General features: G+C 71.9%; 82 protein-coding genes, 1 pseudogene and 1 riboswitch. Of the genes and pseudogenes, 32 read left to right on the top strand and 51 right to left on the bottom strand.

Going from position 1 to position 88596, the window contains the following annotated elements:
• Positions 1-125 precede the first annotated feature (125 nt).
• On the bottom strand, positions 126-1394 hold the full coding sequence (locus ABZS40_RS27545) for a hypothetical protein (RefSeq protein WP_354946396.1): 1269 nt from the start codon (positions 1392-1394) through the stop codon (positions 126-128).
• A gap of 295 nt (positions 1395-1689) precedes the next feature.
• Complete coding sequence (locus tag ABZS40_RS27540; RefSeq protein ID WP_354946395.1) at positions 1690-2565, bottom strand: hypothetical protein; 876 nt, start codon at positions 2563-2565, stop codon at positions 1690-1692.
• A 164-nt stretch (positions 2566-2729) separates the two neighbouring features.
• On the opposite strand from ABZS40_RS27540, the gene ABZS40_RS27535 reads away from it, so the two are divergent.
• From ABZS40_RS27535 to ABZS40_RS27520, 4 genes are read left to right on the top strand one after another with little or no spacing between them, the layout of a single operon-like run.
• Entirely contained in the window at positions 2730-2921 is a 192-nt protein-coding gene (locus tag ABZS40_RS27535) for a hypothetical protein (protein ID WP_354946394.1), read from the top strand.
• Positions 2918-3298: an Asp23/Gls24 family envelope stress response protein gene (locus tag ABZS40_RS27530; protein WP_354946393.1), complete on the top strand. Its 381-nt coding sequence runs from the start codon at positions 2918-2920 to the stop codon at positions 3296-3298. The genes ABZS40_RS27535 and ABZS40_RS27530 overlap by 4 nt, the downstream gene beginning before the upstream one ends.
• A gap of 1 nt (position 3299) precedes the next feature.
• Positions 3300-3821 (top strand): DUF6286 domain-containing protein, encoded by a 522-nt coding sequence (locus tag ABZS40_RS27525; RefSeq protein WP_354946392.1) that lies wholly within the window; start codon positions 3300-3302, stop codon positions 3819-3821.
• Positions 3818-4378, top strand: coding sequence for a hypothetical protein (locus tag ABZS40_RS27520; protein ID WP_354946391.1), 561 nt, complete (start codon positions 3818-3820; stop codon positions 4376-4378). Before ABZS40_RS27525 ends, ABZS40_RS27520 begins: the two co-directional genes overlap by 4 nt.
• 159 nt (positions 4379-4537) lie before the next feature.
• Here ABZS40_RS27520 and ABZS40_RS27515 read toward each other — a convergent pair whose 3' ends face one another.
• Entirely contained in the window at positions 4538-5479 is a 942-nt protein-coding gene (locus ABZS40_RS27515) for a TerC/Alx family metal homeostasis membrane protein (RefSeq protein WP_354946390.1), read from the bottom strand.
• A 217-nt stretch (positions 5480-5696) separates the two neighbouring features.
• Between ABZS40_RS27515 and ABZS40_RS27510 the strand changes: the two genes are divergently transcribed.
• Positions 5697-6089 carry an FKBP-type peptidyl-prolyl cis-trans isomerase gene (locus ABZS40_RS27510; RefSeq protein WP_354946389.1) on the top strand — a complete coding sequence of 131 codons (393 nt, stop codon included), beginning with the start codon at positions 5697-5699 and terminating at the stop codon, positions 6087-6089.
• 79 nt (positions 6090-6168) lie between these two features.
• On the opposite strand, the gene ABZS40_RS27505 is transcribed toward ABZS40_RS27510, so the two are convergent.
• Positions 6169-6555, bottom strand: a complete 387-nt coding sequence (locus ABZS40_RS27505; RefSeq protein ID WP_354946388.1) for an STAS domain-containing protein — start codon at positions 6553-6555, stop codon at positions 6169-6171.
• Positions 6556-6737: 182 nt separating this feature from the next.
• On the opposite strand from ABZS40_RS27505, the gene ABZS40_RS27500 reads away from it, so the two are divergent.
• On the top strand, positions 6738-7754 hold the full coding sequence (locus tag ABZS40_RS27500; protein WP_354946387.1) for an SMP-30/gluconolactonase/LRE family protein: 1017 nt from the start codon (positions 6738-6740) through the stop codon (positions 7752-7754).
• A 64-nt stretch (positions 7755-7818) separates the two neighbouring features.
• Here the strand turns inward: ABZS40_RS27500 and ABZS40_RS27495 are convergent, their stop codons facing one another.
• Positions 7819-9087 carry an Ig-like domain-containing protein gene (locus tag ABZS40_RS27495; protein ID WP_354946386.1) on the bottom strand — a complete coding sequence of 423 codons (1269 nt, stop codon included), beginning with the start codon at positions 9085-9087 and terminating at the stop codon, positions 7819-7821.
• A gap of 665 nt (positions 9088-9752) precedes the next feature.
• Between ABZS40_RS27495 and ABZS40_RS27490 the strand changes: the two genes are divergently transcribed.
• Both ABZS40_RS27490 and ABZS40_RS27485 read left to right on the top strand, forming a co-directional pair.
• A complete protein-coding gene (locus tag ABZS40_RS27490) occupies positions 9753-10718 on the top strand; it encodes a sugar phosphate isomerase/epimerase (protein ID WP_354946385.1) in 966 nt (321 codons plus the stop codon).
• A 23-nt stretch (positions 10719-10741) separates the two neighbouring features.
• Positions 10742-12829 (top strand): PQQ-dependent sugar dehydrogenase, encoded by a 2088-nt coding sequence (locus ABZS40_RS27485; protein ID WP_354946384.1) that lies wholly within the window; start codon positions 10742-10744, stop codon positions 12827-12829.
• A gap of 83 nt (positions 12830-12912) precedes the next feature.
• Here ABZS40_RS27485 and ABZS40_RS27480 read toward each other — a convergent pair whose 3' ends face one another.
• The 4 genes from ABZS40_RS27480 to pdhA all read right to left on the bottom strand — a co-directional run bounded on the left by ABZS40_RS27480 (position 12913) and on the right by pdhA (position 18333).
• Positions 12913-14592, bottom strand: coding sequence for a right-handed parallel beta-helix repeat-containing protein (locus ABZS40_RS27480; RefSeq protein ID WP_354946402.1), 1680 nt, complete (start codon positions 14590-14592; stop codon positions 12913-12915).
• 188 nt (positions 14593-14780) lie between these two features.
• Positions 14781-16148, bottom strand: coding sequence for a dihydrolipoamide acetyltransferase family protein (locus ABZS40_RS27475; RefSeq protein WP_354946401.1), 1368 nt, complete (start codon positions 16146-16148; stop codon positions 14781-14783).
• Complete coding sequence (locus ABZS40_RS27470) at positions 16133-17137, bottom strand: alpha-ketoacid dehydrogenase subunit beta (RefSeq protein ID WP_354946400.1); 1005 nt, start codon at positions 17135-17137, stop codon at positions 16133-16135. The genes ABZS40_RS27475 and ABZS40_RS27470 overlap by 16 nt, the downstream gene beginning before the upstream one ends.
• Positions 17134-18333 (bottom strand): pyruvate dehydrogenase (acetyl-transferring) E1 component subunit alpha, encoded by a 1200-nt coding sequence (gene pdhA, locus ABZS40_RS27465; RefSeq protein WP_354946399.1) that lies wholly within the window; start codon positions 18331-18333, stop codon positions 17134-17136. Before pdhA ends, ABZS40_RS27470 begins: the two co-directional genes overlap by 4 nt.
• A gap of 72 nt (positions 18334-18405) precedes the next feature.
• Between pdhA and ABZS40_RS27460 the strand changes: the two genes are divergently transcribed.
• Positions 18406-18912, top strand: a complete 507-nt coding sequence (locus ABZS40_RS27460; RefSeq protein ID WP_354946383.1) for an Lrp/AsnC family transcriptional regulator — start codon at positions 18406-18408, stop codon at positions 18910-18912.
• Between the two features lie 11 nt (positions 18913-18923).
• Here the strand turns inward: ABZS40_RS27460 and ABZS40_RS27455 are convergent, their stop codons facing one another.
• Both ABZS40_RS27455 and ABZS40_RS27450 read right to left on the bottom strand, forming a co-directional pair.
• Positions 18924-19895, bottom strand: coding sequence for a DNA primase small subunit domain-containing protein (locus ABZS40_RS27455; RefSeq protein WP_354946382.1), 972 nt, complete (start codon positions 19893-19895; stop codon positions 18924-18926).
• A 104-nt stretch (positions 19896-19999) separates the two neighbouring features.
• Positions 20000-20326, bottom strand: a complete 327-nt coding sequence (locus ABZS40_RS27450) for a hypothetical protein (RefSeq protein WP_354946381.1) — start codon at positions 20324-20326, stop codon at positions 20000-20002.
• Between the two features lie 156 nt (positions 20327-20482).
• On the opposite strand from ABZS40_RS27450, the gene ABZS40_RS27445 reads away from it, so the two are divergent.
• The 3 genes from ABZS40_RS27445 to ABZS40_RS27435 all read left to right on the top strand — a co-directional run bounded on the left by ABZS40_RS27445 (position 20483) and on the right by ABZS40_RS27435 (position 22647).
• A complete protein-coding gene (locus tag ABZS40_RS27445; protein WP_354946380.1) occupies positions 20483-21214 on the top strand; it encodes a histidine phosphatase family protein in 732 nt (243 codons plus the stop codon).
• The gene (locus ABZS40_RS27440) at positions 21198-22067 is read left to right on the top strand and encodes an NAD(P)H-hydrate dehydratase (protein WP_354946379.1); all 870 of its coding nucleotides are present in this window, start codon (positions 21198-21200) and stop codon (positions 22065-22067) included. The genes ABZS40_RS27445 and ABZS40_RS27440 overlap by 17 nt, the downstream gene beginning before the upstream one ends.
• Before the next feature lie 79 nt (positions 22068-22146).
• On the top strand, positions 22147-22647 hold the full coding sequence (locus ABZS40_RS27435; protein ID WP_354946378.1) for a hemerythrin domain-containing protein: 501 nt from the start codon (positions 22147-22149) through the stop codon (positions 22645-22647).
• 57 nt (positions 22648-22704) lie between these two features.
• Here ABZS40_RS27435 and ABZS40_RS27430 read toward each other — a convergent pair whose 3' ends face one another.
• Positions 22705-23511, bottom strand: a complete 807-nt coding sequence (locus ABZS40_RS27430; protein ID WP_354946377.1) for an SDR family NAD(P)-dependent oxidoreductase — start codon at positions 23509-23511, stop codon at positions 22705-22707.
• A 149-nt stretch (positions 23512-23660) separates the two neighbouring features.
• A riboswitch (ZMP/ZTP riboswitch) is annotated at positions 23661-23750 on the top strand.
• A gap of 19 nt (positions 23751-23769) precedes the next feature.
• On the opposite strand from ABZS40_RS27430, the gene ABZS40_RS27425 reads away from it, so the two are divergent.
• On the top strand, positions 23770-25206 hold the full coding sequence (locus ABZS40_RS27425; RefSeq protein WP_354946376.1) for a glycine hydroxymethyltransferase: 1437 nt from the start codon (positions 23770-23772) through the stop codon (positions 25204-25206).
• Between the two features lie 115 nt (positions 25207-25321).
• On the opposite strand, the gene ABZS40_RS27420 is transcribed toward ABZS40_RS27425, so the two are convergent.
• The 6 genes from ABZS40_RS27420 to ABZS40_RS27395 all read right to left on the bottom strand — a co-directional run bounded on the left by ABZS40_RS27420 (position 25322) and on the right by ABZS40_RS27395 (position 31631).
• Complete coding sequence (locus ABZS40_RS27420; protein ID WP_091397680.1) at positions 25322-25582, bottom strand: hypothetical protein; 261 nt, start codon at positions 25580-25582, stop codon at positions 25322-25324.
• Between the two features lie 67 nt (positions 25583-25649).
• Positions 25650-26984 carry a PLP-dependent aminotransferase family protein gene (locus tag ABZS40_RS27415; protein WP_354946375.1) on the bottom strand — a complete coding sequence of 445 codons (1335 nt, stop codon included), beginning with the start codon at positions 26982-26984 and terminating at the stop codon, positions 25650-25652.
• 3 nt (positions 26985-26987) lie between these two features.
• Positions 26988-28091, bottom strand: a complete 1104-nt coding sequence (locus ABZS40_RS27410) for an alpha-hydroxy acid oxidase (RefSeq protein WP_354946374.1) — start codon at positions 28089-28091, stop codon at positions 26988-26990.
• Positions 28084-29067: an alpha/beta hydrolase gene (locus ABZS40_RS27405; protein ID WP_354946373.1), complete on the bottom strand. Its 984-nt coding sequence runs from the start codon at positions 29065-29067 to the stop codon at positions 28084-28086. Before ABZS40_RS27405 ends, ABZS40_RS27410 begins: the two co-directional genes overlap by 8 nt.
• Before the next feature lie 7 nt (positions 29068-29074).
• The gene (locus ABZS40_RS27400; RefSeq protein ID WP_354946372.1) at positions 29075-30286 is read right to left on the bottom strand and encodes a cytochrome P450; all 1212 of its coding nucleotides are present in this window, start codon (positions 30284-30286) and stop codon (positions 29075-29077) included.
• A 67-nt stretch (positions 30287-30353) separates the two neighbouring features.
• Positions 30354-31631, bottom strand: a complete 1278-nt coding sequence (locus ABZS40_RS27395; RefSeq protein ID WP_354946398.1) for an SGNH/GDSL hydrolase family protein — start codon at positions 31629-31631, stop codon at positions 30354-30356.
• Positions 31632-31944: 313 nt separating this feature from the next.
• Here ABZS40_RS27395 and ABZS40_RS27390 point away from each other — a divergent pair, with 313 nt between their 5' ends.
• From ABZS40_RS27390 to ABZS40_RS27380, 3 genes are read left to right on the top strand one after another with little or no spacing between them, the layout of a single operon-like run.
• Positions 31945-33510 (top strand): AMP-binding protein, encoded by a 1566-nt coding sequence (locus tag ABZS40_RS27390; protein WP_354946371.1) that lies wholly within the window; start codon positions 31945-31947, stop codon positions 33508-33510.
• Positions 33507-34730 carry an MFS transporter gene (locus ABZS40_RS27385; RefSeq protein WP_354946370.1) on the top strand — a complete coding sequence of 408 codons (1224 nt, stop codon included), beginning with the start codon at positions 33507-33509 and terminating at the stop codon, positions 34728-34730. The genes ABZS40_RS27390 and ABZS40_RS27385 overlap by 4 nt, the downstream gene beginning before the upstream one ends.
• Before the next feature lie 41 nt (positions 34731-34771).
• Positions 34772-35695 carry an aminoglycoside phosphotransferase family protein gene (locus tag ABZS40_RS27380; RefSeq protein WP_354946369.1) on the top strand — a complete coding sequence of 308 codons (924 nt, stop codon included), beginning with the start codon at positions 34772-34774 and terminating at the stop codon, positions 35693-35695.
• Positions 35696-35716: 21 nt separating this feature from the next.
• Here ABZS40_RS27380 and ABZS40_RS27375 read toward each other — a convergent pair whose 3' ends face one another.
• The gene (locus ABZS40_RS27375) at positions 35717-36292 is read right to left on the bottom strand and encodes a hypothetical protein (protein WP_354946368.1); all 576 of its coding nucleotides are present in this window, start codon (positions 36290-36292) and stop codon (positions 35717-35719) included.
• A 218-nt stretch (positions 36293-36510) separates the two neighbouring features.
• Between ABZS40_RS27375 and ABZS40_RS27370 the strand changes: the two genes are divergently transcribed.
• On the top strand, positions 36511-37449 hold the full coding sequence (locus ABZS40_RS27370; RefSeq protein WP_354946367.1) for an exo-alpha-sialidase: 939 nt from the start codon (positions 36511-36513) through the stop codon (positions 37447-37449).
• A gap of 39 nt (positions 37450-37488) precedes the next feature.
• Positions 37489-38190 carry an SGNH/GDSL hydrolase family protein gene (locus ABZS40_RS27365; RefSeq protein WP_354946366.1) on the top strand — a complete coding sequence of 234 codons (702 nt, stop codon included), beginning with the start codon at positions 37489-37491 and terminating at the stop codon, positions 38188-38190.
• Between the two features lie 92 nt (positions 38191-38282).
• Here ABZS40_RS27365 and ABZS40_RS27360 read toward each other — a convergent pair whose 3' ends face one another.
• The 12 genes from ABZS40_RS27360 to ABZS40_RS27305 all read right to left on the bottom strand — a co-directional run bounded on the left by ABZS40_RS27360 (position 38283) and on the right by ABZS40_RS27305 (position 49657).
• Positions 38283-39641, bottom strand: coding sequence for a hypothetical protein (locus ABZS40_RS27360; protein WP_354946365.1), 1359 nt, complete (start codon positions 39639-39641; stop codon positions 38283-38285).
• On the bottom strand, positions 39638-40606 hold the full coding sequence (locus tag ABZS40_RS27355) for a transketolase C-terminal domain-containing protein (RefSeq protein WP_354946364.1): 969 nt from the start codon (positions 40604-40606) through the stop codon (positions 39638-39640). Before ABZS40_RS27355 ends, ABZS40_RS27360 begins: the two co-directional genes overlap by 4 nt.
• Entirely contained in the window at positions 40607-41581 is a 975-nt protein-coding gene (locus ABZS40_RS27350) for a thiamine pyrophosphate-dependent dehydrogenase E1 component subunit alpha (RefSeq protein ID WP_354946363.1), read from the bottom strand.
• On the bottom strand, positions 41578-42369 hold the full coding sequence (locus tag ABZS40_RS27345; protein ID WP_354946362.1) for a DUF3050 domain-containing protein: 792 nt from the start codon (positions 42367-42369) through the stop codon (positions 41578-41580). The genes ABZS40_RS27350 and ABZS40_RS27345 overlap by 4 nt, the downstream gene beginning before the upstream one ends.
• 1 nt (position 42370) lies before the next feature.
• A complete protein-coding gene (locus ABZS40_RS27340; protein WP_354946361.1) occupies positions 42371-43297 on the bottom strand; it encodes a phytanoyl-CoA dioxygenase family protein in 927 nt (308 codons plus the stop codon).
• A gap of 55 nt (positions 43298-43352) precedes the next feature.
• On the bottom strand, positions 43353-44444 hold the full coding sequence (gene hppD / locus ABZS40_RS27335) for a 4-hydroxyphenylpyruvate dioxygenase (RefSeq protein WP_354946360.1): 1092 nt from the start codon (positions 44442-44444) through the stop codon (positions 43353-43355).
• Between the two features lie 75 nt (positions 44445-44519).
• A complete protein-coding gene (locus ABZS40_RS27330; RefSeq protein WP_354946359.1) occupies positions 44520-45758 on the bottom strand; it encodes a beta-ketoacyl-[acyl-carrier-protein] synthase family protein in 1239 nt (412 codons plus the stop codon).
• Positions 45759-45834: 76 nt separating this feature from the next.
• On the bottom strand, positions 45835-47451 hold the full coding sequence (locus ABZS40_RS27325) for a class I adenylate-forming enzyme family protein (protein ID WP_354946358.1): 1617 nt from the start codon (positions 47449-47451) through the stop codon (positions 45835-45837).
• The gene (locus ABZS40_RS27320) at positions 47448-47888 is read right to left on the bottom strand and encodes a beta-ketoacyl synthase chain length factor (RefSeq protein ID WP_354946357.1); all 441 of its coding nucleotides are present in this window, start codon (positions 47886-47888) and stop codon (positions 47448-47450) included. Before ABZS40_RS27320 ends, ABZS40_RS27325 begins: the two co-directional genes overlap by 4 nt.
• Before the next feature lie 161 nt (positions 47889-48049).
• Positions 48050-49153, bottom strand: a complete 1104-nt coding sequence (locus tag ABZS40_RS27315) for a beta-ketoacyl synthase N-terminal-like domain-containing protein (RefSeq protein ID WP_354946356.1) — start codon at positions 49151-49153, stop codon at positions 48050-48052.
• Positions 49146-49391 carry an acyl carrier protein gene (locus ABZS40_RS27310; RefSeq protein ID WP_354946355.1) on the bottom strand — a complete coding sequence of 82 codons (246 nt, stop codon included), beginning with the start codon at positions 49389-49391 and terminating at the stop codon, positions 49146-49148. The genes ABZS40_RS27315 and ABZS40_RS27310 overlap by 8 nt, the downstream gene beginning before the upstream one ends.
• Entirely contained in the window at positions 49391-49657 is a 267-nt protein-coding gene (locus ABZS40_RS27305) for an acyl carrier protein (protein WP_196922961.1), read from the bottom strand. The genes ABZS40_RS27310 and ABZS40_RS27305 overlap by 1 nt, the downstream gene beginning before the upstream one ends.
• 15 nt (positions 49658-49672) lie before the next feature.
• Between ABZS40_RS27305 and ABZS40_RS27300 the strand changes: the two genes are divergently transcribed.
• Positions 49673-50359, top strand: a complete 687-nt coding sequence (locus ABZS40_RS27300; protein ID WP_354946354.1) for a 4'-phosphopantetheinyl transferase superfamily protein — start codon at positions 49673-49675, stop codon at positions 50357-50359.
• Here the strand turns inward: ABZS40_RS27300 and ABZS40_RS27295 are convergent.
• On the bottom strand, positions 50287-51654 hold the full coding sequence (locus tag ABZS40_RS27295) for a class I adenylate-forming enzyme family protein (RefSeq protein WP_354946353.1): 1368 nt from the start codon (positions 51652-51654) through the stop codon (positions 50287-50289). The two genes, ABZS40_RS27300 and ABZS40_RS27295, sit on opposite strands and share 73 nt — an antisense overlap.
• A gap of 277 nt (positions 51655-51931) precedes the next feature.
• Positions 51932-53074 carry a helix-turn-helix transcriptional regulator gene (locus tag ABZS40_RS27290; protein ID WP_354946352.1) on the bottom strand — a complete coding sequence of 381 codons (1143 nt, stop codon included), beginning with the start codon at positions 53072-53074 and terminating at the stop codon, positions 51932-51934.
• A 336-nt stretch (positions 53075-53410) separates the two neighbouring features.
• Here ABZS40_RS27290 and ABZS40_RS27285 point away from each other — a divergent pair, with 336 nt between their 5' ends.
• A complete protein-coding gene (locus ABZS40_RS27285) occupies positions 53411-54778 on the top strand; it encodes a hypothetical protein (RefSeq protein WP_354946351.1) in 1368 nt (455 codons plus the stop codon).
• Between the two features lie 40 nt (positions 54779-54818).
• On the opposite strand, the gene ABZS40_RS27280 is transcribed toward ABZS40_RS27285, so the two are convergent.
• The 10 genes from ABZS40_RS27280 to ABZS40_RS27235 form a co-directional block, all read right to left on the bottom strand.
• Positions 54819-55646 carry a M55 family metallopeptidase gene (locus ABZS40_RS27280; protein ID WP_354946350.1) on the bottom strand — a complete coding sequence of 276 codons (828 nt, stop codon included), beginning with the start codon at positions 55644-55646 and terminating at the stop codon, positions 54819-54821.
• Between the two features lie 186 nt (positions 55647-55832).
• Complete coding sequence (locus ABZS40_RS27275) at positions 55833-56150, bottom strand: antibiotic biosynthesis monooxygenase family protein (RefSeq protein WP_354946349.1); 318 nt, start codon at positions 56148-56150, stop codon at positions 55833-55835.
• Positions 56147-57403, bottom strand: a complete 1257-nt coding sequence (locus tag ABZS40_RS27270) for a beta-ketoacyl synthase N-terminal-like domain-containing protein (RefSeq protein ID WP_354946348.1) — start codon at positions 57401-57403, stop codon at positions 56147-56149. The genes ABZS40_RS27275 and ABZS40_RS27270 overlap by 4 nt, the downstream gene beginning before the upstream one ends.
• Positions 57400-58674 carry a beta-ketoacyl-[acyl-carrier-protein] synthase family protein gene (locus ABZS40_RS27265; RefSeq protein ID WP_354946347.1) on the bottom strand — a complete coding sequence of 425 codons (1275 nt, stop codon included), beginning with the start codon at positions 58672-58674 and terminating at the stop codon, positions 57400-57402. Before ABZS40_RS27265 ends, ABZS40_RS27270 begins: the two co-directional genes overlap by 4 nt.
• Before the next feature lie 43 nt (positions 58675-58717).
• Positions 58718-59122, bottom strand: coding sequence for a cupin domain-containing protein (locus ABZS40_RS27260; RefSeq protein ID WP_112587250.1), 405 nt, complete (start codon positions 59120-59122; stop codon positions 58718-58720).
• A complete protein-coding gene (locus tag ABZS40_RS27255; protein ID WP_354946346.1) occupies positions 59115-59870 on the bottom strand; it encodes an SRPBCC family protein in 756 nt (251 codons plus the stop codon). The genes ABZS40_RS27260 and ABZS40_RS27255 overlap by 8 nt, the downstream gene beginning before the upstream one ends.
• The gene (locus ABZS40_RS27250) at positions 59867-61297 is read right to left on the bottom strand and encodes an acetyl-CoA carboxylase biotin carboxylase subunit (RefSeq protein WP_354946345.1); all 1431 of its coding nucleotides are present in this window, start codon (positions 61295-61297) and stop codon (positions 59867-59869) included. The genes ABZS40_RS27255 and ABZS40_RS27250 overlap by 4 nt, the downstream gene beginning before the upstream one ends.
• An 18-nt stretch (positions 61298-61315) precedes the next feature.
• Positions 61316-61846, bottom strand: coding sequence for an acetyl-CoA carboxylase biotin carboxyl carrier protein (gene accB / locus ABZS40_RS27245; RefSeq protein WP_354946344.1), 531 nt, complete (start codon positions 61844-61846; stop codon positions 61316-61318).
• Entirely contained in the window at positions 61843-63609 is a 1767-nt protein-coding gene (locus ABZS40_RS27240) for an acetyl-CoA carboxylase carboxyltransferase subunit alpha (protein ID WP_354946343.1), read from the bottom strand. Before ABZS40_RS27240 ends, accB begins: the two co-directional genes overlap by 4 nt.
• A complete protein-coding gene (locus ABZS40_RS27235) occupies positions 63606-63944 on the bottom strand; it encodes a TcmI family type II polyketide cyclase (protein WP_091408771.1) in 339 nt (112 codons plus the stop codon). Before ABZS40_RS27235 ends, ABZS40_RS27240 begins: the two co-directional genes overlap by 4 nt.
• A 425-nt stretch (positions 63945-64369) precedes the next feature.
• Between ABZS40_RS27235 and ABZS40_RS27230 the strand changes: the two genes are divergently transcribed.
• The 4 genes and pseudogenes from ABZS40_RS27230 to ABZS40_RS27215 form a co-directional block, all read left to right on the top strand.
• Complete coding sequence (locus tag ABZS40_RS27230; protein ID WP_354946342.1) at positions 64370-65167, top strand: BTAD domain-containing putative transcriptional regulator; 798 nt, start codon at positions 64370-64372, stop codon at positions 65165-65167.
• 130 nt (positions 65168-65297) lie between these two features.
• Positions 65298-65708: a TcmI family type II polyketide cyclase gene (locus ABZS40_RS27225; protein ID WP_354946341.1), complete on the top strand. Its 411-nt coding sequence runs from the start codon at positions 65298-65300 to the stop codon at positions 65706-65708.
• A 1-nt stretch (position 65709) separates the two neighbouring features.
• On the top strand, positions 65710-67059 hold the full coding sequence (locus ABZS40_RS27220; protein ID WP_354946340.1) for an NAD(P)/FAD-dependent oxidoreductase: 1350 nt from the start codon (positions 65710-65712) through the stop codon (positions 67057-67059).
• 1307 nt (positions 67060-68366) lie between these two features.
• Positions 68367-68504 (top strand): annotated as a pseudogene (locus ABZS40_RS27215) (IS481 family transposase); the annotation flags it as partial.
• A gap of 157 nt (positions 68505-68661) precedes the next feature.
• Here the strand turns inward: ABZS40_RS27215 and ABZS40_RS27210 are convergent.
• Both ABZS40_RS27210 and ABZS40_RS27205 read right to left on the bottom strand, forming a co-directional pair.
• Positions 68662-69378 (bottom strand): isocitrate lyase/phosphoenolpyruvate mutase family protein, encoded by a 717-nt coding sequence (locus tag ABZS40_RS27210; protein ID WP_354946339.1) that lies wholly within the window; start codon positions 69376-69378, stop codon positions 68662-68664.
• A gap of 38 nt (positions 69379-69416) precedes the next feature.
• Entirely contained in the window at positions 69417-69587 is a 171-nt protein-coding gene (locus ABZS40_RS27205) for an SDR family oxidoreductase (protein ID WP_354946338.1), read from the bottom strand.
• Here ABZS40_RS27205 and ABZS40_RS27200 point away from each other — a divergent pair, their 5' ends adjacent.
• Entirely contained in the window at positions 69588-70178 is a 591-nt protein-coding gene (locus ABZS40_RS27200; protein WP_354946337.1) for a TetR/AcrR family transcriptional regulator, read from the top strand. It abuts the gene before it with no gap.
• Positions 70179-70201: 23 nt separating this feature from the next.
• Here ABZS40_RS27200 and ABZS40_RS27195 read toward each other — a convergent pair whose 3' ends face one another.
• Positions 70202-70504, bottom strand: a complete 303-nt coding sequence (locus ABZS40_RS27195) for a GNAT family N-acetyltransferase (protein ID WP_354946336.1) — start codon at positions 70502-70504, stop codon at positions 70202-70204.
• A gap of 157 nt (positions 70505-70661) precedes the next feature.
• Between ABZS40_RS27195 and ABZS40_RS27190 the strand changes: the two genes are divergently transcribed.
• The 3 genes from ABZS40_RS27190 to ABZS40_RS27180 all read left to right on the top strand — a co-directional run bounded on the left by ABZS40_RS27190 (position 70662) and on the right by ABZS40_RS27180 (position 74822).
• Complete coding sequence (locus ABZS40_RS27190) at positions 70662-71357, top strand: DUF1223 domain-containing protein (RefSeq protein WP_354946335.1); 696 nt, start codon at positions 70662-70664, stop codon at positions 71355-71357.
• A gap of 40 nt (positions 71358-71397) precedes the next feature.
• Positions 71398-71796: a hypothetical protein gene (locus ABZS40_RS27185; RefSeq protein ID WP_354946334.1), complete on the top strand. Its 399-nt coding sequence runs from the start codon at positions 71398-71400 to the stop codon at positions 71794-71796.
• Positions 71797-71954: 158 nt separating this feature from the next.
• Positions 71955-74822, top strand: coding sequence for a glycosyl hydrolase (locus ABZS40_RS27180; protein WP_354946333.1), 2868 nt, complete (start codon positions 71955-71957; stop codon positions 74820-74822).
• A 93-nt stretch (positions 74823-74915) separates the two neighbouring features.
• On the opposite strand, the gene ABZS40_RS27175 is transcribed toward ABZS40_RS27180, so the two are convergent.
• A complete protein-coding gene (locus ABZS40_RS27175) occupies positions 74916-76277 on the bottom strand; it encodes an endo-1,4-beta-xylanase (protein WP_354946332.1) in 1362 nt (453 codons plus the stop codon).
• Between the two features lie 281 nt (positions 76278-76558).
• Positions 76559-78331, bottom strand: coding sequence for a family 43 glycosylhydrolase (locus tag ABZS40_RS27170; RefSeq protein ID WP_354946397.1), 1773 nt, complete (start codon positions 78329-78331; stop codon positions 76559-76561).
• Between the two features lie 692 nt (positions 78332-79023).
• On the opposite strand from ABZS40_RS27170, the gene ABZS40_RS27165 reads away from it, so the two are divergent.
• The 3 genes from ABZS40_RS27165 to ABZS40_RS27155 all read left to right on the top strand — a co-directional run bounded on the left by ABZS40_RS27165 (position 79024) and on the right by ABZS40_RS27155 (position 83465).
• On the top strand, positions 79024-81360 hold the full coding sequence (locus ABZS40_RS27165) for a beta-L-arabinofuranosidase domain-containing protein (RefSeq protein WP_354946331.1): 2337 nt from the start codon (positions 79024-79026) through the stop codon (positions 81358-81360).
• 160 nt (positions 81361-81520) lie between these two features.
• Positions 81521-82459, top strand: a complete 939-nt coding sequence (locus ABZS40_RS27160) for a superoxide dismutase (protein WP_354946330.1) — start codon at positions 81521-81523, stop codon at positions 82457-82459.
• A 136-nt stretch (positions 82460-82595) separates the two neighbouring features.
• Positions 82596-83465, top strand: a complete 870-nt coding sequence (locus ABZS40_RS27155; RefSeq protein ID WP_354946329.1) for an endonuclease/exonuclease/phosphatase family protein — start codon at positions 82596-82598, stop codon at positions 83463-83465.
• A gap of 78 nt (positions 83466-83543) precedes the next feature.
• On the opposite strand, the gene ABZS40_RS27150 is transcribed toward ABZS40_RS27155, so the two are convergent.
• Positions 83544-84428 carry an MHYT domain-containing protein gene (locus ABZS40_RS27150; protein ID WP_354946328.1) on the bottom strand — a complete coding sequence of 295 codons (885 nt, stop codon included), beginning with the start codon at positions 84426-84428 and terminating at the stop codon, positions 83544-83546.
• 165 nt (positions 84429-84593) lie between these two features.
• The gene (locus ABZS40_RS27145; protein ID WP_354946327.1) at positions 84594-87395 is read right to left on the bottom strand and encodes a DEAD/DEAH box helicase; all 2802 of its coding nucleotides are present in this window, start codon (positions 87393-87395) and stop codon (positions 84594-84596) included.
• A gap of 86 nt (positions 87396-87481) precedes the next feature.
• Here ABZS40_RS27145 and ABZS40_RS27140 point away from each other — a divergent pair, with 86 nt between their 5' ends.
• The gene (locus ABZS40_RS27140; protein WP_354946326.1) at positions 87482-88252 is read left to right on the top strand and encodes an HAD-IA family hydrolase; all 771 of its coding nucleotides are present in this window, start codon (positions 87482-87484) and stop codon (positions 88250-88252) included.
• Positions 88253-88326: 74 nt separating this feature from the next.
• Here the strand turns inward: ABZS40_RS27140 and ABZS40_RS27135 are convergent.
• A partial coding sequence (locus ABZS40_RS27135) for a zinc ribbon domain-containing protein (RefSeq protein ID WP_354946325.1) occupies positions 88327-88596 on the bottom strand: 270 nt, incomplete at its 5' end.

Genomic DNA, 88596 nt, shown 5'->3' with positions numbered 1-88596 from the left:
GGTGAGATCGACGCCGCGCTGCAGTCGCTGCCCGACATCGCCGGTGCCGCAGCGGCGGTGCAGCGCACCGCTGCGGGCAATCAGCTGCTGGTGGGCCGGGTGGCCGGCCGCCGTCGTACGTCAGCTCAGTTGACGTCGATGCGCACCGAGTCGAAGGCGGGGGTCTGGTTGGCCCGCTCCATCATCGGCAGGCGGTGCGAGCCGTCACCGGCCCAGACGGAGCACTGGGCGGTACCGGACTCCGGCAGGCCCGGAATCTGGATCGTCACCTCGTCGGGCTGGGCGCCGCCGCGACCGTCCTCGGTCGCGACGAAGAACGCGGGCACCTCCTGCGGCTCCGGCGGAGCGGTCACGCTGTCCAGCATCCGGCAGGCGGTGTGGAAGTGACCTCGGACCAGGCCCTGGTCGTTGAGGAGCGAGCTCTCCACGTAGTAGCCACCCTGGCCGGCGGCCAGGAAGCGGTCCCGGACCAGGTTGCGGGTGCTGACCCGCAGGGTGAAGGGCTGGTTCTGGCCGACCTGCTCGGGGAACTGGGTGATCAGCAGCGACGGGTTGTTGGCCGCCGCCCCGACCTCACCGAATTCGGTGCTCACGCAGCGGTCGCCCCTCTGGAAACCGTCGTGCGGCTGGAGCCGGCTCTCGTCGCAGTCGTTGGCGAGCACGCCGAGCCCGGCGCCGGGCTCGGCGCCACCGCCGTTGTTGCCGCCACCGGGCGTGGTGGTGGGCGTGGTGGTGGGCGTGGTGGTGGGCGTGGTGCCGCCACCGTTGTTGCCGCCCGTGCCGCCGGTGGGCTGCACCTGACACTCGGCGAGCTGCGCGAGGCCCTGCGGCCGGGGTCCGGCCCGGTCGATGGCGGTCGTGATCCGGTCCAGCACGGCGCGGCGCTTGCCGGCCAACGGCTGGAGGATCGCGTTGCGGATGAACGCCTCACCCTTGTTGCCCTCGGCGGCGAGTCGGCGGTCCGCCTCGGCGATCTGGGTCTGCAACTGGGCGAGGTTACGGTCCACCTCGGCCCGCGCCCGGTTCGGCACCTGCGGCAGTTTGGCCGCCACGTCCGGACAGGCGATGGCCGTGCCGGTGCCCACGGTGCCGTCCTTGCCGTCCTCGCACTCGGGGACCGACTGCTGTCCGTCACCCCAGTGATTACGCACCCACCGACCGTTCTGCCAGGTCCGGCTGGTCGAGCCGCCGCCAGTCGGCGCGGTCGCGCCCGGGCTCGGCTCCACGCACTGCCCGGAAGCCGGACGTGGCTTATTTGTCCGCCGGTCCTGGGCCGACGAAATCTGAGTCACGGCGACAACTCCGCCGAAGACCGCAAGCGTGCCGACAACTGCCAGCAGACGCTTGCTCCGCGCGTTGCCGGAAGGCCGGCGCGCCCGAGTGGACCTGCGCATCGAATTGCTCTCCTTCTCGATCCGGTAGTGGATTTCTGCCCTCGGCGGACCGACGGATGTGAGTTGGCACGCCGCGGTGGCGACCCACCGTGACCTACCCGGTAATGCGTCGATGGCCGACGATGCCCTTTCCGCACCGTCTCCCGCGCCCGGTGGACGCGGATGGGGAGATCCTGTTCATTCGCGCAGGAGTACGGGGCGGCGGCCGGGAAGGTTCAACAGACGCACAGGAAATTGCCCCGACCCGACACGGAGCCGGCGCGGAGCAGGGATCAGCAGGTGAAACGGGCGCTGGTCAGTCGGCGCAGAGGTGGTCGAAGGCGAAGCCGCCGACCAGTTCGTGGCGGCGCTGGCTCAGCGCGGCGATCTGCGCGGTCCACTCGGCGCGCGACGGCAGGTCGGCGACGGAGTCGTCCCGCAGTCGTTCCCCCACGGCGACGGCGGCGAGGTCCTCGGCCAGCCGGGCCGCGTCGATGCCGCAGGAGAACCGGTGTTCGGTCACCGAGACCTGCTCGATGAGGCACGCGTCGGGGCGGACCTGCACCCAACTCCACCCCTGTGCCGGCCCGTCCACCCAGCGGACGTGCAGCCCTCGCACGATCGGGTCGGCCACCTGCCCGGCCACGTACGCCTCGACCGCCGCCGCGCGGGTCAGCGCGCCGAGGTCGTTGACCGCCCCGGTACGCCCGTTCGGCAGCCGACCCAGGATGTCCCGGAAGCCCACCGGCGCCGGTTCGGTTCCGGTGGCGGTGGGCCCGCCCGCGGCGTAGGCGCGCGCGTCGATCACGTACTCGACCAGGCGGCGGCCGTGCTCGGCGGCGCTCAGCGTCGGCGAACCGATCCGCAGCACGGACAGGTCGACGGCCGCGCTCACCGCGTCCTTGAGTCGCTCCAACCGCTGCTCCGCCGAGCCGGCGGACGGCACCGGGCCGATCTCCACGGCGACGACCGGGTGGCCGGTGTCGGCGGCGTAGACCACGAAGTCGAAGCTGGCGCGGCTCGCCGAGGTCCACTGGCTGCCGGTGACACCCGGTGGGCGGCCCTGGACGAGGTCACTGAGCCGGCGTGCCGCCAGGACCCGGTGACCGGCGCGGCTGAGCAGCGCGTCGCGCCCCGCCTCTGCGGGCATCGCCCGCAGCCAGCCGCGGTCGTTGCTCCCGGTGCTCGTCATCTGCCTGATCCATCCGCCGGTCGGTCGAGCCGGGCCGAGTCTAGGTGGTCGATCATGGACCACCGACTTCCGGTGTGACCGGGATCACAGCAGCGCCGACGTTCCAGGGATGGCCGCCGGGTGTATCCAGCGACCGCCGGTACCGGACCGGCCCGGAGGTGACCATGTCGCGACAGCAGTTCGGCTTCCTCGCCGGGTTCCTCGCCGTGGCGGTCTGGGCGCTCGCCGGCGTCGGCGTGGCCGCCCTCGCCGTGCTCGCCGGCGTGCTCGGCTGGCTGGTCGTCCGGGTGCTCGACGGCGACCTCGCGGTGACCGGTCTCGGCGACCGCCGCGCCGACGCTCGGCGGCGGCGATGACCACCCGCCCGTCCGCGGGGACGAACCCCGGCACCGGACTGGCCGCCGGGACGACCGGTCAGGAGCGCCGCCCGGGCGACACTGCGGACGTCGCGCGGATCGTGGTGCAGGCGGCCAGCCTCGTGCCGGGCGTGTCCGTCGTCCGCCCGGCGGCGGTCCGCCTGGACGAGCGGTCCGTCGCACTCGACCTGCACCTGATCACCTGGTACGGGCACAGCGTGCCGACGATCGCCGACACGGTCCGGGCGGTGGTCACCGACCGGGTGGCCGCCCAGACCGGGCTCAGCGTGGCGGTGGTGACCGTCACCGTGGACGACCTGCTCGTCCCCGGCGTCGACTCCTCCGGCGCCGGCACCGCCACACCGGAGGACCGCTGAGATGCGCACCGCCAACCGGGTCGCCTCGTTGCTGCTGGCCACCGCCCTGCTTCTCGGCGGCGCAGCCGCGGCCGTCCAGGCGTTGCTGCTCGCCCTGCACCGACCGACGCCGCTCGACACCAGCGGCTGGCTCGACGCGCTGAACGGCACCCGCTGGCGCGACCCCACCGTCCGGGCCGTGGCCGGCGGGGCTCTCCTGCTGGGCCTGGCCATCCTCGTCGCCCAGCTGCGCCGCTGGACGCCGGTGCGCCTGCGCGCCGACGAGCGTGACGGCTGGTACCTGCACCGGCGCTGTGTGGAACGGCGCCTCGCTGACGCCGCCAGCGCGGTGCCGGGCGTCCGCCGCGCCCGGGTCCGGGTCCGACGGCGCGGCGGCCAGTGGCGCCCCCGGGTGCGCGCGACCGGCGACCCGGCGGCCCGAGCGGAGATCGAGTTCGCGGTGCACCAGGAGTTGCGCCAGCTCACCGCGCCCCGCCCCGCCCGGATCGACGTCCGGCTGCTGCCTCGTCGGCGGCCGGCGTGACCAACGCCGGGCACCGACTGCTGTGGACCATCATCGCGCTGCTGCTGGTGGCGGGCGGCGCGGCGGCGCTGACGGCCAGCCTCGGCACGTTGCCCGGCGCTGACCCGGCGGCGGTGCTGCTCAGCGCCGAGCTGGTCGACAGGTGGCGGCTGGCCGCGCCGTGGAGCACAGTGGCCGCGGCAGTCGCCGGAGCGCTGTTCGGGCTGGCCGGGCAACGCCTGCTGGCCCGGGAGCTGCGGGGCCCGGACGAGACACTGCGCGGCACCCTGAGCCACCACGGACGCCGGCCGGGCCGGACCCGGCTGGCCACCGACGTTCTCGCCGACGCGCTGGTACGCGACCTGAGCGGCAACCCCGGGGTACGCCGGGCACGGGTGGTGCTCACCGGCGCGCCACCGCACCCCGACGTGTGGATCCGGGTCGACCTCACCGCCGACGCGCCGGCCGCCGGCGTACGCGAGCACGTTCGCGCCGCGGTCCGCCGGTTCGCGGCGACGACCGACTGCCAGCCCGCGCATCTCGACGTGACCGCCCGCATCGAGCCCGGCCACCCCTGACCCCCGACGCCGACCCGACGGGCATGATCGGTGTCGGCGGTTCACGGGTGCGGGTGGTGTCCTGGTGCCGTCCCTGACCGAGGCGCCCGCGCTGCTCGCCGACCAGCTGTCCCGGCCGGTGCTGGTCGGCTGACCTGGCGGCCCAGCCGGTTCGGCGGCTCAGCCGTCGGTCCGGCGGCGGGCGGCCAGGGTGCTGGCGCCGATGGAGACCGCCAGGGTCAGCAGCACCACGGCCAGGGTCAACCAGACCGGCAGCTTGCCGACCGGCGTCTCGGCGAGGATCAGCTTCAGCCCGGCGAAGGCCAGGAGCAGCGCGAGCCCGTACCGCAGGTAGCCGAAGTGCCGCAGCAGGCCGGCGAGGCAGAAGTAGAGACTGCGCAGCCCCAGGACGGCGAACGCGGTGGCCGTCCAGACCAGGAAGGTGTTGGTGGTGATGGCGAGGATCGCCGCCACCGAGTCGATGGCGAAGACCACGTCGGTGGCCTCGATGGCGACGAGCGCCACCAGCAGCAACGTCGCCACCCGCCGGCCGGCCACCCGGGCGGTGAACCGGTCGCCGTGGTAGCGGGCGTCGGTGGGCACCAGCCGCCGGAACAGCCGGACCACGACGTTGCGTTCCGGGTCGACGTCCGGCTTTCCGCGTACGGCCAGGCGCCAGCCGGTCCAGATCAGGAACGCGCCCAGCACGAACCCGGCCCAGGCGAGCCGGTCCAACAGCTCGGCGCCGGCGAAGATGAACAGCAGCCGGAAGACGAGCGCGCCCACGACACCCCAGAACAGCACCTTGTGCTGGTAGCCCGGCGGCACCTGGAAGTAGCCGAAGAGCAGCGCGAAGACGAACACGTTGTCCACCGAGAGCGCCTTCTCCAGCAGGTAGCCGGAGAAGTACGCGATGGCCGGGTCACCGCCGAGGCCCCACCAGACGACCAGGCCGAACAGCAGACCCGCGCCGATCCAGACGGCGCTCCACAGCAGCGCCTCGCGGAGCTCGATGACGTGGTTGTCCCGGTGCAGGAGCACATCCACGGCGAGCAGCACCGTGATCACCGCGCCGACCGCCGCCCACGCCCAGAGCGGGACCGCGACCGTCGCCTCAGCCACCGACGCCCTCCGCATCGACCACGGTGCACCGCCCGTCACCAGGCCGGCCGGCCCTCTCCGAGCCTAGGTGAACGCCCCACCCGGTAACGGGCGGTCCACCAAAGTCGGGGTACGGGGCTGCGGCGCAGGTTGCGGGTCCGCCGCACATCGGTGAGGGGTGATCCGGCAGGATCGACGGTGACCGGACACATCACCCAACACGGCAGGAGATCCCCGCATGACCCAGGCAGCAGGCGCCCAGTCGGGCAAGCCCGAGGTTGGTCCGATCGAGGGTGCACCGCCGGCCGACCTCGTGATCGAGGACATCACCGTGGGCGACGGCCCGCAGGCCGAGCCGGGCCAGTTGGTCAGCGTGCACTACGTCGGCGTGTCGCACTCCACCGGCGGCGAGTTCGACTCGTCGTGGAACCGGGGCGAGGCGTTCGACTTTCCGCTCGGCGGCGGTCAGGTCATCGCCGGCTGGGACCAGGGCGTCGCCGGCATGCGCGTCGGCGGTCGCCGTCGCCTGATCATCCCGCCGCACCTGGGATACGGCGACCGGGGTGCCGGCGGCGTCATCAAGCCGGGCGAGACGCTGGTCTTCGTCGTCGACCTGCTCGGCGTTCGCTGACCGATTGTCGGGGTCGCCGGCTCACGCCGGCGGCCCCGTGCCCGGTGCGATGGTGGCGGCCCACCTCGATCGACCAGCGTCAGGCGGCCAGTTGCAGGTCCGTGGTCGCGACCACCGGGCGACGCGCGGCCTCGGTCGGCGAGGCCAGCTCGAGGATCGGCATCACGCGGTGCAGCCCACTGACGCGCAGCACCCGGGCCACCACCGGGCTCGGGTCGACCAGGACCAGCTCGCCACCGCAGGCCCGCACGCGCAGGTGCGCCGCGAGCAGCGTGCGAACGCCAGCGGCGGAGAGCAGCCGCAGCCCGGACAACTCCAGTTGAAGCACCGGGCGGGCCGGCGCGGACCACAGCGCAGACCGGAACGCGGCCACCGTGGCGATGTCGACCTCGCCGGCCACCCGCACGAGGACCATCTGGTCACCCACGCTGACCTGCACGTCCAGCCGGTCGCTGTGCTCTTCCATGCCCAGAAATCTAGCCGGCACCACCGACACTTTCGCCCCTCCAGGGAGTGATTCCGGGTACGCCCAGGGGCATACCCGGAGGTGCCCCACCTCCCTCTCGGGGTGCAGTCAGGGGCGCGGGCGGCGCGCCGCGCGGGCCCGGAACCCGGGGGTCGGCCGGCATTCGGGTGGAGAATAGGTCGATGCTGATCCCTCGGCCCCGGCCGCCCCGGCTGATCCGCCCCGTCCGCGAGCCGGCGACCAGCCCTCCGGCGCTGGCCGGGGCGTGGGCCCCCACAGACCGCCGGCTCGACGAGGCCGAGTTGCTGCCCCTCCCCGCGGGCGCCGTCGGCCCCGAGGACGTGCTGGTCGACGGCGCCGGGCGGGTGATCAGTGGCGACGAGGACGGTCGGCTCTGGTGGTGGCCGGTCGACGCGCTGGCCGGCACCCCGCCCCAGCTGCTGGCCGAGACCGGCGGCCGTCCGCTCGGCATCGAGCTGGACCCGTCCGGCGAGGCCCTGGTGGTCTGCGACGCGTACCGCGGGTTGCTGCGGGTCACGCCCGACGGCGCGGTACGCGAACTGACCGGAACGGCACCTCCGGTGCACCTGGCCAACAACGCGACGGTGGGCCGTGACGGCACCATCTACTTCACCGACAGCTCCGACCGGTTTCCGGTCTCGCACTGGAAGCGGGACCTGCTGGAGCACCGCCCCAACGGGCGGGTGCTGGCCCACCATCCGGGCAGCGGCCGCACCGAGGTGGTGACCGACGGGCTGTACTTCCCCAACGGGATCGCGCTGACCCCGGACGAGTCGGCGCTGATGCTCGTGGAGACCAGCACCCACCGCCTGCTGCGGGTCGAGCTGGGCGGCGGTGTGCGGGTCCTCGCCGACCTGCCCGCGTACCCGGACAATCTCGCCTCGGTGGGCGACGGGACGTACTGGATCGCGCTGCCCAGCCCTCGGGTGCCGATCGCCGAACGGCTGCTGCCCCATCCGCGGCTGCGCCAGATCGCCGCCCTGCTGCCCGACGCGATGCAGCCGCAGCCACGCCGCTACGGGCTGGTCGCGTTGGTCGACGACGCGGGAACGGTCCGCCGGACGCTGCACGGTCCGAGCGGGAACTACCCGATGATCACCGGGGTACGCCAGCACGGCGACCACCTCTGGCTGGGCAGCCTGACCGGTTCCGGGGTGGCCCGCGTACCCCTGGGGTGACGGGCGGCGACAGGGCCGGTCCGCCGTCGTGGCGGGCCGACCCTGTCCTGCCGTGGGTGGTGTCTCAGCGGCCGCTGACCGAGGGCGCCGGTGCGGGCGATCCGCCGGCCACCGCGCCCGGGTGCGCCGGGGCGACCGGCGCGGGCTTGAGCCCGGGCGGCACCGGCAGGGCGCTGCCCCGGGCGAACTCGTCCCAGCTCACGTTCCACGCGGTCCAGCCGTTGCCCGGCTGTAGCTCCACCTCGGTGCCCTTGACGGTGACCAGGTCACCAACCTGCGTCACCCCCATCAACCAGTCGGCCGCGGTGGCGGAGACGTTCGCGCAACCGTGCGAGACGTTGGTGTTGCCCTGGTCCCCCTCCGACCAGGGGGCGGAGTGGATGAACTCGCCGCCCCAGGTGTAGCGCTGGGCGTCGTCGACGTCGACCACGTAGCCGCCGTCCGGCTCACCCCGGGTGTCGAAGGTGACCCGCTCGTGCTTCTCCATGATCACCATCTTGCCGCTGGAACTCGGCGTGCTCGGCTTACCCAGGCTCACCGGGATCCTGCGGACCTGCTTGCCGTCGCGCAGCACTGTCATCTGCTTGGTGGCGTTGTCGATCTCCAGCGAGACCTGGCGTCCGATCTTGGAGGTCGCGGTCCGCTCGGCGTCGCCGAGGAGTTTCTTTCCGATCGGCAGACCCTCCAGACCGGCCCGGACACTGACTGTGGTCCCGGGCTTCCAGAAATCGGGAGCACGGTAATAGACCTGGCTTCCATCCTCAAGCCACGACCAGGCACCCGGTTGCGGTGGATTTGTCTTTACGAACAACCGCCGCTGCACATCCGCTCTGGCCTCTTTCGGAATTCCTGGGTCGAACGCCACAGTTACCGGCATCGCCGTGCCGTACGTCCGATTGCCGTTGAAATAGAGAGTGCTGGTGATCTGCGGTCTGGTCGATTTGGCCATCGTCGTGAACGTGGTGGTACGGGTGGTGGTGGCACCGGAGTCACCGGTCGCGGTCACCTCGGCGGTGTAGGTCCGTCGTGCTTGCAGCGGGGCGCTCGGCACCCAGCCGGAGCCGTCCTCGCGCGGCTCTGCGTTGACCTGCTTGCCCTTGTCGTCGGTGAGGCGTACACCGGTGACCCGCCCACCCTTGACCACCGTGCCCACCTCGGCGCTGACCGGGACGTCCCGGGCCTTGTCCCCTGGCGTCACAGCGAGCTCCGGTGGGGCGGCGTGCTTCTTGGCCGAGCCGGTCGCCGAACCCCGGTCGGCGGTGCACGCACCCAGGACGAGTGGTGCGGCTGCGATGGTTACCGCCAACAGCGTCAATCGCCGCCTAGACGTCATGTTCAGTCCCCCCGTTTTCGACTTCCCTCCGCCACATTCTTGCTCGCTTGACGGGACCATTCGTGGCATTCCGAAATAATCGGCAGCGCATTTGTCGACGCATTTTCCGACAATGCTCCGCTTGGCCGTAACAGGGGTTCAACCGACCCGTGTCATCCGATGTGCTCCGCTTGAGCGACGCAACGTCGACTGTCCGGATGGCGGGGCGTGCCGTCGACCCGCTTCATGATCGACTCGGCCTCAAGGAAGTCGTGGCATCCCGGTCGTCCTGACACCGCGACTTTCATGAACCCTCGGGCGGCGCGGGAGGCGGATCGCGCGGCGCGGTGGGCACGGGAAGTAGAAGGTCACGCCGAGTGGCGCACCTCGGGGGCGGACTTTTGTCAGCTGAAGCGAAACTTCCGGCGAACGCGACAAAGCTTTGCCTTCGTCCGGAGGCAAGGGTAGGGTCTCGATCTAGATAGAGGGTTGCCCATTCGTCGATCAACTTGCCGCCACCTCTGCCGGGTCGCCGCGTTCCGCCCCCCGATGGGTCCGGGCCGCACCCGCGCCGTCCCTCACCGTCCAGCCGGAGCCCGGCTCCGGCCGGTTCGGCGCGCCCGGCGGACGGCAGTCAGGTCGACCGCCGCCGACGGCGTACCAGCCGTCAGGAAGGGACCACCACCATGGATCAACAACTCAACCGACCGGGGCCGACACCGGCGTCCGAGCCGGTCAGCCGGCGTGGAGTGCTGCGCGCCGCAACCGTCTCCGCGGCCGCCGTCGGCGCCGCCGGTCTGCTCGGCGGCACTGCCGCCGCCGCGCCCGCCGCATCCACCGGGCAGGCCCAGGGCCGCCGTCGGGTGCCGGTGGACCGGATCAGCATTCAGCTCTACACGCTGCGCGATCAGCTCGCCGCCGATCTGCCCGGCACCCTGGACGCGCTGCGTCGGATCGGCTACCGGCGCGTGGAGCACGCCGGGTTCGTCGGACGCACCGCCGCACAGTTCCGGGCCGCGCTCGACGAGGCCGGGCTGCGGTCCACCTCCGGGCACGTCGGCATCCCGCAGCCGTTCGACGCCGCCACCTGGGAGCGGGCCCTCGCCGACGCCAACGTGGTGGGCTGCAAGAAGATCGTCCACCCGTACTTCGGTCGGGACGCGAGCGGTCAGCCGATCCGGGACCCCGCCGTCTACCGGGCCCTGGCCCGGGACCTGAACCGCGCCGGCCGGCTCGCCGAACGCGCGGGGCTCGACTTCGGCTACCACAACCACCAGCTCGAGTTCGTGCCGCTGACCGGCGGCTCGACCGGGTTCGACATCCTCAGCTCGCAGACCGATCCCCGGCTGGTCCACTTCGAGCTCGACCTCTACTGGACCTGGCGGGGCGCCCACGACCCGGTCGACGTGATCCGGGCCAACCGCGGTCGGATCCGCCAGGTGCACGTCAAGGACCTCGACGTCGAGGGTGGCTTCGCCGACCTCGGCGACGGCGTCATCGATTTCGGCCGCATCTTCGCCCACGAGCGTGAGGCCGGCATCGAGGAATACATCGTGGAGCGTGACGACGCGGGCACCGCGCCGCGCTCCCCCGCCGACGCCCTGGACACCGCTCGCGTCGGCTTCGACTATCTCGCTTCACTTCGGTACTGAAACCACCCCGGGGGACTCACCTGATGAACAGGACCGCATTCGCGTCCGCCCTGCTGCTGGTGACGGCCGGTCTGGCCGTACCACCGTCGGCAGCGGCCGCAGCGCCGGCCGCGCCGCCGGACAGCAGCTTCCAGAAAGTGACACTGAACGACTTCCCGGGCGAGCCGATGAGCCTCGCCGTCCTGCCCGACCTGCGGGTGTTGCACACCTCCCGCACCGGTGAGGTCCGCATCCACGACCCGCGCACCGGCCTGAACACCCTCGCCGCCGACATCCCGGTGTACGAGCACGACGAGGAGGGGTTGCAGGGGGTCGCCATCGACCCGAACTTCGCCCAGAACAAGTGGGTGTACCTCTACTACTCGCCGCCGATGGACACCCCTGTGGACGACCCGGCGACCCCGGGCGTCAACGAGGGGGACGCGCCGGAGACCGGCACCGAGGCGGACTGGCAGCGGTTCAAGGGCGCGCTGCGGCTGTCCCGGTTCAAGCTGGACGGGACGCAGCTGAACCTCGCCAGCGAGCAGCAGATCATCGACGTGCCCACCGACCGGGGCATCTGCTGCCACGTCGGCGGCCAGATCGACTTCGACAGTAAGGGCAACCTGTACCTGTCGACCGGTGACGACACCAACCCGTTCGCCTCCGACGGCTACATCCCGATCGACGAGCGGGCCGACCGCAACCCGGCGTACGACGCCCAGCGCACCGCGGCGAACACCAACGACCTGCGCGGCAAGCTGCTGCGGATCAAGGTGAAGGCCGGTGGTGGTTACACGGTGCCGTCGGGCAACCTGTTCAAGGCCGGCACGGCGCAGACCCGTCCGGAGATCTACGCGATGGGGCTGCGCAACGCGTTCCGGTTCGCCGTCGACCGGAAGACCGACGACGTGTACGTGGGCGACTACTCGCCAGACGCCTCCAACCCGAACCCGGAGCGAGGCCCGGCCGGTCACGGCCGGTGGATGCGCATCGACAAGCCGGCGAACTACGGCTGGCCGTACTGCGTGACGCCGACGATCGCCTACCGCGACTACGACTTCGCCACCGGCGAGTCCGGCGCCAAGTTCAACTGCAAGCGCCCGGTCAACGACTCACCGCACAACACCGGCAAGCGCGTGCTGCCGCCGGTCGAGCAGCCGGAGGTCTGGTACGCGGCCGCCCCCTCGGCCGAGTTCCCGCAGTTGGGCACCGGCGGCATCTCTCCGATGGGTGGCCCGGCGTACGACTACGACGGAACCAGCACGTCGCGCACCCGGTGGCCGGCCTACTACGACGGGGTGCCGCTGTTCTACGAGTGGTCCCGCGACTACATCAAGGAGTTCCGCCTCGACTCCGACGGCGACGTCACGGACATCCGTCCGGTAGCGCCGTCGCTGGTGGTGGACAACCCGATGGACATGGAGTTCGGCCCGGACGGCGCGCTCTACGTCCTGGAGTACGGCGACGGTTACTTCGCCGAGAACCCGGACGCGCAGCTGTCCCGGATCGACTTCGTCCGGGGCAACCGGACGCCGATCCCGAAGATCAGCGGCACCCCGACCGTCGGGCAGGCTCCGCTGACCGTCGCGTTCTCCAGCGCCGGCACGACCGACCCGGACGGTGACAAGCTCAGCTACGCGTGGGACTTCAACGCGGACGGCTCGGTGGACAGCACCGCTCCGAACGCGAGCTGGACGTTCCCGGAGAACGGCTCGTACACGCCGACGTTGAAGGTCACCGACCGCACCGGACGGTCCGCCTCGGCGTCCCTGCCGCTGGTGGTCGGGCCGACCGCGCCGATCGTCGAGTTCGTCGCCCCGGTGGCCGGACAGCCGTTCCAGTTCGGGCAGACGGTCGCGTACGAGGTGAAGGTCACCGACGACCTGCCGGTGGACTGCTCCCGGGTGAAGGTCACCTACGTGCTCGGGCACGATGAGCACGGGCACCCGCTCTCCACCTCGACGGGTTGCTCCGGGACCATCCCCACCTTCCTGGACGGTGGGCACAGCGGCGCGGACAACCTGACCGCGGTGTTCGTCGCGGAGTACACCGACGCGGGCGTACCCGCCCAGTCCGGCTCGGCGACGGTGGTGCTGGACCCGACCCCGGTGGCCGGTCTGGCCGGCTGATCAGTTAACCGAGACAGTGGCGGCGGCCGGATCCTTCCGGCCGCCGCCGCACGTCGTTCAGCGCCGAGCCCGGACCGGGCCGGTCAGCTCCAGTCGCTGTTGACGTGGTTGTCCCGCCACCGTCCGCCCACCGGCGGGGTGTCCAGTCGCATCCCCTCGTCGGCGTTGCCGGCCAGGTCGTTGTCCTCGACCCGGCAGCCCACGCAACTGCCCCGCTCGGTGATCCACAGCCCGTGCGTCTGGGTCGGGTTGTCGTGGTTGTCCCAGACCCGGTTACCCCGGATGGTGGCCGAGTCGAACGGGGCGTCGATGGTGATGCCGGCCCGCAGCTTCGGTGCGGCGGCCAGCTCGTAGCCGCATCCCGGCGTTGGCACGTTCCCGCTCCACGCGGTGAACGCATCCGGGCGGACCGGGGCGAGGGTGAGTTCGTCGCCGGTGTTGGAGGCCACCATGGCGACGGCCTTCCCGACCCGCAGGACCTTGCCCCGGTGCCCGTCGTGCGGCCAGTTGGCCGACCGGTCCACCAGGCACCGCTCGCTGTAGCGAACGGCGTCGCCCACGCCCTCGGTGCCCTCGCCGTACTGCCGTCCGTTGTTGCGGATCCGGTTGTTGAGCAGCACCGCGTCGGTCATCTGGTGGTCGATCCGGACCGCGTCGAGGCCGTTGCCCCAGAACTCGTTGCTCTCGATCACCACGTCCCGGACCGAGCCGCGGTAGCCGCGCCCGAGGTCGTGGGCGTGATAGCCGTGCCGGCCGTTGCCGCTGATCCGGTTGCCTCGGACGGTGTACGGGCCGGGGCTGTTGCCGAGGCTGACCCCGTCGCACATGTTGCCGTCGATGACGCAGTCGGTGAGCAGCCCGCCCCGACCGGCCACCGACGAGGTGCCCTGCGCCGACACGTCGAACCCGGTCTCCAGGTTTCCGGTCATCGTGCAGGCGGAGACGATCAGGCCGTCGGCGCCCCAGTCGGAGATGCCGAAGCGGTTGCCCTGACTGTGGCAGCCGATGATGCGGTAGCCGCGCGGCGGCATCCAGTAGTCCTTCTGCAACTCCAGGAAGATGCCGTTGGTGCCGTTGGCCAGGGCGGTGCAGTTGGCGATGGTCAGCCGCTCCACCGCTCCCCAGCCGCCGATGCCGATTCCGATGCCGGCGCCGCCCATCTGCTCGCCGTTGTCCAGTCGGCCACAGCCGACCACCACCACGCCGTCGATCAGGGAGTCCTGAAGGAAGTCGCAGCCCAGCCCGGTGGCGGCGGTGTGGTGGATGTAGAGGTTGCGGAAGACGCCCCGCACCACGTACTGGAGGCCGAGGCCCTTGGCCAGGTAGTTGTACTCGGCCATGGCGACGCCGGAGCCGTCGATCTGGAAGTCGGAAAAGGTGCAGTCGGCGATGTGCCGGTCCCGGTCGGCGCCGTGCTGCACTGTGGTCCAGAAGGCCAACGGGGTGGGGTCGGCCCGGTTGCCCTCGTTGCTGAGCATGAACCGGGTCGCCGCCGGGCCGGCCCCGATCAGCGACACACCGCTGCGCCACACAGTGCCCGCGTCCCGGATCGAGTAGATGCCCGGCGGGCAGTAGATGACCCGGGCCCGCCCGTCCGAGGCGTACCCGTCGCCGAGGCGGTCCACCAGGGCCGCCAGCGCCGGCTGGTCGTTGGTAGCGCCGTCACCGGTGAGCCCGTACTCCAACGCGTCGCAGTACAGCGGCGCGCCGGCCGAGGCGGGCCGTCGTACCCGGACCGAGTTCAGTAGCAGCTCGTTCGCCACGGCCACGGGCGGGCTCCCTTCGACGCGTTCGGTGCGCTCCGGCGGGGCCGACTTCCCGGTGAGGCCGCGGAGAAACCCCGGCCCGATGACCATGCCGGGCGACCCCGGCCCGTTGACACCGCCGGGAGCCCCGGACGTGCGCCGGCCCCGGCGCCGCGCGGGCGACGCCGGGGCCGAGGGGGTACGCGTCAGACGGCGGCGATCAGCAGCGCCGGTCGCTCCACGCAGTCGGCGACGTGCCGCAGGAAACCGCCGGCCACCCCGCCGTCGCAGACCCGGTGGTCGAAGGTGAGGCTGAGCTGGGTCACCTTGCGGACGGCGAGCTGCCCGTCGACCACCCACGGCTTGTCCACGATCCGCCCGACCCCGAGCAGAGCCGCCTCGGGGTGGTTGATGATCGGCGTGGAGCCGTCGACGCCGAACACCCCGTAGTTGTTCAGCGTGAAGGTGCCGCCGGTCAGCCGGGCCGGGGGCAGGCTGCCGGCCCGCGCGGCGGCGGTGGTCGCCGCCAGTTCGGCGGCCAGCTCGGCGGTGGTGAGCCGCTGGGCGTCGCGCAGCACCGGCACCAGCAGCCCCCGGTCGGTCTGCGCGGCGATGCCGAGGTGCACCCCGGCGGACTGGACGATGTGCTGCGCCTCGGTGTCGACCCGGGCGTTGAGCTGCGGGAACCGGCGCAGACCGCTGAGGCAGATCCGGGCCAGCAGGGCCAGGATGCTCACCGGCGCGTCGGGCGTCGCCGCGTTGATCGCGGCGCGGGTCTCCAGCAGCCCGGTGGCGTCCACGTCGACCCAGATGGTCACCTCCGGGATCTCCCGCCGGCTGCGGGAGAGCTTGTCGGCGATCACCTTGCGGACGCCGGTCAGCGGCACGATCATGTCGCCGTCCCCGACCGGGGCCGACCCGACCTGCGGGTCCGGCACGGCGGCGAGCCGGGCGGCGGGCGCGGTCAGCGCGGCCTCCACGTCGGCGCGGCGGATCACGCCTCCGGGCCCGGTGCCCCGCACCGTGTGGAGGTCGACTCCGTGCTCGCGGGCCAGCCGCCGCACGATCGGCGAGATGACCAGGGCGGCGGCCGGCGATGCCGGGTCACCGGACGCGGCAGCCGCGCCGGACGGGCCGCCGGCAGCGGTCGGGCCGGCGTCGACCGGTTCGGGGGCCACCGCCAGTCGGGGCCGACGCCGACGACGGGTGGCGGTGCCGTGGCCCGTGCCGTACCCGATCAGCACGTTGCCGGAGCCGGCCCGCTCCTCCTCGCGGTAGGTAACGTGCCCGGCGGGCTCGTCGCCCCCGTCCAGCGGCGCGATGGTGATCAACGGCTGGCCGACCGGGCGTACCTCACCGGCCGCGCCGTGCAGGGTGACCACCCGGCCGGCGTACGGGCAGGGCACGTCCACGACGGCCTTGGCGGTCTCCACCTCGACCACGCTCTGGTCGACGGTGACCACGTCACCCACGGCGACCCGCCACTCGACGATCTCGGCCTCGCTCAGCCCCTCGCCCAGGTCGGGCAGGAGGAAGACCTGCGTCCGTTCGACGATGGTCATGCCGCCGCCCAACGCGCGTCCGGCTTGTCGTCCCACTGGAGGCGGGCCACGGCGTCGAGCACCCGGTCCACGCCGGGCAGGTGGGTGTGCTCCAGCATCGGCGCCGGGTACGGGATGTCCAGTCCGGCGACCCGCAGCACCGGGGCGTGCAGCGCGTGGAAGCAGCGCTCCTGCACCCGGGCGGCGATCTCCGCGCCGACGCCCGCGAAGCCGGGCGCCTCCTGGATCACCACGCACCGGCCCGTACGCCGGACCGAGGCGGTGATGGTCTCGTCGTCGAACGGCACGATGGTGCGCACGTCGACGACCTCCAGGTCCCACCCCTCCTCCCGGGCGGCCTCGGCGGCCTCCAACGCGACCGGCACCGCCGGCCCGTACGCCACCAGGGTGGCGTCGCGTCCGGGCCGGCGCACGACGGCCCGGCCGAACGGCTCGTTGCGGGTCGGCAGGGACGCCTCGGCGCTGGCGAAGTAGAGCTTCTTGGGCTCCATGAAGACCACCGGGTCGGGGTCCTCGATCGCCTCGCGCAGCAGCGAGTACGCGTCGTCGACGGTCGCCGGCGTGACGACCTTCAGTCCGGGGGTGTGCGCGTAGTACGCCTCGGACGAGTCGCAGTGGTGTTCGACTCCGCCGATCCCGCCCGCGTACGGCACGCGGATGACGATCGGCACGCTCAGCGCGCCCCGGGTGCGGTTGCGCAGCTTCGCCACGTGCGAGGCGATCTGCTCGAAGGCCGGGTACGCGAACGCGTCGAACTGCATCTCGACCACCGGGCGCAGGCCGGACATGGCCATGCCGACGGCGAAGCCGACGATGCCGGCCTCGGCGAGGGGGGTGTCGAAGCAGCGGTTCTCGCCGAAGCGGGCCTGGAGGCCGTCGGTGATCCGGAAGACGCCGCCGAGCGCGCCGACGTCCTCGCCGAAGACGACGACCCGGTCGTCGGCGGCGAGCGCGTCGGCGAGCGCGGTGTTGAGCGCCTTCGCCATGGTGGTGGCCATCAGGCGTCACCCTCCTCGGCGTGGGCGGCGGCCAGCTCGGCGCGGACCTGCTCACGCTGTTCGATCAGCTGTGGGGTGGGCTCGGCGTAGACGTGGTCGAAGAGGCTCAGCGGGTCGACAGTGGGCTGCTCGTTCATCCGGGTCCGTAGGTCCGCCGCGTACGCCTCGGCCTGCTCGGCGATCTCGGCGACCGTCGCGTCGTCGATCACGCCGCGGGCGCGCAGGTAGGTCTCCAGCCGGGCGACCGGGTCCCGGTCCCGCCAGGCGTCGACCTCGGCGCCGTCGCGGTAGCGACTGGCGTCGTCGGCGTTGGTGTGCGGCTCCATCCGGTAGGTGTGCGCCTCGACCAGGAACGGCCCCTTGCCGGCCCGGGCGTGGGCGACCGCGCGGGTGAGTACGGCGAGCACAGCGACCGGGTCGTTGCCGTCGACCTGCTCGCTGGGTACGCCGTAGCCGACGCCCTTGTAGGCCAGCGACGGCGCGGCGGTCTGCCGCGACAGCGGGACGCTGATGGCGTACTTGTTGTTCTGCACGAAGTAGACGACCGGCGCCTTGAACACGGCGGCGAAGTTGATCCCCTCGTGGAAGTCGCCCTCGCTGGTGGCGCCGTCGCCGATGAAGGCCAGCGCCACCGTGTCGCGACCCTGGTACGCCTCGCCGTGCGCCAGCCCGGCGGCGTGCACGCACTGGGTGGCGAGGGGGGTGCACTGCGGTGCGGTGTGCACCTCGGTGGGGTCGTAGCCGCAGTGCCAGTCGCCGCGCAGCAGGGTGAGCACCTCGACCGGGTCGATGCCTCGGGCAACCAGCGCCATCGACTCGCGGTACGTGGGGAAGACCCAGTCGGTGTCGCGGACCGCGAGCACCGCGCCGACCTGGCACGCCTCCTGGCCCCGCGAGGACGGGTAGACGGCGAGCCGGCCCTGCTTGGTCAGGGCGGTCGCCTGGGTGTCGAAGCGGCGGCCGAGCACCATCCGCCGGTACAGCTCGCGCAGCACCTCGGCGGGTGGTTCGGGGTAGTCGGCGCGGGCGGGCAGCGGCGTGCCGTTCTCGGCGAGCAGGCGGACCGGCTCGGCGTCCGGTAGCAACGAGCGCGCCGGGTCGGGCGGGGTGACCGTTCGACGGGTGCGCGGGGATGCCCTGCGGACCGCCTGGGGAGTGGTCGTCACGGCGGAACCTCCTGGGACGTGTGGTGAGCCTATGCTTCCGCTTGTGGATGATTGACTCAAGATCGACACAGAAGGCGGGACGGTTGGCATGCGGAGGGCACATCAGTGAGCCAGGAGACCGCCGACGAAGCGAGCCGGGGCGCGGGATCGGGACGATCGGCCCGAGCATTGGACGAGGTCGACCGGCGGATCCTCGACGAGCTGGTCCGCGACGGTCGGACGTCGGTACGCACCCTCGCCGAGCGCATCCACATCTCCCGCACCAACGCGTACGCCCGGGTGGAGCGGTTGCTCCGCGACGGGGTGATCACCGGGTTCCGCGCCCAGGTGGCGCCCGAGGCAGCCGGGCTGGGAACGTCGGCGTACATCGCCCTGACCATCGAGCAGAACACCTGGCGGGAGGTGTCGGCCGAGCTGGCCCAGGTGCGCTACATCGAGCACGCCGCGTTGCTCGGCGGTGACCACGACGTGCTCGCGCTGGTGCGCGCGCCGGACAACGCCGCGCTGCGCGACGTGGTGCTGGGCCGGGTGCAGAGCATTCCCGGGGTGCTCTCCACCCGCACCTGGCTGGTCTTCGAGGAGTTCGACGGGGTCGGCAGCCCCTGGGCGTGACCGGCAGCGGCTCAGCGCTCCGGCGGGGCCTCCAGCCCGTCGCGGTCGGCCAACTCCAGCAGCGGTTCCAGCGAGTGCCGGTCACCGTCCAGACCGGCGTGCGGGTCGCCGCGCTCGGCGAACCGGGCCGGCATGCTGAGCACGTCGAAGTCCTCCGGGCGGACCTGGTCCAGCTCCGACCAGTCCAGCGGCGCGGAGACCAGCGCCGCCGGCGTCGGCCGGATCGAGTACGCCGAGGTCACCGTGTGGTCCCGGGCCATCTGGTTGTAGTCGACGAAGACCGGCCGGTCCCGTTGCTCGCGCCACCAGGTGGTGGTGACCAGGTCCGGCAGCCGGCGCTGCATCTCCCGGCCCAACGCGAGCACCGCCCGACGGCAGTCACCGAAGCTCCACCGCGGCTCGATCGACAGGTAGACGTGCAGCCCCCGACCGCCGGTGGTCTTCGGATAACCGGTCATGCCCAGCTCGGCCAGGAACGCCCGCACCTCGTGCGCCACCGGCACCACCTGCTCGAAACCGACGCCGGGCATCGGGTCAAGGTCGATGCGCAGCTGGTCGGGGCGTTCCACGTCGGCGGCGGTGACCGGCCACGGGTGGAACCGCAGGGTGCCCAGGTTGGCGGCCCAGATGACCACTGCCAACTCGCTCGGCGCCACCTCGTCGGCGGTACGGCCACTGGGGAAGGTGATGTGCGCGGTCCGCACCCACTCGGGCGCGCCCGCCGGCAGCCGCTTCTGGTAGAACGCGTCACCCCGGTTGGTCTGCCGGGTGGCGATCGTCGCGCCCTCGAAGACACCACGAGGCCAGCGTTCCAGCATGGTCGGCCGATCCCGCAGCGCCCGTAGGATGCCCTCGCCCACCGACAGGAAGTAGCGGACCACGTCCAGCTTGGTCAGCCCACGCTCCGGAAAGTACGGCTTGTCGGGGCTGGAGACGCGGACCAGCCGCTCACCCACCCGGATCTCCTCCGCCGCCGTCGCCATCTGCCGAGGGTACGACGCGCAGGCACACCGTACGTCCATCGAACGGACACCCGTGCGGCGCGGCGGCGCGACTGTCCGGCGACGGCGAGGGCTGATGCACCTGCTCAGGTGATCAGCAGCACGCCCACCACAATCATTGGCAGCCCGACGAATAGGAAGATGCCGACGCCGGTGAGCACCCGGCCACCGTCGGCCGCCTCCCGCTCCGGTGCGGCACCGAAGGTGGCGCGCGGGCCGAGCATGCCCATCCGGCTCAGCGTCAGGTCGCCCGTCACGCCGATGAGCCCGCCCACCACCACCAAGCCGATGCCCAGCCGGTTGGTGTAGGCACCGCCGGCGGTCGCCACCCAGATCGCTGCCGCGACGGCGACCACCGCCCCGGTAATCACCAATATCAGGAACGCTTCCCGCAGACCTCGTACGACGGTCACCGTCGGCCCCCCCCTGTTGGCTGTCCAGCACATTGTTCCGCATCAACCCGTCGCGGCGCTGCCCCCGAAGGACGGCGGCGACCTGCACGGTCGTCAGGCGGCGTGTGATCGGCGGGGGCACGGTTACCCCGGTGGGCACCCGGGTAGGGGGTCGACATGGCGGAACTGGCAACCCTCTGGATCGTCCGGCACGGCGAGAGCACCGCGAACGTCGCGGCGACGCACGCCGAGGCGTCGGGCGCGGAACTGATCGACCTCACCCACCGCGACGCCGACGTGCCGCTCTCCGCGACCGGCGAGGAGCAGGCTCAGGCGACCGGCAGTTGGCTGGCCGAGCTGCCGGACGCGAAGCGCCCGGACGTGGCGGTCGTGTCGCCGTACCTGCGCGCGGTGCAGACCTCGCGGCTGGCGCTGGCCGGCACCGACATTCCCGTCCACCGCGACGAGCGACTGCGCGACCGGGAGCTGGGCATCCTCGACGGGCTGACCGGGCACGGGGTGCGCCGGCGGTACCCGGACGAGGCCGACCGTCGGGAGCGGTTGGGCAAGTTCTACTACCGGCCGCCGGGCGGAGAGTCGTGGACGGACGTGGCGTTGCGGCTGCGGACGCTGCTGGGCGACCTGCGCCGGGACCACGAGGGTTGCCAGGTGCTGCTCTTCGGCCACGACGCGCTGGTCTTCCTGCTTCGCTATCTGCTGGAGGGGTTGACCGAGGACGAGCTGATGGCGCTCACCCGGCAGGACGTGATCGCCAACTGTTCGATCACCGAGTGGTCGGCGGACGGCGACGACCGCCTGGCCCTCACCGCCTTCAACGATGTCGCGCACCTGCGTCAGCAGGGCGCCCAGCCGACCAGGGAGGACGAGATCCATGCCGAGCCGGTCTGAGGTGAAGGTGATCACGCCGGCGTTGCTGCGGGACTGGGCGCTGCCGGTGCCGGTCGGTGGAAAGGAGAGCCGGGGCACCGTGCTGGTGGTTGGCGGTTCCCGCTTCACGCCGGGCGCGGTGCTGCTCGCCGGGGTGGCCGCGTTGCGGGCCGGTGCCGGGGTGCTCCAGCTCGCCGCCGCCGAGTCCACCGCCGCCGCGCTGAGCATCCAGGTGCCCGAGGCGCTGGTGGTCGGTCTGCCGGAGACCGCCGACGGCGCGGTGGCCGCCGACCGGGACGGCCAGCTCGGCGAGCTGGTCACGCAGGCGGACGTGGTGGCCATCGGCCCCGGCCTGAAGGCGATCGACGAGACCAACCGCCTGCTGAGCCTGGTCCTGGAGGCGGCCCGTCCGGACACGTCGCTGGTGCTCGACGCGTACGCCCTCGGTGCGCTCAGCCACGCACCGGACCTGCTGGTCGGCTCGGGTCGGCCCGTGGTGCTCACCCCCAACGTCACCGAGGCCGGGCACCTGCTGGGGCGGGACCCGGGCGACGACCTGGACGCCGAGGCCGCCGAGTTGGCCGCCCGGTACGAGGCGGTCGTGTCGCTGTACGGGCACGTGGCCGCCCCGGACGGGCGGGGTTGGCGGGAGGAGAGCGGCGACGCCGGGCTGGGCACCTCCGGCAGCGGGGACGTGCTCGCCGGGTTGCTGGCGGGGCTGCTGTCGCGGGGTGCCGACCCGGCGCAGGCGGCCTGCTGGGGCTCGTTCGCGCACTCGGTGAGCGGCCAGCGGCTGATCCCCCGCTACGGCCGGATCGGCTTTCTGGCTCGGGAGTTGCTCGACGAGATCCCCCGCACCCTGGCGATGGTGTGAGGCGGTTTCACCTGTTTCCGCGTTCGGCGTCGGGGTACCGGAACCCCACCAGCCGAAACTTTTCAGGGAGGTCAGACCGGTGTCGACCGATGCCATCGTCCTGCTCAAAGAGGACCACAAGGAAATGCGCCGCCTGTTCAAGGCCTTCCAGGACGCCGAGGAGGGGCCGGCGAGCCAGCGGCAGAAGCTGGTGGACCAGATCCTGGAGGCGCTGACGGTGCACACCTATCTGGAGAACGAGGTGATGTATCCGGAGGTCCGTCGCCTCCTGCCCGACCTGGAGGACGACATCCTCGAGTCGTACGAGGAACACCACGTCGCCGACGTGCTCTGCGCCGAGCTGGCCAGCATGGACGCCGGCGACGAGCGGTTCAACGCCAAGACGACAGTGCTGATCGAGAACGTCACCCACCACGTCGAGGAGGAAGAGCAGGAGTGGTTCCCCAAGGTCCGCGACGCGCTGGGCCGCAAGCAGCTCCAGGAGATCGGCGAGAAGATGATCGCGTTGCGCGCGGACGCGCCGCGTACCCCCACCGCGCCGAAGGCGATCAAGAAGGCGCTCGATGCGGTGACGGCCTGAGGCACCCGCTCACACCGAAGGGCCCGGCGAATGCCGGGCCCTTCGGTGTGCACCGGGTCAACTGCCCGATCCCGGCTCGGCCATCCGGCGGTGCTGCTCGGACTTGAGCCTGTCCGGAATGATTTTGCCGGCGGCGGTCTGCACCTTGTTCATCAGCGAACCGGCGGTGATCGTCTGGTCACCCCTCATCATCGCCTCGAAGCCCTGCTCGGCGACCTTCGCCGGGTCGTCCTTCCTGCCCGAGCCCACCCGGGTGTCCTCCATGTCGGCCCGGCCGAAGAACTCCGTGTCGGTCGGCCCGGGCATCAGCGCGGTCACCGTGACACCGGTGTCCTTCAGCTCGTTGCGCAGCGCCTCGGCGAAGGACTGCACGAACGACTTCGACGCGTTGTAGACCGCCTGGAACGGCCCCGGCATGGTGGAGGCGATCGACGAGGTGAAGAGGACCCGGCCCGCGCCCCGCTCGACCATCCCGGGCAGCAGCCGCTTCGCCAGCTGCACCGTCGAGCGCACGTTGAGGTCGACGACCTCCAGTTCGTCGGCGAGGTCGGTGCCGCCGACGAAGGCGCCACCGGCGCCCCGGCCCGCGTTGAGCGCCAGCGCGTCCAACGGCCGCCCGGTAGCGGTGACGGCGGCCACCAGCTCCGTCACGCCCTGCTCGCGGGCCAGGTCGACGCGGACCGACCAGATCTGCGGGCCGCCGTCGCGGCGCAACTTCTGCGCGGCCACCTCGATGCCGTCGTCCTCGGCCGCGATGACCAGGTCGAAACCGTGCTCGACGAACTGCGCCGCCAGCTCGTACCCGATTCCGCTGGAGGCCCCGGTCACCAGGGCGAGCGGTCGGTGGGAGGTGGGTGTGGTCATGTTCTCGACTCCTTCTGTGCGAACCCTGGCCGCAGCCGTGACGGCGCGGTGGTCACCTACCGTGTGCCCCGCGACGCATCGCCCAATCACGTCGGCAGGGTCGCCTCCCGGAGGGCGGCCCGAACGGCCGGGCCCGGCCCGGTAGGATCCTCCCGGGCCGTTACTGGCGCGTGGGGATGGAGAACCATCGGGGAGCGGCCTCGTCACGTGGACGTTTGCCGAGCGCCTGGGCCTTCCCGCACGTCTGTTGGAGGTCGCATGTCCCGCAACGCCGAATCCACCGCATTCCGGAGTGCCCTTGAGGTGATCCGGGCTGTCGAGCCGCGGGTCGCCGACGCCATCGGCGCCGAGCTGACCGACCAGCGGGAGTCGCTCAAGCTGATCGCCAGCGAGAATTACGCCTCCCCGGCGACCCTGCTGGCCATGGGCAACTGGTTCAGCGACAAGTACGCCGAGGGCACCGTCGGCCGCCGCTTCTACGCCGGCTGCCAGAACGTCGACACCGTCGAGGCGCTCGCCGCCGAGCACGCCCGGGAGCTGTTCGGCGCCGCGCACGCGTACGTGCAGCCGCACTCGGGCATCGACGCCAACCTGGTTGCCTTCTGGGCCGTGCTGGCCGACCGGGTGGAGTCCCTCGCCCTCAAGAAGGCCCAGGTCCGCCAGGTCAACGACCTCACCGAGGCCGACTGGTTCGCGCTGCGCCGTGAGCTGGGCAACCAGCGGATGCTCGGCATGTCGCTGGACGCCGGCGGCCACCTCACCCACGGTTTCCGGCCGAACATCTCCGGCAAGATGTTCGACCAGCGCAGCTACGGCACCGACCCGACGACCGGTCTGATCGACTACGACCGCGTGGCCGAGGCCGCCCGCGAGTTCAAGCCGCTGATCCTGGTGGGCGGCTACTCCGCGTACCCCCGGAAGGTGAATTTCCGGATCCTGCGCGAGATCGCCGACTCGGTCGGCGCCACCTTCATGGTCGACATGGCGCACTTCGCGGGCCTCGTGGCCGGCAAGGTGTTCACCGGCGACTTCGACCCGGTGCCGCACGCGCACATCGTCACGACCACCACGCACAAGTCGTTGCGCGGCCCGCGCGGCGGCATGGTGCTCTGCCAGCCGGAGCTGGCCGACCAGGTGGACCGGGGCTGCCCGATGGTGCTCGGCGGTCCGCTGCCGCACGTGATGGCCGCCAAGGCGGTCGCGCTCGCCGAGGCCCGCCGGCCCGATTTCGCCGACTACGCCCAGCGGATCGTCGTCAACGCCCAGGCGCTCGCGGAGGGGCTGCTGCGGCGGGGCGCGACGCTGGTCACCGGCGGCACCGACAACCACCTGGTGCTGATCGACGTGTCCGGCTACGGGCTCACCGGCCGGCAGGCCGAGCAGGCCCTCCTCGACTCGGGCATCGTCACCAACCGCAACTCGGTCCCGCAGGACCCGAACGGCGCCTGGTACACCTCCGGCATCCGGATCGGCACCCCGGCGCTGACCACCCGGGGCCTGGGCACCGCCGAGATGGACCAGACCGCCGAGCTGATCCACACCGTGCTGACCCAGACCACCGCCGGCGCCAACGCCGACGGCACCCCGTCGAAGGCGAAGTACACGCTGGACGCCGGACTGGCCGACAAGGTCGCCCGCCAGGCCACCGACCTGCTGGCCACGTACCCCCTCTACCCCGGCGTCGACCTGAGCTGAGCCGACCGACTCGCGTCGATCATGGAGTTGTGGTGCCCGAACCAGGGCGGTTGGCGACTTTTGTTCACCACCACAACTCCATGATCGACGCGGACAGGGGTGGAGTTCCGGGCCCTCAGGCCATCGGGCGCTTCAGGTGGTAGCGGTGCACTTCGGTGCTGCCCTGGACGTTGTTGACGTCCTCGGCGGCGGAGACCAACTCCCACCCCTCCCGGCCGGCGCGGTTGAGGTGCGCGATGGCGGTGTCGCCGTAGGCGGTGATGTCCTTGCGGGACCCGTCCGGCGCGTACCAGACGAACGAGACGTGAAAATTGCGGCCCTGTCCCTGATAGCGACGGACGAGCAGGGCGTACTCCCAGGCAACCATGCGGCTTATTATGACCGTCCAACCAGGACGGCGGCACGCGGGTCGTCGCGCATTGCCATCTGATGAACGCGGTGTGTCAACCCGCCCGGCGAGCCAACTCGTCGGTGATCAGCGCCGCGAGGCGATCCAGCCCCACGTCGATCTGCTCCGGTGTGACAGCGCTGACCGACAACCGCAACGCGCACACCGGCGCGGTGTCGTCGTAGAAGTGCGCCATCGGCGTCCACAGCACCCCGTAGTCGCGCCCCGAGCGGTCCAGCAACGCGTCGTCGACGGGGAACGGCACTGTCACCACCACGAAGAACCCACCGGCCGGCACCGTCCACCGCACCGCCGACCCGTCCGGCTGGTCCGGCTGATCGGGGAAGCGCCGGGTGAGGCCGGCCACCAGGTGGCGCAGATTCCGGGTGTACGCGGACCGCTCCCTGGTGTTCGCGGCCACCAGGCTGCATCCGTGCTCCAGCAGCCGGCCGCCGATCACCGCCTGCGCGATGGGCGACGTGTTCACAGTGACCATGCTCTTGATCATGGCGAGCTGGTCGGCGAGCGGGCCGACCTGCCCGTCCGGGCCGGCCACCCGCTGGTCGGCGACGACGTACCCGACCCGTGCGCCGGGGAGCACGGTCTTGGCGAACGAGCCGAGGTAGACGACCCGCCGCCCGGTGTCCAACGCCTTGAGGGTGGGCGGGCGTGGCCCGTCGTCGCTGTGGAACAGGCCATACGGGTTGTCCTCCAGCAGCAGCAGATCCTCCTGCGCGGCCAGGTCCAGCAGCCGATGCCGGTGGACGGTGTCGATGCTGACCCCGGAGGGGTTGGCGAAGTCCGGCATGAGGTAGCAGGCGCGCGGTCGCAGCCCCGCCGCCCGGGCCCGGTGTACCTGGGCGGTCAGGTCGGCGAGGTCGACCCCGGCCGGCCCGCCGGCGACCGGCCACACCGGTAGGTCCACCAGCCGGGCCGCCCCGGTCAGCCCGACGTAGGTCGGGGCGACCGCGAGCAGCACATCGGTCGGCCCGGCCCGCAGCGCCCGCAGCACCAGGAACATCGCCTCCTGGCAGCCGACGGTCACCACGACGTCCTCCGGGTCGACGGTGATCCCCTCGTCGACCGCGAGGTTGCGGGCGATCAGGTGGTGCACGATGCCCTTGGTCCGGCCGTACTGGAGCAGCAGCCGGCGGGCCTGCTCGGGTCGGTGCCCCAGGTCGTCGACGAGGTGTCGGTGGAAGGTGTCCAGGTGCCGGTGCACCGCCGCGAGGTCGAAGAACTCCTCGTACGGCCGGCCGGCCGCGAGGGACACCGCCGCCGGATAGCGCTCGGACACCTCGTTGAGAAAGTTCATCGAGGTCAGCGCCGAATCACCCAGCGCGGGGTGCAGGTCGGCTACGGTCAGGTCGACCGGTTCGGCGGCGCTCACCCCTCACCCCACCCCGAGGGTGCGCAGCTCGCCGGCCGCGACCACGTCGGCGCAGCCGGCCAGGGTGAGCGCGTCGGTCAGCTCGGCGACGAGCAGCCCCAAGGCGTCCCGGGCGGCCGGTTCGCCACCGACGGCCAGCGCCCAGAGCAGCGGCCGGCCGACCAGCACCCCGGCCGCACCCAGCGCCAGTGCCCGCAACACGTCGGTGCCGCACCGGATGCCGCTGTCCAGCAGCACCTGGCAGCCGTTCCCGACCGCGCCGACGACCTCCGGCAGCATGGTGACGCTCGCCGGCGTTCCGTCCAGTTGCCGCCCGCCGTGGTTGGAGACGACCACCGCGTCCGCGCCGACCCGTACCGCCTCGGTCGCGTCGCGCGGGTCCAGCAGCCCCTTGACCACCAGCGGCAGGTCGACCTGCTCGCGCAGCCACGCCAGGTCCGCCCAGCGCAGCGCCGGCGCGAACGACGCGGCGGTGTGCGCGGCGATCGCGGACACCCCGGGGGCACCGGAGTGCGCCAGCGCGTCGCGACCGTCGGGGAGGTTCGCGGCGACCACCTCCGCCGGCAGCCGGAATGCGTTGCGCAGGTCCCGGGGACGTCGGCCGAGCACCGGGACGTCCACGGTGACCACCAGCGCCCGGCAGCCGGCCGCGACGACCCGGTCCAGCAGGTCGCGAACGAGCGCCCGGTCGCGCAGCCAGTAGAGCTGGAACCAGACGTCCGCGCCCGCCCCGGTGACCTGTTCGATGGGGGTGCTGCCCAGCGTGCTGGCCAGGTACGGGATTCCGGCCGCGCCGGCCGCCGCCGCCAGACCCAACTCCCCGTCCGGGTGCACCAGCCGCTGGTACGCCATCGGCGCCACCCCGACCGGCATGGCGTACCGACGGCCGAGCAGGTGCGTGCCGAGGTCGACGGTGTCCACCCCGCGCAGCACCCGGGGCAGCACCGCGACCCGGTCCAGCGCGTGACGGTTCGCGGCGAGGGTCACCTCGGACGCGCTGCCGCCGGCCAGGTAGTCCCACACGTCCGGCGGCAGCACGGCCCGGGCCCGCTCGGCGTAGTCGGCGAGCGACACGGCCGGCAGGTCGGCCACCACCCGCTCACCCATCGCCGGACCCGGTCGCGGCCACGCCGGCCGCCACGTCCGAGACCGTCGCACCCGCCAGCCCGAAGCGCTCGCGCAGGAAGGCCGCAGCGCTTTCCTGCGCACGCCGTCCGTCGGTGAAGGTGCCCGGCATGGCGAAGAACCCGTGGATCATGCCCGGGTAGTGCGCCAACCGGGTGGACACACCAGCGTCGCGCAGCCGCTCGGCGTACCGCTGCCCCTCGGCGCACAGGGGATCCAGCTCGGCGGTGATCACCAGCGCCGGCGGCAACCCGGACAGGTCGTCGGTGAGCAGCGGCGAGGCCAGCGGATCCTTGGCGTGCGACGGGTCGGCCAGGTAGTGCGACCGGTACCAGGCGACCGATCGGCGGTTGAACAGCGCCGGGTCGTCGTCCCCGGCCGGGTCGTCGCTCTGGTCGGTGTTCGGGTAGACCAGCAGCTGCGCGGCGAGCGGCGGCCCGTCCGAACGGCTGAGCAGGGTCACCGCGGCGGCCAGGTTCCCGCCGGCGCTGTCGCCTCCCACCGCCAGCCGGGTCGGGTCCACGCCCAGCTCGTCGGCGTGCCGGGCGATCCACGAGGTGGCGGCGTGGCAGTCGTGCACCGCCGCCGGGAAGGGGTGCTCCGGGGCGAGGCGGTAGCCGACGGTGATCACCTGACAGGGCACCGCGTTGGCCAGGCGCCGGCAGATGCCGTCGGCGGTGTCGACGCTGCCGAGTGTCCACCCGCCGCCGAAGAAGTACAGCAGTGTGGGCAGCGGACCCGACCCGGTCGGCCGGTACACCCGCAGCGGCAGCTCCCCCGCGGGGCCGGGGAACCGCTCGTCGCGTACCTCGGTCACCGGCTCGACAGCGCCGCCGCCGGCGCGGATCGCGGCCAGGTCCGCGGCGCGCGCCTCGGGAAGGGTCTGTGCGTACAGCGGCGGGGTGCCGGCCGCGGCACGGGCCGCCCGATAGGCCGCCACCTCCGGGTGCACTGCCATGTCGCTCCTATCCACCGGTGCTGACCAGCAGCTTGTCGATGCCGCGCAGGAACAGGCTGCCGCTGTACGTCGGCGTCTCGGTCACCGTCAGCGCGGGGAACCGGGCGAACAGCCGGGGCAGCGCGAGGCGGCCCTCCAACCGCGACACCGCCGCGCCGAGGCAGAAGTGCAGGCCCACCCCGAAGGCCAGCGACGGAGGGCCGGAGCGGTTCGGGTCGAAGGTGTCCGGGGCCGGGAAGCGGGCCGGGTCACGGTTGGCCGCCCCGATCATGATCAGCACGTTGTCGTCAGTGGCGACCGGTACGCCGTGCAGCACGGTGTCGGCCGGCGCGGCGCGGGCCAGGAAGTGCACCGGGCTCGCCAACCGCAGCACCTCGTCGACGCAGCCCTGCGCCAGCGTGGCGTCGGTGGGCAGCGCCGCGACGGTCTCCGGGTGGGCCAGCAGCAACGGCAGGCCGTTGCTGAACATGTAGACGGTGGTGACGAAACTGGCGTTGAACAACACGATCAGGTTGCTGACCAACTCCTCCTCGGTCAGCTCCACCTCCCCGGAGTCGAGCGCCTCGACCAGCGCGCTGAGCAGATCGTCCCCGGGCACCCGGCGGCGGTGCCCGAGCAGTTCCCGGTAGAAGGCCCGCAACTCCCGCGCGGCGGTGTTGGCCGCGGCCAGCCGCTGCGGGGTCTTCCCCGCCACGTCCAGGAACTCGTCGATCCACTCCACCCGCTCGCGGTACCACGGCAACTCGGCGGCCGGGATGCCGATGAACTCGGCCATCACCAGGGCCGGAATCGGGTACGCGAAGTCGGCCACGAAGTCGACGAGGCCCTTCCCGGCGTCCGCCATCCGGTCCAGCAGCTCGTCGACCACCCGAAGGATCACCGGTTCCAGCGCGCCGAGCCGGCGCGGCGTGAAGGTGCGCGAGAAGACGTGTCGCATCCGGGTGTGATCGGGCGGGTTGACGAACATCATCGAGGTCTGGAAGGTTCGCAGGATCTCCTGCTCCTCCCAGCCCGGCGGCGGCTGTTTCGTCCACTCCGGATCGCGCAGCAACCCGTCGACGAGGTCGTAGCCGACAGCGACGGCGGCCACCGTCCGGTGCTCGGCGCGCGCCGGCACCGCGCTGATCGGGCCGAGCCGGTGCAGGTCCGCGTACCACGGGTACGGGTTCTGTCTGCCCTGTTCGCTGTACAGGCCGGTGAGTATCTCCTCCACGTCCACGGCCAATTCCTCCCCAGGATGTCGGTGGCCGGGGGCAGCGGGGATCACCCGCCGCCCCCGGCAGTTGTCACAGGTCGAGCAGCCTCAGCGGTACGGCATTGGCCAGTGCCTGGTTACCGGCGTCGTTCGGGTGGATGTGGTCCCCCGAGTCGTACGCGGGCAGCAGTTGACTGGGCCGTGCCGGGTCGCGCAGCACCCGGTCGAAGTCGAGCAGCCCGTCGAACTCCCGACTGCCGCGCAGGTACGCGTTCACCGCCTGGCGGGTGGCCTCCTTCTGCGGCGTCCACACGCCCGGCGCGCCGTGCCCCTCGTACGGCGTCAGCGTGGCCACCAGGCTGGTCAGTCCGCGCTGCTGGAGCTGCTGGTTGATCTGCCGCAGAGTGCCGATGATCGCCTCGGGTGAGTCGTTCGACATCCAGATGTCGTTGATGCCCAGGTGGGTGACGACGGTACGCACCCCGGTCTGGGGAAAGACGTCCTCGTTGAGCCGGGCCGCCGCGTTCGGGCCGAGCTGGTAGTAGCCCGGGTAGTTGCCGTCGCCCGGCTCGGTGCCCTCGTGGTTGAGCCGGTTGCCGGCCAGGCTCAGGTTGAGCACGCCGGGGGTGCGCTTGTCCGGCCGGTCGGCGAGCAGCCGGTCGGAGAGCAGGTCCGGCCAGCGCCGGTTGGCGTTGACGGTGCTGCCGTTGCCGTCACCGATGGAGTCGCTGAGCACTACCAGCGCGCCGGGGCTGCCCTTGCGCTGCACGTCGACGCCGGAGAGGAAGAACCAGCAGCAGGTGGGACGGGTGGTGAACCCGGTGCCCTCGGCCGCCCCGGTCAGATCCCCGGCGCCGATGAAGTTGGCCTGCTGGGACTGCCCGTGGAACGTGGTCGGGCCGGTCGGCGTCGGGAAGTGCACTGTGACCACCAGGTCGCTGTCGTCAGCGACCGGGAAGGCCAACGGGTCGCTGAGCAGTTCGGCACCCCGGTTCATGGTCGCCGTGGCGGCACCGGTGAAGGTCAGCGGACGCACCGACGCCGCGTCGATGTCGGAGAGGTCGTCGGGGGTCGCGGTGTTCGGCCGGGCCACCGTGGCGCGGCCGACAGTCACCGCCTGCTCGCCGTAGAGGTTGCTCAGGCGGACCCGCAGCGCCGGGCCGCCCACCGACACGTGCAGGATCATCCGGACGCTCTGGTCGTTGAGACCGGTGTTGGTCAACCCGACCGAGTTGCCCCGGGTGACCGCGGTGGCCCAACTACCCGCCCACTCGGCGCGGTCGGGCCGGCTGGCGGCGGTGCCGGACGGGCCGGCGCTGGCGACGACCGCTGGTGCGCCGGCGACCAACAGCGCGGCCGCAGCGGCGATGACAGGCCATCTCTTCGGGGTTGCCGTTGCCATGGAACCTCCATCGTGTGGCAGCCCAGGGCCGTCCGCTGACGGCGCCCGCCTGGACGATGGTCCAGAAACCTAGCCGCAGCCGCTGACGGGCGTCAATCAACCTGATCGACGCGATCAAATGTCCGGCGGGCTGCTCGGACCGCCCGTCGGCACGGTTCCGACCAGCCGTTTCCCGCCTAGGCTTCCAGGCGGCGGCGGTGCGGTCGCCCGAGCGCGCCACCGTCGCGTCGTCACCGGGAGCTGCCCGGGGACCGCCGCTTTCTCGGATGGGGGCTGCCGGATGACTGACGGACCCGGGCACACCACTACCTACGTGCGCAAGGTGTTGGACCTTTTCGCCGAATTCGGCGACCGGGAGGCATTGGTCGGCGCCGATCGGCGACTCACCTACACCGAGGCCGCCGCGCGGGTCCGGACGATGGCCGCGACGTTGACCCGGCACGGCGTACGGCCCGGGTCGGCGGTGCTGGTGACCGTCGCGAACGCGGTGGAGGGTCCCCTGCTCCAACTCGCCCTGCACCTGCTCGGCTGCCGGACGATGTGGGTCGCCCCGGTGACCGCGCGTCGGGAGGTCGACGAGTTCATCCGGTTGGCCCGCCCGGACGCCCTGGTCTACGACGCCCGGGACCGGGCCAGCCTGGGCCCGGAGCTGGCCGCCGCGCTGCCCGGCACACCGGTCTGCTGTCTGGGCGCGGGCGGCGCCGGCCCCGACCTCACCGCCGACGCCGACGCCGACGTGGCGGAACTGCCGGCGTCCGTGCCGGCGCCCGAGTCGTTCCTCCAGACCAGCGGCACCACGGGTAGCCCCAAGCTGGTGCACCACCGGGAGAGCTTCTACGCCCAGATCCTCGCCCTGGCAGCCGACTTCCGCGCCGCCGGGTTCCCGCTGCTGCGGCACCTGTCGCACTCGCCGATGTGGCTGGCCAGCGGCCAGATCACCACGCTGTTCAACCTGTTCACCGGCGGGGTGCTGTTCCTGCGCGACGACTGGGACCCGGTGGCCTTCGTGGACACCGTACAACGGGAGAGGATCAACTCGACCTTCGTCACCCCGCCGATGCTCTACGAGGTGTTGGACCACCCGGCGCTGGTCGGCGCGGACTTCTCCGCCATGTTCATGTTCAACGTGGGCGCCGGGCCCGCCGCGCCCGCCCGGCTGCGCCAGGCCATCGCGCGGTTCGGTCCGGTGCTGCGCATCGTGTACGGCCTCAGCGAGGCGGTCGTGATCACCGCGCTGCCCGGGCTGACCGACGATCCGGAGCACCCGGAGCGGCTGCGCTCCTGCGGACGGCCCTACGGCGACGTCCGCATCGAGATCCGCGACGACGACGGCACGGTCCTGCCGACGGGCCGCGACGGCGAGGTGTGGGTGCGGACCCGACTGAGCTTCGCCGGCTACCACGGTCAGCCTGAGCTGACCGCGCAGACGCTCGTCGACGGGTGGGTGCGGACCCGCGACATCGGCCACCTCGACGACGACGGTTACCTCTACCTCGTCGACCGGGCACACGACATGATCGTCACGCACCGACGGAACTGGGCGATCTTCTGCCGCCCCATCGAGGACGTGCTGGTCGGGCACCCCCAGGTACGGGCCGCCGCCGTGATCGGCGTGCCGGACGAGACGGTCGGCGAGGTGCCGTACGCGTACGTGGTGCTCGGGCCGGGCGCGACGGTCACCGGTGCGGAGCTGATCGACCTGGTGACCGCCGAACTCAACGCGATGTGGGCGCCGGCCGCTGTGGAGTTCATCGACCGGCTGCCGGTGAACCGGTCGATGAAGGTGGACAAGCGGGCGCTGCGCGCAAGGTACGCGGCCCGTCGAGCGGCGGCGGTCGGGGCGTGACCCCCCGCCGGCAACTGGTCGTCCTGGTCAGCGCGGACCTGATCTCCAACCTGGGCACCCGCATCTCGGTGGTGACCATTCCGTGGCTGGTGCTGGTCACCACCGGCAGCCCCACCAAGATGGGCCTTGTCGCGTTCGCCGAGACCCTGCCGTACCTGCTGTCCAGCGCGTTGGGCACGCCCTGGGCGGACCGGATCGGCCTGCGCCGCACCTCGATCCTCTGCGACGCGGGCAGCGCGGTGGCGATGGTCGTCGTGGCGCTGACCCCGTGGTTGGGCTTCGCCCCGCTGCTGGCGCTCGTCGCGGTGGCCGGCGCGCTGCGCGGCATCGGGGACCGGGTGAAGCACGTGATGTTCCGCCCGGTCGCGGAGGCCGCCGGGGTGCCGCTGATCCGGCTGACCTCCGCGTACGACGGGCTCAGCCGGGTGGTGACCCTGTTCGGCGTCGCCGTGGGCGGTCTGCTGATCGCCGCGTTCGGGGTGACCGAGGCGATCCTCATCGACGCGGCCAGTTTCGGCGTCTGCGCACTGCTCATCGGCGTCCTGGTCCGCCCGCCGGCCGCCCCGACGCAACCCGCCCAGCCGGAGAGCTACCTGCGCGCCCTGCGGGGTGGCTTCAGCTACCTGGGCCGGGACCGGCCGCTGCTCGGCATGCTCGCCGTCATCTCGGCGCTGAACATGGTGGCCAACGCCAGCGTTGCCGTCTACATCCCGGTCTGGGTCGCCCGGGAGCTGTCCGGCCCGAGCGGTCTCGGCCTGGTGCTGGCGGCGTTCTCGGCGGGCGCGCTGCTGGGCAACCTGGTCTTCACGACGCTCGGGCCCCGACTGCCCCGGCGACTGACGTTCCTCCTCGGCGCGCTGGTCGCCGGCACGCCCCGGCTGGTGGCGCTGGCGATCAGCGACGAACTGCCGGTGGTGCTCGTGGTGACGTTCCTGTCCGGAATCGGCATCGCGGCGATCAATCCGCTGCTCGGGGTGGCGCTCTACGAGCGGGTGCCGCCGGAGTTGCAGACCCGGGTGATCGGCATCGCCGGTTCGTTGGCGTTCATCGGGTTGCCGGTCGGCGCGTTGCTCGGCGGCTGGTCGGTGGACGCGCTGGGATTCACCCCGGCCCTGCTGACCATGGCAGTGGCGTGCCTCGTGATCACCGCGTACCCCCTGCTGAGTAGGCCATCCGAGCCGGCGGCACCGGCGAGGACCACCCCCGTCGCCACCTCGTAAACCCGTTGCGGGCCCGGCCCGGCTGCCGCAGGCTCGGATCGATGAGCGAAGCAGCCCCATACGGCGTGCCGGTGACCGACGCCGCCGTGGCCGACCGGATCGACGTGGCCCTGGTCCACCGGCTGGTGGCCGAGCAGTTTCCCCAGTGGGCAGAGCTGCCGGTACGCCCCGTCGCTGTCGACGGCTGGGACAACCGCACCTTCCATCTGGGCGAGGAGATGACCGTACGGCTGCCCAGCGGCGCCGGGTACGCCCTCCAGGTCGCCAAGGAGCAGCGCTGGCTGCCGGTGCTCGGGCCACAACTGCCGGTGGAGGTGCCGACCCCACTCGGCTACGGCCGGCCCGGGACCGGATACCCGTATCCGTGGTCGGTCTACCGGTGGATCGACGGGCGGACCGCCCGACGCGAGCGGATCGACGACCTGTCCCGCTTCGCCACCGACCTCGCCACTTTCCTGCGCGCCCTGCGCAGTGTGGACGCCACCGACGGCCCGGCGGCCGGCCCACACAGCGCCTGGCGGGGTGGCCCGCTGTCCACGTACGACGCGGAGACCCGGACGGCGATCGGGACGCACCGCGACCGGGTGCCGGTCGAGGTGGTGACCGGTATCTGGCACGCCGCCCTCGACGCCACCTGGACCGGGCCGGCGGTCTGGTTCCACGGCGACGTCGCGGACGGCAACCTGCTGGTCCGCGACGGCCGACTCGCCGCGGTCATCGACTTCGGCTGCTCCGGCGTGGGCGACCCGGCCTGCGACACCGTGATCGCCTGGACCCTGCTGCACGGCCGCAGCCGGGCCGCCTTCCGCGCCGCACTCGGTCTCGACGACGCCACCTGGGCCCGAGGACGAGGTTGGGCCCTGTGGAAGGCGCTGATCACCCTGGACAATCCCGACCTGGCCAAGGCCGCCGGGGCCCGGCACGTGCTCGGCGAACTCCTCGCCGAGCACACCGTGACCCGCTGAATCCGTACCGGCCGGGGCCTGTCAGCGCCCGGCCGGGGCCGGGGTGGCGTGTTCCGTACGGCAACGTGGGCAGCGCAGTCGCGCCCCCGGGGCCGCCCGGGGCACCCGGAGCCGCTGACCGCAGCCACAGGTCAGCACCGGGGCCGACGCCAGCAGGTACTCGTCGCGTTCCCGGCGTGGCCACCGGCCGTGGCAGCGGGCGCACCACTTCGGCGGGTAGCTGTGGTAGTGGGCCAGGCCGAACGCGCCCGCGATCATCAGCGCGACGGGGACCAGCAGGCCCAGCGGCGCGAGCAGCGCGGTCGGCACTCCGCCGACGCCGTCGGAGACCAGCACGGCGACCACAGTGAGCACGACCACCGACACACCGAGCAGTGTGAACCCGAAGCCCCAGGCGAAGGTCAGCAGCGACGGCAGGAACATCCACATGCCGCCGGGCGCCCACCGACGGACCCCGTACCCATCGCAGCGTGGGCAGTTCGGCGAGGCGCGGTGCGGCACCGACCGTAGCGCCTTCGGCGCCAGCCACTGCACCAGAAGTTTGAGGATCTCCTCGACCAGTTTCGTCGCGAGGGCCTGAAGGAACGAACCGAGCATGCGCACCTGCCTCGCCGATGGATTCCGCGGTCGGCCCACCGCCCATCGTGGCGGTGGGTGCCAACAGCCCACCCCAGCGCGCCGACGTCGCGTCGTCCGCGACGCCAATCCGACAGCGGCCGTGCGTTGTTCGTCGGACGTTCGGCTGCTGGCCGCGCGGTCGTCGGCCGGGGACGGCTAGCGTCGACCGTCGTCACCGCACCTGGAGGCCGCCGCGTATGACGTCGTCACCCACCCGCCGCCGCACCGCCGAGGTCACCGCCGTACGTCGGATCGGCGACAGCGCGCCGCACAGCGCGTTCACCGACCTCGTCCGGTACGCGGGGAGCTGGTTCTGCGCCTTTCGGGAGGCCCGGACCCACCTCAGCGACGACGGTGTGATCCGGGTGCTGACCTCGACCGACGGCCGGTCCTGGGCTTCCGCGACGGTCATTCGGCAGGCCGGCGTCGACCTGCGCGACCCGCGCTTCGTGGCGCGCCCCGACGGGCGGCTGCAACTGCTGGCGGCGGCCGCCACCGGCGAGGCCACCAAGACGTTCCAGACGGTGACGTGGCTCTCCGCCGACGGGCACGCCTGGGGCGATCCGACCCCGGTGGGCGAGCCGGGCGTCTGGGTGTGGCGGGCGGCCTGGCACGACGACGTGATGTACGGCGTGGGCTACGCCACCCGGGAGCCGAGGTTCGCCCGGCTCTACCGCAGCACGGACGGGGTGGACCTTCGGCCGTGGGTGCCGACGCTGTTCGAGGACGGGTACCCCAACGAGTCCGGCCTGGTCTTCGCTCCGGACGGCACCGCCCTCTGCCTGCTGCGGCGGGACGCTGCCACCGCGAGCGCGCAGCTCGGCCGGGCCGTGCCGCCGTACCGGGACTGGACCTGGACCGACCTGGGTGTCCAGGTGGGCGGGCCGACGCTGCTCCGACTGCCCGACGGACTGCTGCTGGCCGGGGTGCGCCTGCACGACGGCGAGGTCCGCACCGCGATCTGCGTCGTCGACCCCGGCCGCGGCGAGCTGACCGAATTGGTAGCGCTGCCCTCTGGTGGTGACACCAGCTACCCCGGCCTGGTCTGGCACGACGACCTGCTGTGGGTGAGCTACTACTCGTCGCACGAGGGGCGGACCTGTGTCTACCTGGCCGAGGTCAGCCTGACCGGCTGAGCCTGGCCCGGCAGCCCGGCGGTCGGCTAGCGTGCCGGCATGCCATCGACGCTCACCGAATCGACGGACCCGTACTGTCTGCGCCCCGGGGAGGCCGCCGAGCTGCTGCGCGGGCACCCGTGGCGGCGGTTCGTGGCGCTCGGTGACAGCGTCGTGGAGGGCATGTGTGAACCGACGCCGGGCTACCCGGACGTGCAGTGGGTCGACCGGGTGGCCGCCGAGCTGACCGCCGTGCGCCCCGAGCTGGCGTACCGGAATCTGGGTCGACGCGGGCTGCGCGCGCACCAGGTGCGGGCCACCCAGCTCGCCCCGGCGCTGGCCTTCGCCCCGGACCTCGCGCTGGTGGTCTGCGGCGGCAACGACGCCTTCCACCCGGCGTACGACGCGGAGGCGGTGGACGCCGAGCTGACCGCGATGATCACCGCGTTGCGCGACGTGGGCGCCGACGTGATCACAGTGGGCATGTTCGACGTCTCGCACAGCCCGGCGGTGCCCGAGCACCTCCGGCCCGGCCTGGGCGAACGAATGCGCCGCCTGTCGGCACACACCGCACGCCTGGCCGAGCGCCTGAACACGATCCACGTGCACCTGACCGACCACCCCCTGACGGCCGACCCCACCCTTTACAGCACCGACGGCCGCCACGGCAGCGCCCGCAGCGACGCCATAGCAACAGCCCAAACCCTCCGCACCCTCTCCCCCCAGCTCCACCACCCCGAACCCCAGGCCGGCCCTCGTTGATCAATGAAGTTATTGCCATGACACGCCGCCCCGAAGGGCAACAAATTCATGATCAACGAGGGCGGGAGGGCGAGGGTGCGGTGGGGCCGGGGTCAGGTGGTCAGGAGGATTCCGGTTAGGAGGACGCCGTGGGCCAGGTTGAGGATTCCGTCGCAGCCGGGGTAGCCGACCCTCGCCAGGCCGCCGGAGGCGTGGCGACCGAACAGGTACGGGGCCAGGGAGTACGGGACGTCGGCGGTGACCGTCTCACAGGTCTCGATCTGGACGAAGTCCATCGACACCCGGTCGGTCGGCAGGTACTCCTGGAGGATGGCGCCGCCCTGGTCGACGGCGGCCCGCACACCGTCGGCCCAGTCCGCAGCGCTCAACTCCGGGCCGAGCAGCACGCCGTGCCCGGCCGAACCGTCGGCCGGCTTCGCCACCAGCGTGGCCTGCTCGGCGATGGCCCGGTCGAGCACCGCGGCGGTCAACGGCACCGTGTACGGCACGTGCCGGCGGATCAGCGCCTGGTCGTCGGCGGGCAGCCCGTCCACGTCCTCCCACAGCCAACCGAACGTGGTCTTGTTGCCGAGCAGCCAGGCCGCCGCCGACACGAACATCGGTAGGGTTCCCGCGGCGAGGGCCAGGGCCACCGCGTCCAGGCCGGCAGTCGGGGTGACCCGGTTGGGCACGAAGAGCCGGAACAACGCGTCGACCGGCGCGCCGTCGACGACCAGGCGATTGTCGGCGTCCACTGTGGCGGTGGCGACCGGGGCGATGACCAGGTCGATGCCGAAGTCGCGGGCCCGTACGGCGAGGGGGTCGAGGATCCGGATGAACGTCTGCGGGTCGTCGAGGCCCGGGTAGTCGCCGTCGAAGTCCATCAGCAACGCCACCCGGGCGCCCTCGGGCAGCCGCAGTTCCTCGCGGATCGCCACGAACCGCTGGTCCAGCAGCGACGACGCGGCCCGCACCGGCAGGTCGTCGAGGATGCCGTGCTTCCGATAGAGACCCTCGTACCGCTGGATGACGGTGTCGGCGTCGAACCCGCCGCCGAGGCTGCTGTCGATGTTGTACTCCACGAACTTCGGCACCCCCGCGGAGAAGATCACGTCCGGGCGGTACGCGGCCAGCAGCGCCTCGGTCAGCGGCTCGGCCTCGTCCAGCAGCCGGGTCTCCCCCGCCGGTACGCCGAGCAGCCGGCGCAGCTCACCGGCGGTGCCGGCCCGCCGACGGCAGGCGTCGAGGATGAGCTGGGCGAGCCGGTCGCAGACCTCGTTGAGTTCGCGCCAGGCGTCGGCGGTGAGCACCGGGGGTCGGGCCAACCGCCACTGCTTGTTGTAGGTGGCCCGGCCGTGGAAGACCTGCTCCCAGGCCGCCGCGCCACTGGCCACCATGGCCCGACGGGCCGGCTCCGGGAGGTCGGTCCAGGCCCGGTCGGCCGCCGGCCACGGATAGTTCGGGTCGATCATGGTCCGTCCTTCACTGTCAGGTGGATGGCGGTGGCGAGCTGGTCCCGGCCGGGCTGAACGGCCCGGTCCAGTGCGGGGGCGAACGGCAGCACCGCCCCGTCCGGGCGGGTGACCCGGCGCGGCGGGGCGAGCAGCCGGACCCGCTCCACCACCGAGGCGATGATCTCCGCGGCCATCCCGCAGGAACGGTTGCCGTCGTCGAGCACCACGAGGCGTCCGGTGCGGGCCACCGACTCGGTGAGACCGTCGATGTCGAACGGGTACAGGGTGCGCGGGTCGAAGACCTCCACCGAGACCTGGTCGGCCAACTCCTCGGCGACGGCGAGCGCGTCGTGCACCAGGTGACCGATCGCTACCACTGTCACGTCGTCGCCGAAGCGGTGGATCCGGCCCCGGCCCAGCGGCACCGGCGCCAGGTCGTCGACGTCGTCGCGCACGTCCATCGCGCCGGCCGGCGCGAACACCACCACCGGGTCGTCGTGGCGGATCGCGGTGACCAGCAGCCCGTACGCGTCGGCCGGGGTGGCCGGCACGACGGTGACCACGCCGACGTGCGCGAAGAGGCTGTACGGGTGGTCGGAGTGCTGCCCGGCCCACCCGGTACGTGAGCCGGAGCCGGGCACCAGGTAGGTGACGGGGACACTGCACTGCCCACCGGTCATCAGCGGGAACTTGTGCGCGTGGTTGACGATCTGCTCGAAGACCAGGAACAGCAGCGACGGGATCTGGAACTCGATCACCGGCCGCAGCCCGGCCAGCGCCGCCCCGGTGGCGAAGCTGGTGAACGCCTGCTCCGACAGGGGGGTGTCGCGGACCCGTTCGGTCCCGAACCGCTTGGCCAGCCCGGTGGTCACCAACGACGCCCCGACCTGGACGTCCTCGCCGAGCAGGAACACCGCCTCGTCGCGGGCCAACTCGTCGGCGAGGGCCCGGGTCAGCGCCCGGCGGTACGACAGTCGGGTCATTCAGCCACCTCCGGTGCGGGCGGTCAGGCCACTGGCGTACAGGTAGGTCAACGCGTCGGCCGGGTCGGGTTCCGGGCTGTTCAGGGCGAAGCGCACCGCCGCGTCGAGGGTCGCCTCGACCTCGGCGTCCACGGCGGCCCGATCGGTGTCGGGGAGGCGTTCGCCCTGGATGCGCACCGGGTCCCGGGCCCGACCACGGGTCACCTCGTCGGGTGGCCGGTAGCCGTCGAGGCGTACCGCGTGTTCGAAGGTGTGGTGGACGTCGAAACGGTAGGTCCGGGCCTCGATCAGTTCGGGGCCGCCGCCGGCGCGCATCCGGTCGACGGCGGCGGACGCGGCGACGCGTACCGTCTCGGGGTCCTGGCCGTCGACCTGCACGGCCGGGATGCCGAACGCGGCGGCCCGGCCGGCGATGCTGCCGGCCACCGCGCCGGCGACCGGCATGGTGGTGGCGTAACCGTTGTTCTCGCAGACGAACAGCACCGGCACCCGCCAGAGCGCGGCCAGGTTGAACGCCTCCAGCAGCATCCCCTCGTTGACAGCGCCGTCGCCGAAGAAGCTCACCCCGACGGTGTCGCGGCCCCGGCGACGGTGGGCCCAGACCGCACCCGTGATGATCGCCCCGGAGGCGCCGACGATCGCGTTGGCGCCGAGCACACCGATGCTCAGGTCGGCGGCGTGCATCGAACCACCCCGGCCGGCGTTGAGGCCGGTGAGCCGGCCGCACAGCTCGGCGAGCATCCGGGCCGGGTCGGCCCCGCGGGCCAGGACGTGCCCGTGCCCGCGGTGGGTGCCGGCGAGCACGTCGTCGGCGTCCAGCGCGGCGCAGACGCCGGCGGCGATCCCCTCCTGACCGAGGTACGGGTGGATGCCGCCGACGATCTGCCCGCCGTGGACCAGCTCCACCGCCCGTTCCTCGAACCGGCGGATCAGCCGGACCGTGCGGTAGAGCCGGACCGGGTCGGCGTCGGTCACGCAGGCCCCTTGATGGCGGCCAGGATGTCGTCCCAGAGCCGGGCCCGGGCAGCGAGGGCGGTGTTGACGGTGTCGGCGCACTCCTGCCACTTGCTGTCGTCGTCGCCGCACAGGTCGGCGAGCATCTGCATGGCCATCGGGGTGTGCTGTTCGCCGTCGACCTCGATGTGCCGCTCCAGGTAGTCGACGAAGGTGTGCAGCCGGTTGCTGTGCTCGTTGACCGAGACGACCTGGGTGAACATGTCCGGGATCAGGTCCTCCCGGCCGAACGCGAAGGCCGCCGCCTGGCAGTGCACCGGGGTGGACTCGATGATCTGCCAGGTGGTCGCGGCGAACCTCGCCGACGCGGCCGGCACCCCGGCCTCGGCGAGCGCCTCGGTGACCGGCCGGCCGGCGCGCAGCAGGTCGATCAGGGCGTTCACCGCCGTGGTGTCCGCGCCGGCCTCGGCCATGCCCTGCACGTACAGCTCGAAGTGGCTGGTGTAGCCGCCGCCCAGCTCGTCGCTCTCCTCGACCATGACGATGTCGTTGATGAGGCGGCGGCTGCCGGTCGGGCCGGTCGGGATCCACGGCACGCTCACGCAGGTCAGTTGCCGTTGCAGCGACTTCAGCAGGGACATGAAGTCCCAGACCGCGAAGACGTGGTACTGCATGAAGGTGACCAGCGCCTCGTGGGTGTCGAGGTTGGCATAGAGCGGGTGCTTGACCACGGCGTCGCGCCGGTCCGTCACCGCCCGCTCCAACCGCTCGATGCCCGGGTGCGTCTTACCCCAGTCGTACCGTGACATGTCAGCCTCCCTGCTGGGCGCGGTGGCGCCAGATGACCGGGCAGTAGTCGGGGTCCGCGTAGTCCGGCCGCCCGTCGTGGGTGCGGCGGACCAGCACGTCGTGGTTGTACGCGGCGAGCGTGCCGTCGGAGAGCGGATACTCCCGCCAGCCGTTGTCGCCGTCCTGCAGGTGCAGCGAGATCGCCTGTCGGGGGCGACCGCTGACGTTGGGACCGCTGCCGTGGTAGGTGCGGCAGTGGTGGAAGCTCATGTGTCCCTTGGGGATCACCATCGGAATCTTGCGGATCTGGGCGCCGTTGTACGCGGCGTTCTCGGTCAGCATCTCCTCCAGCTGGCTGCGGTCCCGGTCGGCGAAGTGCCGCACCACCGTGTCGTCAGCGCCGATCTCCTTCCACCGGTGCGACCCGTCGACCATGGTGATGGTGCCCATCTCCTCCCCGCAGTCGTGGAAGGGGATGAACGCGGTGAGCATCTTCTCCGACGACGAGGACGCCCAGTAGTGCTTGTCGAAGTGCCAGGGCACGATGTTGCTCGGCTCGCCGGAGATCGGCGGCTTGTAGATCAGCGTGGACTGGAAGACCCGGATCTCGTCGGCCTGGGCCAGCCGGGCGGCGACCGCGCCGAGCAGCGGCTTGCGCAGGATCGCGCCGAGCCCGTCGTGTTCGTGGTGGACGTAGTCGTTGTGTCGCTGCACCGGGCCCAAGGACTGCTCCCAGTAGGCCAGCTTCGGTGGGCGCACCGGTAGCCGGCGGTCCCGCTCACCGTCGTAGTAGCGCTGCGCGGCGGCGGCGAGGGCGTCCACCTCGTCGTCGGTGAACACCTTCTCCGACAGGTACCAGCCGTGCTCGGCGTAGTGCCGCACGTCGTCGTCGGACGGCAGCAGCGCCCTCTCCTCGGAGGTCAACGGCTCGTAGTCGGTCGCGGTCACTGCGCCTCCTTGATTCGCGACTGCGGGGCTCGCAAACCCGGCTCACTCCTCGCGCTCACGCCCCCACCCCCTGTGGTGTGACCGCCACGGCGGCCAGTTCCCTCTCCTTGGCCTCGTAGAGCGCCTTGATGTTGCCGCTGCCGAAGCCCCGCGCGCCGCGCCGCTCGATCAGCTCCAGGAAGAGCGTGCGACGCACGTGCATCGACTCGGCGAAGATCTGCAACAGCTGACCGTCGTGGTCGGAGTCGACGAGCACACCCAGCTCGCGCAGCCGGTGCAGCGGGGCGTCGACCCGACCGACCCGCGCCTCCAGGGCGTCGTAGTAGCTGGCGGGGGTGCCGGCGAAGCGCACCCCGCGCCGGCCCAGCGCCTCCACCGCGCCGACGATGTCGTCGGTGCGCAGCCCCAGGTGCTGCACACCCCCACCGGCGTGCTGGTCGAGGAACGCGTCGATCTGTCCGGGCCGCCGGGCGCGGTCCGGTTCGAGCAGCACCACAGTGACCCGCCCGGACGGGCTCTGCACCACCTTGGAGTTCATCCCCTGCCCGTCGACCTCGATGTGCTCCTCGAAGATCTGCGCGAAGTCGAACAGCGCCTCGAAGTGCCGGACCGTCTCGTCGAGCTGACCGGGCGGCACGCAGACCGCCAGGTGGTCGATCTCCGCGAGCACCGGCGGGTGGCCGTCCGTCGTGGACACCGCCGCGGTGATGGCGCCGGGCAGGAACCCGCCCCCCTCGCCCCGGCGCTGCACCAGCCGGTGTCGCACGTCGGCGAAGCCGTCCACCTCGGCGATCACCACCTCGGCGTCCGCGCCGGTGTGGGTGGTCGGCGGCGTCACCCCGGTCGCGCCCCGGCCCACCAGCTCGGCGTACGCGGCCGACACGTCGTCGACCTCGACCGCGACGACCCCGATGCCGTCGCCGTGGCGTTGCACGTACCGCGCCGCCGGATGCTCGGCGCTCAACCCGGAGGTGAGCAGCAACCGGATGTCACCGTGACAGAGCAACAGCGAGCGCTGCCCCGCCAGCCCGGTCTCCGGACCACCCTGGCCACAGATCTCGAAGCCGACGGCGGTGCTGAAGTAGAAGGCCGCCTGTCGGGCGTCCCCCACGTAGAGTTCGATGTGGTCGATACCACGGATGTCCATGTCCCCTGAAACCCTTCCCACCCGATTCCCCCTGTGTTGCCGTCCGGGCACACCCCGCCCGGGATGCCGCCTCGATCACCCCCTCGGCTCGGCGACGCGTGCCAGCAGCAGGCTCACGTTCTGGCCGCCGAACCCGAACGAGTTGGTGACCGCGTACTCCAGCTCGGCCTTGCGGGGCGTGCCACGGATGTGGTCCGCCGGGCAGGCCGGGTCCGGATCGTCGAGGTGGTACGTCGGCGGCAGCAGCCCCCGACCGAGCGCCAACGCGGTGGCCGCCGCCTCCAGCACCCCGGAGGCCCCCAACAGGTGACCGGTGAGCGCCTTGGTGGAGCTGACCGGCACACCGCCGACGCCGAAGACGTCGGCCAGGGCGGTGGTCTCCGCGATGTCACCGAGCTTCGTGCCGGTGCCGTGCGCGTTGACGTAACCGACCGCCGCCGCCGGCACTCCGGCGCTGCGCAGCGCCCGGCGGATGCACGCCGCCGCGCCGGCGCCGTCCGGGCGGGGCGCGGTCGGGTGGTACGCGTCGGTCGTCGCGCCGTGGCCGGCCACCTCGGCGTACCCGGCGACACCGCGCGCCGCGGCGTGCTCGGCGCGCTCCAGCACCAGCAGCGCGGCCCCCTCGGACAGGACGAACCCGCTGCGGGAGGTGTCGAAGGGTCGACTCGCCCGGCCCGGGTCGGTGCCGGCCCGCGCCAACGCCCGCGCGTTGCCGAAGGTGTCGGCGAAGGTCGGGAAGAGCGGCGCCTCGCTGGCCCCGCAGAGCACCACGTCGACCTCGCCCGTCGCGATGAGCCGCACCCCGTCGGCGACCGCCTGGGCGCCGGAGGCGCAGGCGGTGCCGACCGACGAGCTGTATCCCCGGATACCGTGCGCGATGGCGATCCGCGCCGCCGGCATGTTCGGCAGGATCCCGGTGAGCAGGTACGGGCTGACCGCCGCCCGACCCCGGGCCGCCCGGGCCAGCACCTGCGACTCCAGGGTGGCCATCCCGCCGACCCCACCGACGATCACCCCGATCCGGTCGCTGTCGACGTCGCGGCCCACCTCGATGCCGGCGTCGGCGAGAGCGTCCGCGGCGGCGAGCAGCGCGAGGACGACGATCCGGTCCAGTACCCGGGTCTCCGGCCCGGACGCGACGGTGCGCGGGTCGATGTCGGGCAGCAGGCCGGCGACGTCCAGCGACGTGCCCACCCGGTGCCCCTCGGGCGGACGGGTCAGCCCGGACCGGCCGGTGGTCAGCGCGTCGAAGGTCTCCTCGACGCCCCGTCCGACCGGGGTGAACAGACCCATCCCCGTGATCAACGCGCTCACGCCGCCGCTCCGCTTCGCTCCACGGCGGCGTGCGACTCATCGCTGCTGAGTCGCCTGATTCGCTCGCTGCGCTCACTCATGAACTCGCCTCGGTGAGGTAGCGCTCGCGCAGGACCACCTTGCGGACCTTGCCGGTCACGGTGACCGGGATGTCGGCGGAACGCACCGGCACGACCCGGCGCAGCGTGGCGCCGACGTCCGGGCCGAGGGCCACGCGGACCCGCTCGGTGCGGTCCTCGGCCTCGTCGGCGCCGGCGGCCAACTCCAGCAGCACGTCGGTGACGACCGCGCCGGCCTCGGCGACGATCACCACGGTGCAGTCGGTGACGTCCGGGCAGGCGGCGAGGATGCGCTCCTCGGACAGCGCTGTGTAGAAGCGCCGCCCGTCACCGGCGTCGACCGAGTCGACCGCCCGGTCCAGGTGGTAGTAGCGGCCGTCGGCGTCGGCGCGGACCAGGTCACCGGTGAGGTACCACCCCCGTTGGCGGAAGCGGTAGGTGGTGACCGAGTCGTTCCAGTAGCCCCGGAACAGCGACGGCGAGTCGATGCCCAGGAAACCCACCTCGCCGACCGGCACCGGCTCGCCGTCGGCGTCGAGCACCGCGACCTTGGCGAACTGGTACGGGCGGCCGATACAGCGGCCGTACCGGTCGGTGTCGGCGCGGTGGGTGATGTGGAACATCGAGTGTCCCATCTCGCTGGAGCCCAGCCCGTCGATGAAGACCGAGCCGGGCACCTTCGCCACCCCGTCGCGGGTGACGGTGTCGTGCCAACCGACAGCGACGAGGCGGCGGATGTGCGGCTCGTGCGAGGCGTCGCCGGTGTTGAACCACAGCCGCACCGAGTCCAGGTCGTACCCGGACAGGTCGAAGCGGGCGAGCTCCGCCCAGGTGACCGAGAAACCGAACACCCCGTCTGGGCGCCAGCGTTGGATGGCGTCCAGCACCCGCTCGCCGCCCTGCTCGGAGAGCAGGAACATCTGCGCGCGATTGCCCAGCGCCTGGTTGACCATCAACACGGTGGCGGTGTGCGGTGCGGGCAGCGCGTTGAGGATCCGGGTGGTGCCCTGCGCCTGCGGCATGGTGAGCAGGTGCCGGGTGGCCGCGAAGAGGCTGGCGTGCGAGTGCAGCACCGCCTTGGGCACCCCGGTCGTCCCGGAGGTGTGGGTGATCACGATCGGGTCGTCCGGGTGGTGTCGGTAGTGCGCCGGGGCGGCGGCCGGGTCGCCCGTGCCGGCCTGCGCGGGGGTGCCGAGCAGGGGTACGCCCAGGTCGTGCCCGGCCAGCGACGCGGTGTGCGCGTCGTCGGCCAGCACACCGACGCCCCGCAGACGGCGGATGTACTCGGCGGCGATCTCCGGGCGGAGTTTGCCGTTCATCAGCGCCGGGATCGCCCCGAGCCGGGCCAGCGCCAGGAAACTGAGCACCATGTCGGCGGCGGCGGTGGCCCAGACGGCGACCGGGTCGCGGGGGCGTACCCCCTGTTCGTGCAGCCAGGCGGCGCGGGCGGCGACCCGCTCGTCGAGCCGCCCCAGCGTCAGTGGCGTCTCGGCGGGGTGCCCGTCGACGGCGGTGTCGAAGGTCAGGCCGGGCCCGTCCGGGTCGGCGCCGTGCGCCAGTACCCGGGCCAGGACGTTGCCCGCACCCAGCTCGGTGTCGGCGGCCAGTGCGCCGCGCAGTCCCCGTGTCCTCATGGTCGTGCTCCTCCCCCCAGCAGCAGCACCGCGACCGCCTCGGTCGGCTTGTCGGGTGCCTGTTCGATCAGGATCAGCAACACCTCGTCGGCGTCGCCGTCGTCGCGCAGCAGGTCGGCCTCGTCGACGCCGTCGGTGTACGGGTCGCCGGTCGGGCTGAGGCAGACCACCGGGCCGCGCAGGCCCCAGCGGGCCGCGATGTGCCCGGCGACGCTGTTGGGCACGGACTGGAAGAAGAACAGTGGGCCGATCCGCCCGCCGGCCTCGACTGTCGCCCGTACGTGCTGGGCGCTGGCGAGATCACCGCTGGCGCTGACCAGCACGATCCCCGTCCGCATGCCGGCGGGCACTCCCGCCGACCCGTACCCCCGCCGCAGGCACCGCTCGGCGACGGCCACCACCACCGGCGCGAAGTCCGAGTGCACAAACCCCGGCACCCCCGCGACCGTGCCGTCAACGTCCCCACCCTCAGGCCAGAAAGCCCGAGCCCTCTCCCCGGCCGCATTCCCCGGCGATCTTGCGGTGTCGGTCGTCGGTTTGGGCGCCTGGTCGGATTCGTCGGGGCGAAAAGTGCAAGATCGCGGGGAGTGGGGGGCGGTCATTCGACGCCGACCAGCAGAGCGGTGTTGGCGCCACCGAAGGCGGCGTTGAGGGTCAGGGCGTGGGTTTCCGCACTCCTTTGTGGATGGGTCTTGACGACGTTCAGGGGGCAGGAGTCGTCGGGGCCCAGCCAGCCGGCGTTGACCGGCAGTTCGCCGTGGCGCAGCGCGAGCGCGGTGACCACCAGTTCGAGTAACCCGGACGCCTCCAGCGCGTGCCCGTGCACCGACTTCGTGGAGCTGACCGGGACCCGGTTGGCATGCCCGCCGAGGGCCCGGCGCAGGGCGGCCGCCTCGGCGGTGTCGCTCTGCGCGGTACCGGTGGCGTTGGCGTTGACGTAGCCGACGGACTGCGGTGGCAGCCCGGCCCGGCGCAGCGCGCCGTCGACCGCGCGGGCCAGCCCGGTGCCGCCGGGCTCCGGCTGGCAGGGATGGAACGCGTCACCGGCCCGCCCCCAACCGGCCACTGTGGCCACCGGTTCGACTCCGCATCGCCGGCCGGTGCTCGATTCCAGCACCACCGCGGCCACACCGTCGCCCAGCAGCAACCCCCGGCGGCCGGCGCTGAACGGGCGGACCGCCCCGTCGGCCGCGAGGGCGCGGCCGGCGTCGAAGAGCGCGAACTGGTCCGGTTCCACCAGGTAGCCGGCCGCGACCACCACCCGCTCGACATCACCGCGGGTGATGCGGGCGGCGGCGTCGGCCACGGCCGTGCTCGCCGACACGCAGGCGCTGGTGTAGACCCGGGTGTGACCCGACAGTCCACATCGGGTGGCGAGCTGACCGGCGAGCACGGCCGGCGTCGGGCCCACGGCCGGGCCGCCGTGCACGGCGAGCAGCAGAGCACACCCGGCGCGCTGCGCGCGGTCCAGACCGGCCGCCCGACAGGCCGCGTCGATCGAGGCGGCCAGCTCGTCGGGGAGCGTACCGACCTCGGGCAGGGTGGCCGCCACGGTGACCCGGCGGGCGGCGGTGTCGAATCGGCCCACCGGTCCGAACGCCGGCACCCCGGCCAGCACACCGGCGAGCTGCGCTTCGGCGCCCCGCCCCAGGGCGCTGACCGCGTGCACACCGGTGAGCTGGGCGACCCGCGCCTCAACCATCGGCGGAGGCGGTCAGCGACGCCCGGAACACCCGCAGGGCGTCGTCGACGGTGCGGATGCCGGCCAGCTCGTCGTCGGTGATGTCGAGCCGGCGTTCGTAGCGCTGCTCGACGAGGTGCACCAGCCAGGCAAGCTCCATCGAGCCGATCCGGTCGGACACTTCGGCAGCCGGTTTCGCTGTGAGTTCGGCGAGCATGGTCATCAGGTCAGCTCGCCCCAGATCGGGCTGACCGCTCATCAGGCTTTGTCGCTCGTCGCCTCGGTGACGCGATTGGCGACCATTGTGGTGAACTCGCCGACCGTCATGAGGGCCAGCTGCTCCGACTCGTCGTCGGCGAACGTCAGGCCGTACCGGTCCTCGACCCGGACGGACAGGTCGGCCAGGGCGAGAGACTCCAGGTCGACGCCGGAGGGGCCGAGCGTGGTGTCGTCGTCGAGCCCCTCGACGTCGTAGTTCATGTCGGCGAGCTGCTCGACGACGAAGGCGCGGACCTCGGCTCTCATGGATACCCTCTCTGCGTGGCTCAGCTGACGGTGTCCGGTCGGGACACCGCCTACGTGTGGGTCGGTCGGGACACCGGCGGTCAGCCGGATCCGGCCGCTGTGCTGTTGCGGCGGGCGGGTGCCCTGCTGCTCGGTCGCCCGGAGGCCGAGCTGGTGCTGACGCACGACCGCGAAGGGCGGCCGGTCGTCCGGGTCGACGAGGTGACCGGGTCGGTCGAGCTGGCGGTCAGCGTCAGCCGCGCCGCCGGGCTGGTGGTGGTCGCCGCCCGTCGGGCCGGCGCGGTAGGGGTGGACGTGGAGCGGATCCGTCCGCTGCCGGCGCTCGCGCTGGCCCGCCGCTGGTTCCCGCCCGCTGAGCTGGCCTGGTTGGGCGATCGGCCCGCAGCCGGCCGGACGGTGGACTTCCTGCGGCTGTGGACCGCCAAGGAGGCGGTCGGTAAGGCGCTCGGGCGGGGGTTGCGGGACGGCGGGCTGCGCCGGTTGATGCCGGTGCCGGGGCTGCCGTTGCGACCGGTGCCCGGTGCCGAGCCCCTGTGGGTCGGTCACCCGCAGCTGGGCGGGGGCCTCGTCCTGGCGGTCGCCGCGCGGGCGAGCGCGCAGGTCGACGTCGAGGTGGTGCAACGGCCCGGTCACGGGGTGACCGCCGAGCGCAGCGCGTCGGTCGAGCGGACCAGCTTGCCGGTGGTGGTACGGGGCAACTGATCGAGCAGGTGCAGCGCTCGGGGCCGCTTGTAGCCGGCCAACCGCTCGGCGAGGAGCTTGTCCAGCGTCTCCTCCGACAGCGGGCCGTCGGGTTGGACGTACGCGGTGATGCCGTCGTCCCAGACCACCACGGCGGCGGCCACCCCGGTCAACTCGGCGACGGTGGCCTCCACCTCGGTCAGGTCGACCTTCATCCCGCCGACGGAGACCTGCGAGTCGAGTCGACCGCGCACCGTGACCAGGCCGGTGTCCTCTTCGACGGTGCCGGCGTCACGGGTGTGCAGCCAACCGTCGGACCAGCGGGTCGGGTCGCTCAGTCCGACGTACGGCGACGCGGGGCAGGACACCCACAGCTCACCGCCGGACTCGCGGACCTCGATGCCGGGCGCCGGGGCGATCGACGGTCGGTGCGCGCCGTGCAGGTCGGTGCCGATCACCCCGACCTCGGTCATCCCGTACATGTTGCCCAGCGGCACCCCGTACCGGTCGGTGAACGCCCGGGCGACGGCGGCTGGCACCAGCTCGCCTCCGGTGGTCATCCGTCGCAGCTGCGGCAGTGGACCGGTCGGGCGGGTGGAGGCGAGCAGCCCGATGTGGAACGGCACTCCGAGCACGGTGGCCGGTGTGGTGCCGGCACTGATCGCGGCCAGCACGGCGTCGCCGCTGAGCCGCTCCGGCGGAACCAGCTCGACCCCGGCGTGCAGCCCGTAGAGCAGGCCGCCGACCAGGCCGAGCACGTGCACCACCGAGGGCAGCAGGATGATCCGCTCGCCGGGCAGCGCGACCCCGTCGATCCGGGTGTAACGGTGCACCTCGGCGACCAGGTCGGCGGCGGTGCGGCCGATCACCTTGGACGGGCCGGTGGAGCCCGAGCTGAGCTGGATCACGGCGTGGCCGCTGACCGCCGGACGGTCGGCGTACCGGGTGACGCCCTCGGTGACGTCGACGAAGATCCTCAGCGCGCCGCCACCGGTCCGCAACGGGGCGACCACCACCTGCGGGGTCAACCGGGCCAGCGCCCGGTCCACCTCGTGGTCGGTGAGCCGGTGGTCGAGCAGGATCGCCTGTCCCCCGGCGCGCCAGGTGGCCAGCAGGTTTACCACGTACGCCAGGGACGGCGGCAACCGCAGCGCCGCGGCGCCACCGGGGCGCAGTCCGGCGGCGGTGAGTCGGTCCTGCGCGGCGGTGACCAGCCGGTGCAGGGTGGCCCGGTCGACGGGCTCGGGCAGACGGAGACAAACGTCGGTCGGGTGGCCGCCGAACAGGACTTCGTCCACCCATCCCGGGTCGGTCACCGTAGGATCTTCTGCCGTCACTGCCGTTCACCGCCCAGCATGAAAGAGGGCGAATCCGCCCATCACGTACGCTTGTTGGGGTGCTGCGGGGAACCATACGACGGTCACGGGGCCATTGCTAGATGCGAATGGATGGATCAAAAGCAGCGGCCAGCCGGATTGCCGACAGCCCGTTCGGCGGGCAGGATCGGGCGGGAGATTTGGCAGAGCGTCACCGAGACATGACCCCTCGTACAACCGTCGCGCGGCGCCAGCCGGACGGCCGATGGCGTCGCGGTCACCGGGTGAGCCCGACGAGGGTGGCGAGTCGCGCCACGCCAGCGGCTGCCCGGCCACTGTGGGCGATCTCGGCGATGAGGGTACGGGCGGCAGGCCGGTAACGGACCTCGTCAGGTGCGATGGCGTCGGCGTCGGCAAGGGCGTGCCCGGCGGCGGCGAGGTCGCCGACCTGAAGGTAGGCGCGGGCGGCATCGAGAAGATGGGCGGCCCGATGCTCGGCGGGCAGCCGACGCCAGGCGTCGCCGAGAACGGCCCTTTCGTGGCGGTGCACGGCCTGGGCGGCGTCGCCGAGGTGTAGGGCGCTGATACAGCGGGCCAGTCGCACGGCGGCAGGGCCGAACGCGGTGTGGTGCAGGTCGTCGGCGCCCGCACACCGGCCGGCCAACGCGGCGGCGTGGTCGATCAGCTCATCGGCGCGGCGACCGTCGCCACAGCCGGCGGCGGCCATGGCGGCCTGGAGCAGCAGCGTTCCGCGTACCCACTCATTGGCGGCCGTACCCACGGCGGCGACGGCCGCGGTGAGGGCGAGTCGGTCGCGACCCAGAGCCCGCAGCGCCTGCGCCACGGCGATCGTGGCAGTGCCGGTGCGGATGGGGTCGCCCGCCGCGGCGGCGACCGCCCGGTCCGCGGCCAGCCAGGCGAGGTCGGGCTCGCCGAGCTTGACGAGCACCGAAGCGGTGATCCGGTACGCGGGCACCAACAGGCCCGCGGTGGTGTGGGCGGCGTCGAGCAGGGCGGGCAACGCCCGGAGCAGTTGGGCGTAGTGGGCGTGTTGGTAGGCGAGCCAGGCGTACTCGACCTGACGGCCCACCTCTTCGGTCGGCACCGTCCGGGTGCGGCGCTGATGGTAGTGGGCCAGGGCGGCGTAGACCGCGTCGATGCCGTCCAGGGCGGTGGCCGCCGGCAGCGGCGACTTGCGGAGGTCGAGCAGCACGGCCGGGTCGAGGCGCAGCACCTCGGCGATCTCCTGGACGACGGAGTAGCGGTCCAGGTTGCGAACGCCGCGCTCGACCTTGTCGACCCAACTCTTCGACTTGCCGAGCCGGTCGGCAAGCATCTGCTGTGTCATCCGGCGGCGGACACGCCAACGGGCCACTCGCCGCCCGACCGGCTCGTCCCGTTCCTCGCCAGGTCGGGTCACCGGTCCCGCCCCTGCGACAGCGCCTGGGTGGGATGCCCACAGTGGGGACACCACCTCACCTTCACCCGGAACGCCAACAACCCAAGCAGAAACCCCGGCACCAGCCCACCAAATAGCAACGCCACCACTTCGAAAACCACGAGCACCTCCACCGCTCAAGCTCGCCATCGTGACTCGATCCGCTCGTCTTGACGTGTCCAGTGGACTCCGTGAACGAGGCCGCAGAGGCAGGTGCGCTCGGTGCCTATCAGTGCCCCACGAGTGCCGAAGCCACCCGATGTCCGACCGAATCGCTACTGTTCGTGTGGCGGTCGCTACAGATGAGGAGGCTGGAGGGTGGCACCCAGTGGGGAGGCGTTGACGCGGTTGTTGGCCGAGGCGGGCTGGCAGCCGGAGCAGTTCGCTCGACGTCTCAACGAATGCGCCGAGCGGCACGGGCGGGCTGAGCGGCTGCATCTCAAGACGCCGTACAAGTGGAAGAAGGGCGATGTTCCCCGAGCACCGTGGCCGTCGTTGACCTCCGCGCTGCTGTCCGAGCAGTTGCAGCGGACGGTTGGTCTCGATGAGCTCGGTTGGCCGAGCGACGGGTTCGAGGCCGCTCTCGCCTCGGCCGGTCTTGACCTGCCCTGGTCATCAAGCGGGGCCTTGCGGGCGGGCGAGGTGGTGAACGAACCTGAGGGGATGACGCACCGACGGATGTTCCTCACTCTGCTCGGTTCCGCACTGACCTCACCGGCGCACGAGTGGCTGATCGCCCAACCACCGAAGGACATCGCATCGACCGCCGGCCGACCTCTGTCCGGCGACGTCGTGGACCACCTGGACGCGGTGACCGCCAGCCTGCGGCGGATGGATGACCACCTCGGCAGCGGTCAGACTCTGGGCCTGGTCCGGAAGCACCTGAGCACGGTGGTCGAGGTGCTGCGCGAACGCAGCTATACCGACACGGTCGGCCGACGACTGCACGGCACCGCCGGTGAGTTGCTGCGCCTCGCCGGTTGGCTCTCCTTCGACGACGGCCACCACACCCAGGCGCAACGGTTCTGGATCGCTGGGCTCTATCAGGCCAACGCGGCCGGTGATCGCGGCCTCGGCGCGAACATCCTCGGCTTCATGTCCTGCCAGGCCAAGGATCTCGGTCAGCTCCGCCAGGCCGTGACCCTCGCGGAGACCGCGCGTGCCAGCTATCCGGCTACAAGCCCCAAGGTGGGGACGATCCTCGATCTGCGGGCCGCCGAGGCGTATGCCAACAACCGGTCGGTCACCGACACCCGCCGTGCGCTCGACACCGCATTCGACAGATTCACCGACAGCCGGCCGGAGCACGGCGACCCGGACTGGTCCTACTGGATCAACGAGGCGCAGGCCCACGCTCAGGCCGGCTACTGCTTCGTGAAGCTCGAAGACTGGCCGCGCGCTCGTGACCACCTACGGGCAGCGCTGCGGCTACAGAGCAACGAGTACACCCGCGAGGGCGCACTGCGTAACGCGTTGCTCGCGACCACCTACGTTCAGCAGGAACACCCCGAACTGGACAAGGCGCTTGCCCTCGGCGACCAGGCCGTGCAAACTCTGACCGGGCAGGTCACCTCCACCAGATGCATCAAGCACGTCCGCAACCTGGTTGGCGCGCTGGCCCCGTACCGGCGCACCCCCACCGTCCGCCAATTCTGTCAGGATGCCCGGGACCTCATCGCCACCTGATCCCTGGCGGACCTGCTCAGGCGTTGAGCGGTTCGCGGCGCTAGCTCGGTTTGATGCTGGCGAGTTGGACGAGCAGCTGAACCAGCCGGTACGCCTCGGCGACGTCGACGGCGTGGAAGGCGACCGTCCGACCGCCGTCGAGGCGGGTCACACCCGGCACCAGAGTTGCGAGGTCGACCATGTACGGCCCGTACAGGTCGACCTCGACGTCCAACGGCCCGACCATCTTCGCCGGTGGGATCGAGGCGCGCCGGGCGATCGCGTCGGCGGCAGCGTGGCGCAGCCGCTCCCGTGCCTCCTGCGGATGCAGCGCCACCGCGGCGGCCTGCCCCAGGGTCTGCTTCACGGCGACGGTGACTGCCGAGGGCACCAGCTCACTGAACTCCGCGCAGGCGGTGTCGTCTCCGCTGAGCAGAACGACGGGCGCGTCCAGGTGTCCCGCCATGGCGACGTTGAGGCCGATCTCGCCCAACGATCGGCCGGCCACCCGCACGTCGAGGACGGCGTCACTTATCGTGTGGGCCAGCACGGCGGGCCCGGCACCGGCCCGAGCGTGATAGCCGACGAGGAGAACGGCATCCGTCTGCTCGTCCAACCCCGCGAGCATGCCCAGCGGGCGGGGTTTGCCCCGCACCAGGTGAGCACGCCGGTCGAGGTCCTCCGGCAGGATGTTCCGAAACGTTCCGTGCGCGTCGGCGACCCACACCACCGCGTCGGGCTCAGCATTGAGGACCCCGGCGATCACCGCGTTCGCCTCGGCCGTCATCAACGCCCGGCCGCGCTCGTAGTCGTACCGATCCGGGTTCGTCTCGGTGGGGTGCACGACCCCCGAGATGCCTTCGAGGTCGACCGAGATCAGCACCTTCATGGCTACAGGACCTTACGCGCTCCTGCCCCGATGTCGACCCCGCAGGGACAGGGCGGTCGATCAAGGAGTTATGGTGCCTGGATCGTCCGTATAGGGGGCGCTTTGTTGCGCACCACAACTCCATGATCGACGGGGGCGGCGCGGGAAGCGGGCGGGAAGCGGGCGGCGCGGGCTGGCGTGGAGCCGTCAGGGCAGGGCTGGGGTCTGGGCGTGGATGTGGAAGCGCAGCGAGCGGGCGTCGGTGAAGCACTCCCGCATCGGGCGCACCAGCTCCCGGTGTTCGGGGCTTCGTTCCCACTCTTCGAAGTCGGCCAGGCTCGCCCACTCACTGGTGATCAACCACTGCTCCGGGTCGGTCGACGACCGGCACACCTGGTCGACCAGGTGCCCCGGCACACCGCCGGCGACCAGGTGCCGCACCTCCTCGTACGCGGCGAGGAACTGCTCGGTACGCGGCACCGGCACCCGTACCAGAAAGACCACCCGGGCTCGTTTGTCGCTCATGACGCCTCTCCCCTCATCGGCGCGGCCCCGCGCAGGACCAGCGCGCTGTTGAACCCGTCGAAGCCCCGCGCGCAGATCAGGGCGAGCCGGCTACGCGGTCGGCGGTGCTCCCGTAGGAAGTCCAGCTCGCAGCCCTCGGCCACCTCGTCCGGCCCCGCCGACGCGGGCAACGTTTCGTGGGCGAAGGCGAGCAGCGCGGTGGCCACGTCCAACGCCGAGCCGCCCTGGTACGCCCGACCGGTCAGCGGTTTCTGCGTGGTCACCGGGGGCGGCCGGTCGGCGAACACGGCACGCAGTGCCTCGGCCTCGCTGCGGTCGTAGCGGGGCACACCTAGCGCGTCGGGCAGCACCACGTCGATTCCGGCCGCGGCGACGCCCGCCCGGTCCAGGGCCAGACGCATCGCTCGCGCGTACTGGGCCGGGTCGCCGGTGCTCTCCGCCGTGGTGTGCGCGGCGTCGTGGGTGGAGCCCCAGCCGCTCACCTCGCCGTAGACCCGGGCGCCCCGAGCCAGGGCGTGCGCCAGATCCTCCACCACGAACACCGCTCCGCCCTCGGCCGGCAGGTAACCGCTGGCCGTGGCGTCGAACGGCCGGTACGCCCGCTCCGGGTCGGCGACGTCACTGAGCAGCCCCGAGCGCAGTTGGCAGGCCAGCGCGTACGGGCTCAACGGGCACTCGGTGGCCCCGGCGATCACGACCGGGGTGCCCCGGCGCACCGCGCGGGCGGCGTGCGCCAGGCTGTCCAGCCCGCCGGCCGACTCCGCGACCAGCACCCCGCTCGGACCCTTGAACTGGTGGTGGATGGAGAGCTGCCCGACGCTGGCCGCGTAGAACCAGGCGATCGACTGGTACGCCCCGACCGTCCGGGACGTGCCGCCCCACAGCCGTTGCAACTCCCGCTGACCGAACAGGTTGCCCCCGGACGAGCTGGCCAGAGTCACCGCGTAGCCGTACGGGTCGGGGGCCCGGTCGGGAAGGCCGGCATCGGCCAGCGCCAGCCGGGTGGCGGCGAACCCGAGGTGCGTCCACCTGTCGGTCTGCACCAGTTGTCGGCTGTCGGCGTAGGAGTCGGCGGTGAAGCCGGGAACCTCCCCGCCGAAGCGGGTCGGATAGCCGGCCGGGTCGAACAACGTGATCGGGCCGGTCCGGCGGGTGCCGGCGAGGACCGTGCGCCAGTGCGCGTCCGCGCCGATGCCGCTCGGTGCGACCACCCCGATGCCGGTCACCACCGCGCGAGCGACCTCGGCGGTCACGCCGCCACCGCGCCGAGCATCCGACGGAAGACCATCGCCGACTGGAAACCGCCGAACCCGCTGCCCACCGAGAGGGCCACGTCCACCGGCACCTCCCGCGCCTCGTTGGGTACGTAGTCCAGGTCGCACTCCGGGTCCCGGGTGCTCCAGTTCGCCGTCGGCGGCACCACACCGAACTCGATGGCGAGGGCGCACGCGGCCATCTCGATCGACCCGATCGCGCCGAGCGAGTGCCCGACCATCGACTTGATCGAGCTGATGGGTATCCCGTATGCGGCCTGGCCCAGCGCCCGCTTGAACGCGGCCGTCTCGTGTCGGTCGTTCTGTCGGGTTCCCGAGCCGTGGGCGCTGATGTAGGAGACCTGCTCGGGCAGGATCCGGCCCTGCCGGAGCGCGTCGGTGACGGCGAGGCCCATCTCCAGCCCGTCCGGCCGGAGCCCGGTCATGTGGAAGCCGTTGCTGCGGCTGGCGTAGCCGGCCACCTCGCAGTAGATGTGCGCTCCCCGCCGCCGGGCGTGCCCGGCCTCCTCCAGCACCAGCACCGCCCCGCCTTCGGCCAGCACGAACCCGTGCCGGTCGGCGTCGAACGGGCGGGAGGCGTGTGCCGGGTCGTCGTTGTCCGGGCTGGTCGCCTTGATCGCGTCGAAGGAGGCGACGGTGACCGGAGAGATCGGCGAGTCGGACGCGCCGGCCAGCATCACGTCCGCCTCACCGTCCACGATCATCTGGTGGGCGTACCCGATGGCGTCGATACCGGAGGTGCAGCCGGTGGACACCACCTGCGCCGGGCCGTGTAACCCGTGCCGGCAGGCCACGTCCGCCGCGAGGCTGCTGGGCACCAGCGCCTGATAGAGGTACGGGCCACCGCGCGCCCCGTCCACCAGCCAACGCCGGCCGTGCTCGCTCACTGTGACGTACTCCTGCTCCAACGCCATCGTGCCCCCCACCGCCGTGCCCAGCACCACCCCGGCCCGGTCCCGTTCCGCGTCGGTGAGCACCAACTGGGCGTCGGCCACCGCCTCGGCCGAGCAGGCCAGCGCGAACTGCACGTACCGGTCGGCCCGCCGCAGTTCGGCCTCGCTGAGCCCCGCCGCGACCGGGTCGAAGTCGCACTCCGCCGCGATCTGCGACCGGAACGCCGACGGGTCGAAGAAACTGATCCGCCGGGTGGCGGTCCGCCCCTCGGTGATGGTCTTCCAGAAGCGGTCCCGGCTGGCGCCGCCCGGGGCGACCACCCCAATCCCGGTCACCACCGTGCGGCGCCCGGTCATCGCGTCACCTCTGTTCGCGACTGCGGGGCTCGCAAACCCGCGCTCATGACCCGCCCCGCTGTTCGACAAGCTCGGTGTCGACGTGGCCCAGTTCGGGCCGGGGGGCGAGCGGGCCCAGGTGGAAGACCACCTCGGCCGGTTCGACGCCGGTGTTGCGCAGCCGGTGCCGCACGTTCACCGGTACGAAAAGCCCCTCGCCGGCGGCCAGCAGCGTCGGCTGGTCGTCCAGGTCAACGGTGATCGCGCCACGGACCAGGTACAGGAACTCCTCGCTGTACGGGTGGTAGTGCTCGGCGATCCGCTCCCCCGGCTCGAGCGTGGCCACCCCGAGGAAACCCGAGGTGCTGCCGACGGTGCGGGGGCCGAGCAGCACCCGCAGCTCACCGCCGCGCCGGCGGTCGGCGGGTACGTCCCGGGCGGCGATCGGGCGGGTGCTCAGGTCACTCATCGTCGGCCTCCGTCGGTGCGTCGCTGGCGGTCGGGCTGCCCTGATCGGCGCGCTGCCAGGCGGTCCGCTCCACCCGGTCCTTGATCACCGCGAGTTGGATCACGCTGTTGGTGTTGATCCGCTCGGTCATCGCGGCGTTGTCGACCGGCGCGGTCGGCTTCATCGCGAAGTCCTGCGTCCAGGTCATCCGGGTGCCACCGGCCTCCTCGGCGTAGCGCCAGTGGATGCGCATGTACTCGAACGGCCCGGTCTCCACCCGGTGCGCCCGGACCTGCCTGCTCACCGGGTCGGCGGTGCGCTCGCTGACCCAGCTCCAGGACACCCCGTTCTCGTCGGGATACATGGTGAGTCGGAACCGCACCGTGTGGCCCTCGCGGTGCAGGATCTCCACCACGGCGTACTCGGTGAACAGCTCGGTCCAGTTCGCCACGTCGTTGGTGATCTCCCAGACCAGCCCCAGCGGCGCGTCGATGACCACGCTGTTCTCGGTGTGCCCGGGCGGGTCGGCGCGGCGGGCGACCAGGTCGGCCACCGCCGGGATGCTCAGCTGCCCGGCCTGCTCGGGGATGGCCACCTGCCAGCGGTCGGCGACGACCGCCGACAGTTCCAGCAGGGCCAACGAGTCCATGCCCAACTCTTCCAGCGACGCGGCGGGCGCCCGGGCCGCGGCGTCGGCGTCCAGCCCGCAGTGCGCCACCAGGATGTCGGTGATCTCGGCGGTCATCGGTCGACCATGGGTGACGGTCATCGGGTCCTCCTGTGGGTTGCGTCGGGATCTGCGGCGGGCGCGGTGCGCGGTGCGGGGGTGGCCGCCGGCCCCCGCGCGGGGGCGGCGAGCAGACGGTCGACCAGGCCGGTGGTGTAGCGGCCCTTGCGGAATGCGGCGTCGTCGAGCACCCGCCGGACGAACGGGATGGTGGTGTGCACGCCCGGACCGGCGATGTCGAACTCGTCCAGGGCACGTTCCAGCCGGTTGAGGGCCAACTCCCGGTCGGGCGCCCAGACGATCACCTTGGCCAGCAGCGAGTCGTACCAGGGGCCGACCAGGTAACCGGCGCTGGCGTGGGTGTCCACCCTGGTGAACGGGCCGCCGGGTGGGGTGAACCGCTCCAACCGGCCGGGCGTGGGGGCGAAGCCGCGCGCGGGGTCCTCGGTGTTGACCCGACACTCCACAGCGACGCCGTGCAGGCGGATCTCCTCCTGCCGCCACCGCAGCGGCACCCCGGCGGCGATGTGCAGCTGCTCGTGGACCAGGTCGATGCCGGTGACCATCTCGGTCACCGGATGCTCCACCTGGATCCGGCAGTTGATCTCCAGGAAGTGGAACTTCTCCTCGGCGTCGACCAGGAACTCCAGCGTGCCGGCACCGACGAAACCGACCTGGAGCGCACCCCGCAGGGCGGTCTCGGCGATGGTGTCGAGAACGGCGGCGGGCAGCGCCGGGGCGGGCGACTCCTCGACCAGCTTCTGGTGCCGGCGCTGCACCGAGCAGTCCCGGGTGCCCAGGTGCACCCCGTTGCCGTGGGCGTCGCAGAGCACCTGCACCTCGACGTGCCGGGCCTCGGTCAGGTAGCGCTCGACGTACACCCGGTCGTCGCCGAAGGCGGCCTGCGCGGCGGCCCGGGTCCGGGTGTACGCCCGGCGCAGCTCGCCCGGGGTGTGCACCACTGTCATCCCCCGGCCCCCGCCCCCGGCGGCGGCCTTCACGATCACCGGGTAGCCGACGGCCTCGGCCACCTCGGCCGCCGCGGCGGCGGTCGGCACCGGCGCGACACTGCCCGGCGACAGCGGCAGGCCGGCGCGGCTCATCAGCGCCCGTGCCGAGGACTTGTCGGCCAGGGCGGCCATCACCGCCGGCGGCGGGCCGATGAACGTCAGGCCGTTGTCGGCGCAGATCTCGGCGAAGTCGGCGTCCTCGGAGAGGAAGCCGTAGCCGGGGTGAACGGCCTGCGCGCCCACCTGGCGGGCCGCCTCCACGATGGCGGCGGCGTTGAGGTAGCTGCGTCGACTCGACGGCGGTCCGATCCGCACGGCCTGGTCGGCGAGGCGGACCACCGCCGAGTCGGCGTCGGCGGCGGAGTAGACCACCGCCGTTCGCACGCCGAGCTCCTTGCAGGCGCGCAGCACCCGCAGCGCGATCTCGCCCCGGTTGGCGATCAGCACGGTCTCGAACATGTCAACCACCCCGCGCCGTCATGCCGGGTCCAGTTCGACGAGCGGCTGGTCGTACTCGACCGGCTGGCCGTCCTCGACGAGGATCGCGGCCACCCGGCCGGCCCGGTCGGCGGTCACCTCGTTCATCAGCTTCATCGCCTCGACGATGGCGACCGGCTGGCCCGGGCGGACCAGGTCGCCCACCGCGACGAACGGCCGGGCGCCGGGCTCCGGCGCCCGGTAGAAGGTGCCGACGATCGGTGCCCGCACCGCGACGCGCCCAGGCACCGGCGGCCGGAGCACCGCAGGTGCGGCGCCGGGCGCCGGCACGACCGCCGGTGCCGCCTCGGCCCGGGGCAGGGGTACGTCCGGTCGGGTCGCGTCCTCCGGGTGCCACTCGACCTCCAGGACCGCCGGCCCGCTGCGCAGCCGGATCCGGCGCACCGGCCCGGCCAGCTCGGCGATCAGGTGTTGCGCCTGCCGGCGCAGCCCGGCCAGCGCCTCCTCGCCGTCCACCCCCACGTCGTCGGACGCGTCGACTGTCGACAGCGCGCGGTCGCCGGCGGTCATCGCAGGCCCGCCCGTGCGCCGACGCGGTTCGCGCCGAACCGTCGGAAGCGTTGCCGGCGCAGGCGGACCAGCATGGCCGGCGGCACGTCCAGCAGCGGCAGGAGGTTGGCCAGTAGGGCGGCGCGCAACCGGTGGGCGGTCTCCGCCGGGTCGTCGTGCGCGGCACTCGGCGGCTCCGACACGACCTCGTCGACCACCCCGAGCCGGCGCAGGTCTGGCGCGGTGAGTCGCAACGCGCGGGCGGCCTGCGGGGCCGCGGACCGGTCCGGCCAGAGGATCGCCGCACACCCCTCGGGGCTGATCACCGAGTAGACGGCGTTCTCCAGCATCAGCACCCGGTCGGCCACCGCCAGCGCCAGCGCGCCGCCGCTGCCGCCCTCGCCGGTGATCACCGCGAGCACGGGGGTGGGCAGCACGGTGAGGGTGAGGATGTTCTCGGCGATGGCCGCCGCCTGGCCCTGCTCCTCGGCGCTCACCCCGGGGTCGGCGCCGGGGGTGTCCACCAGGGTGACCACGGGCAGACCGAGCCGGGCAGCGAGGCGCATGAGCCGCAGTGCCTTGCGGTGCCCGGCCGGGCTGGCCATGCCGAAGTTGCGGGCGACCAGCTCGGCGGTGGTGTGCCCCTTCTGGTGACCGATGACCATCACGTGCCGGCCGGCCAGCCGGGCCACCCCACCCACGATGGCTGGGCAGTCCGCGCCGAGCCGGTCGCCGTGCAGCTCCACGAACCCGTCGAAGACCGAGTCCAGGTAGTCCAGTGTGGTGGGTCGCCCCGGGTGCCGGGCCGTCCGGACGGTGTCCCACGCGTCGCGTACCGCCGGGGTGTCCCCCGCTCCCGGGGTGCCGGCGTCTCCCTCGGCCGCCGGGTCCGCCGGCCGCGCCACGGCGGCGCCGTCGTCGGCGAGGCGCTCGCGGCGCGCCGCCGGCTCCTGCCGGGGTACGGGCGGACGCGCCGGACGGCCGGCGCGGGTCGCGGCGAGCAGGGCCATCAGCCGCCCGCGCAGCGACCGGCGCTGCACCACCATGTCGACCTGCCCGTGTCGGAGCAGGAAGTCGGCTGTCTGGAAGCCCTCCGGCAGGGCCCGCCCGGTGATCTGACGGATCACCCGGGGGCCGGCGAAGCCCATCCGCGCGCCACTCTCGGCGAGCACCAGATCGGTGTTGGTGGCGAACGAGGCGGCCACCCCGCCGTAGGTCGGGTCGGTGAGGACGCTCACGGTGAGCAGCCCCGCCTCGCGTAGCGCGGCGATGGCCTGGCTGACGGTCGCCATCTGCATCAACGACAGCGCGCCCTCCTGCATCCGCGCGCCGCCGGAGGCGGTGATCAGGACGAGCGGGGTGCGGTCGTCCAGCGCCCGTTCGGCGGCCCGGGTGATCAGCTCACCCACCGCGCAGCCCAGGCTGCCGCCGAGGAAGCGGAAGTCCATCACCGCCAGGGCCACCGGGTGCCCGCCGATGGTGGCCGTTGCGCAGACGACCCCCTCGGCCAGACCCGTGCTGGCCCGCGCCCCGGTGAGCCGGTGCGGATACGGCAGCACGTCGACGAAGTCGAGCGGGTCCGCCTCGGGCAGCAGGTCGGGCAGCAGGCGCAGCGAACCCGGGTCGACCAGTTGGCGCAGGCGCTCCGGCGCGCCGAGTCGGGCATGCTCCCCGCACTCCGGGCAGACGTCGAGGTTGCGGCGCAGCCGTTTGCGGTAGAGCAGGCTGGCGCAGCCCGCGCAGCGCGACCAGAGCTGCTCTTCGCGCGGCGCGGTGGCCGTCACGACCGCCGCCCGGTGTCCGGGGCGTCGAACCGGTAGAAGCACCGCGCCATGGCGTCGCGCGGCGAGCGCCAGGTCGACAGGTACGGCGACACGTACGGGCGCAGCCGGTCGCTGACCCGGATGAACTCGGGGTGGTCACGAGCGGCCTCCACCGCGCCCTCCGCCGGCTGCGCGGTCTCGAGCAGGTGGACGTAGAGGTCGTGCAGTCGGTACAACGAGCGGTGCCGGACACCGACCAGGCGCGGCAGCTCCGTCGCGTCCGACTCGGCGAAGATCTCGGCGACCCGCTCCTCGGCGGTCGGATCCACCTTCGCGACGATCAGTGATCGGTCCATACTGGGCCTCCCCCCACAGCGTCCGGCCGGCGACGGGTGGCCCCCGGACGCGCTGGACGACTGCCGACACGATGCGCCGATCCTCGTCACGGCGGCGTCACCGCGCCGGGTCGGCCAGCGACGGATGGTGGTGACGCTGCGTTGACGCAACCTGTGTATCAGCTATGTGTCCGGTGCGCGGCAGGCGCTCATGTTTATGCAGTTCAGAACCGATCTCGGGTTAACTGTCACTAATAGAAGGTCCAGGCTGGCGTTGACGCAACGTGACCATTATTGATAATCTTCAGCGTGGTCAGCCCGGCGGCCTCGGCGGGCGCGGCCGCGCCCGGCCACGCCGCGTTCGGCGGGGTCGACAGTGGCGTCGAGGGCAACCGATCCGGGACACAGCAGACAGTCGGGACGAGCGTTCCGCAGGGGGTGCCGCCGTGGCCGCTGATCCTTCCGTGCCGACCGCCGGAGACCCGCCCGAGGAGGGCGTCTCACTGCACCTGCTCGGCGGCTTCCGACTCCTCCGCGAGGCGGTGCCGGTCGTGGTGCCGCGCGGGCTGCAACGGGTGATCGCGTTGATCGGGCTCCGCCCCGGCGCCACCCGCAGCCAGCTCGCCGGGCTGCTCTGGCCCGACGCGTCGGAGGAACGGGCGCTGTCCTCACTGCGTACCGCCCTGTGGCGGCTCCGACAGGACCCGTGCTGCCCGATGACAGTGGCCAGCGACACCGTACGTCTCGGCTCGGCGGTCCGGCTCGACGTGGACGACCTGGTCGGCACCGCGGCCCGGGTCCGCGACGGCGACGACCCGCGCACCGCGGCCGGGGCGCTCGCCGCCGGGCGGCACGACCTCCTGCCCGGCTGGTACGACGACTGGGTGCTGCTGGACCGGGAACGCCTGCGCCAACTCCGCCTGCACATGCTGGAACAGGTGGCCGGGCACCACCTGGCCGCAGGGCGGCACGGAGAGGCCCTCGAAGCCGCGTTGGAGGCGATGGCCGCCGAGCCGTTACGGGAGACACCACACCGACTGGTGGTCCGCATCCACCTGGCCGAGGGCAACGCCTTCGAAGCCGTGCACGCCTTCTACGTCTACCGGGACCTGCTGCGCCGGGAGCTGCGGCTGGAGCCGAGCCCCGCCATGAGCGCCCTGCTCGACGACACCCTCGCCCCGATCCGCCAGGCCAGCCGCGAGGCCATCACCGACCGCCCGTCACCGGCCGTTCGGCGTACGTGACGGCACCGTCCGTCACCGGCCGGCCGGCGTACGTGACGGTGATGTGACAGGCGCTGCGGCACCGTGGGCGCACAGTGCACGTGGCACCGATCCCCGAGGGTTCGGGCAGGCCACCGGCGGAAGGGGTCCCATGAGTCGTCTACTGATCGTCAGCCGGATCATCCCGGGAGCGGAGGGTCGTGTCGCGCAGATCTTCGCCGAGTCCGACGCCACCGAACTCCCCAGCCTGACCGGCGTCACGCACCGATCCCTGTACTGCCTGCACGACCTGTGCGTACACCTGCTGGAGACCTCGGACGACGTCGACCCGGACGCCCTCGCGGCGGCCCGCAACCACCCGCTCTTCCGACAGGTCAACGAACGGCTCTCCGCGCACACGTCGCCGTACCTGCCGACCTGGCGTTCCCCCCGGGACGCGATCGCCGCCTGCTTCTACCGCTGGGACGCAGCCGAGGTGCCGGCGACACGCTCGACCAGCACCGACGTGCCCACGGCGCGCCCGGCCAGCACCGAGGCGCCCGCCGCGCACCCGGCCGGCTGACATGTCCGCCGCGCCGCCGCACGTCCTGATCATCGGCGCGGGCACGGGCGGGCTGTGCCTGGCGCACGGCCTGCGCCGCGCCGGGATCAGCGCCGCCGTCTACGAACGACACCGCGACCGCGCCGAAGGGCTGCTCGGCTACCGGGTCGGCATCGGCCCCACCGGTAGCCGGGCGCTGCGGGAGTGCCTTCCCCCGGAGCTGTTCGCCACCTTCCTGGCCACCTGCGCCCGGCCGCCGCACTACTTCAACGTCGTCACCCAGGGGCTGCGCCAGACCGCGTCGTTCGCGCTGCGGCCGAGCGCCGACCCGGTCCGCACCGAACACTCCGTGGCCCGGATGGTGCTGCGCCAGGTGCTGCTGACCGGCCTGGAGGACGTGGTGCACTTCGACAAGACCTTCACCAGGTACGAGCAGCGCGACGACGGCACTGTCACCGCGCACTTCGCCGACGGCACCAGCGCCACCGGCGACCTGCTGGTGGCGGCCGACGGCACCCATTCCGCCGTACGCCGCCAGTACCTGCCGCACGCCGTCACCCGCGACGCCGGGACGATCAACATCGCCACCCGGATCCCGCTGACCCCGCACACCAGCGGCCTCATTCCGGAGCGGGTCCAGCAGGGCATCTCGCTGATCTTCGGCGTCGGCGGGATGATGGGCGTGCTGCACGTCATGGAGTTCAAGTGGGACGCCGAACGCTCCATCAAGCCCGGCGTCAGCGAGCCCGACGCCGCAGTGCTCCGAGACTGGCCCGGCCTGGCCCACGACACCACCACCGACAACATCAACCTGATCATCTGGAGTGCGGCCAACCGGTTCCCGGCCGACATCATGGAACGCCGCGGCGAGGACCTGGTGCAGGTCGCCCTGGACCTCACCTCGAACTGGCACCCGCACCTACGGGAACTGCTCGCCCACGCGGACCCGGCCAGCGCCCTACCGATCAAAGTGGCCACGTCCGAGCCGGTGCCGCCCTGGAAGAGCAGCACCGTCACCATGCTCGGTGACGCCATCCACACCATGACCCCGGGTCGGGGCGTTGGCGCGAACACCGCGCTGCGCGACGCCCGCCTGCTCTGCGCACAGCTCAGCCGCGCCACCGCCGGCGACAAGACGCTGCTGCAGGCGGTCGCCGACTACGAGGCCGTGATGGCGCCGTACGGCTTCGCCCGGGTCGCCGAATCGTTGAACCGCAGCGGCACCAGCGGCGACGACCGGATGTACCGACCGGTGGTGGGTCGGCTCGCACTGCTCGGCGCGCGCGGCTACTTCGGAGTGACCAGCCGGGTACCACGGCTCCGTCGCCGGTTCGTCGACGACTTCCACACCTACGAGGGCGACCGGGACTGAACTCCGCATCACCCGACCCGGGCTCGGCGTCCCACGCCGGGCCCGGGTCTCATCGTGTCCGGAGCGCTCTGCCGAGCGATCCATGCCCGGCCCGGTCTCATCGGGTCCGAATTGGTGTGGTCGCGCGACGCTGTGTTACCCGGCGGGCACCGGCTGAGGTGGCGGTCCCACCCGCACCGCTGACGGCCGATCCTGCCTGTCGTCGGCAATACGCGTGTGCGAAGCTGCGGCGAGTTTTTCTCGTGACTTTTACAACGAGCTGAGAGGGAGGTTCGCCGTGGCGTGGTCTTTCGGACACTCGCTGATAGTGGTACTGGCACTGTTGCTGGGCCTGGCCGCCGGGTGGCTGCTGCGCGGCCGGCGGGGCGTACAGGGCAATTCGATTGTGGATGGTGACCCCGTCGCCGGCCTGGCCGTGATCAACACGCCCACGCCGGCTGCCACCACCGACGAGGCCCGGCCTGCGGCCGCCGTCGACCCGGCACCGACCGCGGTCGCCGACGAGCCGGTACCGGTCGACACGGTCAGCGCGCCCGGCGCGCTGACCGAACCGGACGGTCCCACCCCGGTGCCCGTGCCGGCTGACGCCCCGAGCACCGTCGACCCGGGGGACATGGCGCTGACCGAGGACCCGCCGCCGGTACCGGCCACCGAGCAGTCCGACGCCGCTGAGCTGCGGCAGGAGCCGACCGTGGAATCGGCCCCCGAGCCGGTCACTGTCGACGAGCAGCCCGCCCCGACGGCCGTGGTCGCACCCCGCCAGCCCGCGGACGACCTCCCGACCGCCGACACGGCACCGCTCGACACGACGCCGGCCGACGATGCGCCGGTCGAGACCACGCCCGTCAACGCCACGCCGATCGACTCGACGCCGGTCGACGATGCGCCGGTCTCCGTCGGCCCGGCCGACGACGTGGAGACCAAGGCGACGGCGGTCGACGCCGCGCCGGCAGAGGCGTTGACGACCGCAGGTACGTCCGATGCCGAGCCGGTGCACGCCGATTCCGTGAACGGCGAGCCTGCGGTCGCCGCCGCGGAGGCCGAGCGGTCGACGGTGGCCACGCCACCGGTCCGACCGGTCAACACCGCCACCCCTCCGGCTCGTTCGGCCGCCGACACGGCGATCGGCAGCGTCGACGCCGACCCGACGGGCCCGGCCGACGACTTCCGCCGGATCCAGGGGGTCGGGCCGAAGATGGCAGCCGCGTTGCAGGACGCGGGCGTGCGCACGTACGGCCAGCTCGGCGAGTTGGACGAGCCAGCACTGCGTGACCTGATCCGGACCGCCGGCCTGCGCGCCGCACCGGGGCTGGCCAGTTGGCCGCAGCAGGCCCGCGTGCTCGCCGGCGCCGGCGACGAGATGGCCTCGGTGCTGCCGAGCGGCAACCAGGTCTGACCGCCCGCATCCGAGCCCCCGGCAGCCGTCCAGAGCGACGGCGCGCCGGGGGCTCGGCCGCAGGTGCCGAAACTCCTCCGACGCCCGCCGCCCCGCCGCCCGGATCGGTATTCAGGAGACCGCGCGATCCACCCGACCGGGACACCCCGACTCCCCGAAACCCGAGTCGATCACGCCGGGGCGCGGGGGCGCGGTGACGTCCAGGCTCAGGCGCGCAGCTCGGCCGCGAGGTCGCCGATCGACGCCATCGCGTACCGCTGCATTCCTGGACCGAAGGTGATGCGCGTGGCACCCTGCCGGCCCAGCTCGGCCACGGACTCCCGGTCCGGTCCGGCGGCCATGTTGATCGGCCCGGAGATGCCCTCCCTCAGCTGCGGGAGCACCTGCGACGGCGCCAGGATCGGGTAGACGCAGTCGGCGCCGGCAGCCACGTAGAGGCGGGCGCGTTCCACAGCGTCGGCCGGGTCACCCGTCCCTACCAGGAAGGTGTCGACGCGGGCGTTGATGAAGAGAGCGTCGCCCGCCTCCGCGCGCACCTCGGCCAGCCAGTCGGCGTGCCGCCGGGGGTCCTTGAGGGTGCCGGACCCCTCCGAGTCCTCCAGGTTGCAGCCGACGGCGCCGGCCTCCAACAGCCGTCCGACCAGCTCGCGGGGGGCGAGGCCGTAACCGCCCTCGACGTCGGCGGAGACGGGAACGGACACGGCGCGGACGATGCGCGCGACCGCCGCGAACATCTCGTCCGGCGGGGTCGCGCCGTCCTCGTAGCCGAGCGAGGCGGCGACACCCGCGCTCGGGGTCGCGAGCGCCGGGTAACCGGCGTCGGCCAGCACCCGGGCGCTGGCCGCGTCCCAGGGGCCCGGCAGGACGAGCGGGTCACCGGCGGCACGGTCGTGGTGCAGGGCACGGAAGGTGGAGGCTGTCATCGTTGTGGTCTCCCGACGGGGCTGCGGAGGGGCGGGGCTCAGGCGGTGTTTCCGCCGTTGGAGTCAAGCACGGCGCCGGTGATGTACGAGGCCGCGGGGCTGACCAGGAACGCGACGGCAGCGGCTGCCTCGGCGGGGTCGCTGACCCGTTGGATCGGCCCACCATACTTTTGGTGGACCGTACGGTCAACAATTGCTACGCTGGTCACATGGCCAGGCCACGACAGTTCGACGAGGAGCAGGTGATCCGCGCCGTCCGGGACCAGTTCTGGGACGCCGGCTACGCGGCGACCTCGCTGGAGGACCTCGTGCGCGTCAGCGGGCTGGGCAAGGGCAGCCTCTATGGCGCCTTCGGCGACAAACACCGACTGTTCCTGCGGGCGTTGCGGGAATACACCGACACCAGCGGCGGCTACCTGCGCGAGATGCTCACCTCCGCTCCCCGCGCCCTGGACGCGCTGCGCGCGTTCGTCGTGGCGCCGGTGAACGATCCGGGTGGAGCCGCCGCCCGGCGCGGCTGCCTCATGGCCAACAGCACGTACGAACTCGCCACCAGCGACCCCGACGTTCTCGCCGAGGCGAGGCGCACCTACGAGGCGACGACCAGCCTGGTCGCCGAGAGCGTGGGGCGGGCCCAGGACGAGGGTGACCTGCCGCGCGACGTCGACCCGGTCGAGACGGCGCGGGCGCTGCTCGCGGCACAGCAGGGCCTGGTGTTCATGGGACGGACGGGGCTGGACATCGGCACCCTGACCGCGACGGCCCGCACCCTCGCCGCCAAGCTCCTACCGGACGCCTGACACCACTCGACCAGGGGCAGCGCTTATTTGATCTTGCGGGTGGACCGGACCACGATGCTCTCGTACTCCGGGTGCTTGACCACCCAGTCGGCGAGGAACGGGCAGATCGGCACAACGGTCCGGCCCTTGCTCCGCGCGTCGTCCAGCACGGCCCGCGCCAGCGTCGACCCGAGGCCCTTGCCCTCGTACGCCGGATCGACCTCGGTGTGGGTGTAGGCGATGATCGAGCCGGTCAGCTGGTAGGTGACGAACCCGGCGACCGCGCCCGCCTCGTCGCGCGCCTCGAAACGCTCCCGCGCCGGCGCGTCTGTCACTGTGAACTGCACCCGACCATCCAACCACCCGGCCCGGCGGCGCTACCCGCGAGGCCGGCCGGGGACGCGACCCACGCGCATTGTCTCGGCCGAAACGGGAAACGCAACGCCGCCGGTCACCGGGAGACGCACCATCGCCGGGCACCACCGTGGGAGGAGACACGCCACCATGACGAACCCATCGACGGACGGCGGCTTCGCCGTCGTCGAGATGTTCACGTCCCAGGGCTGCAACAGTTGCCCTCCCGCGGAGGAGTTGCTCAGCGAGATCGAGCGCGACGCACGGGAACGGGGCCAGAACGTCTTCGCCCTCGGGTTCCACGTCGACTACTGGGACGACCTGGGCTGGCCCGACCAGTTCGCGGAGGCGACGTACACCGCGCGGCAGGAGGCGTACGCCCGCGCGCTCGGAACCCGAGGTCTGTACACCCCGCAGATGGTCGTCAACGGCACCGTCGAGTTCGTCGGTTCCGATCGCCGACGGGCGGCCGCCGCGATCATGTCCGCCATGGCCTCGACGGCCACGACGCCACTGGCGCTCTCCATCGCCAACCTCGGCAACGACCGGGTGATGGTGGACTACCGGACCGACCAGCCGCCGGAGCGCGCGGTGCTGCACGTGGCTGTCGTGGAACGGGATCTGACCAGCGAGATCGCCAGGGGTGAGAACGCCGGGCGGACGCTGCGGCAGGACAACGTCTTGCGCGCCTTCAGGTCGGTGGGCCTGGACGCCGAGCGGGGGCAGGTGGAAGTGGCGACACCGCCTGACCTCGATCCGCGGAGCGCGAGCGTGGTCGGCTACGTCCAGGAGAACGGCGAACGGGCGATCGTCGGCGCCACGGCCATCGAGCTGTCCACCGCGTAATCTCGGCGCATGCGGATGGTGCGCGGTGCGAGGAGGTTCGGTGGCTGACGCGGACGACGTACGCCGGGTGGCGCTGGCTCTGCCGCACACGGTGGAGATCGCCAGTGACGGCTTCGACTTCCGGGTGGCCGACAAGGGCTTCGTCTGGTCCTATCCGGAGCGGATACCGGGCAAGCCGCGGGTGATCCGGCTCGACGTCGCGGTGCTGTTCGTCGGCGACGAGGCCGAGAAACAGGCTCTCCTTCTCGGGGAGCCCGAGGTCTTCTTCACCACGCCCGGTTACGACGGTCTACCCCTGGTGCTGCTGCGCCTGGCGGCGGTCGACCTGGACCGGCTGACCGAGCTGGTGACCGACGCGTGGCGGATGCGCGTTCCGGACTCGCTGGTGAGCGACCGTGCGGGTGAACCGCTGGGCGACCGTGCGAGCGCCGGCAAATAGCGACATCAGCACGCAACGGGTTGGACACATTGACGGGGATCTCGGTACTCGATTACCGTTGGCCGAGAGAGCGCTCTCTCACCTGACCTTCCCCCCAATTCAGACGCATAGCGCTGGACCCGGCAAGGGCCGCACCCGGCGCGCGCGATGGAGGCACGATGAAACCTCCCGTCCCCCACCGCCGATGGGCCCTGGCCGCCGCCACCGCGCTGGCCCTGGTCGTCGGCGGCCTCGCCATCCCCGTCACCCCCGCGGCCGAAGCCGCACCCGTCGGCGCCGGCAGCTACACCACCACCCCGGTCGGCCCGCTCCCCAGCGGCTGCGGCGCGATGTCCAGCAACCCCCGGCAGTTCGCCACCGCCAACGCGCCCGCCGGGCCGATCCCCACCAACGACTGGTGGTCCTCACTGCTGTGGAAGCGCACCGACTGCTCCTTCAGTGAGCCGCTGCACGCCCACCCGATCTCGTACGACACCTTCGGCGACGGGCTCGGCTTCTCCGCCAACTCCACGCCCGCCATCAGCGGCACCGCCACCGGTGTCGGTGAGTTCCACTACCCGTACGTGCAGGACATCCGGGTCGGTGTGGCCGGGCTCAGCGCACCCCTGGTGAAGGTCGACGGCTGGACGGACTGGACGGTCAGCCCGCACTGGAGCGACGGCACGCGCACCATGCGCGCGACCATCGGCCACGGTCTGCCCTTTGCGTACTTCCAGACCACCGGCGGGAACGCGCAGATCAGCACCGCCGGCACCCCCGACGTCTGGTCCAACAGTGGCGCCACCATCGGCTTCCGGGTCAACGGCCACGACTATGTCGGGTTCGCGCCCAGCGGCGCCAGCTGGACCGTGGCGTCCGGTCGGATCTCGTCCACCCTGGCCGGTCGCGGCTACTTCTCCGTCGCCCTGCTGCCGCCGACGTCCAGCGCGACCGACCGCGCCGCGCTGGCCGCGACCTACGGTCAGTACGCGCACGCCCACGTGACCGGCACCCAGGTCTCGTACGCCTACAACCCCGCGACCAGCGGCCTGACCACCACGTACGCGTTCACCACGACCGCCCGGGAGGGCACCGCCACGCAGACAGTGGTCAGCCTCTACCCACACCAGTGGAAGTCGCTGAGCGGTTCCACAGCGATCACGCCGACCTACCCGTCGGCGCGTGGCCGGATGAAGGTGCTCACCGGCGTCAACCAGTTCCGCACCGCCATGAAGTTCCAGGGCATCCTGCCGGAGCTGCCGGCCGTCGGTGACGGCAGCGGTGGCGACCTGTCGACGCTCACCGGGCACCTGACCGCCACCCGCGCCAACCCGATGGACCAACGCGGCAACGACACCTACTGGACCGGCAAGGGGCTCGGCCGGGCCGCGAGGATCGCCGAGATCGCCGACCAGGTCAACGACACCACGACGCGCGACAGCGCGCTGAACGCGATCCGTAGCACGCTCACCGACTGGTTCACCGCGTCCAGCGGCAAGACCAGCCGGGTCTTCTACTACGACAACAACTGGGGCACCCTGATCGGCTACCCGGCGTCGTACGGGTCGGACCAGGAGCTCAACGACCACCACTTCCACTACGGCTACTACATCGCCGCCGCGGCGACGCTGGCGAAGTTCGACCCGGCCTGGGCGGCCACCAGCCGCTACGGCGGCATGGTCGACCTGCTGATCCGGGACGCCAACAACTACCGCCGTGGCGACACCCAGTTCCCGTACCTGCGCGACTTCGACATCTACGCCGGGCACGACTGGGCGTCCGGGCACGGCTCGTTCGGCTCCGGCAACAACCAGGAGTCCTCGTCGGAGGGGATGAACTTCGCGAGCGCCCTCATCCAGTGGGGGCAGACGACGGGCAACACCGCCGTCCGCGACGCCGGCGTCTTCCTCTACACCACCCAGGCCGCCGCCATTCAGGAGTACTGGTTCGACGTCAGCGACCAGAACTTCCCCGCCGCCTTCGGGCACTCGACGGTCGGCATGGTCTGGGGTGACGGTGGCGCGTACGCCACCTGGTTCAGCGGCGAGCCGGAGATGATCCAGGGCATCAACCTGCTGCCGGTCACCGGTGGACACCTCTACCTCGGCAACAACCCGGCGTACGTGCGGACCAACTACGCCGAACTGGTCCGCAACAACGGTGGGCAACCGACGGTGTGGCAGGACATCCTCTGGCAGTTCCAGGCCCTCGGCGATCCCGACGCGGCGCTGGCGAACCTCCGCGCGAACCCGGGCTACACCCCGGAGGAGGGCGAGAGTCGGGCACACACGTTCCACTGGATCCGTAACCTCGCCGCCCTCGGCAATGTCGACACGACGGTGACCGGAAACCATCCGCTGTCCGCCGTCTTCTCCCGCAACGGGGCCCGCACCTACGTGGCGTCGAACCCGACGGCGACGCCGATCACCGTGACGTTCTCCAACGGCACCACGCTCAGCGTGGGAGCCGGCAAGACGGCCACCACCGGGGCGTACACCTGGAGTGGTGGCAACGCGGCTGGCGGTGTCCCTCCGACGACGCCGACGGACCCGCCGCCGACGACCGACCCACCGACGACCCCGGGCAACCCGACGCGGTACCTGCTGCCCGGGGGCGGGTTGGGCGCCGCCGGTAGCGCGGCCACGACGACGGTCGCGGCGGCGAACGGAAACCACGACGGTACGCCCACCAACGCCCAGGTCTTCACGGCGACCGGCCTCAACCTCGCCTACACCGGCGGCCAGACGGCGTTCGACCTGTTCGTGGACGCCGGGACGGCGGTCGGCAACGGCGTGCAGGTGCGGATCTCCTACGACCTCACCGGCAACGGCAGTTGGGAACGGGTGGAGACGCTGCGCTACTTCGCCACCGACCCGGTCACGGGCTACGAGCACTACACCCAGAACGCCGGCCTGTCCTCGGCCACCGGCACCCTGGGCGGGCTGAGCAACGGCACGGTCCGGGTGGAGGTCTGGTCGGCGATCGGCAACAACCCGACCACCGTGGGCATCGGCAACCAGTCGGTGCTGCGGCTTCCGTACTCCTGATCGACAGGTTCGCACACGACACGACCTCGGCCGGTGTGGAGGAGCAGGATCGCTCCTCCACACCGGCCGCACCGTGCGGTCAGTCAGTCGTGCTCAGGAGGCGGTGCAGGTGGGCGTGATGCCGGCCCCACTGCCAGTGCCCTGGAAGCCGAACTCGGTGACCTGACCCGCGCCGAGGCGGCCGTTGTAGTCCACGTTGGCGAACCGCACCGTGCCGGTCGAGCCACTGGCCGTCGCGCTCCAGGTGTTGGTGACGCTCGCACCACTGGCAAGGGTGACACCGACGTTCCACCCGCTCGTGCCGGCGGAGCCGGCGGTCACCTTCACGGTGGCCACGAACCCGCCGTTCCACGAGTTCAGTGACACCGACGCCGAGCAACCACCCGTTCCCGGCGGCGGGGTGGTGGGCGGGTCGGTCGGCGGGTCGGTCGGCGGGTCCGTGGGGATGGCGGGCCCGGCGTTGAGGGCGTTCAGAACGCTGGTGTACGCGGCCTTCTTGTTGCCGTTGCAGTCGAACAGCAGGGCGTTGTCCGATCCACGCCAGGAGTCGCAGTCGCGCACGCCCCAGGTGGTGATGCCGGTGCAGCGGGAGACGTTCATGCAGGCGCGGGTGACGGCGCCGTAGATGGTGGCCTGGTTGCCGCCGGTCATCACGTCCAGCTCGGTGATCTGCACATCCACACCGAGATCGGCGAACCGCTGCAGGTTGGCCTGGTAGTCACCGGCCAGCGAGGTGCCCAGGTGCGACTGGAAGCCCACGCAGTCGATCGGCACGCCACGAGACTTGAAGTCCCGCACCATGGTGTAGATCCCCGTCGACTTCGCGTTGATCCCGTCGGTGTTGTAGTCGTTGTAACACAGCTTCGCACCCGGATCCGCAGCCCGCGCCGCCCGGAACGCCGCCTCGATCCAGTCGTTGCCGGTGCGCTGCAGGTTCGAGTCCCGACGCCCACCGCCACCACCGTCGGCGAACGCCTCGTTCACCACGTCCCAGGCATAGATCTTGCCCCGGTAGTGCGTCGCCACCTGGGTGACATGGTTGATCGCCGCGTTGCGCAACGCGCTGCCCGACATGCCCTGCGCCCAGCCCGGCTGCTGTGCGTGCCACAACAACGTGTGACCCCGCACGCTCATGCCGTTGGCCTGCGCGTGACTGACCAGACGATCACCACCGGTGTAGCTGAACCGACCCTGTTGCGGCTCGGTGGCGTCCCACTTCATCTCGTTCTCGGCCACGACACTGTTGAACTCACGGTTCAGAATCGTCGTGTACACGCTGGTGGACAGCTTGCCCGTCGCGACGGCCGCGCCGAAGTAGCGACCCTTCTCGGCCGCCGAGGCCCGGAGGGTCGTGCCGGCGCTGGCCGTGGAGGTCAGGGTCATCGTCATAGCGGCGGCGAGAGCGCCGGTGACGGCGACGGTCACCACCGCTCGCAAGGCTCTTCTGTGATTCATGCGGATTCCTTCTCTGTGGTGATGCAGCGATGGAGGCGCAGCGCCCGAATCTGCTCCTGCGACTGTGGCGACGGCAGCACCAGTCGCCGTCGCGGCAGCAGTGCGGGGAATCCTGAGCCGACGTCCGGCATGCCCTGGGCGGACGTCGCGCTCCGAGGGGCCACAGCAGGCTCGCCCGGTGAACCACAGGCGCGGCCGCCCTCAACCATCGACTGTGAGCGATAACATCCCGTTCGTCAAGTCGTCACCAACCGCGCCGAGCACGGCTCCGGCAGCACCCGTCACTGGAACGAGGCGTCGTCGACGAGGAGGCTGTCGGTGCCCTCGGCCGTCTCCACGTAGAAGGCGGCACTGGACAACGTGCCGCTCCACGACACGGTGGCGGTGCCGGTGAGCAGGGTCCAGCCGTTGACGTTCACCCCCACCGCCGGCGTCAGCTGGAGGTAGTTCGTCGTGCCGTTCACGGTGAGCGACAGTGTCGCCTTCGCCGCCGGGGTGCCGCTCTGCGCTCGTACCCAGACGTTTGTGGTGTAGCTCTTGCCGTTGGTGAGCTTGGCGGTCACGTCCTGACCGGGGCCGTTCCAGGCGCCGGTCCGGCCGGTGATCGACAGCGACCCGCTGCCGCCGTGCGCGACTGTGGTGTTCCTGGCAAGGGTGCCGCTGCCGTGCACACCCCAGCCCGTCGTGCCGTTCTCCACGTCGCCGTTGGTGAGCAGGTTGGTGGCGCTGCCGCCGCCGCTGAACTGCCACCAGTTGATGTTGAAAAGGTTGCCGCTGCCGCCGGGGAAGCGCAGGTAGAGATCATGGGTGCCGGTCGCTCCGCTGACCGCGCAGGTGCTGGTGGTCCAGGTCTGCCAGCCGCCGGTGCCGCCCACTGTGCAGGTGCCCACGGTCGGACCACTGGCACTGTCCAGGCGTACCTCGATCCGGCCGCCGCCGGTGGCCGACGCGACCCGGGCGCTGAACGAGGTGGCACCCGCGCCGAAGGCGACGCCCTTGACCTTGATGTAGTCGCCGTTCTCGATCCAACCGACGTTCATCCCGCCCTCGCTGGACGCCTCGGTCTCGATCCCCGAGCCCCACGCGATCGTCTCGGCCTCCTGCCGCACGTACGGGTTCAGAGTGCCCACCTGTGGGGCACCCGTGTTCGTCATCGTGATCGCTGGGAAGAGGCCACTGCTGGTGTAACTGAACTTCTCCACTGCGACCGAACGGGTGTAACCACCGCCGCCGGGCAGCGCCCCGTTGTGGTAGAAGAAATACGAACCACCCTGGAAATCGATCACACCCGCGTGATTGGTGAAGCTGGTGCCCTGCCGCGGCATGATCGTTCCCCGATAGGTCCACGGCCCCGTCGGTCCGGTCGCCGTGGAATACGCGATGAACTCCGAGCAACACTCCGCCGCGAACACGTTGTAGTACAACCCGTTGCGCTTGAACACCCACGGGCCCTCCTCGTACAGCGTGGGCCGACTCGCATTTCCGTTACGGGTACCGAACCCCGCCGTCGTGAGTGGAATGCGGGTCGCGCCGCCGGAGAAGGAAATCATGTCCGGGTTCAGCTTCACGTACCACAGGCCCGGGTTGCCCCAGTACAGATACGCCTGCCCGTCATCGTCGATGAACGCGTGCGGGTCGATTTCGTTGTTGCCGACCAGTGGTCGGCCGAGCGCGTCGCGGAACGGCCCGGTCGGGCTGTCGGCCACCCCGACGCCGATGACCATCTGCCCGTTGGAGCGCTGGCGCACCGGCGCGTACCAGTAGAACTTTCCGTTACGCGGGACGACCTGCCCGGCCCACGCGTTGGCGTCCGCCCACGCGAACGTCGCCAGACTCATCGGCGATCCGTGATCGGTCCAGTTCACCATGTCGGCGGACGAGTACACCCGCCACTCACGCATGGTGAAGTAGGTCGACCCGTCCTCGTCATGTCCGGTGTAGAGGTAGACCCGGCCGTTGTGCACCATCGGCGCCGGGTCGGCGGTGTAGATGTTCTGGACGATGGGGTTGTCGGCCCTGGCCGTACCCGGGACCAGTGCGAGGACGCAGGCCATGCTCGCCAGCCAGGCGATGGCGCGCCTGGTCCGGTGGCTGACCCGGGTTGCGGTTCGGTCTTTCACTGTCACGATTGCTCCTACAGAGAGTGCGCCGTGCGCGATGTCTGACTGGGCGAGCCCCCGCAGTGGCTGGCAGCCGATCGAAACGGGCTTTGCCGTTCCCGAGGCAGCGCGGCCGGTGGCCGTGTGAGCGCTAACAGCCTGTTCTTGAATACCCCCCTCCCCCATCTGAACTGGATTTATGTGAGGCGCGGGATGACCGTCGTAACCACATCGCAGCACTGATGTATCGACGTTGACATCGAAGGTTTACGATGCACGGTACTGAGCGGTCGGACGGGCGTCAACGGACGGAAGCTCACCGGCGCCTGTCACCCATGGTCACGATCCGGTGCTCGCTTACCCGGTGGATGTCCGTTTCGGACCATAGCTGCCACCTGGCCCGGCGGCAGCGGGCCAGGCCGTCGCAGGATGGGTCGACGAGGTGCCCCGGGGGTTGCGGGCGTGTTAACGACGAACTATGTTAGCGATCACATCGATGTGCCGCGATAAGCGCAGGGGTGGGCACCCGGCGTCCACGGCGACCCACGTCCCCCACCACACCGCACCCGGCGTCGACCCCATTGCCGCCGACCACCCACCGCCATCGATGGCGGCCCCGACGTACCCGGCCATCTGGAGGTTCCCCCATGCCACCACCCCCGCCCCTCAGCCGCCGCCACCTGCTCCAGGCCGCCGGAGCCACTGTGGTGGTCTCCGCGACCGGCGCCGCGATCTCCCCCGGGAGTGCGTACGCCGCCGTCGTGCCCCCGGCCCGGTCCGACATCGGCGTCTCGGCGTACGCATTCGACCCGGGTCAGGTACGACTCAGCTCCGGCCGTTGGATGGACAACCAGACCCGGACGCTCAACTACCTGCGGTTCGTCGACGTCGACAGAATGCTCTACAACTTCCGCGCCAACCACCGGCTGTCCACGAACGGGGCCGCCACCAACGGCGGCTGGGACGCGCCGAACTTCCCGTTCCGGACCCACATGCAGGGCCACTTCCTGAGCGCGTGGGCGTACGCGTACGCGGTGCTGGGCGACACGACCTGCCGGGACAAGGCCAACTACATGGTGGCCGAGTTGGCCAAGTGTCAGGCCAACAACTCCGCCGCCGGGTTCGGCGCGGGGTACCTTTCCGGCTTCCCGGAGTCCGACTTCACAGCGCTCGAGGCACGGACGCTGTCCAACGGCAACGTGCCCTACTACGGCATCCACAAGACCCTCGCCGGTCTGCTCGACGTCTGGCGCTACATCGGAAACACCCAGGCCCGTACGGTGCTGCTGGCCCTCGCCGGCTGGGTCGACACCCGGACGAGCCGACTGAGCTCCAGCCAGATGCAGTCGATGCTGGGCACCGAGTTCGGGGGCATGAACGACGTGCTCGCCGACATCTACCAGCAGACCGGCGACAGCCGGTGGCTCGCCACCGCGCAGCGGTTCGACCATGCCGCCGTGTTCGACCCGCTGGCGAACAACCAGGACCAGCTCAACGGCCGGCACGCCAACACGCAGGTGCCCAAGTGGATCGGCGCGGCCCGGGAGTTCAAGGCCACCGGGACCACCCGTTACCGGAGCATCGCCAGCAACGCGTGGAACATCACCGTCGGCGCGCACACCTACGTCATCGGCGGCAACAGCCAGGCGGAGCACTTCCGGCCGCCCAACGCGATCGCCGGCTACCTCAGCAACGACACCTGCGAGCAGTGCAACACGTTCAACATGCTCAAGCTGACCCGGGAGCTGTGGCTGCTCGACCCGAACCGGGCGGACTACTTCGACTTCTACGAGCGCGCGCTGATCAACCACCTGATCGGCGGGCAGAACCCGGCCGACAGCCACGGCCACATCACCTACTTCACCCCGCTGCGGCCGGGCGGACGTCGCGGTGTGGGCCCGGCGTGGGGTGGCGGCACCTGGAGCACCGACTACAACTCGTTCTGGTGTTGCCAGGGCACGGGCCTGGAGATCAACACGAGGTTGATGGACTCCATCTACTTCCACAACGGCACCACACTGAGCGTGAACCTGTTCACGCCGTCGGTGCTGAACTGGACGCAGCGCGGCATCACTGTCACCCAGACCACCAGCTTCCCGGTCAGTGACACCAGCACGCTGACCCTGTCCGGCTCGATGAGCGGGTCGTGGAGCATCCGGGTGCGGATCCCGTCCTGGACCAGCGGCGCGACGATCGCCGTCAACGGCACGGTGGAGAACGTGACCACCACACCGGGCAGCTACTCCACTGTCACGCGCACCTGGGCCGCGGGTGACACCATCACCGTGCGGCTGCCGATGCAGGTCGCCGTCAAGGCCACCAACGACAACGCCAACGTCGGCGCGGTCACCTACGGTCCCTCGGTGCTGGCCGGCAACTACGGCAACACGGCCCTGAGCACCCTGCCCACCCTCACCGTCTCCTCGATCACCCGGACCAGCACCAGCTCGCTCGCGTTCACCGCCAGCGCCAACGGGTCCACTGTCAACCTCGCCCCCTTCTACGACGCCCACGGCTACAACTACACGGTCTACTGGAACACCAGCGGCAGCGGCGGCCCGACCGGCAGCTACCGCCTGGTCAACGTCGGCACCGGTCTGGTCCTCGGTGTCCAAAACATGTCCACCGCCGACGGTGGTCTGGCCGTGCAGTGGAACGACAGCGGCACGGCGGACCACAACTGGGTGGTCATCACCGACGGCAACGCGGTCCGGTTCCGCAACGTCAACAGCGGCAAGGTTCTGGGCGTGGAGAACATGTCCACCGCGGACAACGCCCGGGTCCTGCAGTGGGCCGACAACGGCACCGCCGATCACCGGTGGATCCTCGTGGACAACGGCGACGGCACCTACAAGATCCGCAACGTCAACAGCAACAAGCTGCTCGGAATCCTGAACGGGTCGGCCGCCTGGGGAGCGCAGGCCGTGCAGGATCCGGACAACGGCAGCGCGGACAACCGGTGGAGGCTGGTCCGCAACGCCTGATCTCCACCCCGCTCGACGGGCTCACCGGCGCGGTCACCCGAAGGCCGCGTCGGTGACGCCGAGCGGGCGCCCGCCAGCGGTCGTACAGTGGGGAGGGTCCTGGCCCCAGTGAACGTGGCGGACGTGTCGGCTCGTGCCGCTTCCGCCCGGAAGGAGCACAGTGAACCGCCCCCTCCGCACCACGCTCGGCGGCGCGTTGACCGCCGCCATGCTGGCCACCGTCGCCGTCGCGCCGGCGCAGGCGCACCCCGCAGGGCGGCCGCCGGCCGTCCTCGCCCTCCCCGACGGGTTCCAGCCCGAGGGCATCGCCACCGCCGGCCGATACGCCTACTTCGGTTCCCGCGCCACCGGTGCCATCCAGCGCGTCGACCTGGTCACCGGCCGGGGCACGATGATCGGCGCGGCCACCGGCACGCCGTCGCTCGGCCTCAAGGTCGACAGGCGTGGCCGGCTCTTCGTCTCCGGTGGCACGGCCGGCGACGCCCGCGTGCTCGACACCCGCACCGGCGAGGTGCTGGCCCGCTACCAGTTCGCCACCGCGCCGACGTTCGTCAACGACGTCGTGCTGACCCGCGACGCGGCATACTTCACCGACTCGAACCGGCCGGTTCTCTACCGGCTGCCGCTCGGTCGCGGCGGGGCGCTGCCGCCCGCCGACGCGTTCACCACGATCACGCTGACCGGCGCGTACGAGCAGGTCGGCACCGGGGTGAACCTCAACGGCATCGCCACCACGCCGGACGGTCGGGCGCTGATCGTCGTCCAGTCCACCACCGGCACGCTGTACCGGGTCGACCCGGCGACCGGCGCGAGCACCGTCGTGGACGTGCCGGGCCACACCTTCACCAACGGCGATGGACTGTTGCTGCTCGGCCGCACCCTCTACGTCGTGCAGAACCGCCTCAACCAGATCGCGGTGGTCCGGCTGAACCACGCCGGTACCGCCGGAGCGCTCACCGGCACCATCACCGATCCGAACTTCGACGTGCCCACCACAGTGGCCAAGGCGCTGGGCCGGCTCTACCTGCCCAACGCCCGGTTCACCACGCCGCCGACCCCCACCACGCCGTACACGGTCGTCGCGGTCCGCGCTTACTGAGCGACACCCGAGGGGGTACGCGCCGCGCGCGTACCCCCCTCGGCCCACCGCTCTGGCTCGCCATCGCCGACTCGGCCGCCAGTAGGATCACTCGCACCTCGGCGATGACTGTCGCCTCGTGCACCCCGGAGTCCGTGTGGCCGCCCGTCAGTACCGTTTCCTGCGCCGAGCCCTGGCGGTGGGCTGCCTACTCGCCGCTGCCGCACTCCCGGCCAACCGGCCGACCACGTCGCCGTTCGCCGGGGACGCCGCGCAGCCCACCGTCCTACGGATGCTCCAGCTGAACCTCTGCAACAGTGGCCGCGCCGGCTGCTACACCGGCCGAGCGATGGCCAGAGCCGCCGAGGTGATCACCATCGAGGCACCCGACCTGGTCACCCTCAACGAGATCTGCGAGCCTGACGTGTCCGCCCTGCGCGGCGTGTTTCAGGCCGTTCACCCTGGGCGGACCGTCGTGGCCGCGTTCCAGGCCGCCGGCGACCGTCCGAGCGGCGACGACACCCGCTGCCGCAACGGCCATCGGTTCGGCATCGGGCTGCTGACCCATGTGCGGACGCCGGCCACCCCGAACACCGTGTACGCCGGAACCCACCCGACGCAGGACCTCGCGGACCCCGAGGAACGAGCCTGGCTCTGCGTCGACGTCGACGGCGCCCTGCTCGCCTGCACCACGCACCTGTCGGCCACCGGCTACCGAATCGCGCTCACCCAGTGCGACCACCTGGTCGACACCATCCTGCCGACGATCAGCCGTAACGCCGGGTACGAGCCCACCGTGCTGGCCGGCGATCTCAACCTGCGCGCCGGCCACGACCCCGACGTGCGGTCCTGCACTCCGCCGGGCCATCAGCGGATCGACGACGGCCGACTGCAGCACGTCACGGCCACCACCGACGTCACGCTCTGCTGTCGCAGCCTGGTGCCCATGCACGGGGCGACCGACCACCCCGGGCTGCTGGCCACCCTCACCATCGATCGCAGTCGACCCGGCCGGCGGCCGGCCTGATCCGCCTCCCTACCGGGGCACGGAGGCGGTCGGCTCCACGAGGCGGCCAGCAACGCGGCACGGGCCGGCCGCACGGCGTCAGCGCGGCGGCGTGTCCCGGCGCGACGGGAACGGAGTGCCGGGCTGGCCGAGGGTGGAGCGAGCGCGCAACCCGACCGGGTCGGGAGCAGCGGTGGGTGCCGGGGCCGGCGGCTCCGAGAGCCGTCGCCCGTCCAGGTACGCGGCGGCGGCCCGGTCGTCGTCGGTCGGAGCGGCGAGCAGCGCGTAGAGCAGACCAACCACCCCGAAGATCACCGCCAGCACGATCGGCACCAGCAGGGTGCTCACCCCGGCGCCGGTCACCTCACCCGCCCGTTCGTGGCGGTGCACCGACAGCGCGCTCATGCCGGTGAAGTGCATCCCGTTGACGGCGATCCCCATGACCAGCGCGGAGGCGAAGATCGCCAACCCCCGGCGGACGGTCATCGCGAGCCACAGCGCGACGGTGGACGCCACCACGGCGATGACCACCGAGAGCACGACCCGGAGCGTGTCGTAGCCGAGGCTGCCGTTGAGGCGCATGGCGGCCATGCCGGTGTAGTGCATGGAGGCCACGCCGGCGCCGGTGAAGACACCGCCGGCGATCAGTCGTACGGCATTCAGCCGGCCGGTGCCCACGATGGCCAGGCCGATACCGACCGCCACCACGGCGATGGCCGTGCTGGCCACGGTCAGCGGCACGTCGTAGCGGATCCGGGTGTTCTCGACGGCGAAGCCGAGCATGGCCATGAAGTGCATCGCCCAGATGGCGGTGCCGCCCAGCGCCCAGGCCGACAGCAGACCCCACCACGCCCGCTGACCGTTCGTCCGGGCCGTACGGATGCGCCCGGCGCAGACCAGACCGAGGATCGAACCGAGCACGGACAGCGCGTAACTCAGCGCGGGCGTGATCCACCCGTACTCAAAGTGATTGATCTCCGCCACGGCGGCTTTCTCCCCATTCGTTACCGACGCGTCAACAAGACGCCTCGGCAATGATCAGGGGTGCTGTGATCAGGCGCAACAGTGCCCCCCGGGCTATCCGAGGGGTGCGGTCGCGGTGACCGTCCGCTGCGTCGATTCGCCGACGATAATGACTGAGCGTGATTGTCAGGCTGACGTGTGGTACGCGAGAACGCCCCGATTGACGGCCGCTATAGCCTGTCGAGCGGTGGACCGCAGCTCCGTTGTGGCACCGCCGGAGTCGGCAATCTGACCCAGCAGGTCGACGACCTGTCGGGCCCACCGGACGAAGTCACCAGCGGGCATCTCACCATCGATCTCGTGCCCGCTGCCGAGCACCTTGGCCAGCGCCTCGCCCCGGGCCCACCGGTAGACGGGCCAGGCGAAACCGAGATCCGGCTCCCGGGTCGCGGACAGCCCCCGCGCCGCCTCGTCGGCCTCGATCTCCCCCCACAGCTTCAGCGTCTCGTCCACCGCGTCGGCCACCGGCCCGCGCGGCAGCGACGCCCGCTCGTCGACATCGCGGCGCGCCTCGAACACCACCACGGACACCGCGGCTGCCAACTCGGCCGGGGACAACCCGTTCCACACCCCCCGGCGCAGGCACTCGGCGACCAGCAGGTCCGCCTCGGTCCAGATCCGGCCCAGCATCCGACCGGCGTCGGTGACCGCGCCGTCGCGGGCGAGGTAGCCACGCTCGGTCAACAGCGCCACGATCCGGTCGAACGTCCGCGCGAGGGAGCCCGTACGACCACTGACGCGCTCACGCAGCTCCTCGGTGTCGCGCTCCAACCGCCGACGCCGCTCCGCCCAGCGGGCGTGCTCCTCCCGCTCGGGGCAGGCGTGGCAGGGGTGGTTGCGAAGCTCGGTGCGGAGCTGGCTGATCCGGTGGTCCTCGCCGGTCACCTCTCGGGAACGGCCCCCACGTCGGCCACCGTGCCGGTCCAGGCCGGTGCCGCTGACCTCGGCGGCGAGATCCCGCCGGGCGCCCGGGGACCGGTGGTTGAAGTGCTTGGGCACCCGGATGCGGGCCAACACCTCGGCCGGAGTGGTGAAGTCGCCGGGGCTGACCCGCCCGGCCCAACGATCCTGGGTGAGCACCAGTGGCCGGGGCTCACCGAACCCGCCGGTCGCCGGGTCCAGCACCACGGCAAGCCCGGCCCGCCGGCCCGCCGGCACCCGGATCACGTCGCCCACCCGAAGCCGCTCCAACGAGGCCACCGCGGCGGCCTTGCGCTGGGTCTGCCCCTGCCGGGCGATCGCCTTCTCCCGGTCGGCGATCGCCACCCGCAGAGCGAAGTACTCGTCGAAGTCGCCGTGGTGGCAGGCGGCCTCCGCGCCGTACGCCTCGATGGTCTCGGTGTTGCGCTGCACCTGCCGGGCCAGGCCGACCACCGACCGGTCCGCCTGGAACTGGGCGAACGAGGACTCCAGCAGGGCTCGGGCCGGCTCCGCGCCGACAGTGCCGACCAGGTTCACCGCCATGTTGTACGACGGCCGGAAGCTGGAGCGCAGCGGGTAGGTGCGGGTGGACGCGAGCCCGGCCACCTGCCGCGGGTCGGTCTCCGGGGACCACACCACGACGGCGTGCCCCTCCACGTCGATGCCTCGGCGGCCGGCGCGCCCGGTGAGCTGGGTGTACTCCCCCGGGGTCAGGTCGACGTGCGCCTCGCCGTTGTACTTGACCAGCCGTTCCAGCACCACGCACCGGGCCGGCATGTTGATGCCCAACGCCAGCGTCTCGGTGGCGAAGACCGCCTTGACCAGGCCCCGGACGAACAGCTCCTCGACGATCTCCTTGAACACCGGCAGCATGCCGGCGTGGTGGGCGGCCAGGCCGCGTTCCAGACCGTCCAGCCACTCCCAGTAGCCCAGGACCGACAGGTCCTCGCCGGGGATGGCGGTGACCCGGGACTCGACGACCCGGCGAATCTCGGCCCGCTCCTCCGCCGAGGTGAGCCGCAGCCCGGCGGCGAGACACTGCTGCACCGCGGCGGCGCAACCGGCCCGGCTGAAGATGAACAGGATCGCCGGCAGCAGACCCTCCCGGTCCAGCCGGTCGACGATGTCCGGGCGCAACGGGCCACGCCAGCGCGGGCCACGCCGGCCGGCGCCAGGCCCCGCGCTGCGCCCCTCGCCCAACTCCAGCCGCCGCGCGGTCTCCCGGGTGTAGCGCAGCAACTCCGGGTGCACGTCGTGCTTGCGGGCGGCGTCGGCGTCGTGGAACAGGTCGAACATCCGCTTGCCGACCAGCATGTGCTGCCACAACGGCACCGGCCGGTGCTCGCTGACCACCACTGCGGTCTCGCCGCGTACGGTGACCAGCCAGTCGGCGAACTCCTCGGCGTTGGAGACGGTCGCCGACAACGAGATCAGGGTGACCGAGGCGGGCAGGTGAATGATCACCTCTTCCCACACCCCACCACGGAACCGGTCGGCCAGGTAGTGCACCTCGTCCATCACCACGTACGCGAGGCCCTGGAGGGTGCTGGAGCCCGCGTAGAGCATGTTGCGCAGCACCTCGGTGGTCATCACCACCACCGGCGCGTCGCCGTTGATCGCGTTGTCGCCGGTCAGCAGGCCGACCTGCTCGGCGCCGTACCGGGCGACCAGATCGTGGTACTTCTGGTTGGACAACGCCTTGATCGGCGTGGTGTAGAAGCACTTGCGCCGCATCGGCGGGGTTGTCGCGTCGACGGCGGGCACCGGATCGTCGGGCCGCCCCCGCAACGCCAGGTGGACGGCGAACTCGCCGACCACCGTCTTACCGGCGCCGGTGGGAGCGCAGACCAGCACACCACTGCCCCGCTCCAGCGACTGACACGCCTCCCGCTGGAAGTCGTCGAGGTCGAACCCCAAATCGAGGGCGAACTCGTCCAACGCCGGAAACTGTGCGGCTTGTGCGGCCTTGCGGCGCGCCGCTGCGTACCGCTCGGCGGGGCTCGACATGCCACCAAGATTAGTGCGTGCCGAGTCACGTCACCCCACAAGGCCGTCCGGAGGCGCGGTCGGGGGCGGTCGGTAGGGTGCACGGCGTGCCGGACCATGCCGAACCGCCCCAGACCAGTCCGCCAGGCACCGCCGAGGCGCCACCCGCCCGCCGGCCGTCCCGACGCCCTGTCAAGGCGGTGCTCTTCGACTTCCACGGCACCCTGGCCCAGGTGGAGGACCCCCAGCGGTGGGTGCTGGAGTCCGCGGCGGCGTGCGGCGTGACCCTGGACCGGGTCCGCGCCACCTCGCTGGCCGACCGACTGCTGACCGCCGGCCGCGCCGGCGGGCCACTGCCGGCGCGGGTGCCGCCCCGACTCGCCGAACTGTGGGCCGACCGGGACCTCTACGAACACGCCCACCGGGGCGCGTACACCGGGCTGGCCGAGACGGTCGACGCCGGCATCGAGGGCTTCGCCGACGCGCTCTACGAGCGGCTGCTGACCGCCGAGGGCTGGCTGCCGTACGCCGACACCGCCCCCACCCTCACCGCGCTGCGCGACGCCGGGGTGCCGGTGGCGGTGGTCAGCAACATCGGCTTCGACCTGCGGCCACACTTCGACACCTGGGGGCTGACCGACCTGGTCGGCGCGTTCGTGCTCTCGTACGAGGTGGGGCGCTGCAAACCCGACCCGGCGATCTTCTGGCGTGCCTGCGGCATGCTCGGCGTCGACCCGGAGCAGACCCTGATGGTCGGTGACACCCCGGCGGACGCGGGCGCGGTGGCCGCCGGCTGCTCGGTGCTGGTGCTCCCGGCAGCCGACCCGGGCCGGGAGAACGGGCTGGGCGCGGTGCTCGACCTCGCCCTGCCGGCCTGAACCCGCCGTGCTGTGCCGTCAGTCGGGAATGTGAATCACCGGTAGCCAGTTCGTGCCAGGAGTGCCGTTGCCTCTCACTGCGCTCTAGCGAGCACGCGATTGGCAGTCCCACCTTGCGGTGAGACGGTCCCGGTCTGACCCGCTGGCGCGGTGCCGAGTTGACGTTTCAATGCCACCAGCCCCGCGAGCGGGGTCTTGCGGTCGGCTCCACGTCCAGCCGCCGGGCCACTCCCGGCGGTTGTTGCCTCAGCCGCGAGCGCGGCCAGGTTGCAGGCGGCGTTGAGGTCCCGGTCGAGGACCAGGCCACACGATCCGCACTGGTATTCACGCTCGGACAGGGCGAG

Source organism: Micromonospora sp. NPDC005324, from assembly GCF_040607155.1.
Lineage (GTDB): Bacteria > Actinomycetota > Actinomycetes > Mycobacteriales > Micromonosporaceae > Micromonospora > Micromonospora trifolii.
The sequence above is the reverse complement of the archived record's forward strand: the minus strand, read 5'-3'. Positions and strand labels throughout refer to the sequence as shown.

What these genes read in the sequence shown, in the direction of transcription:
- ABZS40_RS27545 (WP_354946396.1), bottom strand. Translation starts at nt 1,394, where the DNA reads ATGCGCAGGTCCACTCGGGCGCGCCGGCCTTCCGGCAACGCGCGGAGC.
- ABZS40_RS27540 (WP_354946395.1), bottom strand. Translation starts at nt 2,565, where the DNA reads ATGACGAGCACCGGGAGCAACGACCGCGGCTGGCTGCGGGCGATGCCC.
- ABZS40_RS27535 (WP_354946394.1), top strand. Translation starts at nt 2,730, where the DNA reads ATGTCGCGACAGCAGTTCGGCTTCCTCGCCGGGTTCCTCGCCGTGGCG.
- ABZS40_RS27530 (WP_354946393.1), top strand. Translation starts at nt 2,918, where the DNA reads ATGACCACCCGCCCGTCCGCGGGGACGAACCCCGGCACCGGACTGGCC.
- ABZS40_RS27525 (WP_354946392.1), top strand. Translation starts at nt 3,300, where the DNA reads ATGCGCACCGCCAACCGGGTCGCCTCGTTGCTGCTGGCCACCGCCCTG.
- ABZS40_RS27510 (WP_354946389.1), top strand. Translation starts at nt 5,697, where the DNA reads ATGACCCAGGCAGCAGGCGCCCAGTCGGGCAAGCCCGAGGTTGGTCCG.
- ABZS40_RS27505 (WP_354946388.1), bottom strand. Translation starts at nt 6,555, where the DNA reads ATGGAAGAGCACAGCGACCGGCTGGACGTGCAGGTCAGCGTGGGTGAC.
- ABZS40_RS27500 (WP_354946387.1), top strand. Translation starts at nt 6,738, where the DNA reads ATGCTGATCCCTCGGCCCCGGCCGCCCCGGCTGATCCGCCCCGTCCGC.
- ABZS40_RS27495 (WP_354946386.1), bottom strand. Translation starts at nt 9,087, where the DNA reads ATGACGTCTAGGCGGCGATTGACGCTGTTGGCGGTAACCATCGCAGCC.
- ABZS40_RS27490 (WP_354946385.1), top strand. Translation starts at nt 9,753, where the DNA reads ATGGATCAACAACTCAACCGACCGGGGCCGACACCGGCGTCCGAGCCG.
- ABZS40_RS27485 (WP_354946384.1), top strand. Translation starts at nt 10,742, where the DNA reads ATGAACAGGACCGCATTCGCGTCCGCCCTGCTGCTGGTGACGGCCGGT.
- ABZS40_RS27455 (WP_354946382.1), bottom strand. Translation starts at nt 19,895, where the DNA reads ATGGCGACGGCGGCGGAGGAGATCCGGGTGGGTGAGCGGCTGGTCCGC.
- ABZS40_RS27445 (WP_354946380.1), top strand. Translation starts at nt 20,483, where the DNA reads ATGGCGGAACTGGCAACCCTCTGGATCGTCCGGCACGGCGAGAGCACC.
- ABZS40_RS27440 (WP_354946379.1), top strand. Translation starts at nt 21,198, where the DNA reads ATGCCGAGCCGGTCTGAGGTGAAGGTGATCACGCCGGCGTTGCTGCGG.
- ABZS40_RS27430 (WP_354946377.1), bottom strand. Translation starts at nt 23,511, where the DNA reads ATGACCACACCCACCTCCCACCGACCGCTCGCCCTGGTGACCGGGGCC.
- ABZS40_RS27425 (WP_354946376.1), top strand. Translation starts at nt 23,770, where the DNA reads ATGTCCCGCAACGCCGAATCCACCGCATTCCGGAGTGCCCTTGAGGTG.
- ABZS40_RS27410 (WP_354946374.1), bottom strand. Translation starts at nt 28,091, where the DNA reads ATGGGTGAGCGGGTGGTGGCCGACCTGCCGGCCGTGTCGCTCGCCGAC.
- ABZS40_RS27405 (WP_354946373.1), bottom strand. Translation starts at nt 29,067, where the DNA reads ATGGCAGTGCACCCGGAGGTGGCGGCCTATCGGGCGGCCCGTGCCGCG.
- ABZS40_RS27390 (WP_354946371.1), top strand. Translation starts at nt 31,945, where the DNA reads ATGACTGACGGACCCGGGCACACCACTACCTACGTGCGCAAGGTGTTG.
- ABZS40_RS27380 (WP_354946369.1), top strand. Translation starts at nt 34,772, where the DNA reads ATGAGCGAAGCAGCCCCATACGGCGTGCCGGTGACCGACGCCGCCGTG.
- ABZS40_RS27375 (WP_354946368.1), bottom strand. Translation starts at nt 36,292, where the DNA reads ATGCTCGGTTCGTTCCTTCAGGCCCTCGCGACGAAACTGGTCGAGGAG.
- ABZS40_RS27370 (WP_354946367.1), top strand. Translation starts at nt 36,511, where the DNA reads ATGACGTCGTCACCCACCCGCCGCCGCACCGCCGAGGTCACCGCCGTA.
- ABZS40_RS27365 (WP_354946366.1), top strand. Translation starts at nt 37,489, where the DNA reads ATGCCATCGACGCTCACCGAATCGACGGACCCGTACTGTCTGCGCCCC.
- ABZS40_RS27360 (WP_354946365.1), bottom strand. Translation starts at nt 39,641, where the DNA reads ATGATCGACCCGAACTATCCGTGGCCGGCGGCCGACCGGGCCTGGACC.
- ABZS40_RS27355 (WP_354946364.1), bottom strand. Translation starts at nt 40,606, where the DNA reads ATGACCCGACTGTCGTACCGCCGGGCGCTGACCCGGGCCCTCGCCGAC.
- ABZS40_RS27345 (WP_354946362.1), bottom strand. Translation starts at nt 42,369, where the DNA reads ATGTCACGGTACGACTGGGGTAAGACGCACCCGGGCATCGAGCGGTTG.
- hppD (WP_354946360.1), bottom strand. Translation starts at nt 44,444, where the DNA reads ATGGACATCCGTGGTATCGACCACATCGAACTCTACGTGGGGGACGCC.
- ABZS40_RS27325 (WP_354946358.1), bottom strand. Translation starts at nt 47,451, where the DNA reads ATGAGGACACGGGGACTGCGCGGCGCACTGGCCGCCGACACCGAGCTG.
- ABZS40_RS27315 (WP_354946356.1), bottom strand. Translation starts at nt 49,153, where the DNA reads ATGGTTGAGGCGCGGGTCGCCCAGCTCACCGGTGTGCACGCGGTCAGC.
- ABZS40_RS27310 (WP_354946355.1), bottom strand. Translation starts at nt 49,391, where the DNA reads ATGAGCGGTCAGCCCGATCTGGGGCGAGCTGACCTGATGACCATGCTC.
- ABZS40_RS27305 (WP_196922961.1), bottom strand. Translation starts at nt 49,657, where the DNA reads ATGAGAGCCGAGGTCCGCGCCTTCGTCGTCGAGCAGCTCGCCGACATG.
- ABZS40_RS27280 (WP_354946350.1), bottom strand. Translation starts at nt 55,646, where the DNA reads ATGAAGGTGCTGATCTCGGTCGACCTCGAAGGCATCTCGGGGGTCGTG.
- ABZS40_RS27275 (WP_354946349.1), bottom strand. Translation starts at nt 56,150, where the DNA reads ATGAGCGACAAACGAGCCCGGGTGGTCTTTCTGGTACGGGTGCCGGTG.
- ABZS40_RS27265 (WP_354946347.1), bottom strand. Translation starts at nt 58,674, where the DNA reads ATGACCGGGCGCCGCACGGTGGTGACCGGGATTGGGGTGGTCGCCCCG.
- ABZS40_RS27260 (WP_112587250.1), bottom strand. Translation starts at nt 59,122, where the DNA reads ATGAGTGACCTGAGCACCCGCCCGATCGCCGCCCGGGACGTACCCGCC.
- ABZS40_RS27255 (WP_354946346.1), bottom strand. Translation starts at nt 59,870, where the DNA reads ATGACCGTCACCCATGGTCGACCGATGACCGCCGAGATCACCGACATC.
- ABZS40_RS27250 (WP_354946345.1), bottom strand. Translation starts at nt 61,297, where the DNA reads ATGTTCGAGACCGTGCTGATCGCCAACCGGGGCGAGATCGCGCTGCGG.
- accB (WP_354946344.1), bottom strand. Translation starts at nt 61,846, where the DNA reads ATGACCGCCGGCGACCGCGCGCTGTCGACAGTCGACGCGTCCGACGAC.
- ABZS40_RS27235 (WP_091408771.1), bottom strand. Translation starts at nt 63,944, where the DNA reads ATGGACCGATCACTGATCGTCGCGAAGGTGGATCCGACCGCCGAGGAG.
- ABZS40_RS27225 (WP_354946341.1), top strand. Translation starts at nt 65,298, where the DNA reads ATGAGTCGTCTACTGATCGTCAGCCGGATCATCCCGGGAGCGGAGGGT.
- ABZS40_RS27220 (WP_354946340.1), top strand. Translation starts at nt 65,710, where the DNA reads ATGTCCGCCGCGCCGCCGCACGTCCTGATCATCGGCGCGGGCACGGGC.
- ABZS40_RS27210 (WP_354946339.1), bottom strand. Translation starts at nt 69,378, where the DNA reads ATGACAGCCTCCACCTTCCGTGCCCTGCACCACGACCGTGCCGCCGGT.
- ABZS40_RS27200 (WP_354946337.1), top strand. Translation starts at nt 69,588, where the DNA reads ATGGCCAGGCCACGACAGTTCGACGAGGAGCAGGTGATCCGCGCCGTC.
- ABZS40_RS27190 (WP_354946335.1), top strand. Translation starts at nt 70,662, where the DNA reads ATGACGAACCCATCGACGGACGGCGGCTTCGCCGTCGTCGAGATGTTC.
- ABZS40_RS27180 (WP_354946333.1), top strand. Translation starts at nt 71,955, where the DNA reads ATGAAACCTCCCGTCCCCCACCGCCGATGGGCCCTGGCCGCCGCCACC.
- ABZS40_RS27175 (WP_354946332.1), bottom strand. Translation starts at nt 76,277, where the DNA reads ATGAATCACAGAAGAGCCTTGCGAGCGGTGGTGACCGTCGCCGTCACC.
- ABZS40_RS27170 (WP_354946397.1), bottom strand. Translation starts at nt 78,331, where the DNA reads ATGGCCTGCGTCCTCGCACTGGTCCCGGGTACGGCCAGGGCCGACAAC.
- ABZS40_RS27165 (WP_354946331.1), top strand. Translation starts at nt 79,024, where the DNA reads ATGCCACCACCCCCGCCCCTCAGCCGCCGCCACCTGCTCCAGGCCGCC.
- ABZS40_RS27145 (WP_354946327.1), bottom strand. Translation starts at nt 87,395, where the DNA reads ATGTCGAGCCCCGCCGAGCGGTACGCAGCGGCGCGCCGCAAGGCCGCA.